General features: G+C 58.5%; 105 protein-coding genes and 1 tRNA gene (1 of these 106 running past the window's edge). 54 read left to right on the top strand and 52 right to left on the bottom strand.

The features are described 5' to 3' along the window. Positions 1–292 carry the 3' portion of a DUF1194 domain-containing protein gene (locus ACR0CR_RS15795; RefSeq protein ID WP_480600815.1) on the top strand. Its footprint begins 446 nt before the window's first position, so 292 of the gene's 738 nt are visible here — the last part of the coding sequence; its start codon lies beyond the left edge, outside the window; the stop codon is at positions 290–292. Between the two features lie 356 nt (positions 293–648). Here ACR0CR_RS15795 and ACR0CR_RS15790 read toward each other — a convergent pair whose 3' ends face one another. Next, positions 649–933, bottom strand: a complete 285-nt coding sequence (locus ACR0CR_RS15790) for a hypothetical protein (protein ID WP_480600812.1) — start codon at positions 931–933, stop codon at positions 649–651. 127 nt (positions 934–1,060) lie between these two features. On the opposite strand from ACR0CR_RS15790, the gene ACR0CR_RS15785 reads away from it, so the two are divergent. After that, entirely contained in the window at positions 1,061–1,357 is a 297-nt protein-coding gene (locus tag ACR0CR_RS15785; protein ID WP_480600809.1) for a hypothetical protein, read from the top strand. Positions 1,358–2,250: 893 nt separating this feature from the next. Here the strand turns inward: ACR0CR_RS15785 and ACR0CR_RS15780 are convergent. Then, a complete protein-coding gene (locus ACR0CR_RS15780; protein WP_480600806.1) occupies positions 2,251–2,730 on the bottom strand; it encodes a GNAT family N-acetyltransferase in 480 nt (159 codons plus the stop codon). 492 nt (positions 2,731–3,222) lie between these two features. Between ACR0CR_RS15780 and ACR0CR_RS15775 the strand changes: the two genes are divergently transcribed. Beyond that, a complete protein-coding gene (locus ACR0CR_RS15775; RefSeq protein ID WP_480600803.1) occupies positions 3,223–4,647 on the top strand; it encodes a phospholipase effector Tle1 domain-containing protein in 1,425 nt (474 codons plus the stop codon). 140 nt (positions 4,648–4,787) lie between these two features. Here ACR0CR_RS15775 and ACR0CR_RS15770 read toward each other — a convergent pair whose 3' ends face one another. The 4 genes from ACR0CR_RS15770 to ACR0CR_RS15755 all read right to left on the bottom strand — a co-directional run bounded on the left by ACR0CR_RS15770 (position 4,788) and on the right by ACR0CR_RS15755 (position 8,011). Beyond that, a complete protein-coding gene (locus ACR0CR_RS15770; protein ID WP_480600800.1) occupies positions 4,788–5,705 on the bottom strand; it encodes a hypothetical protein in 918 nt (305 codons plus the stop codon). A gap of 497 nt (positions 5,706–6,202) precedes the next feature. Continuing rightward, positions 6,203–6,703 (bottom strand): hypothetical protein, encoded by a 501-nt coding sequence (locus ACR0CR_RS15765; protein WP_480600797.1) that lies wholly within the window; start codon positions 6,701–6,703, stop codon positions 6,203–6,205. Positions 6,704–6,711: 8 nt separating this feature from the next. Then, positions 6,712–6,999: a hypothetical protein gene (locus tag ACR0CR_RS15760; RefSeq protein WP_480600794.1), complete on the bottom strand. Its 288-nt coding sequence runs from the start codon at positions 6,997–6,999 to the stop codon at positions 6,712–6,714. 589 nt (positions 7,000–7,588) lie between these two features. Next, positions 7,589–8,011: a hypothetical protein gene (locus ACR0CR_RS15755; RefSeq protein ID WP_480600792.1), complete on the bottom strand. Its 423-nt coding sequence runs from the start codon at positions 8,009–8,011 to the stop codon at positions 7,589–7,591. Positions 8,012–8,206: 195 nt separating this feature from the next. On the opposite strand from ACR0CR_RS15755, the gene ACR0CR_RS15750 reads away from it, so the two are divergent. Next, positions 8,207–8,464, top strand: coding sequence for a helix-turn-helix domain-containing protein (locus ACR0CR_RS15750; RefSeq protein WP_480600789.1), 258 nt, complete (start codon positions 8,207–8,209; stop codon positions 8,462–8,464). A gap of 250 nt (positions 8,465–8,714) precedes the next feature. On the opposite strand, the gene ACR0CR_RS15745 is transcribed toward ACR0CR_RS15750, so the two are convergent. Then, complete coding sequence (locus tag ACR0CR_RS15745; protein WP_480600787.1) at positions 8,715–10,997, bottom strand: adenosylcobalamin-dependent ribonucleoside-diphosphate reductase; 2,283 nt, start codon at positions 10,995–10,997, stop codon at positions 8,715–8,717. Between the two features lie 129 nt (positions 10,998–11,126). Here ACR0CR_RS15745 and ACR0CR_RS15740 point away from each other — a divergent pair, with 129 nt between their 5' ends. Further along, a complete protein-coding gene (locus tag ACR0CR_RS15740) occupies positions 11,127–11,558 on the top strand; it encodes a DUF1489 family protein (RefSeq protein ID WP_480600784.1) in 432 nt (143 codons plus the stop codon). Here ACR0CR_RS15740 and hisG read toward each other — a convergent pair. The 3 genes from hisG to hisS are packed head-to-tail and all read right to left on the bottom strand — an operon-like array spanning position 11,555 to position 14,820. Then, entirely contained in the window at positions 11,555–12,244 is a 690-nt protein-coding gene (gene hisG / locus ACR0CR_RS15735; RefSeq protein ID WP_480600783.1) for an ATP phosphoribosyltransferase, read from the bottom strand. The genes ACR0CR_RS15740 and hisG overlap by 4 nt on opposite strands. Further along, positions 12,241–13,329, bottom strand: coding sequence for an ATP phosphoribosyltransferase regulatory subunit (locus ACR0CR_RS15730; RefSeq protein ID WP_480600781.1), 1,089 nt, complete (start codon positions 13,327–13,329; stop codon positions 12,241–12,243). The genes hisG and ACR0CR_RS15730 overlap by 4 nt, the downstream gene beginning before the upstream one ends. A 3-nt stretch (positions 13,330–13,332) precedes the next feature. Then, positions 13,333–14,820, bottom strand: a complete 1,488-nt coding sequence (hisS, locus tag ACR0CR_RS15725; protein WP_480600780.1) for a histidine--tRNA ligase — start codon at positions 14,818–14,820, stop codon at positions 13,333–13,335. A gap of 124 nt (positions 14,821–14,944) precedes the next feature. Between hisS and ACR0CR_RS15720 the strand changes: the two genes are divergently transcribed. Next, entirely contained in the window at positions 14,945–15,139 is a 195-nt protein-coding gene (locus ACR0CR_RS15720; protein ID WP_480600778.1) for a SlyX family protein, read from the top strand. Positions 15,140–15,143: 4 nt separating this feature from the next. Here ACR0CR_RS15720 and ACR0CR_RS15715 read toward each other — a convergent pair whose 3' ends face one another. From ACR0CR_RS15715 to dnaE, 3 genes are all read right to left on the bottom strand, one after another. Further along, on the bottom strand, positions 15,144–15,506 hold the full coding sequence (locus ACR0CR_RS15715) for a hypothetical protein (RefSeq protein ID WP_480600776.1): 363 nt from the start codon (positions 15,504–15,506) through the stop codon (positions 15,144–15,146). Between the two features lie 11 nt (positions 15,507–15,517). After that, positions 15,518–15,727, bottom strand: coding sequence for a YMGG-like glycine zipper-containing protein (locus tag ACR0CR_RS15710; protein ID WP_480600774.1), 210 nt, complete (start codon positions 15,725–15,727; stop codon positions 15,518–15,520). 75 nt (positions 15,728–15,802) lie between these two features. After that, positions 15,803–19,330 (bottom strand): DNA polymerase III subunit alpha, encoded by a 3,528-nt coding sequence (gene dnaE / locus ACR0CR_RS15705; RefSeq protein ID WP_480600772.1) that lies wholly within the window; start codon positions 19,328–19,330, stop codon positions 15,803–15,805. Positions 19,331–19,673: 343 nt separating this feature from the next. On the opposite strand from dnaE, the gene xdhA reads away from it, so the two are divergent. From xdhA to ACR0CR_RS15670, 7 genes are read left to right on the top strand one after another with little or no spacing between them, the layout of a single operon-like run. Next, complete coding sequence (gene xdhA / locus ACR0CR_RS15700) at positions 19,674–21,032, top strand: xanthine dehydrogenase small subunit (protein ID WP_480600770.1); 1,359 nt, start codon at positions 19,674–19,676, stop codon at positions 21,030–21,032. Beyond that, positions 21,029–23,431, top strand: coding sequence for a xanthine dehydrogenase molybdopterin binding subunit (gene xdhB / locus ACR0CR_RS15695; RefSeq protein ID WP_480600769.1), 2,403 nt, complete (start codon positions 21,029–21,031; stop codon positions 23,429–23,431). Before xdhA ends, xdhB begins: the two co-directional genes overlap by 4 nt. Next, positions 23,431–24,366 carry a xanthine dehydrogenase accessory protein XdhC gene (gene xdhC / locus ACR0CR_RS15690; protein ID WP_480600766.1) on the top strand — a complete coding sequence of 312 codons (936 nt, stop codon included), beginning with the start codon at positions 23,431–23,433 and terminating at the stop codon, positions 24,364–24,366. Before xdhB ends, xdhC begins: the two co-directional genes overlap by 1 nt. Then, positions 24,363–25,880 (top strand): ABC transporter ATP-binding protein, encoded by a 1,518-nt coding sequence (locus ACR0CR_RS15685; protein ID WP_480600763.1) that lies wholly within the window; start codon positions 24,363–24,365, stop codon positions 25,878–25,880. The genes xdhC and ACR0CR_RS15685 overlap by 4 nt, the downstream gene beginning before the upstream one ends. Before the next feature lie 36 nt (positions 25,881–25,916). Beyond that, positions 25,917–26,999 carry an ABC transporter permease gene (locus ACR0CR_RS15680; protein WP_480600761.1) on the top strand — a complete coding sequence of 361 codons (1,083 nt, stop codon included), beginning with the start codon at positions 25,917–25,919 and terminating at the stop codon, positions 26,997–26,999. Continuing rightward, positions 26,999–27,919, top strand: coding sequence for an ABC transporter permease (locus ACR0CR_RS15675; RefSeq protein ID WP_480600758.1), 921 nt, complete (start codon positions 26,999–27,001; stop codon positions 27,917–27,919). The genes ACR0CR_RS15680 and ACR0CR_RS15675 overlap by 1 nt, the downstream gene beginning before the upstream one ends. Before the next feature lie 34 nt (positions 27,920–27,953). Next, positions 27,954–29,027: a BMP family ABC transporter substrate-binding protein gene (locus ACR0CR_RS15670; RefSeq protein WP_480600755.1), complete on the top strand. Its 1,074-nt coding sequence runs from the start codon at positions 27,954–27,956 to the stop codon at positions 29,025–29,027. Positions 29,028–29,098: 71 nt separating this feature from the next. On the opposite strand, the gene ACR0CR_RS15665 is transcribed toward ACR0CR_RS15670, so the two are convergent. After that, complete coding sequence (locus ACR0CR_RS15665; protein ID WP_480600752.1) at positions 29,099–29,869, bottom strand: nuclear transport factor 2 family protein; 771 nt, start codon at positions 29,867–29,869, stop codon at positions 29,099–29,101. 182 nt (positions 29,870–30,051) lie between these two features. On the opposite strand from ACR0CR_RS15665, the gene ACR0CR_RS15660 reads away from it, so the two are divergent. Then, on the top strand, positions 30,052–30,429 hold the full coding sequence (locus ACR0CR_RS15660) for a winged helix-turn-helix transcriptional regulator (RefSeq protein ID WP_480600749.1): 378 nt from the start codon (positions 30,052–30,054) through the stop codon (positions 30,427–30,429). Between the two features lie 29 nt (positions 30,430–30,458). Here the strand turns inward: ACR0CR_RS15660 and ACR0CR_RS15655 are convergent, their stop codons facing one another. Continuing rightward, positions 30,459–31,691: an HlyD family secretion protein gene (locus tag ACR0CR_RS15655; RefSeq protein WP_480600747.1), complete on the bottom strand. Its 1,233-nt coding sequence runs from the start codon at positions 31,689–31,691 to the stop codon at positions 30,459–30,461. 3 nt (positions 31,692–31,694) lie between these two features. Next, entirely contained in the window at positions 31,695–32,114 is a 420-nt protein-coding gene (locus tag ACR0CR_RS15650) for a hypothetical protein (RefSeq protein WP_480600744.1), read from the bottom strand. Between the two features lie 152 nt (positions 32,115–32,266). On the opposite strand from ACR0CR_RS15650, the gene ACR0CR_RS15645 reads away from it, so the two are divergent. Further along, the gene (locus ACR0CR_RS15645; protein WP_480600741.1) at positions 32,267–33,334 is read left to right on the top strand and encodes an NAD(P)/FAD-dependent oxidoreductase; all 1,068 of its coding nucleotides are present in this window, start codon (positions 32,267–32,269) and stop codon (positions 33,332–33,334) included. Continuing rightward, positions 33,331–33,984 (top strand): DUF938 domain-containing protein, encoded by a 654-nt coding sequence (locus tag ACR0CR_RS15640; RefSeq protein WP_480600739.1) that lies wholly within the window; start codon positions 33,331–33,333, stop codon positions 33,982–33,984. The genes ACR0CR_RS15645 and ACR0CR_RS15640 overlap by 4 nt, the downstream gene beginning before the upstream one ends. A gap of 117 nt (positions 33,985–34,101) precedes the next feature. Here the strand turns inward: ACR0CR_RS15640 and ACR0CR_RS15635 are convergent, their stop codons facing one another. From ACR0CR_RS15635 to ACR0CR_RS15620, 4 genes are all read right to left on the bottom strand, one after another. After that, on the bottom strand, positions 34,102–36,609 hold the full coding sequence (locus ACR0CR_RS15635) for a GcvT family protein (RefSeq protein WP_480600737.1): 2,508 nt from the start codon (positions 36,607–36,609) through the stop codon (positions 34,102–34,104). 127 nt (positions 36,610–36,736) lie between these two features. After that, on the bottom strand, positions 36,737–38,083 hold the full coding sequence (locus ACR0CR_RS15630; RefSeq protein ID WP_480600735.1) for a hypothetical protein: 1,347 nt from the start codon (positions 38,081–38,083) through the stop codon (positions 36,737–36,739). Positions 38,084–38,181: 98 nt separating this feature from the next. Further along, positions 38,182–39,588, bottom strand: coding sequence for an FAD-binding oxidoreductase (locus ACR0CR_RS15625; protein WP_480600733.1), 1,407 nt, complete (start codon positions 39,586–39,588; stop codon positions 38,182–38,184). Positions 39,589–39,621: 33 nt separating this feature from the next. After that, on the bottom strand, positions 39,622–40,608 hold the full coding sequence (locus tag ACR0CR_RS15620; protein ID WP_480600730.1) for a 2-hydroxyacid dehydrogenase: 987 nt from the start codon (positions 40,606–40,608) through the stop codon (positions 39,622–39,624). A gap of 198 nt (positions 40,609–40,806) precedes the next feature. Between ACR0CR_RS15620 and ACR0CR_RS15615 the strand changes: the two genes are divergently transcribed. Next, entirely contained in the window at positions 40,807–41,268 is a 462-nt protein-coding gene (locus tag ACR0CR_RS15615; RefSeq protein WP_480600957.1) for an SH3 domain-containing protein, read from the top strand. Between the two features lie 178 nt (positions 41,269–41,446). Next, positions 41,447–41,521: transfer RNA gene (locus ACR0CR_RS15610), tRNA-Gln, on the top strand. A gap of 102 nt (positions 41,522–41,623) precedes the next feature. Here ACR0CR_RS15610 and ACR0CR_RS15605 read toward each other — a convergent pair. Beyond that, the gene (locus tag ACR0CR_RS15605) at positions 41,624–42,325 is read right to left on the bottom strand and encodes a Crp/Fnr family transcriptional regulator (protein ID WP_480600728.1); all 702 of its coding nucleotides are present in this window, start codon (positions 42,323–42,325) and stop codon (positions 41,624–41,626) included. A gap of 183 nt (positions 42,326–42,508) precedes the next feature. Here ACR0CR_RS15605 and hemA point away from each other — a divergent pair, with 183 nt between their 5' ends. Further along, positions 42,509–43,732, top strand: a complete 1,224-nt coding sequence (hemA, locus tag ACR0CR_RS15600) for a 5-aminolevulinate synthase (RefSeq protein ID WP_480600727.1) — start codon at positions 42,509–42,511, stop codon at positions 43,730–43,732. A gap of 55 nt (positions 43,733–43,787) precedes the next feature. Here the strand turns inward: hemA and ACR0CR_RS15595 are convergent, their stop codons facing one another. Genes ACR0CR_RS15595 through ACR0CR_RS15570 form a run of 6 tightly spaced genes read right to left on the bottom strand, consistent with a single transcriptional unit; the run spans position 43,788 to position 49,167 of the window. Then, positions 43,788–44,018 (bottom strand): cytochrome C oxidase subunit IV family protein, encoded by a 231-nt coding sequence (locus ACR0CR_RS15595; RefSeq protein WP_480600724.1) that lies wholly within the window; start codon positions 44,016–44,018, stop codon positions 43,788–43,790. Positions 44,019–44,041: 23 nt separating this feature from the next. Then, a complete protein-coding gene (locus tag ACR0CR_RS15590; RefSeq protein WP_480600722.1) occupies positions 44,042–44,590 on the bottom strand; it encodes a cytochrome c oxidase subunit 3 in 549 nt (182 codons plus the stop codon). Beyond that, on the bottom strand, positions 44,587–46,509 hold the full coding sequence (locus ACR0CR_RS15585) for a nitric oxide reductase activation protein NorD (protein ID WP_480600719.1): 1,923 nt from the start codon (positions 46,507–46,509) through the stop codon (positions 44,587–44,589). The genes ACR0CR_RS15590 and ACR0CR_RS15585 overlap by 4 nt, the downstream gene beginning before the upstream one ends. A 9-nt stretch (positions 46,510–46,518) precedes the next feature. Further along, positions 46,519–47,328, bottom strand: coding sequence for an AAA family ATPase (locus tag ACR0CR_RS15580; RefSeq protein ID WP_480600717.1), 810 nt, complete (start codon positions 47,326–47,328; stop codon positions 46,519–46,521). A 5-nt stretch (positions 47,329–47,333) separates the two neighbouring features. Beyond that, positions 47,334–48,701 (bottom strand): cbb3-type cytochrome c oxidase subunit I, encoded by a 1,368-nt coding sequence (locus ACR0CR_RS15575; protein ID WP_480600714.1) that lies wholly within the window; start codon positions 48,699–48,701, stop codon positions 47,334–47,336. Positions 48,702–48,717: 16 nt separating this feature from the next. After that, on the bottom strand, positions 48,718–49,167 hold the full coding sequence (locus ACR0CR_RS15570) for a c-type cytochrome (RefSeq protein ID WP_480600711.1): 450 nt from the start codon (positions 49,165–49,167) through the stop codon (positions 48,718–48,720). A gap of 248 nt (positions 49,168–49,415) precedes the next feature. Here ACR0CR_RS15570 and ACR0CR_RS15565 point away from each other — a divergent pair, with 248 nt between their 5' ends. Next, positions 49,416–50,465, top strand: coding sequence for a Hint domain-containing protein (locus tag ACR0CR_RS15565; protein WP_480600709.1), 1,050 nt, complete (start codon positions 49,416–49,418; stop codon positions 50,463–50,465). Between the two features lie 11 nt (positions 50,466–50,476). On the opposite strand, the gene ACR0CR_RS15560 is transcribed toward ACR0CR_RS15565, so the two are convergent. After that, complete coding sequence (locus ACR0CR_RS15560) at positions 50,477–51,658, bottom strand: NnrS family protein (RefSeq protein WP_480600708.1); 1,182 nt, start codon at positions 51,656–51,658, stop codon at positions 50,477–50,479. A gap of 232 nt (positions 51,659–51,890) precedes the next feature. Between ACR0CR_RS15560 and ACR0CR_RS15555 the strand changes: the two genes are divergently transcribed. The 23 genes from ACR0CR_RS15555 (at position 51,891) to ACR0CR_RS15445 (ending at position 76,018) form a co-directional block, all read left to right on the top strand. After that, positions 51,891–53,567, top strand: coding sequence for a cytochrome D1 domain-containing protein (locus ACR0CR_RS15555; RefSeq protein ID WP_480600706.1), 1,677 nt, complete (start codon positions 51,891–51,893; stop codon positions 53,565–53,567). Between the two features lie 114 nt (positions 53,568–53,681). Then, positions 53,682–55,469: a NapC/NirT family cytochrome c gene (locus tag ACR0CR_RS15550; protein WP_480600704.1), complete on the top strand. Its 1,788-nt coding sequence runs from the start codon at positions 53,682–53,684 to the stop codon at positions 55,467–55,469. Between the two features lie 54 nt (positions 55,470–55,523). After that, complete coding sequence (locus ACR0CR_RS15545) at positions 55,524–55,925, top strand: cupredoxin domain-containing protein (protein ID WP_480600701.1); 402 nt, start codon at positions 55,524–55,526, stop codon at positions 55,923–55,925. A gap of 189 nt (positions 55,926–56,114) precedes the next feature. After that, positions 56,115–56,876: a uroporphyrinogen-III C-methyltransferase gene (gene cobA, locus ACR0CR_RS15540; protein WP_480600699.1), complete on the top strand. Its 762-nt coding sequence runs from the start codon at positions 56,115–56,117 to the stop codon at positions 56,874–56,876. A 106-nt stretch (positions 56,877–56,982) separates the two neighbouring features. After that, positions 56,983–57,279: a c-type cytochrome gene (locus ACR0CR_RS15535; RefSeq protein ID WP_480600954.1), complete on the top strand. Its 297-nt coding sequence runs from the start codon at positions 56,983–56,985 to the stop codon at positions 57,277–57,279. Further along, complete coding sequence (locus ACR0CR_RS15530) at positions 57,276–58,421, top strand: cytochrome D1 domain-containing protein (RefSeq protein WP_480600696.1); 1,146 nt, start codon at positions 57,276–57,278, stop codon at positions 58,419–58,421. The genes ACR0CR_RS15535 and ACR0CR_RS15530 overlap by 4 nt, the downstream gene beginning before the upstream one ends. A 3-nt stretch (positions 58,422–58,424) precedes the next feature. Then, positions 58,425–59,414: a siroheme decarboxylase subunit beta gene (gene ahbB, locus ACR0CR_RS15525; protein ID WP_480600694.1), complete on the top strand. Its 990-nt coding sequence runs from the start codon at positions 58,425–58,427 to the stop codon at positions 59,412–59,414. Beyond that, on the top strand, positions 59,411–59,860 hold the full coding sequence (locus ACR0CR_RS15520; RefSeq protein ID WP_480600692.1) for an Lrp/AsnC family transcriptional regulator: 450 nt from the start codon (positions 59,411–59,413) through the stop codon (positions 59,858–59,860). The genes ahbB (ACR0CR_RS15525) and ACR0CR_RS15520 overlap by 4 nt, the downstream gene beginning before the upstream one ends. Beyond that, complete coding sequence (gene ahbB / locus ACR0CR_RS15515) at positions 59,857–60,339, top strand: siroheme decarboxylase subunit beta (protein WP_480600690.1); 483 nt, start codon at positions 59,857–59,859, stop codon at positions 60,337–60,339. Before ACR0CR_RS15520 ends, ahbB (ACR0CR_RS15515) begins: the two co-directional genes overlap by 4 nt. Positions 60,340–60,342: 3 nt before the next feature. Further along, positions 60,343–61,557 carry a heme d1 biosynthesis radical SAM protein NirJ gene (gene nirJ, locus ACR0CR_RS15510; protein ID WP_480600688.1) on the top strand — a complete coding sequence of 405 codons (1,215 nt, stop codon included), beginning with the start codon at positions 60,343–60,345 and terminating at the stop codon, positions 61,555–61,557. Further along, positions 61,532–63,085, top strand: a complete 1,554-nt coding sequence (locus tag ACR0CR_RS15505; RefSeq protein ID WP_480600685.1) for a cytochrome D1 domain-containing protein — start codon at positions 61,532–61,534, stop codon at positions 63,083–63,085. The genes nirJ and ACR0CR_RS15505 overlap by 26 nt, the downstream gene beginning before the upstream one ends. Next, complete coding sequence (locus tag ACR0CR_RS15500) at positions 63,042–63,305, top strand: hypothetical protein (protein ID WP_480600684.1); 264 nt, start codon at positions 63,042–63,044, stop codon at positions 63,303–63,305. Before ACR0CR_RS15505 ends, ACR0CR_RS15500 begins: the two co-directional genes overlap by 44 nt. A 144-nt stretch (positions 63,306–63,449) precedes the next feature. After that, complete coding sequence (locus ACR0CR_RS15495; RefSeq protein ID WP_480600682.1) at positions 63,450–63,914, top strand: DUF2946 family protein; 465 nt, start codon at positions 63,450–63,452, stop codon at positions 63,912–63,914. After that, complete coding sequence (locus ACR0CR_RS15490) at positions 63,905–66,082, top strand: 4Fe-4S binding protein (protein ID WP_480600680.1); 2,178 nt, start codon at positions 63,905–63,907, stop codon at positions 66,080–66,082. Before ACR0CR_RS15495 ends, ACR0CR_RS15490 begins: the two co-directional genes overlap by 10 nt. A 14-nt stretch (positions 66,083–66,096) precedes the next feature. Next, on the top strand, positions 66,097–68,004 hold the full coding sequence (gene nosZ / locus ACR0CR_RS15485; RefSeq protein WP_480600677.1) for a TAT-dependent nitrous-oxide reductase: 1,908 nt from the start codon (positions 66,097–66,099) through the stop codon (positions 68,002–68,004). Between the two features lies 1 nt (position 68,005). Next, positions 68,006–69,262: a nitrous oxide reductase family maturation protein NosD gene (locus tag ACR0CR_RS15480; RefSeq protein ID WP_480600675.1), complete on the top strand. Its 1,257-nt coding sequence runs from the start codon at positions 68,006–68,008 to the stop codon at positions 69,260–69,262. Next, positions 69,252–70,145 (top strand): ABC transporter ATP-binding protein, encoded by an 894-nt coding sequence (locus ACR0CR_RS15475; protein WP_480600673.1) that lies wholly within the window; start codon positions 69,252–69,254, stop codon positions 70,143–70,145. The genes ACR0CR_RS15480 and ACR0CR_RS15475 overlap by 11 nt, the downstream gene beginning before the upstream one ends. After that, positions 70,142–70,963, top strand: coding sequence for an ABC transporter permease (locus ACR0CR_RS15470; RefSeq protein WP_480600672.1), 822 nt, complete (start codon positions 70,142–70,144; stop codon positions 70,961–70,963). Before ACR0CR_RS15475 ends, ACR0CR_RS15470 begins: the two co-directional genes overlap by 4 nt. Next, entirely contained in the window at positions 70,960–71,475 is a 516-nt protein-coding gene (locus ACR0CR_RS15465; RefSeq protein WP_480600671.1) for a nitrous oxide reductase accessory protein NosL, read from the top strand. The genes ACR0CR_RS15470 and ACR0CR_RS15465 overlap by 4 nt, the downstream gene beginning before the upstream one ends. Continuing rightward, a complete protein-coding gene (locus ACR0CR_RS15460) occupies positions 71,472–72,389 on the top strand; it encodes an FAD:protein FMN transferase (protein WP_480600668.1) in 918 nt (305 codons plus the stop codon). The genes ACR0CR_RS15465 and ACR0CR_RS15460 overlap by 4 nt, the downstream gene beginning before the upstream one ends. A 166-nt stretch (positions 72,390–72,555) precedes the next feature. Further along, positions 72,556–73,725, top strand: a complete 1,170-nt coding sequence (locus ACR0CR_RS15455) for a helix-turn-helix transcriptional regulator (RefSeq protein WP_480600666.1) — start codon at positions 72,556–72,558, stop codon at positions 73,723–73,725. 138 nt (positions 73,726–73,863) lie between these two features. Next, entirely contained in the window at positions 73,864–75,174 is a 1,311-nt protein-coding gene (locus ACR0CR_RS15450) for a catalase family protein (RefSeq protein WP_480600664.1), read from the top strand. Positions 75,175–75,292: 118 nt separating this feature from the next. Then, entirely contained in the window at positions 75,293–76,018 is a 726-nt protein-coding gene (locus tag ACR0CR_RS15445) for an NlpC/P60 family protein (protein ID WP_480600661.1), read from the top strand. Positions 76,019–76,756: 738 nt separating this feature from the next. Here the strand turns inward: ACR0CR_RS15445 and ACR0CR_RS15440 are convergent. Then, on the bottom strand, positions 76,757–76,984 hold the full coding sequence (locus tag ACR0CR_RS15440; protein ID WP_480600658.1) for a hypothetical protein: 228 nt from the start codon (positions 76,982–76,984) through the stop codon (positions 76,757–76,759). On the opposite strand from ACR0CR_RS15440, the gene ACR0CR_RS15435 reads away from it, so the two are divergent. After that, the gene (locus ACR0CR_RS15435) at positions 76,983–78,335 is read left to right on the top strand and encodes a hypothetical protein (RefSeq protein WP_480600656.1); all 1,353 of its coding nucleotides are present in this window, start codon (positions 76,983–76,985) and stop codon (positions 78,333–78,335) included. The genes ACR0CR_RS15440 and ACR0CR_RS15435 overlap by 2 nt on opposite strands. A 63-nt stretch (positions 78,336–78,398) precedes the next feature. Here ACR0CR_RS15435 and ACR0CR_RS15430 read toward each other — a convergent pair whose 3' ends face one another. From ACR0CR_RS15430 to ACR0CR_RS15410, 5 genes are read right to left on the bottom strand one after another with little or no spacing between them, the layout of a single operon-like run. Continuing rightward, positions 78,399–78,689, bottom strand: coding sequence for a hypothetical protein (locus tag ACR0CR_RS15430; RefSeq protein WP_480600654.1), 291 nt, complete (start codon positions 78,687–78,689; stop codon positions 78,399–78,401). Continuing rightward, positions 78,679–79,731, bottom strand: a complete 1,053-nt coding sequence (locus ACR0CR_RS15425; RefSeq protein WP_480600652.1) for a hypothetical protein — start codon at positions 79,729–79,731, stop codon at positions 78,679–78,681. The genes ACR0CR_RS15430 and ACR0CR_RS15425 overlap by 11 nt, the downstream gene beginning before the upstream one ends. After that, positions 79,728–80,138: a hypothetical protein gene (locus tag ACR0CR_RS15420; RefSeq protein WP_480600650.1), complete on the bottom strand. Its 411-nt coding sequence runs from the start codon at positions 80,136–80,138 to the stop codon at positions 79,728–79,730. Before ACR0CR_RS15420 ends, ACR0CR_RS15425 begins: the two co-directional genes overlap by 4 nt. Then, the gene (locus ACR0CR_RS15415) at positions 80,135–81,622 is read right to left on the bottom strand and encodes an FAD-binding oxidoreductase (RefSeq protein WP_480600647.1); all 1,488 of its coding nucleotides are present in this window, start codon (positions 81,620–81,622) and stop codon (positions 80,135–80,137) included. Before ACR0CR_RS15415 ends, ACR0CR_RS15420 begins: the two co-directional genes overlap by 4 nt. Further along, positions 81,619–82,617, bottom strand: a complete 999-nt coding sequence (locus tag ACR0CR_RS15410) for an alpha/beta fold hydrolase (protein WP_480600645.1) — start codon at positions 82,615–82,617, stop codon at positions 81,619–81,621. The genes ACR0CR_RS15415 and ACR0CR_RS15410 overlap by 4 nt, the downstream gene beginning before the upstream one ends. Before the next feature lie 408 nt (positions 82,618–83,025). Here ACR0CR_RS15410 and ACR0CR_RS15405 point away from each other — a divergent pair, with 408 nt between their 5' ends. Then, positions 83,026–84,645, top strand: a complete 1,620-nt coding sequence (locus ACR0CR_RS15405) for a long-chain-fatty-acid--CoA ligase (RefSeq protein WP_480600643.1) — start codon at positions 83,026–83,028, stop codon at positions 84,643–84,645. A 119-nt stretch (positions 84,646–84,764) separates the two neighbouring features. Here the strand turns inward: ACR0CR_RS15405 and ACR0CR_RS15400 are convergent, their stop codons facing one another. The 4 genes from ACR0CR_RS15400 to ACR0CR_RS15385 are packed head-to-tail and all read right to left on the bottom strand — an operon-like array spanning position 84,765 to position 90,320. After that, entirely contained in the window at positions 84,765–85,505 is a 741-nt protein-coding gene (locus tag ACR0CR_RS15400; RefSeq protein ID WP_480600641.1) for a maleate cis-trans isomerase family protein, read from the bottom strand. Next, positions 85,502–86,578, bottom strand: coding sequence for a pyridoxal phosphate-dependent aminotransferase (locus ACR0CR_RS15395; RefSeq protein WP_480600638.1), 1,077 nt, complete (start codon positions 86,576–86,578; stop codon positions 85,502–85,504). Before ACR0CR_RS15395 ends, ACR0CR_RS15400 begins: the two co-directional genes overlap by 4 nt. Continuing rightward, positions 86,575–88,224 (bottom strand): hydantoinase B/oxoprolinase family protein, encoded by a 1,650-nt coding sequence (locus ACR0CR_RS15390; protein WP_480600636.1) that lies wholly within the window; start codon positions 88,222–88,224, stop codon positions 86,575–86,577. Before ACR0CR_RS15390 ends, ACR0CR_RS15395 begins: the two co-directional genes overlap by 4 nt. Then, entirely contained in the window at positions 88,221–90,320 is a 2,100-nt protein-coding gene (locus ACR0CR_RS15385; RefSeq protein WP_480600633.1) for a hydantoinase/oxoprolinase family protein, read from the bottom strand. Before ACR0CR_RS15385 ends, ACR0CR_RS15390 begins: the two co-directional genes overlap by 4 nt. A gap of 346 nt (positions 90,321–90,666) precedes the next feature. On the opposite strand from ACR0CR_RS15385, the gene ACR0CR_RS15380 reads away from it, so the two are divergent. Genes ACR0CR_RS15380 through ACR0CR_RS15360 form a run of 5 tightly spaced genes read left to right on the top strand, consistent with a single transcriptional unit; the run spans position 90,667 to position 93,627 of the window. Next, positions 90,667–91,092 (top strand): hypothetical protein, encoded by a 426-nt coding sequence (locus tag ACR0CR_RS15380; protein WP_480600630.1) that lies wholly within the window; start codon positions 90,667–90,669, stop codon positions 91,090–91,092. After that, positions 91,089–91,754, top strand: a complete 666-nt coding sequence (locus ACR0CR_RS15375; RefSeq protein WP_480600628.1) for a MotA/TolQ/ExbB proton channel family protein — start codon at positions 91,089–91,091, stop codon at positions 91,752–91,754. Before ACR0CR_RS15380 ends, ACR0CR_RS15375 begins: the two co-directional genes overlap by 4 nt. Before the next feature lie 31 nt (positions 91,755–91,785). Beyond that, positions 91,786–92,112 (top strand): ExbD/TolR family protein, encoded by a 327-nt coding sequence (locus ACR0CR_RS15370; RefSeq protein ID WP_480600626.1) that lies wholly within the window; start codon positions 91,786–91,788, stop codon positions 92,110–92,112. A gap of 4 nt (positions 92,113–92,116) precedes the next feature. Beyond that, complete coding sequence (locus tag ACR0CR_RS15365) at positions 92,117–92,494, top strand: ExbD/TolR family protein (protein WP_480600624.1); 378 nt, start codon at positions 92,117–92,119, stop codon at positions 92,492–92,494. Next, positions 92,491–93,627, top strand: a complete 1,137-nt coding sequence (locus ACR0CR_RS15360) for an energy transducer TonB family protein (RefSeq protein ID WP_480600621.1) — start codon at positions 92,491–92,493, stop codon at positions 93,625–93,627. Before ACR0CR_RS15365 ends, ACR0CR_RS15360 begins: the two co-directional genes overlap by 4 nt. 11 nt (positions 93,628–93,638) lie before the next feature. Here ACR0CR_RS15360 and ACR0CR_RS15355 read toward each other — a convergent pair whose 3' ends face one another. From ACR0CR_RS15355 to ACR0CR_RS15340, 4 genes are read right to left on the bottom strand one after another with little or no spacing between them, the layout of a single operon-like run. After that, complete coding sequence (locus tag ACR0CR_RS15355) at positions 93,639–94,649, bottom strand: Ldh family oxidoreductase (RefSeq protein WP_480600619.1); 1,011 nt, start codon at positions 94,647–94,649, stop codon at positions 93,639–93,641. A gap of 12 nt (positions 94,650–94,661) precedes the next feature. After that, the gene (locus ACR0CR_RS15350; RefSeq protein WP_480600617.1) at positions 94,662–95,291 is read right to left on the bottom strand and encodes a DUF3726 domain-containing protein; all 630 of its coding nucleotides are present in this window, start codon (positions 95,289–95,291) and stop codon (positions 94,662–94,664) included. Further along, positions 95,288–96,970 carry a hypothetical protein gene (locus ACR0CR_RS15345; protein WP_480600614.1) on the bottom strand — a complete coding sequence of 561 codons (1,683 nt, stop codon included), beginning with the start codon at positions 96,968–96,970 and terminating at the stop codon, positions 95,288–95,290. The genes ACR0CR_RS15350 and ACR0CR_RS15345 overlap by 4 nt, the downstream gene beginning before the upstream one ends. Next, positions 96,967–97,944 (bottom strand): membrane dipeptidase, encoded by a 978-nt coding sequence (locus tag ACR0CR_RS15340; protein WP_480600951.1) that lies wholly within the window; start codon positions 97,942–97,944, stop codon positions 96,967–96,969. Before ACR0CR_RS15340 ends, ACR0CR_RS15345 begins: the two co-directional genes overlap by 4 nt. Positions 97,945–98,104: 160 nt before the next feature. Between ACR0CR_RS15340 and ACR0CR_RS15335 the strand changes: the two genes are divergently transcribed. Next, positions 98,105–98,974, top strand: coding sequence for a LysR family transcriptional regulator (locus tag ACR0CR_RS15335; RefSeq protein ID WP_480600612.1), 870 nt, complete (start codon positions 98,105–98,107; stop codon positions 98,972–98,974). Between the two features lie 20 nt (positions 98,975–98,994). Here the strand turns inward: ACR0CR_RS15335 and ACR0CR_RS15330 are convergent, their stop codons facing one another. The 5 genes from ACR0CR_RS15330 to ACR0CR_RS15310 all read right to left on the bottom strand — a co-directional run bounded on the left by ACR0CR_RS15330 (position 98,995) and on the right by ACR0CR_RS15310 (position 106,172). After that, a complete protein-coding gene (locus ACR0CR_RS15330) occupies positions 98,995–99,240 on the bottom strand; it encodes a MoaD/ThiS family protein (protein WP_480600610.1) in 246 nt (81 codons plus the stop codon). Continuing rightward, complete coding sequence (locus ACR0CR_RS15325; RefSeq protein WP_480600608.1) at positions 99,233–101,491, bottom strand: xanthine dehydrogenase family protein molybdopterin-binding subunit; 2,259 nt, start codon at positions 101,489–101,491, stop codon at positions 99,233–99,235. The genes ACR0CR_RS15330 and ACR0CR_RS15325 overlap by 8 nt, the downstream gene beginning before the upstream one ends. Continuing rightward, on the bottom strand, positions 101,491–101,970 hold the full coding sequence (locus ACR0CR_RS15320; protein ID WP_480600606.1) for a (2Fe-2S)-binding protein: 480 nt from the start codon (positions 101,968–101,970) through the stop codon (positions 101,491–101,493). Before ACR0CR_RS15320 ends, ACR0CR_RS15325 begins: the two co-directional genes overlap by 1 nt. Next, positions 101,967–102,833, bottom strand: a complete 867-nt coding sequence (locus tag ACR0CR_RS15315; protein WP_480600604.1) for an FAD binding domain-containing protein — start codon at positions 102,831–102,833, stop codon at positions 101,967–101,969. Before ACR0CR_RS15315 ends, ACR0CR_RS15320 begins: the two co-directional genes overlap by 4 nt. Positions 102,834–102,959: 126 nt before the next feature. Then, positions 102,960–106,172, bottom strand: a complete 3,213-nt coding sequence (locus tag ACR0CR_RS15310) for a reductive dehalogenase (RefSeq protein ID WP_480600602.1) — start codon at positions 106,170–106,172, stop codon at positions 102,960–102,962. Between the two features lie 76 nt (positions 106,173–106,248). Here ACR0CR_RS15310 and ACR0CR_RS15305 point away from each other — a divergent pair, with 76 nt between their 5' ends. Further along, entirely contained in the window at positions 106,249–107,151 is a 903-nt protein-coding gene (locus ACR0CR_RS15305) for a LysR family transcriptional regulator (RefSeq protein WP_480600600.1), read from the top strand. On the opposite strand, the gene ACR0CR_RS15300 is transcribed toward ACR0CR_RS15305, so the two are convergent. Beyond that, positions 107,142–107,993, bottom strand: coding sequence for a LysR substrate-binding domain-containing protein (locus tag ACR0CR_RS15300; RefSeq protein WP_480600598.1), 852 nt, complete (start codon positions 107,991–107,993; stop codon positions 107,142–107,144). The genes ACR0CR_RS15305 and ACR0CR_RS15300 overlap by 10 nt on opposite strands. A gap of 104 nt (positions 107,994–108,097) precedes the next feature. Here ACR0CR_RS15300 and ACR0CR_RS15295 point away from each other — a divergent pair, with 104 nt between their 5' ends. Then, positions 108,098–108,799 carry an SDR family oxidoreductase gene (locus ACR0CR_RS15295; RefSeq protein ID WP_480600595.1) on the top strand — a complete coding sequence of 234 codons (702 nt, stop codon included), beginning with the start codon at positions 108,098–108,100 and terminating at the stop codon, positions 108,797–108,799. 2 nt (positions 108,800–108,801) lie between these two features. On the opposite strand, the gene ACR0CR_RS15290 is transcribed toward ACR0CR_RS15295, so the two are convergent. From ACR0CR_RS15290 to ACR0CR_RS15280, 3 genes are read right to left on the bottom strand one after another with little or no spacing between them, the layout of a single operon-like run. Next, entirely contained in the window at positions 108,802–110,073 is a 1,272-nt protein-coding gene (locus ACR0CR_RS15290) for an NAD(P)/FAD-dependent oxidoreductase (RefSeq protein WP_480600593.1), read from the bottom strand. A gap of 25 nt (positions 110,074–110,098) precedes the next feature. Continuing rightward, positions 110,099–111,133 (bottom strand): ACP S-malonyltransferase, encoded by a 1,035-nt coding sequence (locus tag ACR0CR_RS15285; protein ID WP_480600590.1) that lies wholly within the window; start codon positions 111,131–111,133, stop codon positions 110,099–110,101. Beyond that, positions 111,130–113,322 (bottom strand): thiamine pyrophosphate-dependent enzyme, encoded by a 2,193-nt coding sequence (locus tag ACR0CR_RS15280; RefSeq protein WP_480600587.1) that lies wholly within the window; start codon positions 113,320–113,322, stop codon positions 111,130–111,132. Before ACR0CR_RS15280 ends, ACR0CR_RS15285 begins: the two co-directional genes overlap by 4 nt. A gap of 183 nt (positions 113,323–113,505) precedes the next feature. On the opposite strand from ACR0CR_RS15280, the gene ACR0CR_RS15275 reads away from it, so the two are divergent. Then, positions 113,506–114,393, top strand: coding sequence for a LysR substrate-binding domain-containing protein (locus ACR0CR_RS15275; protein WP_480600585.1), 888 nt, complete (start codon positions 113,506–113,508; stop codon positions 114,391–114,393). 2 nt (positions 114,394–114,395) lie between these two features. Here the strand turns inward: ACR0CR_RS15275 and ACR0CR_RS15270 are convergent, their stop codons facing one another. Then, positions 114,396–115,157, bottom strand: coding sequence for a nuclear transport factor 2 family protein (locus ACR0CR_RS15270; protein ID WP_480600583.1), 762 nt, complete (start codon positions 115,155–115,157; stop codon positions 114,396–114,398). Between the last annotated feature and the right edge of the window lie 186 nt (positions 115,158–115,343).

Raw genomic sequence — 115,343 nt, 5'->3', positions numbered from 1 at the left:
AAACAACATCGGCCCTGTTCCCAAGGCGGTCTACGCATTGGACACGTTTGCCAATGTGACAGTCAATGCTCTCGTTGTTGGAGACCCAAAACCGTCCAGCAACGACAGGGGTGCCCAGAAGTTCTCACGTGGCGATCTTCAAGTATACTTCGAGCATGAGGTTATTCACGGCCCGGCCGCATTCGCGATGATCGCCTATGGCTACGAGGACTTCGCGCGCGCGATGCAAAGGAAACTATTGCGCGAGATAGCAGCTCCGGTCTTGGCCTCCAACGAGAACATGGCGCAATAAAACGCGGTGTCGAAAAGCTGTTACCGCATTGGCCAATTTGAACTAACAGCGTCAGGCCCAGAGACCCAATCGGGCCATTCGAACCAACAAATCACCACATTTCACCGCGCTAGCATGTCCAGCGGATGCGACAGGTTTTGTGTAAATGACCCATAGTTTACCCATTCGATAAATACTTTTTTCACGCAAATCATAGCCTTAACCAAGACCCATCTTTGAATGTTACTCTTTGGCGTCCATAAAATACACATAGCATGTACATTAAGTCCAAGTACTATTTCTCATGAAATTTGAGCCCTCAGTTTGCGTTGATGGTTGTTTTGATGCCTTACGGCCCACGAAGGCGCCCTCTCGCATCACTGAAAATCAAAGACCAACTGCTGTGAGTCATTCAGCAGCATGATTTTTCGCCCCATTGATGCTTCTGCTTTCAAAGTAACTTCAGCAGCAGCACGAGCATCTTCTCCGGCATCATGGTGTTTGAAGTGAAGCCCTAGCACCTTTTTGAGATTGGCCACCCCAAAGAGCGCCCCAGAGCGTTTCTGTTGCTGAACCGTGACGATACATGACGTTGCCGCCAGTATGATAAACGTTGTTTTTCGCGGCGTCATGTTGGCGTTTACAGCTGCAACACTGCTCATAGCCTTGGGCGAGCCGTTATTTGCTCAGATTGTATCGTATCCAATCCTTGTATTTACCTTGCTACTAAATTTTTATTTTCAATCACGGCAGCTAATCGCGAAGTCCGCAATCGAAGATATTCAGAACATGAAAAAGGAAATTTTGATCACAAAGACCTATGATGAAAATCTCCTAGGTGGGAATCTGGCGACGTTTCACTCAATTCGTGAGAAAAGCAACCTAACTCGACTCCTTAAGCCCGATTTTCCGTCTGTCGTGATTCTAGTTTGCTTCATATTTTTGGCTGGTGTTTTTTTACTCGCATCTATGTTTGTAGATCCGGTCCTAAAACTTCGACCGGAAAGGGCCACTACTACAGAACAACCTGCCCCGAACTCAGGAAATATTTCCACCGATGAGCACGGCGAAGAAGTCGAACAATGACCTACGTCGGTCGAAGTTGTCACCGGTCCTAAAAGCAGTGCTCGACGCTGTAGATTCAAATGACGGCCTGGTCGCGTAGTGTAACTGTTCAGGTGACGATGTGGTATGTCCGCTTTCTGAGAATCCGCTTAACGCATGCATCGCCTACTCCTCTCACGACAAGGACGGCTTCGGGCTCTTCCCGCCTGACCTGCGGAGGGTCGCCGTCGCGATCCGCCAGCAGCCATCGTTCGAGCAACCGCTGCGGATTCGGACTGTGTCCGCGTCTTGATCCTCGCGCACCCCATTTGTGCTGCTACAGACGTGAATGGCTGTTTCATCCGCCGCACAGTAGTGCCCTTATACGAAGCCGCGATTGCGAGACAAATCCCATGGGTGAATGAACTCTCGAAAGGTCTGTCACCAGATGATATTGCGTCAGCGCAAAATGTTGTTGACCATCTCAAAACACGCCTTGAAGAAACCTTAACGCGACGAGATCAGAGTTCGACCCAAAGCTGACACTCGTACAGAGTATAGCATCGGACGTTCTGGGCTCGTTACGGACCTCGGTGACGTTGCAGCACCAGCCCCTGCCCCGCTGCTAGCTGATCCCATAGACGGCCCTTACCGGTCACTCGACACGGTACCGATTTTCTGCATTTGCAGCCCGCATTCCGGTCATTCGCCGCGCCCGCAAAATCTGCGGTTGGACGAATTCACAGATCGCGGGACAAAACAGCCGTCGGCATCGCGGAAACAAATGTCTGCTCTATGCTGATGATTCAAATGAGGGGTCGCGATACATCGGGCAAACTTTGTGCCAACTTTTCGTACTGCAAAGTCTTTCTCAGGTGCTTATTTAGCTGTTTGACTACCGCGCTTCTTGCCTTCATTTTGTTTCCAGCAAGTTGCTATAAGAGCGGCTTTCTCATCAAAACGAATGGTCCCTCCGGGTACGTTTGGAATTCCACAAATTCATAGCCTAGGGCCAAATAGAATTCTCGCGCGGTCAGTGAGGAATGAAGCATCATTTCGGGGATTGCCCTTTGTCGCGCCTCCTCTTCTATTCTTGCGACCAGCATTTTGCCCAACCCTCGCCCCTGATACTCAGGGTCCACAAACATTGAACGCAGATTGTCATCTCTCAGACCCACCGTTCCAACGAGTTCGGTGCCAATGAAGCAAAGAAGAATTAACTCGTTTTCAATTCTTTTGGTGACCGGCTCCGGCTCAAAAATCGTGCACAGCCTGTCGATTGACTTTTGATCGTAGTGTTTGGAATTCGAAACGCGAATTGTGCGTCGGATCAACCCACTGAGCGGAATTACATCGGCAACTGTTGCCTGTCGGATCTTGAGCGACTTCATCGCGGCAAACTTATCCCGGGACATGAGACATCGAGAAGCTGGCAGATACGACAAAGGCAGGCTGGAAGCACTTGGACTTCTCTATGTCTTTCATAAGAGTAAGCGGTTTCACAAAATTCATGGCGTTTCCTACCGGAATTATCGGATCAGATGATCCCATCACTATTGCAGACATTCTTTCGACGCGCAGCATCGGCAACATTGCGCTCACAGCAGACCTCGGCGCCGTTGCAGCGCAGGCCACTGCCCCGCCGTCACCTGATCGCGCAGACGGCCCAGAGCTGCCGCTGACGTTGAAGCCAAATGCTGCAATGCAGCTTCCCCAAAGCGGACGTCCACCACTTATGCCGCGTCGCGTCAGTTCTGGGTAACGATAATGGGTCCGATCACTATTTCCGGCTACACACACCAATAGATCGATTTGCTTCCCTTTACGTGGCTCCTCGCCGGAGAATCGTTGACGCCTGCTTCAGCTCAATGATATTGGAACAAATAACGAACAAGTTGCGATCAAGCATGCCCAAGAATATATTGGTTTTCTCCGACGGAACCGGCCAAATCGGTGGGCTTCGTCCTGACCAGCGACTTTCGAACGTCTACAAGATGTACCGAGCAATGAGACCGGGACCCTCCTCCCCAATTAATCCCAGCGATCAGGTCTGCTACTACGATGCAGGGCTGGGTGCTGGAGAGGTCGGCGGGCTCACTCTAAAGCGTATCCGAAACGTTCTCTCGGCAGCGGTCGGCACCGGAATAGATGAAAACGTCATCGATTGTTACGAAAACATCATCGCCAACTACGAGGTCGGTGATCGCATCATTCTTATCGGGTTTTCCCGCGGTGCCTATACGGTTCGCGCCGTGGCCAATGTAATGAACTTGTGCGGAGTCCCAACACGAATGCCGGACGGCACCGACGTGCCTAGATTTGGGCCTCGTCTTCGCAAAATCGCAAGCGATGCTGTTAACTTCGTGTACAATCACGGCAATGGTTATCCACGGGGAATGCAACCTTACTATGATCGGCGCGAAGAACTAGGGCGTCGTTTCCGTCAGAAATACGGTAGCCACCTTGCCAACGTAGAAGAGGACGTGCAGGGCAACGTACAACCGACTTTCATTGGTGTCTTTGACACAGTAGCTGCGCTCGGGAATGCCCAAGTCACCGCGGCAGCTTGGTCAAGCCTTGCGTTTCTTATGGGGCTTATCGGCTTGTTGGTCTGGAACTCTGTAAGTTGGATTATCTGGGGACCCCTAGTGCTACTTTTGGGTCTTATCATGTACTGGTACGGAAAGCTGCTCTGGTCGCAATGGAAATACTTCTCTCCCGACGAGAACAAACCTCTGAATATCACCGATTTTCGAGATTGGCCGGACATTTGGAAATTCGGCCACCGCGCGGTTTGGAACCTACAAAATTACGACAAATGGCTCGACTCCGACGTCGGCCATGCCCGCCACGCGCTGGCCATCGACGAGAACCGGGAGAATTTTCCTCGAGTTAAGTGGGCGATGGCTACGGAAGCCAAGAAGACGGAGGGCCGCAGCCCGCCATGGCTGAAGCAAGTCTGGTTTGCGGGCTGCCACAGCGATGTTGGTGGGAGTTACCCGGAACCGGAGTCGCGTTTGAGCGATATTGCGCTGCGGTGGATGCTTGAAGAGCTGAAGGAGTGCATCCCCGAGATCCGGATAAATGATGAAAAGTTGTTCGTATATCCAGACCCACAAGGAATGCAGCACGATGAGGTCTACATGTTCAAGTACGGGCCTATCAAACGTCGGTGGCCCTCAAAGCCTCGAGAGATTCATCCAGACTTTCCGTTACATCCTTCTGTGCTTGAAAGATTGGATGCCAAAAAAGTGTCTCACGTAGGTGAAATGAAGCCTTATCGACCAGTGCAACTCAAGGATCATCCCGGCGCGAAAGACTTCTTTGAGTAGGTGCCATTCAACGGCGTCGACAGGCATCGGCTTACAGCTTTGCTGCAGGGTTTCTGTTCAAAATTGCGGGAAGCCCTCGCAACTACTGGCAACGGCCCAAACCGGACTCTCATCTTGTCAAGTGGTGCCGCAATGCAGCTTCACCAAAGCTGCCATTCGGTGCGCGTGCGAAACTGAAAGGCGGACGGAGGTTCGCCCCCACTCAGATCAATCTCCAAAAGGAACGAGATGGCAAAGTTGGCGAATGCGTCGAAAGGCTTAGCGCTCGGATCGGCGGGATCGGCTTCTGCCCGCTCACGGTCGTTCAGGTTTTCGGACCTATTGTGTAAACCGAGGCACTCCTTCATTCCTGCAGCATAGGCGGACTTGATAAGTGCATCTGCCCCTGGGTCTGGTACCTCCCCCAGCTCACTGGTTTCGACCGCTTCCTTAGAGGTGACCCAGATCGGATCATTGCTGAACTCCGGCGGATCTGGAATGAAAGCTGTACCTACAGCCGGACCAGATCTAGCCGTCATCATCGCCGCATGTGTAGAGGCCGTCGTCGCCTCAGTGATGATCTCTTTGAGCTTCTCGTCAATCCGACGTTTCGCTTCAGCTCTTAGGTTGCCTTCAGGACGTATGGTGTAACTGTCCGGGTCGGAACGAACGGCCGCAGATATTTCTACGGAAATGTCTCTGGCGGTAACCGCTTCGAGTCCAAACTTGTCCATATGGTCTTCGAGGAAGCGCAACGGTTTGAGCGCGAAAAAAACATCAACACCCTCTGTCGGGCGCCCAACGAACGCACCCATCCTATCGAAACCTCTGGTTCCAATATCAACCTCGTCGAGTTCCTCGAGATAGAACGCTCTTAGAGCGCGTTGCGGGCACGTGTGCTTTGGAGTACTCGTTCGAAGGAATTGATCGAACCTGTCATAGGCATCGTCGAGTTCGTTGGCCTCGTACGCATCGGCTAAGTTGCCGTTCAGAAACTTATCGTCATTGAATTCTAGCAAATGCAAATGCGACTCTCGTGCGACGGCCTTGCGCCAGTCACTGACGGAACCGATACTCATTATAAATCTTAACCCTTAGCCCAAAATTATTTCAAAAGACTTTAGCGAAGTGTTGTCCTGATTCCAGCTTTTTTGAAACATTTCTGCGTCCTTGTTCAATTTGGTCAGCAACACCAAGTGAACTTTGCACAGCGAACTGCAATGAAAACCCTTGGAGAGGGTACTGAAATTGGGTCACGACATCGATATGGTGTCCGCTATCAGTGGTCCGAAGCTTCTTTTTGCCGTACGCAAAAGGGGACGGCCCAAACCTGCCGTTCGCCAATCCCTTTCAATGCTGCGATGCGGCCCGCCAAAGCAGCCGTTCGCTGCCGCCGCGAAAACTGAAGGTGCTCATAGGTCTGGAGTGCGGGACAAAGCGGTCGCACGCCAGTCAAAATCAAATGGCGGCTTGGCCCTGAAGTCGACCAGTTAAACGCAGAGTCGACATTTACCGCAAAACGCGCTTAGCAGAGGCTTGACCGTTCCGCAGAAAAGAGAACGTAAAGGCGAGCAATTCACCAGGTGAGCAGCTTTGTGTTGCAATGGTCGCTGCTAAATCGACCTTGTTCTTTTAGTTGGTTAAAAATCCAAAGAGTATTGACGTTCATATCTTTGGAGGCACCAAAGTAGGTTTCCCCTAGGTCTTGTGACAGCCTGTGATACAGGTCTGGATTTTCAGCTTCCTTGACCACGCCAGTTTCTGGTGTCCAGATGAATGTAAAATCTGATCTAGAACTATTTTCATCTGGCCAAGCTGTCCCCAAGGTTGCAGCGTCCGTTGCATGAATCGGCCAAATCTCTTTTGCTATCACAGTACCATTTTGTTCTCTTAAGACAGCTTCAGGAATTAGATATGGGCGACTAAGATCAACATAAGCTTCGTATCCGATTTCACTGCCATTAGGTAGCCGAATACAATCACCGTATTTCAATGAATATAAACCGGTAATTGCTAATACGGGTAGCCCAACGAAGACGCAGAGTGTCAAGCCAATAGCTGAAGTGATCTCGAACATCCGCTTTATCATGTGTATCGGCTTCGAGACGCAATGGCATATACGCGCCCTTCCAAGCTGCCCGACCAGTGCCCAGTGATCGAGTAGGGCATACCTTCGCGAACGCCTAAACGTTGCGTACCGTTAGACGGTATCCCGCCCCGTCCGCGCAAGTAGTCATCCAATGGCTTGTGAATGTTGTCGTACAGAATGCTTCCGGGGCGATAGTCATCGACCTGAACATTTTCCGCATCTTCATTGCCGAGACGGCGTTGAAATTCGCCAATGTCCAAGGGATCAGAAAATTCATCATCCAAGTAAATTTCCAAACGTCCTTCGATACTAAGGATGCCATTTTGCTCTGTGCTTTGCCCAGAAAACGTACCACCTATTGTCGTATTGCCAATGCTGAATACTACGCTTTGCATTTGATAGGAATTGTTAAAATCATAGGAAACTGACCCTGTCCCCACCCTCCGGGTTGCTTTCGCAATTTGAGTTTTTAAGGGTTCGCCGCGACGATCAAGGAACGCTTCGATAATCTTACGGCTATGTCCAATCTCTGAAAGAGAGACACCACGCCCTCGTCCATTGAAATAGTGGTCTACGAAATCGCTGTTACTCCAGCCTGACTTCGTGCCAACCCCGTCTATTCAGAGCGTATGAGGCATCTGCTGGATAGTCTAGATGGCAGTTATCTTAAGTGCGACAAGCGACTAGCAGACGCTGGGCCAAACGATTTAATTTCATTCCGAAATGATCAGAAAGATACTGTGTCGGCTTACTTGAAGTCCGGCGAAGGGAAGGAGTATTTGCCCGCTCTAGAATGGGCTTCGAAAGTGATTGATGGCTTTGAGTCCCCCCTTGGCATGGAACTGCTAGCGACCGTGGATTCTCTCGGTTCAGTTAACCCGCCAGAGCGCGAAATTCCTCCGGCGTGTAATCCAGCGCCAATAATTTCAGAAGAAGCAGATCCAGAGGCAATTGCGTTTCCATCCACTGCACTTTTTCAGCACTGATACTTAGATCGAAGCCGCCAGATATGTTGAGGGAAATGCAAACTTCACGCCCGTTTAGAAAATCCCAAAGCATCTCGGAAAACGGACCTCCTCCACTCTTTGGATGTGTTGAAAGGCTAGAGCACCGAGCAAGGAATGTTGGCAATACTTCCGTAAAGACAGCCCATGCCCGCTGTTGCTCCTGTAGTTTCAATGTTCGAGAATTGTAGGTGGGCTGCGGCGCTGCCGACTTTAGCGCCAATACTGGTGCAAACTTCGACAGGATAGCTTCCTTGGTGCTTGAGGCATCACCTGCTTTCACGCCTGTCATCTCAACACCCACCCTGTATGTCGTCGATGGCGGCTGAATCCAGAGCGCTTTGCGAAACACCCAAATCGCAAAACGGTTCCGCAGGGGTTATATGTATACTTGGAATCACTACCCACCTTATATGTGCAATCTGATTTTTAGATAATCTGAAAATGAGATTACTGGAAGTGTCCGAAGCATCTTACGGACACCCACTTGACCAAAACACTCCACACTAGCGGACATTTGGCGCTCATTGAAGCGCTCATTTCTGCCCGTAAATCCCAAAATCTCTCACAAGCAGCTTTGGCGGAGCGGTTAAGGTGTCATCAATCGTTCGTCGCGCGGATCGAGTCGGGTCAGCGGCGTATTGATGTGCCAGAATTGGTGATCATTGCGCGGGCGCTCGATGTTCCTGCGGAACACTTTTTCGAAGCCGTCATTAAGGCAGTACCACCGGGTGAACGGATTTAACGACCTGATTTCGTTTAATAATCACGCAATCCACAAAGGGCTTGAACAGCTTTAAGAGTGACCGAAACATGATTTTCGCGTCCAAAATTAACCTAAACCCCATACTCAAAATAGAGACGACTTCACCCCGAAAGCACCGTTGTGAAGCCGCTCAATGTACAACCTATGTGTAGATAATGGACCCAAGTTAGAACGAAATGGGCAAACTATGGGTCATTTCACATTTTGCTACGTGCCCCCTCCGTTGCAGCTACCCACATTTGGAATGGCCGCAGCTTCGGCACGTCATGCAGCCTTCGATCATCACCATGTCGAACTGTCCGCAGGACGGACAGGCTTTGCCGCGCGGGGCGTCCATGTTGACGACCTGGGCCTGAGGATCGGATTTGAGGCCCATCCCCTCGCCTTCCAAAAAGCCGATATTGACCATGTGCTGCTCGATCACGCCGCCAATCGCGGCCAAAATTGACGGGATGTACTTGCCCTTCACCCAGGCACCTCCGCGCGGGTCAAACACCGCCTTCAGTTCCTCAACCACAAAGGACACATCTCCGCCACGCCGAAACACCGCCGAAATCATACGGGTCAGCGCCAGTGTCCAGGCATAGTGCTCCATGTTCTTCGAGTTGATAAACACTTCGAACGGACGTCGGCGCCCCCCATGGACGATATCGTTGATCGTCAGATAGATCGCGTGTTCACTGTCAGGCCACTTCAGCTTGTAGGTTGAACCCTCCAACGACTGCGGGCGGTCGAGAGGTTCGGACATGTAAATGACGTCGCCGCCATCGACCTCATGTGGGGCGTCCGCGCTCTCTCCCGGGGCTTTGTCATCGCTCTCGGACACGGTCAGAACTGAACCCGTTACATCGTTCGGGCGATATGTCGTGCACCCCTTGCAGCCCTGATCCCAAGCCTGCATGTAAACATCTTTGAAGGCATCAAAGCTGATATCCTCGGGGCAGTTGATCGTTTTGGAAATCGAACTGTCGATCCACTTCTGCGCCGCCGCCTGCATCTTGACGTGATCTGACGGCGACAGCGTTTGCGCGTTCACGAAATAGTCGGGTAAGGCCACATCGCCGAACTTGTCGCGCCACATCTGGACGGCGTAGTCCACGACTTCTTCCTCGGTCCGAGACCCATCCTTCTGCAGCACTTTTCGCGTATAGGCATAGGCAAAGACTGGCTCGATCCCTGACGACACATTTCCAGCATACAAAGAAATCGTCCCCGTCGGCGCAATCGAGGTCAGCAGGGCATTACGAATGCCATGTTCGCGGATTGCGTCGCGCACATCCTCGTCCATTTGCTGCATGGTGCCGCTGGCCAGGTATTTTTCGGCATCGAACAAGGGAAACGCGCCCTTCTCTTTTGCCAAATCGACCGACGCCAGATACGCGGCGCGGGCGATCGCGAGCAACCAGCGCTCGGTCTGGCGCGCCGCCTCGTCGGACCCATAGCGCAGACCCAGCATCAGCAGAGCATCCGCCAGACCTGTCACACCCAGCCCGATGCGGCGCTTGTCCTGCGCTTCAGCCTCTTGCTCAGCCAGAGGGAATTTCGACGCGTCCACCACGTTGTCCATCATGCGAACAGCGGTGGCGACCAGCTCCTGCAACGCCGCCTCGTCCAAATGTGCCGCTGCTTCGAACGGGTCCGCGACCAGTCGCGCCAGATTGATCGAACCCAACAAGCACGCACCGTAGGGCGGCAGAGGCTGCTCACCGCAGGGATTTGTGGCCGCGATGGTCTCGACGTAGCTCAGGTTGTTGGCCTTGTTGATCCGGTCGATGAAGATCACGCCGGGCTCGGCATAGTCATAGGTGGCCCGCATGATCTTGTTCCACAGATCACGGGCCTGAACGGTGTGATAGATCTTACCGTCGAACACCAACTCCCATGGGCCGCCGGCCTTGACGGCCTCCATGAAGGGATCGGTCACCAGCACTGACATGTTGAACATACGCAGTCGCGCGGGGTCAGATTTCGCGGTGATAAATTGTTCGATATCGGGGTGATCGCAGCGCATGGTGGCCATCATCGCCCCACGGCGCGAGCCTGCGGACATGATCGTCCGACACATCGCATCCCACACATCCATGAAGCTCAACGGGCCAGAGGCATCCGCTGCAACGCCCTTCACGTCTGCCCCGCGCGGACGGATGGTCGAGAAATCGTAACCGATCCCCCCGCCCTGCTGCATGGTCAGAGCGGCCTCTTTCAACATATCAAAGATACCGCCCATGCTGTCGGGCACGGTGCCCATGACAAAGCAATTGAACAGAGTCACCTGACGCGCGGTCCCCGCCCCCGCAGTGATACGTCCGGCGGGCAGGTATTTGAAATCTTCCAGCGCTTCGTAGAATTTCTCTTCCCAATGCGCAGGGTCATTCTCAACTCGTGCCAGATCCCGCGCGATGCGCCGCCAACTGTCTTCGACCGTCTGGTCAATGGGTGTGCCATCCGCTTCTTTAAAGCGGTATTTCATGTCCCAGATCTGCTCGGCGATGGGGGCGGCAAAGCGGCTCATTGGTGATTCCCTGTGCTGAAAGAGATATGAATACTAGACCGGATCACATCTAGACCACAACACCTTGATGACAAGCCGCAGAAGGCTACAATATAGAGATCGCTCTTGGGACGACTCTGTGGGAAAGCTGTGGATAAGTACGTAAACCTCATCAAACTGTCCGTAGGATCGGAAAGCGTTGATACGTTGATGGCTTGGCAGGACAGCCGCAAGCCGCTGTACGAGGACGGCTGCCCACGACATGTCACCCGCATGTGGCCCAAACGCGAGGCCGAGATTCTGAATGGTGGATCAATCTATTGGGTGATCAAAGGCGTCGTCCAATGCCGCCAACGTATCCTGCGACTGGATGAGGTGCGCGGCGAAGACGGCATACGCCGCTGCGCCATCGTGCTGGACCCCGAGGTGCATCGCACGCAAAACGCGTTGAAACGTCCGTTCCAGGGCTGGCGCTATCTCAAACCTGAGGACACCCCCGCCGATCTGCCCAAAGGACGCGCGCAGGACGACGCCCTACCCGAAGATCTGAACCGCGCGCTGGCGGATATCGGGGTGCTTTAGGTCAGCCGATCCAAAAGGTCTGACAGAACCGCTTTGTCATCAGTCTCATACTTGGCCACTCGGCTACGCCACAGCGTTGCCTGCGATTGCAGGATCAGCCCGTCCGACAGAATTTTCAGGTGATTGGCTCGCAACGTCTCACCCGTCGAGGTGATATCGGCAATTGCCTCAGCGGTTTCGTTCACCACTGTCCCCTCGGTTGCGCCCTGACTGTCGACTAGAGTGTAATCGGCCACGCCTGCATCGGTCAGGAACTCTCGGACCAGACGGTGGTACTTGGTCGCGATCCGCAGCCGGTGGCCGTGGGTCTTGCGAAAAGCTGCTGCTGCTGCGTCCAGATCGTCCAGCGTATCAACGTCGACCCAACAGGCTGGTGTGGCGATAATCAGGTCTGCCTTGCCGAAGCCAAGCCGTGAGATTTCTTCCACCTGCTGCTCCCAACGCGGCAGTTTCTCATGCACCAGATCGATGCCTGTCACACCCAGATGAATGCGCCCGGCCGCCAACTCGCGCGGGATTTCGCCCGCCGACAGCAGGATCAGGGAAACACCATCGATGCCTTCGACCTTGCCCGCGTATTCCCGATCCGACCCGCTGCGCGACAGGGTGATACCGCGCTTTTGAAACCAGCCGAAGGTCTTGTCCATCAATCGACCCTTGGAAGGAACGCCCAGTTTCAGGCTCATCGCGTGTCCTCCTCGATCTGAAGCATCAGGTCTGGGCGCAAAACACCGCCGACAGCGGGAATTTCCGCACCACCGCCCAATTGCCGGGTCAGCGCGTCATAGCGCCCCCCCGTTGCGATTGGCGGCAGGTCAGGACGGCCCTCGGCGTAAAACCCAAATACGAAACCGTCGTAATATTCCATCGACGTCCGGCCATACGAGGCTTCGAAGTCCAGCGTGTCCACATCCACGCCGCGCGCCTGCAAGGCGGCGATCCGCGCCTCAAGCCGGTCTAGCGCCGGGGTGATCTGCGGCAGATCCACGGCCACGTCGCGCAACTGTTCAAGCGCAAAAGGCATCGTTTCACGGACGTTCAGCAGCGATTCCAGCCCTGCCAGTTCGTTATCCGAGATCGGTGGTGTGTCGCGATCCTCTCGCAACGCATCGATACGAGCTTCAATCTCAGCGGTACGGCGCTTGCCAATCATCGGAGCACCGCCGGCCAGTGGGTCCCTGGAATCCAACAAGGCGTCGCGCCCCTCAGGCGCGAATTTGCGACCGGCAAAGCGGTCCAGAAGCATCCGAAACCGACGCGGACGCCAGAGGTGGCGCATCAGCGCGTTCTTGCGCCTGTCGGTTGTTTTCAACCCCGCAACCGCTGCGGTCAGGATACCAATATCACCCGTCGCCGCCCGCAGGGGCAAGCCGCGCAATTGCAGGGCGAACAGAGAAAACACCTCGGCATCCGCCCCGGCGGGTTCCTTGCGGTCAAACACCTCGTATCCGACCTGAATGTACTCATTTGGTCTGTCCAGGTCATGCTCCTGACGCCGGAAAACCTCGCCCGAGTAGGTATAGCGCGCGGGCTCGGCCCCGTCGGACATGTGCATTTGAACCACGGGCAAAGTGAAATCCGGGCGCAACATCTGCTCGCCCCGCAATGCGTCTGACGTCACATAGGCACGAGCACGGATGTCCTCACCATAGAGGTCCAGCAATATCTCGGCCGGTTGCAGCAGGGGCGTGTCCACCACTTGTGCGCCCGCAGCTTCGAACCGGACGCGCATCATCTCGGCGCGGGCCTGAATCTGGGAACGGTTCGGCATGACCTAGTCCTGACTGTCCAGAATTTCGCGCACTTTCGCGACCAGATCGCCACGCGATACTTCAAACTGGCTGGGGCGTTCCTTCCACTCTTCCAGAGTGGCGCTTTCGGCGATCTTCGCACCCAAAATCAGGTCCTTGATCTGCACGATCCCGCCCGCTTTTTCGTCGCCCCCTTCGATCACCGCAATCGGAGAGTTCCGCTTGTCCGCGTATTTCAACTGGTTGCCAAAGTTCTTGGGATTGCCCAGATAAACCTCGGCGCGGATACCTGCATTGCGCAGCTCAGCCACCATTGCCTGATAATCGGCCATACGGTCTCGGTCCATCACAGTGACAACCACGGGGCCTTTGGCTTGGGCATCGATCCGCCCCTTTTCACGGAGCGCCGCCAGCAGGCGGTCTACGCCGATGGAGATACCAGTCGCAGGCACTTCCTGCCCGGTGAAGCGCTTGACCAGATCGTCATAGCGCCCGCCGCCCGAGACCGACCCGAACTGCCGCTTGCGGCCTTTCTCGTCGAAAATCTCAAACGTCAGCTCGGCCTCATAGACCGGCCCGGTGTAGTAGCCCAGGCCGCGCACGACGGAAGGGTCGATCTCGATCCGGTCCGACCCATAGCCGCCGGCATCCAGCAGGGCACCGATCTGTTCCAACTCGGCAATCCCATCCGCGCCGATCTTGCTGTCGCCCACGGCGGCACGCAGATTAGCCAGCGTTCCCGCAGTATCCGCAGCCTTCGAGGTCAGGAAGGCAATCACCGGCTCGGCCTGATCTTCGCTCAGGCCTACGCCGTCGATAAACGCGCCCGAGGCGTCCAATCGGCCCTTGGTCAGCAATTCGCGCACACCAGCCTCGCCCACCTTGTCGAACTTATCGATCGTGCGCAGAACGTTATCACGGGCTGCGACGTCTTCGCCGAGCCCCATCGCCTCAAGCACGCCGTTCAGAACCTTGCGGTTGTTGACCCGCACCAGATAATCCCCGCGTGGAATTCCCACGGTCTCGAGCGTATCCGACAGCATCGCGCAAATCTCGGCATCTGCGGCCATCGAGGCCGTGCCTACCGTATCCGCATCACATTGATAAAACTGACGATATCGCCCCGGCCCCGGCTTTTCATTCCGCCAGACCGGACCCATCGCATAGCGGCGATAAGGCGTCGGCAGGTCGTTGCGGTGCTGCGCATAGACGCGGGCCAGAGGCGCGGTCAGGTCATAGCGCAGGGCCATCCAGTCGCCATTGCCGCTATCGTCAAATTCCTGCCACGCAAACACGCCCTCGTTCGGGCGGTCCACGTCTGGCAGGAACTTGCCCAGCGCCTCGACGGTCTCGACCGCGCTGCTCTCCAAGGCGTCAAACCCATAGCGATGATAGACGCCCGCAATCGTCCGCAGCATCTCGGTGCGCTGCGAGACTTCCTGGCCGAAATAGTCGCGAAACCCTTTCGGCGTGACGGCCTTGGGGCGGGGCTGTTTCTTGGGCTTGGCCATGTGGGGCGTCCTTGCGGTTCATGTTCCGCGCGCGGTCTATCCCATGGCCCGCATCGGGGCAAGGCGCGCTTTCGCTGGCATTGACTGAAACGGGCCGCTATGACCTGCGTTGAAGGAGAGCCCAATGCTGCATCTGGAAGAACAGATCGCCCATCTGACCCGCACGGTCGAAGAGCTGAACACGGTGGTGACAAACCAACAGGCCGAGATTGACCGCCTCACCCGCCGGGTCGAGATGCTGTTCCAACGCGAGGCGGAACGCGCGCAGGAAGGCTCGGGCGGGATCGTCTACGGAGATGAGCGCCCGCCCCACTACTGACGGGTCAAAATCCCAGCGTCGATTTCACGGCGTTGTCGACAACGCCGCCCAACAGGGCATGCTTATCAGCGGCGCATCCTTCCGACAGCGCGGCTATGAAAGTTTCGCGCAGCTGGGCTTTTTCTTCATCCGTGGTCGCGTGGTCTTCAATATTGATCTGGCGATTATAGAGCGACAGGGCCGTCATCTTTTCGACAACGGTCACAACAAAGGCTTCGTCGCCGTCCGCCTCTTCGGTGATCGAGGCGCATGTGTAATGCATCACGGGCAATGCATCCTGAACCATCTGCTGCGCGGCCTCATCGGCCACGACGAGTGTCGGCGCACCAAGCAGCATGGCGCAAATCGCAATTTTGAAAGTGCTCATTTTCATCGCGTTCACTTCCAGTTATGTCCAATAATGGCACCGGCCACACCGCCGACTGCCGCGCCCTTGCCATCTCCGACCAAGGCTCCTACACCGGCACCGACCAAAGCGCCCGTTATTGTATTTTTTTTCTTGTCATCGGCCAGGCCGGCGGATGCAAACGTCAAAGAAGAAATCAAAGCCAAAGCAAGAGTTCTGAACGCTAAACCTGATGATGCCATATCGAAGCCCTCCTGTGACATGCAAGCTGGGCTCAGCCTAGCCCTGCATTGCCCCTTAGGCAACAAAGCGTTGGCTCAGATTTCTTCGACCGAGATCACGCCCTCCAGAGATTTGATCGCACCCTTGACTTCGGGGTTGACGACAAAATCCTGCCCCAGATCAATCTCGACATCCCCCGGAAGGGATGGATCAAGCAGGCAGACGTGGACCGGCCCTTTCGACGGTCTTTTGACCGCGCCCTGAGCGTCTTCGAGCACCTTGGCCATCGTCGGAATGACGTGCGCATCGTCCAGGAATACGCGCAGGCCGACTGCGCCTGCATCGGCCACAACCGACTCTACTGGACCCACCGAGCGGCCCAGCAGCTTTAGTTGATCCGCCTCCATCGTCGCTTCAGCGGTCAGAACCACCTGAGCGCCGGTTTCCAGAAATTCACGCGACTTTTCCAATGTTTCCGAAAATAGCGTGACCTCATAGGCACCGGTTGGATCAGACAGCTGCGCAAAGGCAAAGCGGTTGCCCCGCGCCGATTTCCGTTCCTGCCGCCCGGCTACCACACCGGCCATTTTCGCGATCAATGGGCCAGAGCGTGCCTTTTCGGTCACCTCATCCAAGGTCATGACCTTTTTCCGTTTCAAGGCGGGCATATAGTCGTCCAACGGATGGCCGGACAAATAGAAACCGATGGCTTTGAATTCTTCGCTCAGCCGCTCAGCAGGCAACCAATCCGGTGACAGCGAAAGACGTGGCTCGGGCAAGTCATCCCCCGCCTCACCAAACAGAGACACCTGGTTCGAGTTCTTCTGTTCGTGGACCGCCGCCGAATACTGCACCAGCGGATCGAGGCTTTCGAACACGCGGCGGCGGTTTTTGTCGAGTTGATCGAACGCTCCGGCGCGGGCCAGCATTTCCAGAGGGCGTTTGCCGACTTTCTTTAGATCGACCCGGCGGGCGAAGTCGAACAGGTTGACGAACGGCTTGTCACTCATTTCATCCTGCGCGTCTCCGACGCGTCGCCCCTCAACCACCAGGTTCATCGCCTCGACGCCCACATTCTTGAGCGCGCCCAGCGCATAAACCAGTTCGCCGTTCACCACGTCAAAGGTCGATTGAGATCGATTCACGCAAGGCGGCACATAGGGCAATTCCAACCCTTTGCGGACCTCTTCGAAATAGACGGCCAGCTTGTCGGTTAGATGGATATCGCAGTTCATGACGCCTGCCATGAACTCAACCGGATGGTTCGCCTTCAGCCAACCGGTCTGATAGCTGACCACCGCATATGCCGCCGCGTGGGATTTGTTGAAGCCGTAGTTGGCGAATTTATCCAACAGGTTCCAGACCTCGGTCGCCTTGGCCTCGTCGACATCGTTCTCGGCGGCACCCTTGAGGAATTTGGGCCGCTCGGCGTCCATCGCCTCTTGAATCTTTTTACCCATCGCGCGGCGCAGCAGATCCGCGCCGCCAAGGCTGTAACCCGCCATTTCCTGCGCGATTTGCATCACCTGTTCCTGATAGACGATGATGCCTTGGGTTTCGTCCAGAATGTGATCAATGGACGGGTGTAGTGTGTCGCGTTCACTGAGCTTGTTCTTGACCTCACAGAACTTGGGGATGTTCTCCATCGGGCCGGGACGGTAGAGCGCGACGAGGGCGATGATATCCTCGATACAGTCCGGCTTCATCCGCTTGAGGGCATCCATCATACCCGAGGATTCCACCTGGAACACCGCAACCGTTTTGGCCGCCGAATAGAGCTTGTACGTCGCCTCATCATCCAGTGGGATGGCGTTGATCTCATTCACCGCGCCTTCGGCGGGTTCATAAAGCTCGGTGCCATCGGGTGCGATGTGAAGATCGCGCCCGGATTTGAAGATCAAATCCATCGCGTTCTGGATCACGGTCAAAGTCTTAAGACCCAGAAAGTCGAACTTGACCAGCCCCGCCTGTTCCACCCATTTCATGTTGAACTGCGTCGCGGGCATATCCGAGCGCGGGTCCTGATAGATCGGCACCAGCGCATCGAGCGGGCGATCTCCGATCACCACCCCTGCCGCGTGGGTCGAAGCATTGCGCAGCAGCCCTTCGACCTGTTGGCCATAGGTGAGCAGGCGTTCGACAACCTCTTCGTTGCGTGCCTCTTCGCGCAAGCGGGGTTCGTCTTTCAGCGCCTTTTCGATGGAGACAGGTTTAACGCCCTCCACCGGGATCATCTTGGACAGGCGATCCACCTGCCCATAAGGCATCTGCAAGACCCGCCCGATATCGCGCACGGCAGCTTTCGACAGCAGCGCACCAAAGGTGATGATCTGCCCCACCTTGTCACGCCCATATTTCTGCTGCACGTAACGGATCACCTCTTCGCGGCGATCCATGCAGAAGTCGATGTCGAAGTCGGGCATCGAGACCCGCTCGGGGTTCAGGAACCGTTCAAAAAGCAGCGAGTAGCGCAGCGGGTCAAGGTCCGTGATCGTCAACGCATAGGCCACCAGCGAGCCCGCGCCCGAGCCCCGCCCCGGACCCACAGGGATATCATGATCCTTGGACCATTGGATAAAATCCGCAACGATCAGGAAGTACCCGGGAAACCCCATGCCCTCGATGATACCCAGCTCGAAATCCAACCGTTCCTGATATTCCTCAGGTGTCACCGCGTGCGGGATCACCGCCAGACGTTTCTGCAAGCCATCATTGGCAATGCGGCGCAGTTCAGCCACCTCGTCGTCAGCGAATTTCGGCAGGATCGGATCGCGGCGATAGGCCATAAAGGCACAACGACGCGCGATCTCAACCGTGTTTTCAATCGCCTCGGGCAGATCGGCAAAGAGCGTTACCATCTCCTGTTGGGACTTGAAATAATGCTGCGCGGTCAGGCGGCGGCGGCCTTCTTGCTGATCGACATATGCGCCTTCAGCGATGCAAATCAGCGCATCATGCGCCTCATACATATCTGAGGTCGGGAAGTAGACATCGTTGGTGGCAACCAGCGGTAGGTTCTTGGCATACGCCATCTCAACATGGCCGCGCTCGGTCAGGCGTTCGGCCTCGGGCTGTCCGTCCTCGCCCGGATGGCGCTGCAACTCGACGTATAGACGATCGGGGAATATTCGAGCCAAACGATCGACCAAAGCCTCGGCTGCCGGGCGCTGGCCCTGCTGCAATAGCAGTCCCACCGGACCGTCCGGTCCCCCGGTCAGACAGATCAGGCCGTCGGACCGATCCGCCAACTCTTCCAACGTGACCTGCGGCAACTGCCCGCCCTTGTCCACATAGAGGCACGAACTGAGCTTCATCAGGTTCTCATAGCCCACCTCGGACTGCGCCAGCAGCACCAGTGGCGCGGGAGCTTTGGGCTTTTCCCCCGGCTGCGCCTGCACATAGGTCAGATCGACCTGGCATCCCATGATCGGCTGTATACCTGCGCCGCTGGCAGAGACGGAAAACTCCAACGCCGAGAACATTGAATTGGTGTCCGTCACCGCAACGGCAGGCATTTCCATTTTCTCACACAGCCCCGGCAGCTTTTTCAGCCGCACGGCCCCCTCCAACAGGGAATATTCAGTGTGAACGCGAAGGTGAATGAATCGGGTGGAACTGCTCATGTCGCCGAAGCTATCCTAGCAAGCGGCGCAGAAAAAGACGGAACCGCACCTTCGAATTGCCTAAAAAATCGCCAAAGATTATTCGGCTTTTTCAGAAGGTGCTTCGGGACGGGCTACGAGTGATAATGGGAAAATACTTTGAATTCAGCCACCTGAACGCTAAACACGCCAAGTGATTTGGCCCCGCTCCCGCGCAATGGTGCATTAAATAGGCAGTTTTTCTTGCCAGATAACCTGCCCTGTTTCTAACATCCAATGGCAAGCAATTCGCCCGCCGCTCTTTCTACGTCGCATCGAAGGAGGGCCCAACGGGCGCAACAGGGTAACGCGACGGGTTTCTCGAATGAATATCACGTTTCTTCTGAACGGAGAGACAGTGGAACTGGCGGATGTTGATCCGACAGACACCCTGCTGGATTGGCTGCGGGAAGATCGCGATCTGACCGGTACAAAGGAAGGCTGCAATGAGGGCGATTGCGGCGCCTGCACTGTCATGGTGACCGACGAAGACGGGGCCAAGGCGCTGAATGCCTGCATTCTGTTCCTGCCGCAATTGCATGGCAAAGCCATCCGCACCGTGGAAGGGGCCAGCGGACCGAACGGCGAGGCCCACCCGGTTCAGCTAGCGATGGTCGACTTGCATGGCTCTCAATGTGGGTTCTGCACGCCCGGTTTTGTGATGTCGATGGTGGCGGGCCACACGAACGGTGCGACCGACCACGACACGCAGCTTGCCGGGAACCTGTGCCGCTGCACCGGATACGCTCCGATTGTCCGCGCGGCCCAAGCGGTTGAAGACAAGCCCGTCCCGGTCTGGGTTAAAGACAAGCCAATCGCCGCACCCTCACAACCGATGTTGCCCAGTTCGTCCTACGAATTGGCTGAGATTTACGCTCAGCACCCCGACGCGACGTTGATTGCCGGTGCGACCGATGTGGGTCTTTGGGTTACCAAGCAACTGCGCGATCTGGACCCGGTGATATTCCTCAACCGCTGCGAAGACTTGAAGCAAATCTCGATCACTGACCAAGAGATCCGTTTCGGTGCCATGGTTGACATGAACCGCATGGGTGCGGCGCTGGAAGACATCCATCCGTCCTATGCCGAGATGATCCGTCGTTACGCCAGCGTTCAGGTGCGTCATGCGGCCACCGTCGGCGGCAATATCGCAAATGGGTCGCCCATCGGTGACAACCCGCCTGCCCTGATCGCCTTGGGCGCAACGCTGCATCTGCGCAAGGGCGAAACCCGCCGGTCGATCCTGCTGGAAGACTTCTTCCTAGAATACGGCAAGCAAGACCGCGCGCCCGGAGAGTTTGTCGAAGCGGTCAGTTTCCCGCGTCAGCCCGACCGGTTGAAGACATACAAGCTGAGTAAGCGGTTCGATCAGGATATCTCGGCCGTATGCGGGTGTTTCAACATCACAGTGTCGGACGGCGAGGTCACGCAGGCGCGCATTGCGTTCGGCGGTATGGCGGGCATTCCGAAACGGGCCACTCAAGTAGAGGCCGCGTTGATCGGCAATCCCTGGACGCCTGAGACCATCACGGCCGCTCTGCCCGCGTTTGCTGACGACTACCAACCCCTATCGGACATGCGCGCGTCGGCCGCCTATCGGTTGGAAACCGCCAAGGCGATGCTCGAACGCTATTTCCTAGAAGATCAGGGCGAAGTGACCAACGTGTTGGAGGTTTCGGCATGAGCGTGACCAAACCCCTCCCCCACGACGCAGCCCCACTGCATGTTGCAGGCGCAGCGCGTTATGTAGACGACATCCCGACGCCCAAGGGCACGCTGCATCTCGCCTTCGGCCTGAGCCCCATCGCAAAGGGCAAGATCACCGCGATGGACCTATCCGCTGTAAAAGCCGCTGACGGCGTGGTTATGGTCATGACCGCCGACGACCTGCCTTATGCCAACGACGTCTCACCCTCGATTCACGATGAGCCGCTGCTGTCGGACGGCACGGTGCACTATATCGGCCAGCCGGTATTTCTGGTGGTCGCCACCAGCCATCTCGCGGCCCGAAAGGCAGCGCGGCTGGGCAAGATCGACTATGCCGAAGAGACACCGATCCTGACGGTCGAAGACGCATTGGCCGCCAACAGCCGGTTCGAGGACGGCCCGCGCATCTACGCCAAGGGCGACGCCGACGCAGCGATTGCAAGTGCGGCCCACGTGATCGACGGCACATTCGAACTCGGCGGGCAGGAGCATTTCTACCTCGAAGGTCAGGCGGCATTGGCGGTGCCCAATGAGGGCGCGGATATGCTGGTTCACAGCTCGACCCAACACCCCACCGAGATTCAGCATAAGGTGGCCGACGCTTTGGGCGTTCCGATGCACGCGGTGCGCGTCGAAACCCGCCGGATGGGCGGAGGTTTTGGCGGCAAGGAAAGTCAAGGCAACGCTTTGGCCGTCGCCTGTGCCATCGCCGCGCGGGCGACAGGCAAAGCCTGCAAGATGCGCTATGACCGCGATGACGACATGATCATCACCGGCAAACGCCATGCATTCCGGATCGCCTACAAGGCCGGGTTCGATGAGAACGGTCACATTCAGGGCGTCTCCTTCCACCACTATGCCATTTGTGGCTGGGCGCAGGACCTGTCCCTGCCCGTGGCCGACCGCGCCATGCTGCATTCTGACAATGCCTATCTGCTGCCAAATGCACGGATCGAGAGTCACCGGCTGAAAACCAATACCCAATCCGCCACCGCCTATCGCGGGTTCGGAGGCCCTCAGGGTATGGTCGGGATCGAACGTGTGATGGACCACGCCGCGCATGAGCTGGGTCTGGACCCGGTCGAGCTGCGCCGACGCAACTTTTATGAACCTGCGCACAAGGTGGCCGAGGTTGAACAGGTTGAAAAACCCTTGGGTCATCCCGATCCGCATGAGGATCTCACCAGCCGTGGCGCGGTTGAGATGGGAGATGCCCCCGTACGCCCCCTGCCCGCAGGCGGCAACACAACGCCCTACGGCATGGAGGTTAGCGACTTTGAGCTGCACGGCATGACTGAGGCGCTGTTGAAATCCAGCGACTATGCCGTCCGCAAAACTGCGATCGAGAAATGGAACGCCGAAAACAAGGTGATCAAGAAGGGAATCGCCTTCTCTCCGGTAAAGTTCGGCATTTCTTTCACATTGACTCACCTGAATCAGGCGGGCGCGCTGGTGCATGTGTACCAGGACGGCTCGGTCCACCTGAACCATGGCGGCACCGAGATGGGTCAGGGCCTGTTCCAAAAAGTCGCGCAAGTGGCTGCATCCCGGTTTGGCATTCCGCTTGAGACGGTCAAGATCACCGCCACCGATACTGCCAAGGTGCCGAATACGTCAGCCACAGCGGCATCCTCGGGCAGTGATCTGAACGGAATGGCGGTCAAAGCGGCTTGCGACACGATCCGTGACCGAATGGCCGACTATCTGGCCGAGCGGCATCAGGCCGATCCATCGGCAGTCACGTTCAGCGACGGCCACGTTTCAATTGGTGAGGAGCGCTATCCCTTCGCCGAAGCCGCCGCGCTGGCCTATCAGGGCCGGGTCAGCCTATCGGCGACCGGGTTTTACAAGACCCCCAAAATCGAATGGGACCGGATCGCAGGCCGAGGCCGTCCGTTTTTCTACTTCGCCTATGGGGCGTCCGTCACCGAAGTGGCGATCGACACCCTAACCGGCGAGAACCGCATTCTGCGCACCGACATCCTGCATGACGCGGGCGCATCGCTGAACCCCGCACTGGATATCGGGCAGGTCGAAGGTGGCTTTGTGCAAGGTGCGGGCTGGCTGACAACTGAGGAACTGGTTTGGGACGGCAAGGGCAATCTGCGCACGCACGCGCCTTCGACCTACAAAATCCCCGCCTGCTCGGACCGGCCCGACATCTTCAACGTAGCACTTTGGGACGGCGAAAACCGCGAAGACACGATCTACCGCTCGAAGGCGGTGGGCGAGCCACCTTTCATGCTCGGCATCTCGGCCTGGTTGGCCTTGTCCAACGCGGTCGCGGCCTGCGGCGATGCATACCCTGCGCTGGATGCACCTGCCACGGCAGAAGAGGTCTGGCGCGGCGTCCAAAGGATGAAGGGAGGCATCTGATGGGATTTGATCTGGAGGCTTTGAGGGAGGCGGTTAAAACCCACGGAACGGTTGTCCGGGTGGTTGTCGCCGGGATCAAAGGATCGTCTCCGCGCGAGATTGGGGCTGCTATGCTGGTCTGGAAGGATGGGCAAAGCGGAACAATCGGCGGCGGGACACTGGAATATCAAGCCGCCGAGGCCGCGCGCAGCCAAAAATCGCCTTGTCGCCTGACGCATCACGCGCTTGGCCCCGACATGGGGCAGTGCTGCGGTGGCGCGGTATCCTTGCTGAGCGAGGTCTACGACCGTGATGCCGTTGACGCGCTGGACGGCACTGTAGTCGCCCGGTCGCCATCGGGTGGAGACGCGCCACTGTCCGTCAAGCGCCTGCTGGCATCGGCGCGTGCTCAAGGTATTGCCCCCGAACCGCAAATGCTCGACGGCTGGATGGTAGAACCCGTTCACAAGCCCACGCGAGACCTGTGGATCTGGGGCGCGGGCCATGTAGGTCGCGCGCTGGTGGATGTTCTGGCACCGCTGCCAGATCTCGCAATCACATGGGTCGACACAGGTCCCGAGCGTTTCCCAGAAAGCGTTCCAGCCAGAGTGACCACAGTTCCAGCGGCAAAGCCGGCCGAGTTGGTTCGCCATGCACCGACCGATGCCGAGCATCTTGTGCTTACTTATTCGCACAATCTGGATTTGGAGCTGTGTAACCGCCTGTTGACGCACGGTTTCGGGTTTGCGGGGCTGATCGGCTCGGCTACGAAATGGGCGCGATTCCGGTCGCGGTTGGCAGCGCTCGGGCATTCGCCCGAACGGATCAGCCGGATCACCTGCCCGATCGGCGAGCCCGGCTTGGGCAAGCACCCGCATATGATCGCCGTCGGCGTCGCAGCGCAACTATTGCGTCCGGCCCGGCAGACTGAGTTAAAGAAGGACCTGAGCGCGTGACCACTCCACTGCTAAGCTTGCAAGGGCTGACCAAGGCCTATCCCGGCGTCGTGGCCAATGATCAGGTGTCTTTCGACATCGGTGAAGGCGAAGTTCACGCCTTGTTGGGCGAAAACGGCGCGGGCAAATCCACGCTGGTGAAAATGATTTATGGGCTGGTGAAACCCGACAGCGGCACGATGCTGCTGCGCGGTCAGACTTTCACCCCGCCCGAACCCCGCGCCGCTCGGGCGGACGGGATCGCGATGGTGTTCCAACATTTCTCATTGTTCGACGCGTTGAACGTGGCCGAAAACATCGCGCTCGGGATGGAAAACCCACCCCCCATGGGCGATCTCGCCTCGCGTATCCGCGAAGTGTCTGAGACCTATGGCCTGCCGCTTGATCCATATCGCACCGTTGGTGATCTGTCTGCTGGTGAGCGTCAGCGCGTCGAGATCATTCGTTGTCTTTTGCAAGATCCAAAGCTTCTGATCATGGATGAGCCGACCTCGGTTCTGACCCCTCAGGAAGTCGATATCCTGTTTGAAACGCTGAATAAATTGCGTACGGAAGGGACATCCATCCTGTACATCTCGCACAAGCTGGAAGAGATCCGGACGCTGTGCGATCACGCGACGATCCTTCGCCTCGGCAAGAATGTCGGCGAATGTGTTCCGGCTGAGACTTCGGCGCGGGACATGGCCGAGATGATGGTCGGCTCAACCCTGCAAACCCCGGAACGGTCAGGGCGTGAGTTCGGCGAAGTGGCACTGGACGTCAGCGGGTTGTCAGTGCCCTCGCCGTCGGAGTTCGGTACGGCGCTGAAGAACGTCCACATGACGGTACGCAAAGGTGAGGTGCTGGGCATCGGCGGCGTCGCCGGGAACGGTCAGGACGAGCTATTGGGCGTGTTGTCGGGCGAAATCACGACCACGGCGGACGCGATCAAGTTCAATGGGCAGCCGATCGGCAAACTCGGCCCCACCGCACGCCGCAAATTGGGCGTGCTGACCGCGCCCGAGGAACGGCTGGGCCATGCCGCCGCTCCGGATATGAGCCTGACTGAAAACGCCCTGCTGACCGGATCGGTGCGTGAAGGGTTGGAGAATAATGGGTTCCTGAAGTGGGCGGACACCAAGAGTTTCGCGGAAAAGATCATTAGCGCCTTTGACGTGCGCACACCGGGGCCTGAAAACGCGGCTCGGTCACTGTCTGGCGGGAATCTGCAGAAATTCGTGATCGGTCGCGAAGTGTTGCAAAACCCGGACGTGCTGGTGGTGAACCAGCCAACCTGGGGCGTGGATGCTGCCGCCGCAGCCTCGATCCGACAAGCTATTCTGGATTTGGCAGCCAAAGGAACAGCCGTCATCTGCATCAGCCAGGATTTGGACGAGTTGATGGAAATCTCGGACAGTTTTGCCGCGTTGAACGAAGGGCGGCTGAGCGCACCACGCGAAACCACCGGCCTGACCGTTGACGAGATCGGCCTAATGATGGGCGGTGCGCACGGCATGGAGGTGGCCCATGTCTGATTCAAAACAAAGAACGATGACGGGGGTCATGAGCCGATGATTGTGTTGGAGAAACGGCCTCAGCCGTCTAAGGCGTGGTCTTATGCGACCCCTCTGGTTGCCGTGATCGCGACAATGGTGTTTGGAGGAATTCTATTCGCCCTGCTGGGCAAAAACCCGGTCGAGGCCATTGGCACCATTTTCTGGGAACCGCTCTTTGGCGAGTTCGCGTTCTATTATCGCCCGCAATTGCTGGTGAAAGGTGCGCCTTTGGTGTTGATCGCCATAGGTTTGTCGCTCGGTTTTCGCGCGGGGATCTGGAACATTGGGGCGGAAGGGCAATACATCATGGGTGCCATTTTCGGCGCAGGTGCCGGTCTGGCTTTCTACCCTCTGGACGCTTGGTACGTCTTTCCGATCATGGTCATCGCGGGTGCATTCGGCGGCTGGCTTTGGGCGATGATCCCCGCTTTTCTCAAGGTGCGGTTCGGGACCAACGAAATCCTCGTCTCACTGATGCTGGTCTATGTGGCCGAGCAGATGCTGGCCTCGGTCTCACTGGGTCTGCTGAAAAACCCCGAAGGGTTCGGTTTTCCCGGCTCGCGCAACCTGCAATCCTATGAAAGCGCCCATAATGCTGAACTAATTGCCGGATCAGGGATGCACTGGGGCGTTGTCACAGCGCTGATCGCTGTGATCTTTGCCTATATCCTGCTGAACCGCCACATGCTGGGCTTTCACATTCGCTTAACAGGTGAAGCGCCCCGCGCGGCCAAGTTCGCCGGTGTGAACCCGGCGCGGCTGATCCTGTTCTGTCTGGGTCTGTCTGGCGCGCTGGCCGGTCTGGCGGGGATGTTCGAGGTCTCGGGACCTTCGGGCGTGGTCAGCATCGACTTTAACGTAGGCTATGGCTTTACCGCGATCATCGTGGCCTTTCTGGGCCGCTTGCATCCGGTGGGCATCCTGCTGGCCGGAGGTCTGATGGCCCTGACCTATATTGGCGGCGAAATCGCCCAGTCTCAGCTGGGTCTGCCTGCCGCAGCCATTCAGGTATTTCAGGGCATGCTCCTGTTCTTCCTGCTGGCCTTCGATCTTCTGACAAACTACCGCATCCGTGCGGCCCGTAGCGAGGTAGCGTAATGGACCTTGGTGAAATCAATCCCGTTCTTCTGGTCGCCTCGCTGATGGTCGCCGCAACCCCCTTGCTGCTGGCCGCGATTGGAGAGCTGGTCGTCGAGAAAGCAGGCGTCCTGAACCTCGGCGTTGAGGGGATGATGATCGTCGGCGCCATCAGTGGTTTTGCGATCTCGGTCGAAACCGGATCACCCTGGCTGGGCTTTGTCGCTGCGGCTATCGGCGGCGCGGTGCTGTCGCTGCTGTTTGTGCTGTTGACACAGGTCGCACTGGCCAATCAGGTGGCCAGCGGTCTGGCGCTTACCCTGTTCGGTCTCGGTTTCAGCGCGCTGATGGGCCAGGGCTATGTCGGGGTCAAACCGCCCAGCATGGAGGATATTCACATCCCGCTGATCAGCGATATCCCCGTGATTGGACCGATCCTGTTCCAGCATGATCCGATCCTTTATGTCGGTATCGCGCTGACGGCCGCGGTTTGGGCCACCCTGAAATACACCCGCGTCGGTCTGATCCTGCGCGCGGTTGGCGAAAATCACGACGCGGCACACGCGCTGGGATACAAAGTCATCAAAATCCGCATCATGGCGATCCTGTTTGGCGGGGCCTGCGCAGGCCTAGGTGGGGCCTATATCAGCCTGATCCGAGTGCCCCAATGGACCGAGGGGATGACCGCCGGTGTCGGTTGGATCGCGCTTGCGCTGGTGGTCTTTGCCAGCTGGAAACCCTGGCGCGCCTTGTTGGGTGCCTATTTGTTTGGCGGCATCACCGTGTTGCAGCTGAATTTGCAAGCAGCGGGCGTTGCCATTCCTGTCGAGTATCTGGCAATGTCACCCTACATCATCACTATCCTTGTGCTTGTGATCCTTTCGGCCGACAAGAGCAGCGCACCTGCCGCATTGGGCCGGATTTTCCATGCCTCGCACTAGACGGGGTCAACTGAACCAACTTGGGGAGTAACACATGAAATTCACTTCACTTCTGGCAAGCGCCGCCATGGCGTTGGGTCTGGCCTCGGGCGCCATGGCCGACGACAAAACCAAGGTCGGCTTTGTCTATGTCGGCCCCGTCGGCGACGGCGGCTGGACCTATGAGCACAACAAGGGCCGCCTGGCCGTTGAGGAAGAGTTCGGTGACAAGGTTGAAACCGTCTTTGTCGAATCCGTTCCCGAAGGCCCGGACGCCGAGCGCGTCATGACCCAGATGGCGTTGGAGGGCGCTGATCTGATCTTCACCACATCGTTCGGTTATATGGACCCAACGATCAACGTTGCCAAGAAGTTCCCGGATGTGAAGTTCGAGCACGCGACGGGCTACAAGACCGCCGACAACGTCTCGGTCTATTCCGCGCGCTTCTACGAAGGTCGCGCTGTTCAGGGCCACATCGCCGGCAACATGACCAAGTCGAATATCATCGGCTATATCGGATCCTATCCGATCCCCGAAGTGATCCGCGGCATCAACTCGGCCTATCTGCATGCCAAGGCCGTGAACCCCGACGTCGAATTCAAGATCGTCTGGGCCTACACTTGGTTTGATCCGGCGAAAGAAGCTGACGCCGCCACTGTTCTGATTGAACAGGGTGCAGACGTGATCCTGCAGCACACCGACTCGACCGCGCCGCAGGCCGCCGCGCAAGAAGCAGGAAATGTGGTCACCTTCGGTCAGGCCTCGGACATGAGCGAATACGCCCCGTTCCCGCGCGTTTCGTCGATCATTGACGATTGGGCACCCTACTACATCGCACGGACCAAGGCTGTCATGGATGGCACATGGGAAAGCGCCAACACTTGGGATGGCATCCGCGAGGGCATGGTAGCAATCGGCGAGATTTCGGACGCAGTCCCTGCTGACGTCAAGGAAGAAGCGCTGGCGCTGAAAGCTGCGATGGCTGCGGGTGAATACCACCCCTTCACCGGTCCGATCAAGAAGCAGGACGGAAGCGACTGGCTGGCCGAAGGTGAAACCGCAGATGACGGTACGCTGGCAGGCATGAACTTCTACGTCGAAGGGCTGGAAGGCGAAATTCCGCAATAAGCTGCGATCAATTGTAAAGAAAAGGCCCGCATTCCAGCGGGCCTTTTTTTGTGGATATGAGCGGGCAGATTTTAGAACTTGCCGTTGTCATGTACCGCCTCTGCCGGGATGGGCGACACCACATCCCAATGTTCGACAATCAAGCCATCTTCGACCCGCCACAGGTCAAAGAATGCATAGGGCGCGCCGCCCATGATCGCCTCCGTTGCGACGAAGACGAAATTGCCCTCGGCCACGGCGAATTGCGGTTCGAACTTGGTGATGACCTGACCTTTTGCGGCAAATGCCTCGATCGCGGCCATCAGCCCGTCTAGCCCGTCATCAATCGAAGGATTGTGCTGCATATAGACTTCGGGGTTCATGTAATTCGTGACATTCTCGGGCGCTTGTCCGGCCAGCACATCGCGCACGAAACCCAGAACAAGCTCTTTATTCTGTTCTGTCTGGTCATGGTCCACGATCTCGACCGCCCCATCGGTCATTCCGCGCCCCGAGGCCGTTGTTGCGGGTACGGGTTGCAAATTGTCCCAATGTTCCGCGACCTTACCATCCTCAACCCGAAAGATATCGAAAGCGGCCAGCTGCGAAGCGCCGAATGCGTCGGCATTGTCATAGGTGTTGTGCAGCACGACCATGTCGCCCTCGGTGATGACCCGGTGGGTGGTGACTGTCATGCCCGATTGCTCGACCAGAGGGATCAGACCCATCAGCCCCTCGGCTCCGGTTGGGATTTGCGGATTATGCTGGACATAGCCAGGCGTCACCATCTGACCGGCGGCCTGCGGGTCGTGTTCAACAAAAGCGGCAGAAAACAGGGCCAGCACGATTTCCTTGGGTGTCATAGGGGATTTCCTTTTTTGATTCGTGTTACTGCAATAGTTAGTATTAATTTCGCACCACATATCAATTACGCACTTTAAACGTATCAGGTTCCCTTGACGATACCGCCTTGTATTTATGACTTTCAAACGCCGCGCATTAGTACTATTGATGAAACTGGTATTTTTTTCGCACTGAGGTCAGCATGCTGCCAATCGGGGTTAACTCAAAAGCCGAAGCATCGGATTGCTCGATCCGATCCATTCTGTCCAACGTGACCGGCAAGTGGCGCATGATCATCATTCTTGCGCTTGAAGATGAACCCAAACGTTTTGGCGAGTTGAAGCGCTGCATCGGGGACGTCACGCAACGCGTGCTGACCGAGAACTTGCGCGGCCTGCAACGCGACGGTTACCTTACGCGCACCGTCGATCCGGGACCTCCGGTCGCCGTATCATATGAACTGACGCCGCTGGGGCGCAGCCTGTTGGACAGGCTCAAGCCGCTGGTGTTCTGGTCACATGAACAGATGGATGAGGTCAGGGCCGCCCGTATGGAATACGAGCGGTCCCAAGGCGGCTGACCCGCTTTACAGACTGACGACTGATCGGCTCAGTGACCGCTCAGAACCAGCGTGTTGACCGGCATCAGGATCAGGCGCAAGCGCAGCCCCGCCGCATGCACGACGCCAATGGTGTCGACCACATGCAAAAAGGACTTTTCCCAAAATCCCAGATCCTCGTGCTCCAGCCGCTCGTGATTGTCGGTGTAGACATTGGCCAGGCAATTACTGCCCGGAGGCACGGCATCCGCCATCCCTTCATAAAGCGGCTCTAGGTAAACAAGAATCGAGCCCGGGACCCTATTGGTCTGCACATCCCGCAATTCGTCCGACGGCCGGATTTGACCGGACGGGATGACGTCCTGCACCTGCACGACAACCACTGGAATGACGGTGAATGGTTTGGTCATGCAACCTAGCTCTCCGATCATGCCGGGTTTGATGACTTGCGCTGACAGTTGATTGAATGCAGCCTGAAATCGGTCACGCCCGGCGGTGGCAGGCACCAGAATACCGGCGGGGCGCAGTAACGGGCTGACATAGTCGCCTACCTGCAGACCAAATTGCTCGACCCGCCCGGTGACGCCTGCGCTGATCACGGTCTTGTCCAACTCGGTCAGGGCCGCGTCCAGCTGGGCGTTCGCGCTGGCAAGCTGTGCCGGGATCAGTTCTTCGATCTGCTGCACGACCGCCGCGCGTTGCGATTGTGCCGCGACCAGCTTGGCTTCTCGCTCGGCAACCAGATTCTCCAGCCGGTCTATCTCGGCCAGCCGCACGGCGCTGGAGCCTTCGTCACGCAGGGTGGTATTGCGTTCAAGGTCTTCAATCGCCTGATCCAACGCAGCCTTGGCGCCAGCGATGCCTGCTTCGGCCTCGGCCAGATCGGTTTGTGCAACTTTCAGCGACGCCTGAACCTGCGCGATCTGCGCATGAGCGGCCTCAACCTGCGCCGTTTGCGTGAAATCCTCGATCCTGAAAATTGGCTGACCCGCGACGACCTGCTGATTGTTGGTTACGTAAACCTCGGACACGCGCCCGCCCAATTGCGGCAAGATCGTTACGGTGCGAAAATAGGAAGCGGCCGTGCTGCTGGACGGGTGGAAGTAAAACAGCGTGGTGATGACCGTCAGCGCCAGAATGGCGCAGGTCGTCAGACCCCAGCGCAGTTCGTACCACATGGTGAACAGGGTGATTTCGTGGCCAATTCGCTTGCCTTGCACGAAACGGCGGAAAAGATAGTCGGGAAGCACCGTGACCAGCGCGCACATCATTGTTTCAAGCATGTCTTAGTGCCCCTGTGGAGTGGGTTCGGAGTCCTGCGCAGTCGCTACTTCGGCGTTCTCGTCTCTGTCGGGCCGTTGTCCCGGTGCAAGTGACCGAACGGCATCTGCGATCGACCGCAACGGGGCGGCAAAGTCCGGGAACTGGAACCCGGCCACCAGAACGGCGGCGACCCAGAATATCCCGTTATGCGTAAACAACGCCAGCAACGCCAAAATCCCAACCAACTGAAACTGAGGGTGGTTTGTCTCGTGCGCCATTTTTTCGGGGATCGAATGCAACGTGAAATAGGCAACCCCGATCAGCACGATCACTCCAACGGTAAAGATTATCATAAAAGTAAGAAGAAAATCACTGCCATCCGCCAAAGTGACGTATGACGGTATATGGCCTGTGGCCATCGGGTGAATATCTGCGGCGTCCACTTCAGTCTCCGAATCCAATAATGATGCACTAAAAGCAGGGTGGCCGCGTTCGATCAAGTTTCCATTCCACAAAGGTCGTGTCTTTTCGTCTCATGAACGGCGTGCAATGCTTGGACCATGAAACGAATTGACCGACCAAAAGGCGCAGCCCGATGATCGACTTTCTGATAATCGGCGGCGGTGTTGCAGGGCTAAGCGCGGGTGCTCATTTGTCCCGGCACGGCCACGTGACGGTGTTGGAGGGTGAGGACGCTCTGGGCTACCACAGCTCTGGCAGATCAGCCGCCCTGTTCGAACAGGATTATGGCCCGCCATCCGTGAAGGCGTTGAGCACCGCCAGCGCTGACCATTTTCACACCGGGCAATACCTTACGCCACGAGGGCTGATGCTGCTTGGTGCCAGTGACCAGCGTGATGTGTTCGATCGGGATTGCGAGGATCTGGGCCTGCGTCACATCACTTTTGACGAAGCCGCGTCACACATTCCGATCTTGAACCCCGAAACCACCCGTTTCGCAGCCTTTGGTGGTGACGCCCGCGATATTGACACTGATCGCGTTCTGCAGGATTTCGCGCGCGCGATCCGTTCGAACGGCGGTTCGGTCCTTGCCCGACAAAAAGTTATCGGAATTCGCAAATCCAAGACATGGATCGTTGAGGCTGCAGATCGCTTTGAGGCGCGCCATATTGTGAATGCCGCCGGCGCATGGGCAGACGAAATCTCACTGATGGCCGGAATTGCTGCGATTGGAATAACACCGCATCGCCGATCAATGGCGCGCATTCCAGCACCTTTGGGCCACGACCTTGCGGAATGGCCAATGATGCTGGGCGCTGGCGAAAGCTGGTACGCAAAACCGGACGCTGGGAAGCTGCTTGTCTCCCCGGCCGAAGCGGACCCGACAACACCGCATGACGCTTACGCAGATGATATGGTCCTTGCCGAAGGGCTTGCCCGATACGAAGAAATGGTCACGGTCCCCGTCACGCGGGTCGAAGCAAATTGGGCCGGACTGCGTAGCTTTGCACCAGATGGCACGTTGGTTTTGGGTCCAGACCCTGTCGACCCGTCCTTCATCTGGTCCGCCGGTCAAGGAGGCTATGGGTTTCAGAGCGCCCCTGCCGCTGGCCGATTGGTTGCTGATCTGGCAACCGGCGCAGTTCCGGTACTGGATCGGGACAGTGTGGCCGCACTCAAACCAGACAGGCTTAGAAAATGACATCCCGCAATCTCCCCCCATCCGCAAGCGTCACAACCGAAGGAGACGGCAACAAGTTGATCGCCCCGGCGGCGACCCGAAACGCGGCTGCTTTGTGCGATCTTCTCAGCCGGGTCGCCCCAGCATCGGGCCGGGCGCTGGAACTGGCCAGCGGCACCGGCCAGCATGTGGCCGAGTTTGCGCGCGTTTTGCCTGACTTACACTGGCAACCCAGCGAGATCGCGCCGGATCGGCGCGCCAGTATCGATGCCTATACCAGCGCAATTCCAAATGTCGCACCCGCCGTTTCGTTGAACGCAACGGCTGGCGGCTGGCACAGCTCTCACGATGCACAGGATTTGATCGTTCTGATCAACCTGCTGCACCTGATCAGTTGGACTGAAGCCCAAACACTTGTGACCGAGGCCTCTCAAGCCCTGAACCCAGATGGGCGTTTGGTTCTTTATGGCCCCTTCATGCGCTCGGGGCACCTGACCAGTGACGGAGACCGTCGATTTCACTACGCCTTGTCCCAGCAAGACCCGGAAATTGGCTACAAAGACGACCAGGATATCCGCGCGTTGTTGGAAACCTGCGACATGGACCTGATTGAGATTTCGGAAATGCCCGCTAACAACTTGGCCTTTGTCGCTCAAAAGCGCCGGGGCTGATCAGCGTCATAGCAGGGCAGCCTAGACACGCTGCCGATGGAAACCAGGCAGGCGGTTCGTAGCAAATGTCGTGGATCGATATGAAAAAGGCCCCGGATGAACCGGGGCCTTTTCTGATCATCCGTCTTTTCGGATAGTTTCGTTCTTCGGATCGTAGGGGCTGTCGCAGGTGACGACGGCATCCCACAGCTTGTCCTGAATCTTGACCTTCAGCTTGGTGCCTTCGACCGCAAGTTCAGGCGTCACATAACCCATGCCTATGGATTTCTCGAACGCCACCGAATAGCCGCCCGAGGTCAGACGACCCACGCGCGCACCTTCCGGCGTGTACAGCGCCTCGCGGCCCCATGGATCGGCATCGTCGGGTCCGTCGATCAGCAGAGTGCAGCACTTCACGCGCACGCCGGTCTCTTCCAGCTTGGCCTTGCCGTGGAAGTCCTTGGACAGATCGACAAAGCGCGGCAGGTCGGCCTCAAGCGGGGTCGCATCGCGACCTAGTTCAGTGCCGAAGGCGCGATAGGATTTCTCCTGACGCAGCCAGTTCTGGGCGCGGGCACCGACCAGCTTCATACCGTGCTTTTCACCAGCTTTTTCCAGCAGGTCGAACAGGTAGTTCTGCATCTCTACGGGGTGGTGCAGTTCCCAGCCCAACTCACCGGTATAGGCCACGCGGATCGCATTCACGGGGCACATGCCCAGTTCGATCTGACGGGCCGATAGCCATGGGAAGCGCTTGTTAGACAATGCGGTTTCCGGATCGGCGTCCTTGATGACCTCTTTCAGAACGTCACGCGACTTGGGTCCGGCGATGGCGAAGACGCCCCACTGAGTGGTCACGTCCTGGATCTCGATGTAACCGAACTCCTCCATCTTGTCCTCGGCCGCCTTGCGCAAGTAGTCGGCGTCGTACTCGGTCCAGGCACCGGCGGAGACGATGTAGTAGTTGTTCTCGCCATTGCGGACGATGGTGTATTCGGTACGGGTGGTGCCATGCGAGGTCAGCGCGTAGGTCAGGTTGATACGGCCGACCTTGGGCAGCTTGTTGCAGGTGAACCAATCCAGGAACTGGGTCGCACCGGGGCCTTTGACGACGTGCTTGGTGAAGGCCGACGCGTCGATCAGGCCAACGCCTTCGCGGATCGCCTTGGCTTCTTCGACGGCGTGTTTCCACCAGCCACCACGGCGGAAGCTGCGGCTTTCCTTGTCGAAGTTATCTGGCGCATCTAGCGGACCGAAATAGTTCGGGCGTTCCCAGCCGTTCACCCAACCGAACTGAGCACCGCGTGCTTTCTGACGGTCATAGGCCGGAACAGTACGCAGCGGACGGCAGGCTTCGCGCTCTTCGTCCGGGTGGTGCAGGATGTAGACGTGCTCATAGCATTCTTCGTTCTTGCGGGCCGCAAACTCGGTGGTCATCCAGTTCGAGGAATAGCGTTTGGGGTCCAGCGAGGCCATGTCGATCTCGGCCTCGCCATCGACCATCATCTGCGCCAGATAATAGCCGGTGCCGCCCGCAGCGGTGATCCCGAACGAAAAGCCCTCGGCCAGCCACATATTGCGCAGGCCCGGAGCTGGGCCAACCAGCGGGTTGCCGTCGGGAGTATAGCAGATCGGGCCATTGAAATCGTCCTTCAGGCCGGATTCGGCGCAGGACGGCACGCGTTCGGCCATCGCCATATACTGATCGGCGATCCGGTCCAGATCCAGGGGGAACAGATCGGCGCGGAAGCTGTCCGGCACGCCATGTTCGAACTGCGCAGGCGCGCCATGTTCGTAGATACCCAGAATCCAGCCGCCGCGTTCCTCACGAGCATAGGATTCATTGTCGGCGTCCCGCACAACGGGGTGCTCGGGGTTGCCTGCTTCGCGCCATTTGACCAGCTCGGGGTCTTTGTCCATGACAATGAACGTATGCTCGACCGGGATCGCAGGCATCTTGATGCCCAGCATCTTGGCGGTGCGTTGCGCATGGTTGCCGCTGGCAGTCACAACGTGTTCGGCAGTGATCACCACCTGCTCATCTGAAGGAACGAGGTTGCCGCCCTTTTCCACCATCTTGGTGCAGGTGACTTCCCAATGGGTGCCGTTCCAGTGGAAGGCGTCGGCCTGCATCTTGCGCACGATATCCACGCCACGCTGGCGGGCGCCCTTGGCCATCGCCTGCGTCACGTCCGCGGGATTAATATAGCCGTCTTCGGTATGGTATATCGCGCCTTTCAGGTCCGACGTCTCGATCAGCGGCCAGCGTTCCTTGATTTGCTCGGGCGTCAGCCATTCATACGCAACTTCGCAGGTCTCGGCGGTCGAGGCATAGAGCATGTATTCGTCCATACGCTCTTGCGTCTGCGCCATGCGAAGGTTGCCGACCACGGCGAAACCCGCATTCAGACCGGTTTCCTCCTCAAGCTGCTTGTAGAAATCGACCGAGTATTTGTGGATGTGGGTCGTCGCATAGGACATGTTGAACAACGGCAGCAGGCCCGCCGCGTGCCATGTGGAACCGGACGTCAGCTCGTCCCGCTCGATCAGCATCACATCGTCCCAGCCTGCCTTGGCCAGATGATAAGCAATCGAGGTGCCGACAGCGCCGCCGCCAACGACCAATGCTTTGACTTGGGTTTTCATAACCGGGCGTCTCCCCTTGGAATCTGTTGACACCATATGGCGCAATTGCCGCGCCCGGCGCGACATTCATCCGACCAGTGATATGAAAAAAACGACCCGCAGCTTGGTGCGGGTCGGAGATTTGCCCTCAGTTACCGTCAACCGAGCAGCGTTTGCCGCTGCCAAATTGTGCGCAGGCTTTGCTTAAGCCGCCCTTGTGTACACGAACTTCGCGCTTTTCCGTGCTCGCCGGGGCCGCCGATGCAGTGTCGGTTTTCTGGAAGAAGGATTTGAAGGTTCCCATCACACCACCCTTGTCGGATTTAGGCGTTGCGGGCGCGTCGCCCTTGAGCTTCGCCATGACCCCCGAGAAAAACCCGCCACCATCCGACTTAACACCGGCATTGGCCTGTTTCACTTCCGCCTCGAACAGATCGGTCAGACCTTTGCGGTATCCGACATTGATCAGATCGGTCGGCGTCGCGATCTTGTTGGCTGTCAGATCAAGCGCATCGTTCGGAAGGCCGTAACGGGCCGCCATCGTGTTGGCCATCAGCGACAGCCCGTCGAGGTTTTGTATACGCATCTGCGCCAACTCTCCGCGCAGCTTCAGGAATTCAGAGCGCAGGTCGGCCATCTTGACCGCCAATTCTTCCTGCGTTGCGGCTTCCACAGTCGTTCCGTTGCCCGCAACCGGAACCGGCAGGTGCAACAGGGCATTCAGACCGTCATAATCCAGTTGTTGCAAAAAGGCGTGGACCTCGTCGACGGGCGCGTCTGACCGTACCAGAATGCGGATTTCCTGGCCGAAACCCAGCGTTCCGGAATAGGTCTCGAAACTGACAGTCTGGCCAGTTTCCGCCAGCGCAGGCTTGATCATCGCCCAATCGTCCCGCGCCCGTTCCGAAACATCGTAGTAGCTGGATTGCATCGCCTTGAAGTATGCAACACCGCCAATCACACCAAAGGCCTGGTACTTCTTGCCCGAAAAGTTAACGGCAGCTATCGACTGGGCAATGTTGCCCGCCAGAGTGTTGGTGTTGGCCGCATTCGTCAGGGTCACATGTAGCCAAATTGTCTGGCCGTCTCTTTCGTAAACCCATGATCTTCTGTCCAGCTTTCTGGCACGCACCGTTGCGTCCTGAACGGCGACCTGAATAGCCAAGGGGCGCGCGGCGTCGCTGGCTTCGGCCTGTTTCTGTCCCGTACGCGCCTCGATCGTGAAATCACCATCTACGATCGCGCGCCGCGTCCACCCTTCGGGTGCTGCGGGAAAATAGGGTTTGGCCCCGGCGCGCCAGCGCTTTTGACGTTCGGCTTCGTCATCCTCGGCCCGGCGTTCGGCATTGACTTGATCAATGCGGTTGCTGATGGTGTCCACGTAGCCGCTGAGCGACAACCGGCCGTCGTGCTTTTTGTCCTGTTGGTAATAGTCCAGACCGATCACAACTATGATTGCGATCAGCGCAAATCCGATAAAGCGCAATGCGTCCATCTATGCCTCGAATATCAATTCTGCTCTTTCAGCGACGCCTAACCTGAAAATGGGGCGCTGTTATGACCGCACCATGGTATCCGCACAACTTTCGGCCTTCACAGCAAGGGAAGAATCTTGCCGGGATTCATGATGTTATCGGGATCCAGAGCGGCCTTGATCGCCGACATATACTGTGTCGCCGCACCAAGTTCTTTCACCAGATAGGGACGTTTGCCCTGCCCGATTCCATGCTCGCCGGTGCAGGTTCCTTCCATTGAGATTGCGAGGTCATTCAGCCAGCCGACAAAACCGTCGGCCTTGGCCACTTCGCCCGCATCCTCCATGTCAATCAGCAGCAGAGTATGAAAGTTGCCGTCGCCGACGTGACCGACCATCGGGGCCAACAGACCAAGCTCTTTGGCCTTTTCCTGTGCAGCGTTTACGCATTCTGCCAGCCGGGATATCGGCACGCAGACATCCGTGGATATCCCGCGCGCGCCGGGGCGCAATTGCAGACTGGCCCAGTACATATCATGCCGCGCCTGCCACAGCTTGTTACGTTCCTCGGTGGTCGAGGTTGCGGCAAAGTCACTGCCTCCGAATTCCTCGGCGATTTGCCCAAACGTTTCGGCCTGCTCTGCTGCTCCGCTTTCCGAGCCGTGGAATTCCAACAACAACAAGGGCGTTTCCGGCAATGTCAGCCCGGAATAGGCGTTGGCGGCCCTGACGGACATCTCATCAAGCAACTCGATCCGGGCGACGGGAATGCCATATTGGATCGTCAACATCACTGCGCGGCACGCCGCATCCACAGTCGGGAACGAACACCGGGCCGAGCTGATTGCCTCGGGGATACCCTGCAGGCGCAGAGTGATCTCGGTGATGATGCCTAACGTTCCTTCGGACCCGATTAACAAACGCGTAAGGTCATATCCGGCTGACGATTTCTTGGCCCGGTGGCCGGTGCGGATAACCTGTCCGTCCGGCATCACGGCCTCAAGGCTGAGGATGTTGTCCTTCATGGTGCCGTATCGGACGGCATTCGTGCCCGAGGCCCGCGTCGCGGCCATCCCGCCCAATGAGGCGTTGGCCCCCGGATCAATGGGAAAGAACAGGCCCTGATCGCGCAGATGCGTGTTCAACTGCTCTCGCGTCACACCCGGTTGGACAACGCAATCGAGATCGTTCGCATTGACGGCCAGAACCTTGTCCATCTGAGTGAGATCGACCGAAATGCCCCCGGCCGGAGCGTTGACGTGCCCTTCAAGCGACGTGCCTGTGCCAAACGGAATGACGGGCACTTTGTGCGCGGCACAGGTCTTGACGATATCAGCAACCTCGTCGGTGGATTGCGGAAAGACCACCGCATCCGGGTGCTGGTTTTCTATCCATGTGGTCGTATGACCATGCTGTTCGCGAATGGCCGCACCGGTTTGCAGGCGATCACCAAAGCGTTGTTTCAGGATGCCGATTGCCGTCTCAATCCCGGCCTCATTGCGCGGCAGGGCGGTTGCCTTCACCATGATCTCTCCTCTTCCCTAACGGCTGACCGCAGCTCACAGCATCGCGGGAACGACCTGATCAGGCGGGCGGTGGCCGTCTTCGAAGGTCTTGATATTAATGATGACTTTCTCACCCATTTCGATCCGACCCTCCAGGGTGGCGGACCCCATATGCGGCAGCAAAACGACATTTGGCAGTTGCCTCAGGCGCGGGTTCACATCTGTCCCATGCTCGTAGACGTCCAGTCCCGCCCCGGCGATTTCATTGGACCGGATCATGCGAGTCAGCGCATTCTCGTCCACAACCTCTCCACGCGAGGTGTTCACGATCACCGCCGACGGCTTCATCAGTTTCAACCGACGCGCGTTCATCAGATGGAATGTCGAAGGCGTCGACGGGCAATGAACCGAGATCACGTCCATCCGCGCAACCATCTGGTCCAGGCTTTCCCAATAAGTCGCCTCAAGCTCTTTTTCGATCTCCGGGCGGAGCCTACGGCGATTGTGGTAATGCACCTGCATGCCAAAGGCACTGGCGCGCTTTGCGACGGCCTGCCCGATCCGCCCCATCCCCAGAATACCCAACCTGCGCCCCCCAACACGACCGCCCAACAAGGCCGTCGGGGCCCATCCACCCCAGTCGCCTTTTTGCATCAGGCTGAGGCCCTCGGGGATGCGGCGCGTGACGGCCAATATCAATGCCATCGTCATGTCGGCGGTATCGTCGGTCAGCACACCTGGCGTATTGGAAACCAGAATTCCCCGCTGTCGCGCAGTCGAGACATCGATATTGTCCACCCCAGCCCCGTAATTGGCGATCAAGCGCAGGTTCTCGCCTGCCTGACCAAGAATGCCACCGTCAATTGTGTCGGTAATGGTGGGAACAAGCACATCCGCGTCCTTTACGGCTGCGGTCAACTCCTCACGCGTCATCGGTGCTTCGGTGTCGCGCAGACGGACATCGAACAACTCGCTCAACCGGGTCTCCACCGCTTCGGGCAACCGTCGCGTAACGACAACACTCAGACGATCTCTTGGCACCTCGGCTCTCCTACTGCTTTGCAATCAGTCGCGCGCCATGGCATCGTGGCGCAGGATTACAGCGGGCACAAGAACCCCCAGAGCTCAGACTCAACCTTTTTTTGAAATACGATCGACAAGCATAAGAGCAGGCAGGCAGTGAGTGCGATTTTTTCGGTGAAACGCCCCTTTGCGGCGCTGATTGCAGCGTTCCTCGTCATGACCAGCGTTTTATCCGCGAACGCCGAAGTCATCCGGGGCCAAGTCACCAATCTGCCCCTGCCCCGCTATGTTTCGATGAAAGCCGCCGAAGGAAATGTGCGCCGTGGTCCTTCGTTGACGCATCGAATCGACTGGGTGTTCAAACGGCGCGGCATGCCCCTGCAAATCACCGCCGAATACGGCAACTGGCGCAAGGTACAAGACCGCGACGGAGCCGGTGGCTGGGTGCACTACGCGTTGCTGTCCGGGGTCCGCACCGTTCTGATCGAATCCGATATGCTGCCCATCTATGCCTCGCCAGACACCAACGCGCAGATCAACGCACATTTCGAAGCCGGAGTGGTGGCCCGGCTGGGCACTTGCACGCCGGATTGGTGCCGTGTTTCCGCAGGCGGCTACAAAGGCTGGACGCTGAAATCCAACCTTTGGGGGGTAGATGCCTCAGAAATCCGAGAGTGACTTGGGCTTAGCCGACCCAAACACTGTCGGCAGTGTCCCAGCAGCCCACGAATTCGCGCGCCAAAATCTGATCGGGCAAAGCGTTCTGACGATTTAAGTCAAATTTCAGAATGGCAGATTTTTTGTAGAAAAAGCCCTTGAACCCGGAAACCAACAGTCGTAGACAGCCGCTCACCGTTGGGGTGTAGCCAAGTGGTAAGGCAGCGGTTTTTGGTACCGTGTATCGTAGGTTCGAATCCTACCACCCCAGCCATTTTTCCAAGTGAACACGTGAATGCTACGGTTTGCAATCGATCAGGCATTCCTGTGCCGATTTTGGCACAGCAGCCCTGATCTTCACTTAGCGCTGGCCCGCTCACACAAGTTTTGTTTCTGATGGGTCGCTCTCGACATAGTCGCGCAGGGTTTCAATGTCAGCGATTTCGGCGTGATTGCGATTGATTTTGACACCAACGGATTTCAGTCGCGAAAACGCACGGCTCAGGCTTTCGGGCTTCATCCCCAGACGCCCCGCGATCAGCATCTTGTCATAAGGCAATTCCACATCACACTGTCCCGCCTGCGGGTTACACAAACCCAGCAGAAACTCGGCCACCCGTTGCGCCCCGGTCTGCGCCTTGAGCTGTTCCAATTGTGCGACCAGCGAATGCAGATGAGTGAACGTCGCCGCAAGGATCGAGATTCCGATCTGCGCGTCTTCCTTCATGAGCGAGATCAGAACCGGACTGGGGATGTGCATCACGTCGCAGGCCGAAACCGCCTCGGCCGAGACCGGATATGGCACTTTGCGAAGCGCCACAGCTTCGCCAAAACTGTCGCCGCGGGTAAAGACGCTGACGACCGCCTCGGCCCCGCTTGGCGTCACGCGGAACAGTTTGACCCAACCTTCCAGAACAACGTGGATCGCCTGAGCAACTTCCTCTTGCAGGAAGATGGTCTCACCTCGATCATATTGACGCCAAATTGCGTGACTTAAAAGTGTATCGACATGTTGATCCGGCAAGCTGCGCAACAGCAATGACTGCCGGGCGACAGCCTTTTGCGCTTCATGGGGCATGAAGGTGCATCTCCTTTGTTCAACCGGTGTTTCATCCGGTGGGCGCAGCCCTGTCCGCAACCTACGACAAAGCGATCAAAAACGCACCCGCCTTTTCCATTCCAGGCTTGACAATTGTCATGTGGCGCACGCGCCAATCACAGTATCTTTCAATCAAAGCCAGTACCCTGGGGAGCAAGCGACATGGATTACGAGCGTTACTTTGATCAGAGTCTAGCGGCGTTGAAGGATGAGGGAAACTACCGTGTTTTCATTGACTTGCAGAGAAAGTGCGGCTCCTTCCCAAATGCACGTCAAACGGATGGAGAAACCAGACGGGACGTGCGTATCTGGTGTTCGAACGACTATTTGGGCATGGGGCAACACCCGAGCGTGATCAGTGCCATGCACGATGCGCTGGATCGCTGCGGGGCTGGTGCGGGTGGAACGCGGAACATTTCGGGCACCACCCACGACCATGTCCTTCTTGAGGCGGAACTGGCTGATCTGCATGGAAAGGAATCGGCGCTGCTGTTCACCTCGGGCTATGTATCGAATTGGGCGGCGTTGGGGACGCTGGCTGCGAAAATTCCCGGTCTGATTGTTTTCTCTGATGCGTTGAACCATGCCTCGATGATCGAAGGCATTCGCCATTCACGGGCGCAGAAGGTGATCTGGAAACATAACGACCTGGATGATCTTGAGGCCAAGCTGGCCGCAGCCGATCCCGACGCTCCCAAGCTGATCGCATTTGAATCGGTCTATTCGATGGATGGCGATATCGCTCCGATCAAAGAGATTTGCGATCTGGCTGACAGGTATGACGCGATGACCTATCTGGATGAGGTCCACGCTGTTGGCCTTTATGGCCCACGCGGTGGCGGCATTGCCGAGCGCGAAGGGCTGATGGATCGCTTGACTGTGATCGAAGGCACGCTGGGCAAGGCGTTCGGCGTTGTTGGTGGATATATCGCAGCCTCGGCGGCGCTGTGCGATTTCGTGCGCAGCTTTGCCAGCGGCTTCATCTTTACCACCGCCCTACCCCCGTCAATTGCCGCGGGTGCTGCAGCCTCGATCCGGCATCTGAAACAGTCGAATGCGGAACGCGACCTGCAAAAATCCCGCGTCGCGCAGGTCCGGGCGCGACTGGATGCCGAAGGTATCCCCCATCTGCCCAATCCAAGCCATATCATCCCTGTCATGGTGGGTGATCCGGTGAAATGCAAATTCATCTCGGACACGCTGCTTGAGGAGTTCGGCATCTATATCCAGCCAATCAACTATCCCACTGTTCCCAAAGGCACCGAGCGTCTGCGGATCACGCCCTCGCCCGTGCATACGGATGCGGATGTCGACCATCTGGTCGGCGCATTGTCGGCTCTGTGGCAGCGTTGCCAGATCGCGCGGATGCCGATGGCCGCACAGTAAATCAAAGCGCCCCTTGCTTGGGATTGGCTGTCCTTCGGGGCGGCTTTTTCCTGTGTCAGATCAGGTAAAGCGCAAAGATCATGGCCGAAAACAAGGTAAACACGCTGGTGAAGCCGCGCAACCACGCGGGGCTTTGGCTCAGGCCCAGATAGCCTGCCAGGATCACGCGGGTTTTGATCAGCGCCAGCAGCAGGATACCCGCGCCCAAAACCGCCGCAGGCAAATGCAACACCGTCAGGACCGCAGACCCGAGGCTGAGCGCCAGCAATGCGATCCAGGCGCGCATCAGTTGATATGCGTGCGCCCCCTTCATCCCAGCAGGTAGATCACCGGAAACAGCATGATCCAAACCAAGTCGACCATATGCCAGAATTGCGCACCCGCTTCGATGTTGCGGGGCGCGTCCCGCCACGCCACCAGCAGCAGGATCACTACACCGGCCAGCACATGCGCCGCGTGAAAGCCGGTCAGAAGGTAGTAGAACAGAAAGAACGGATGGGTTTCGAAATTGATCCCCTGCGCAGCCTTATCGGCATATTCGACCCCTTTGATGATAAGGAACACGACGCCCAGCATCGCCGCCCCGATCAGCGCCAGCCGAGCTGCGCCCCGGCGCGCCTCCTGTCGCCAGAGGAACGCCATCGCTGCCAGATAGCCCGAGGTTACCAGAACGCCCGTGTTCAGCGCCGCGCCCGTGCGGTGCAGATGTGACTGTGCCTCGGCAAAGCCTCCGGGATCGGTCAGGCGCACGCCCATGAAAGCGATCAGGCCCGCGCCGAAGACCAGCAATTCCGAGATGATCAGGACCCACATCAGCAACTCGCCCGGAAGCTCGTCGATCAGAGTGCTGTCGCTCATGCGCCGACCAGTTGGCGGTAAATCTGCGGCAGCGCCATCGTCAGGCGATGTGGGTCGGGGATGACAGCAAAGCCGCCCTGCCCGAACATGCGCGGGAACCAGCTTTTACCGGTTTTGTCGATGGTGACGCCAAAAACCGATTGCCCGGCGCGGCGTGCCTCTTGCACGGCTTGGCGAGTGTCCTCGATGCCGTGGCGGCCCTCGTAGTGGTCCAGATCGTTGGGTTTGCCATCGGTGATGACCAATAGCAGGCGGCGTTTTCGGGATTGTTCTGCCAGATCGGCGGAGCAATGGCGGATCGCAGCACCTAGGCGTGTGTAGTGGCCGGGGCGCAACGAGGCGATGCGCTGTTCGACGATTGCCCCCATCGACTCATCGAACCGTTTGCAGCGCTGCACATAGACACGCTGGCGTTTCAGCGAGCTAAAGGCGTGGATGGCGAAATCGTCACCGCAGGCATTCAGGCCCCAGGCAAAAGCGGCCAACGCCTCGCGTTCGATGTCGATCACGGCGCGGCCCGTGACGGCACTTTCGGTCGACCGGCTGACATCCAGCAGGATCGAGACCGCCAGATCGCGCGCCTCGGGGCGGGATTGCATCCAGATGCGTTCATTACCCTCGCCACTGGCGTGGCGGTCGGTTTCAGCGCGCACGGCGGCCTCAATATCCAGCTGATCACCGTCCAGATGGCCTCGGGTCATCACGCGGCCGGGGCGCAGGGCCTCGAACTGGCGTTTGACGGCGCGGATGCGGCGGGCGGTGGCCGGGTCTTCGCCGAACGCGGCGGCGTCTTCGCGGATGTCAGCGTCGGACAGCAGGACGTTGACGTGATCGGGCAGGTATTGCCCCGTGCGCACGTCCCATTCCGGGTAGAGGATGCGGCCCGACAGACGCTCGCGATTCACATCCTCGGGGGCCAAATCCAGATGCAGTTTCAGCTTGGTGGGCGGCGCTTTGGAGATCTGCCCCAATCCGATCTCTTCCTGATCATCGGCGGCCTTTTTGGCGTTGTCGGGATCGTCATCATCAATACGCCGGTTGATATTCAGAAACTCGGCCCAGCTGAGGATCGCTTCGAACTTGTGCAGGATGAAACTGTCGCTGCGGTTGGCCTGATCCGATTTGCGGCGGCGGGCGCGGTGGGTTTTCTCGCCCGACTCTTCGGGTTCGCCTTCGGTGTCGGGATTTTCGACCTCGTTATGTTCCGAAAAGCCAACGGCGCGCAGCTCGGGCCACAGGGGCAACGGGCGCATCGGCTGATAGCCGCGCGGGGCAGTCAGATCGTCGTCCAGGGCCAGTAGTTGCTCGGCCCGATCCGACAGCGGCGCGGGATCGCCCAGCATGTAGCGAACCAGTTCCTCAACCGCAGCCTCGACCGGTGGCAGGCCGGGAATGTCACGGTGGTGCAGGACACCTTTGCACAGCTCGGTATAAAGCGGGCGCAAGCCGGGGGCGTCGTCCAGCGTCGCCGCGACCATGTCCTGCGCTGCCATCAACGCGCGCAGATCGGCGCGCAGTGGATCGTTTTCGTCAATACGGGTTCCGGCATGGGCGGCGGCAGCGGCCAGCCAGACATAAAGCGCGCCATTGGCCTCGCGCGCAGGGAATACCGCAAGCCGGTCGGGCAGACGCAGAACTTCACCGTCAAAGGACGCGCGCGGCATCAACTCGGCCTCGGTTGCCAGTTTGCGGCGCCAGCTTAGACGGTGGCGTGAAATCTCGGGTGAGACCGGGCGCAATTCAACGCCCGGGCTACCCCCAAGTCCTCGGAAGAGGACGGCCAGCCGCCCCGCGACCTCTGAGAGGTCGACCGCGGCTCCATCATGCACCTCAGGTGCATCGAGGCGGCTGGCAAGGGTGTGCCACAGTTTCCCGATCGTTTCTTCGGGTTCCCATGGCTCAAAATCGATCCTGACCATCGGCCGGCCTCACCCAAAGACAGCCGTGACAAGATCGAGGAGCCCGCGTTTGATGTCCTCATCATCCGTCAGAGGTTCAACCATAGCGGCGAGGATGGCGCGGTCGGTGGACATGCCCTGTGCGATCAGTGTCGCGGCATAGACAACCAGACGGGTGGAAACGCCTTCCTCAAGGTCCTGACCCTTGAGCCCACGCAGCTTGTTCGCCAGTCGGATCAACGGCTTGCAGCGCTCCAACGCCAGTCCGCTTTCCTGGGCGACGACTTCGGCCTCCATCTCGGGCGATGGGAAATCGAACTCCAGCGAGATGAAGCGCTGACGGGTCGAGGGTTTCAGGGTTTTCAGGATATTCTGGTATCCGGGGTTATACGAGGCGACCAGCATGAAGCCAGGGGCGGCCTCAAGTTCCTCGCCGGTGCGGTCGATCGGCAGGATGCGCCGGTCGTCGGTCAGCGGGTGCAGTACGACAGTCACGTCCTTGCGGGCCTCGACCACCTCATCGAGGTAGCAGATCGCGCCTTCGCGCACCGCGCGGGTCAGAGGGCCATCGACCCAGACAGTTTCGCCGCCCTTCAGCAGGTAGCGCCCGATCAGGTCGGCAGCGGCCAAGTCATCGTGACAGGCGACGGTGTAAAGCGGGCGGCCAAGTTTGGCGGCCATATGGGCCACAAACCGAGTCTTACCACAGCCTGTCGGGCCCTTAAGCAGAACCGGCAGGTCGTTGGTGTAAGCGGCGCAGAAGACGTCGCATTCATCGCCTTGGGGCAGGTAGAAGGGGGCGTCAGCCGCCCCCTCGTTCAGTTTCATGGAGCCGTCCATATCCATCACTCCGCAGGGGTTTCGGCTGCGCCGGGTTCAATGATCTCTTTCCGGGGAACCCAGACAGAGTAGATGAACAGCAGTGCGCCAAGGACAACCACCACACCAGAGCCCAGACGCATCCAGTAGAAGATTGCAATCTGGTCCTGCACGTCCATGAAGTAGTCTCCGATCACCCGCTGCATGTGTGTTTGCACGGTGCCACCGAAGGTCAGGACGAAGGTCATGAAGACCATGCCCGAAGACATCAGCCAGAAAGAGGCCATGTTCATCACCTGATTATACGGATCACGGTTTTTCAGGATCGGCATGGCATAGCTGAAGATCGCCAGGTTGAGGCAAACATAGGCACCATAGAAGGCGAGGTGACCGTGCGCTGCAGTGATCTGCGTGCCGTGGGTATAGTAGTTCACCCCGTGCAGCGTGTGCAGGAAGCCCCAGACACCGGCACCAAAGAAGGCCAGCGTTGCACAGCCCAGCGACCACAGCAAAGCGGCCTTGTTGGGATGGTCCCTGCGGCCCTTCCAGACCATGACAAAGGCAAAGGCCATCATCGCAAAGAACGGGATCACTTCGAGGCTTGAGAAGATCGACCCGATCCACTGCCAGTAGGCCGGCGTACCGATCCAGTAATAGTGGTGGCCGGTGCCAAGGATGCCCGAGAACAGCGCGGCGGCGACGATGACATAGAGCCATTTCTCGACGATCTCACGGTCCACACCGGTCAGCTTGAGCATCAGGTAGGCCAGGATCGAGGCCATGATCAGCTCCCACACGCCTTCAACCCACAGGTGGACAACGTACCACCAGTATTGCTTGTCCAGGGACAGGTTGCCGGGGTTGTAGAAGGCAAACAAGAACAGCAGCGCCAGACCCCACAGACCCAACAACAGGATGTTGGTGATCGCGGTCTTCTTGCCCTTCAGAACGGTCATCGACACGTTGTAAAGGAAGATCAGCGCGGCCACGACGATACCGGCCTTGACCCATTTGGGCTGTTCCAGAAACTCGCGCCCCTCTTTGCCCAGCAGCCAGTTGCCTTCGAACAAGTTGAAGACGTAGGTGACCACCACGCCCAGCGTGCCAAGGATCAGGATCGCCAACTGGATATAAGCCAGCGTGGGCGAATGAATCTCGCGCTCGGACTCTTCGGGTATCAGGAAATAGGCCGCACCAAAGAATCCGGTGATCAGCCAGACGATCAGGGCATTGGTATGCAACATCCGCACAATGTTGAACGGCAGCAGCTCGGACAGGAAGTTCGGATAGACATAGATCAGACCTGCCAGCAGGCCGCCGATCACCTGGATCGCGAACAGGCCCATTGCGAATGCGAAATACGCGTAGGCCACTTTTTGGGTTTCATATTTCATTGTTCCGGTTCCCTTCTCAGCCCGCCTCGTTGGGCGGCCAGTCCTGAGCGTCGATATTGTCCGTCCAGATCAGGAAGTTCGCCAGATCGCGGATCTCTTCGTCGCTGAGGTTGAAATTGGGCATCTGCCGACGACCGGGAATGCCGGTCGGCTGCGCCTCCATCCAGCCCTTGAGGGTTTCAAAGGCCGATTCCGGGTCGTCCAGCACACCCCAACGCGTCATCACATTGGCAACTTCGGGGGCAAAGTAAGCGCCCTCGCCCAGGATTGTGTGACAGTTGATGCAGGCATGCTTTTCCCAGACATGCTTGCCGCGAACCACACTTTCATCGAGCTTTGCCGAGTTCTCGGAATTCACGATATACCAGTGCGAATGGGCCGACAGGGCCAGAAAGATGAGAATGAAGAACAGTGACCCGCCATAGAATATGTTGCGAGCCATGCTCTTTGTCATGACTTCTCGCATTGCGCTCTCCTTTGCGCAGATTAGCTAGTCTGGTCACAATGACGGTTGGGGCGGCCCGGCTCCTTAACGAAAGTCAAGCCTTGTGCAAGATGACAAAAGAAGCGGCCGATCACTATCTGGCGCAAAAAGGGGGGGATTTCGTCCGTAGGCAATTGTCTGTTGAGAAACAGGTCTTTATTAGACAAATTGCCGAATAGACTGCCCCGCCGCTACAAATTAAGCAATTTCATGAGCCCAAAGGTCGTCCCATGCCGATAAACATTTATGGCGCTTTCCGCAGCGATACCAACTTGTCGGACAACGCGGTCACCTTCGGAACCGCGGGCAGCACCTTCCAGATCTCGGCCTACAGCCAAATTACCATCACTGACGGTGCGGATCCCACGATCATCGACGGGGATAACGTCAATAACGAAGAGCCGAATGATCCGACTCAGACCTATTTGGGCAACGTGATCGATTGGGATTATACGATCACGGTGACCGACGGGGTCAACAATTACTCGATCGGTGTGATGGACTGGGACGTCAACGGAGACGGCGACTTTGATTTCCCAAGCTCTGAACAGGGTTATTTCCTTGCCTTCATTGGAACCATCCCGCCTCTGAACACAACGCTGACATTTGGTGCTGTCACCGACAATGGCGCAAACATCCCCGTGGACACGGTCGTCCCTTGCTTTACCAAAGGAACGCGCATCCAGACGCCTGGCGGCGCAGTCGAAGTTGAGCTGCTCAAGGTTGGCGATTTGGTCACCACATTGGACAACGGGGATCAGCGCATTCGCTGGATTGGTGCGCGGGAACTGGATGAAAGTGATCTTGCCGCCAAACCCCGGCTCAGACCGATCAGAATTGCGCCCGGCGCGTTGGGTTGCGGTCTGCCAAAGCGCGAATTGCTGGTTTCGCCACAGCACCGAATGCTGATCCGATCCGCGATTGCGATCCGGATGTTTGACAGCGAAGACGTGCTTGTCCCGGCCCATAAGTTGGTTGGCATACCCGGCATTTCAGTGCTCGAGGCTGTTTCGCCGGTGACATATTACCACTTCCTGTTTGATCGGCACGAAGTCGTCTTTGCCGAGAATGCACCCGCAGAAAGCCTGTTCACAGGAAAGCAGGCACTGCGCAGCGTAAACCGGCACGCCAGAGCAGAGATTCTTGAGCTGTTTCCGCAACTCGCCACACCCGGTTACATGCCCGAGGCCGCGCGGATCATCCCCAGTAAAGGGAAGCGGGTAAAGAACCTGATCAATCGCCACATCAAAAACGAACAGCCTTTGATCCGCGGCCTTTGAACGGTCGCGTGTTATACCTGACGCGGCGCGCGCGGCCCGGTCAGCGCGGGCCACATGGCGACCAGATACAACGCAAACGCGCCGACCCACAGCCCATCGGATAGCAGCATTGCCTCCAGATAGCCCGCGTTCAGATCGGCTCCGATCCAACGGGTCAGCGCGGCCATAGCCATCAACCCATATCCGACCGTCATTGGCACCGGTGCCACCAGCGCCCGGCCGCTGTGGCCCAGCGCGGCGCGGCTCATGACTGCAAGGGTCATGCCACCGACACAGCCGATGCCCAGCACATGCAGCGCGGCCACTTCATCGCCCAGACCAAGTCCCGCCAACCCCCATAGAATCAAACCAATCGCCAACATGCCAAGTCCCAGATGCAGGGCCAGAAGTATCGGCTGCCGCAAAGCCCAGCGCGTGCGCCATTGCGCCATGCGCAAAAGCTGGACCACGCCCAAAAGGACCGCAACCACAGCCGGGACCGGGCCGAGGCCGAAGACCAAAGCGCTAAGCGGCAGAATGAGCGCCAAGACCATTCCGGCCTTATCCAACTTGGCAACGGAAATCGGCCAGTCTGTCTCGGGGATATCTTCGCGTTTCATTGCATTGCGGGTGAAGGCCGGAGTGATCCGTCCGCCAAGAATACCAATCATCGCACATAAGGTCAGCAGCCCCGCGCGCAGTCCGACCTGCAACGTGTCATCTGTCAGACCCATCCACTCAAGATGCGTCATCAGGTCGGCAACCCAGATCAGAACCAACAGCAAAAGGAAAATCATGTTTTGCGGCTTGGGTCGTCGAAACAGCTGCGTCGCAATCTTGGCCGCCAGAATCGGTAGGAAGGCCAGATCAATCACCGCCACCAGAACCGGCGAGAACAGTCCCGAAAACCACATCGCCATCCGTCCGGTCAACCACAGGCCGGCGGCCAGCGTGATGAATCTGGCGCGCGCCTCGGGCGTTCCTGTCCAGTTCGGCACGGCTGTCAGGAAAAACCCGCCAAGAGCCGCGGTGGCATAGCCGAAAATCATCTCATGCGCGTGCCACATTGGCGGCGCAATACCATAGTCCGGGGACATGTAGGGCGCGGTCAGCCACAAACCCCAGACCAAGCCGACAAACAGGCCGTAAATCCCGGCCGACAGAAAGAAAACACGAAACCCCTCCCCTAAAACGCGAGTGATAATCGCGGGCATGACTGCTCTCCTTAACGGTTTTGACAACCCTAACAGGGCATGGGTCAGGGCGGCTTAACCAAAGTCAAAACGGTGGAAATATGTGTGTAAGAGTCAGATTTTACAGCGGTCTTTGATCCCGCTTTTTTCTTGCGACCAGCAAATTGACACCACCCTGTTGACTTTCGTCAAGGATCACAGGTCGCCGATGTTTCAGGCTTGGAGGTGCCTCACCAGCAAACGGAGAGTGATCATGTCACTTGGAATCAGCTACAACAGAACTGGCCGCGCCTTTGGGGTCGGTTTGGCGATGCTGCTGGGCAGCGTCGCTGCGCCAGCTTTCGCCGAAGAGCCAACCCTGAGCAAAGAAGCATTTGAGTCATCGAAACAGCTTTACTTTGAAAGATGCGCCGGCTGTCACGGCGTGTTGCGCAAAGGGGCGACAGGCAAAAGCCTTGAGCCGTTGGTCGAAACCAAGAATGCCGATGGCACCGTCACCGAATCCGGCACCCTGAAGCTGGGGCAGGAACGACTGGAAAAAATCATCGCATGGGGCACCGAAGGCGGAATGAACAACTTCTCGGACGTGATGACCGAGGACGAGATCCGCGATATGGCGACCTATATCCAGATGGAGCCACCCAAACCGCCCGAGATGTCGCTGGATCAGATGATGGCGACCCGCAAAGTCTATGTCGAACCCGAAGACTACCCGTCCGAGCCGTTGCATGGCCGCAATTGGGAAAACTTCTTCGTGGTGATCGAACGTGACGTGGGCAAGGTGGCCGTCATCGATGGCGACACCAAAGAGGTGCTGACCCACATCCCCACGGGCTATGCTGTGCACGTTCTGAAGGCGTCCGAGCATCACAAGCTGGAAGAGCCGGAAAATCCGGGCCGCTTCTGGTACACGATGGGCCGCGACGGCAAGATGACCAAGATCGACCTGTGGCAAAAGCCTGAAAACATGTTGGTTGCCGAAGTGACCATTGGCTATGACGCCCGCGACGTGGCCGTGTCGGGTGACGGTAAATACGTCATCGGTGGGGCCTATTGGCCGCCGCATTTCGCGATCGTCGATGCCGAAACCATGGAGCCGAAAAAGGTCGTCTCGACCCGCGGTGTAAACGTGGACGGGGACTATGTGGAAGAAAGCCGCGTGGCCGCCATCTACACCACCCCGAACGAGCCGACATGGATCGTCGCCGTCAAGGAATTAGGACAGTTATGGCAGGTGGACTATACCGACCTGGACAATCTGCGGATCGACAAGATCGACAGTGCCAAGTTCCTGCATGACGGGTTCTTTGATCCAACCGGTCGTTACTTCCAGATCGCCGCAAACGCGTCGAACAAGATGGTTGTGGTCGACACCGAGACCCACAAGCTGGAAGCCCTGATCGATACCGCTCCGCTTCCGCACCCCGGCCCCGGCGCAAACTGGGAAGACCCGAATTGCGGCCCGGTTGCAGGTACAACCCACCTGGGCGAAGGGACTGTGACGGTCTGGGGCAACGACCCCGAAGGGCACCCGGATCAGGCATGGCAAACTTGCTATGAAGTCGAAACCGATGGCCCCGGCCTGTTCATTCGGACCCACCCGGAATCAGACTATATCTGGGCCGACCAGACCAAGCACCCCGAGCCTGAAATTCAGCAATCGGTGCAGGTCATCGACAAGGCCACCGGTGAGATCGTGAAAACGATCCAGATCACCGAAGAGGAAGGCAACGTCGCCGTCCACTTCGAGTTCAACCAGGACGGTTCCGAGGTTTGGGTTTCCAAGTGGAACCGCTCGACCTCGAAAGAGCCCAACGGTGAGATCGTGATCTTCGACGCCAAAACGCTGGAAGAGATCGGCCGTGTGGAAGGTCTGTTCGCACCGACCGGCAAGTTCAACGTCTACAACCGGTCGAACCACGTCACCTGACGCGGTTGTCACCAACCCAGGAAAGGGCGGGCCCCTCGCCCGCCCTTTTCCCGTTTCCCCTCAGCCAACGCTCGGGCGTGACACGCCGGGCCAGTCAAGCAAACGGAGCCCAATATGACCTCCGAACCGGATAAGAAACCACCGATCTGGCGCCGGTATTTCCTGTGGGGAATGCCCGTGGCCGGTATCGCCGTGGCCTTTGCCGCCGGCATCATCTTTTGGGGCGGGTTCAACACCGCCATGGAAGCCACCAACACCAAGGAATTCTGCGTCTCGTGCCACGAGATGCGCGATTTCGTTTATGAAGAATACACTGGCACGATCCACGACGTGAACCGCTCGGGCGTTGGTGCGGTCTGTTCCGACTGTCACGTGCCCAAAGACTGGACGCACAAGATGATCCGCAAGATCAAAGCGTCCAAAGAGCTGTATGGCAAAATGGTCGGATCGATCAACACGCGCGAGAAATTCGAAGCCAAACGCGTTCATCTGGCTATGAACGAGTGGGAGCGGATGAAATCAACGGACTCGCGCGAGTGCCGTAACTGCCACGATTTCGAATCGATGATGCCCGAGTTTCAGAAGCCCCGCGCACGCCAGCAGCACCTGAACGCGATGACTGTCGGTCAGACTTGCATCGACTGCCACAAGGGGATTGCGCATTCGGACGCCCGTGACCGGGCGGATGAAGAGTATCTGGAAGAACTGGAAGCCCCGAACCCCGCTTTCATTCGCGAAATCCCGGCCGAATATCTGGCCAGCCTAAAACGCGTCGAAGCCAAAGAAGCCGCTGACACCGAGGCTGAAAAAGCCGCACGCGTGGCGCAGCAAGAAGCTGTGCAGGCACAGATCGCAGCCGCTGTAGATGCGGCCGTGGCCGAAGAACGCGCCAAGGCCGCAGGGGAAGAAGCCGCAGCCGCGCCCGCCGGTGGTGGCAGCGATGTGGGTACCAATATCGACTGGAACGCGGTGGCCAGCGCCGACATGAAACTGTTCTACCCCGGTCAGGCCTCGTTCGAGTGGGTTCAGAACGGCAGGTCCCATGGCGGTGCTCGTCCTCTAACGAAGGGCGGTGACAAATGTACCACATGTCACGCCGCCGAACTGGATGCGATCGGCAACAAGATCGTGGCGGGCGGTGAATTGGAGCCGACGCCGATCCCCGGCAAGCGTGGCGTAATCGACGCAACCGTGCAGGCAGCGCATGATGACGAGAACCTGTATATTCGTCTGCAATGGCCGGACGCAGGGCACAACCCCGCTCCGTTCGCAGATGGCGGCAAGATGGATCCGGACAACCAGATCAAGGTGGCTATGATGATCACTGGCACCGGAATCGAACTGGGCGATCAGGTGGGCTGCTGGGCCTCTTGCCACGCGGATAACAGCTATATGCCCTTTGATCCGGGTGCCGAAGCAATTGCCGCAAATGGCGATGTTTCCGGTCGCCTGACCACGCAGGACACGGTGACCAAATACATCACCGAAAGCCGGACCGAGGTCGAGATCAAGGGCCGTCGCGGCAAAGCCCTGGGTGGCTGGGACAAGCTGCAAGCGGCAGACCAGATTGAACAATATCTGGCCGACGGCACCTATCTGGACCTGATGCGTGTCTATGCCGACGGCAGCGCCACCAACGGCTATCTGCTGGAACAGCGCGTGGTCAATGACGGTGAAATCGCCGCCTCTGCCAACCTCGATGCGGGTATTTGGACTGTGGTCTTCACACGCCCGCTGAACTCGGGTGCTCAAGGCGATGTGCCGCTTGAGGCTGGTCAAACCTACACCGTCGGCTTTGCCATCCACGATGACTTTGCCGCCGCACGGTTCCACCACGTGACGCTGGATACCAGCCTGGCGCTGGACGATGACAGCGCGTTCATCAACGTGGTCAAAGAATAAAGGACAGGGGCCGGACGATCCGGCCCCGACCGTTTTGAAGAGGAGATTTGGACGATGAAACCCCAACACCTTCTTCCGGCGCTGATGGTTCTGGCTGCCCCAGCTTGGGCCGATGACACCGCCGCGCTCTGCGCCGAGGCCGAGGATCGCTATGTCGAACTGTTCGGTCAGCCCTCATCCGCAGTTGAGGATGCCGAAGTGGTGTTGATGTACAAATACACGTTCTGCCCGGTCGACCTGACGGTCAAAGCGGGCACGACAGTGCGCTGGGTGAACGTTGACAAGCGCACCAGCCATTCGGTCCTGCTGAAAGATGGCAGCGAACCCGAAAGCGACCGGCTATTCCCCGAGGAATCGGTGGATCTGACCTTCCTCACCGCCGGACCTCAGGATTACCTCTGCGGTCCGCATTGGGAGACCCAGAACATGATCGGAATGATCACAGTAGAACCCTGAGCCGAGGCAACCATACAGGCAAGATCAAGGAGCGCGGGCGCAAATCCCGCGCTCCTTAACTTTAGTCAAGGAGGTTCCATTTCGTTTGCGCCAGTCTGAGCGCATGACACGCCCGGCCCGCCCAGCAACGTCGCAGACACGCAAGGCATATCCGGGTTCCGATGACATTCAGACCAAGCGAGTGTGCACATGAGCGGCAAGGTTTTTCTGATTGGCGCAGGCCCTGGCGACCCTGAACTGATGACCCTGCGCGCGCTGCGGATGCTGCAAGAGGCGGATGTGGTGGTCTACGACCGTCTGGTCTCGGCCGAGATTCTGAATCTGCACGCGGATGGCGCACGCCTGATCCCGGTGGGAAAAGCGCCCACATGCCATACTGTGCCGCAGGACCGGATCAACGAAATCCTTGCTGAAGAGGCCAGCGCCGGCCACACGGTTGCGCGATTGAAGGGCGGCGATCCGATGATCTTTGGCCGTGGCTCGGAAGAGGCCGCGTATCTGATGTCAAACGGCATCCCGGTCGAATACGCGCCGGGGATTACGGCGGCTCAGGGCGCGTCCTGCTCGACCGGCGTGCCGCTGACCCATCGCGGGCTGGCGACCTCGGTGCAGTACGTCACAGGTCATCGGCAGGCCGACAAGGTGCTGGATCTTGACTGGAAACGTCTGGCCGATCCGGACTCGACGCTGGTCGTCTATATGGGCGTCGCCAATATCGGCCAGATCGCGATGGGGCTGATGACCGAGAACCTGTCCGGTGCGACTCCGGTTCTGGCTGTCGGCAAAGCCACCACACCGGACGAGCGCCGCATGGTGTCCAGACTGGATCGGCTGGCTGCCGATGTGCGCGAGGCTGATCTGAAAGCGCCCACATTGTTCATCATCGGCAAGGTCGTATCGCTTTATGCGGAACAGCCCGTGGCCGAGTTGCTGGAGCGGGCCCATGGCTAGGCTTGGAAGTAGATATGTTGTGCCCGGCGGCACCGCCGGGCAGCGCCCGACCGCCCCCCAGGGCGGGCGCTTCTCGCCCCCTCGCGGTCGGTCGCTGCCCTCAATTCTGCTTGCTACCGCCGTACTTGTGGCAACAACTGCCTTTGCCGCCGACACGCTCGACCCCAACGCCCTGAAACGCCTTGTCCATCAGGATTGCGGCTCGTGCCATGGGCTGTCGCTGAAGGGCGGTCTTGGTCCTGATCTGCGATCCGAAACCCTTGAACACTATGACGCCGAAGTACTGACCGGTGTGATCCTCGACGGCATCCCCGACACCGCGATGCCCCCATGGCGGCCCCTGATCAGCGAAGAAGAGGCCGAATGGATCGCCCGTTACCTGCTGGAACAGGACGCACAATGAAACAGTTTATCCTCACACTCGCCGCCACCCTGCTGATGACCACCGCACAGGCGGAACCGACAGCGACCGGCGATCTGGGCCTTGTGATCGAACGGGCCAAGGGCTCGGTCCTGCTGGTCGATCAATCCGACCGCGCCGCGCTGGCACGGATCGAAGGGCTGGGCGACCTGTCCCATGCCTCGCTGGTCTATTCGCCCGACGAGCGTTTCGCCTATGTCTTCGGCCGTGACGGCGGGCTGACCAAGGTCGATATCGTCACCCGCCAGATCGTGAACCGAGTGGTGCAGGCGGGCAATGCCATCGGTGGTGCGATTTCGGATGACGGTAAGTTGGTCGCCGTGTCGAACTATGAACCCGGCGGCGTGCGGGTCTTTGATGCGGACACGCTGGACATGGTCGCCGACATTCCCACCGACAGCAAAACCATCGGTCTGGTCGACGCGCCGGGCCGCCGGTTCGTGTTCACCATGTGGGACACGGGCGAGACCTGGATTGCTGATTTCGCCAAAGGCGACCCGGCGATCACCAAGATCCCCGACATGGGCAAGAACCCCTATGACGCGCTGATCACCGCCAATGGCCGGACCTATATCACTGGTCTCTTTGGTGAGGATGGCTTGACCGCGCTGGACCTATGGGCCGAGACGCCCGAACCCATCCGCGTGTTGCCCAACTACGGGCGCGGACAAGAGGAAATGCCGGTTTACAAGATGCCCCATCTGGAAGGCTGGGCGCTGACGGGTCGCGAGTTCGTGCTGCCCGCCGTTGGCCATCATGAGGTCCTGTGGATCGACGCCGACACACTGTCTGAGACCGGGCGTACCCAGACCCATGGCCAACCGGTCTTTGCGATGGCCCGGCCTGACGGGCGGCAGGTCTGGGTGAACTTTGCCCACCCGCTGAACGACACGATCCAAGTAATCGATTCCGTCAGCAAGGAGATCATCCACGAATTCAAACCCGGCCCCGCCGTCCTTCATATGGAGTTCACGCCCCGCGGGCATGAGGTTTGGATCAGCGTGCGCGATGCCAACAAGGTCATGGTCTACGACACACAAAGCTTCGAGAAACTGCGCGAGATCGAGGCCGACAGCCCCTCGGGCATCTTCTTCACCGCCCGCGCGCACAAAACGGGGCTGTAAACGATGCAACATATCACCGACCCCATCGATTGCCGCCTGCTGGATGAGTTCCAGCGCGATTTTCCCGTCACAGAACGCCCGTTTCAGGTGCTGGGCTTCCTGTTGGGACTGGACGAGGCCGAAGTGCTCGACCGTCTGGCGCGGATGCGTAAAACCGGGCGCATCACCCGGGTGGGCGCAACCATCGCACCCGGCGCGGTATCTGCCAGTACCCTGGCTGCCGTTGCCGCTCCTGAGTCGCGTCTGGAAGAGGTAGCCGCCCTGATCGACGCGGAACCCGGCGTGAACCACAATTACCAGCGCGAGGACGACTGGAACCTCTGGTTCGTGGCCACCGGCCCGGACCGGGCGCATGTGAACGAAACCCTCGAGCGGATCAGCCGCCGCACCGGATTGCGCGTGCTGGACCTGCGGCTGGTACGCCCCTTCAACGTTGATCTGGGCTTCCGGATGTCCGGGGAGGTGCGCAGTGTCCCCGGCCCCCGCAAAGTGGATTGTTCAGCCATGCAGGACGGCGACCGGGCGTTGTTGCAGGCGCTCAGTTCCGGACTTTCACTGGTGGCAGAACCCTATGCTGCGCTGGCCCAGTCTCTGAGCCGCGGCACAGTCGATGTGATGGAGCGGATCGAGGCATTGCACCAGGCCGGGATCATCTCGCGCCTGGGTGTCATCGTGCGCCACCGCGCTTTGGGCTGGTCCGCCAATGCGATGGTGGTCTGGGACATGCCCGCCGATCAGGTCGGCACCGCCGGCCCGGCGCTGGCTGCCCATCCCGGCGTGACACTGTGTTATGAGCGCAACCCGGTCGAAGGTGTCTGGCCCTATCGCCTCTATTCCATGATCCACGCCCGCTCGCGCCCCGAGGCGCTTGAGGTTCTGGCCAATGCCACCGCCCTGCCCGAACTGGCGGGGGCACGGCACAAGGTTCTGTTCTCGACCCGCTGCTTCAAACAGACCGGCGCGCTGATCCAACCCAAAGAGGTGGCCGCATGACTCTGGACGACACCGACCGCGCGATCCTGAACCGGATGCAGGATGACCTGCCCCTGACCTCGCACCCCTACGCCGCGATCGCCGAGGAATTGGGGATCGAAGAAACCGACCTTCTGAGCCGTCTGACCCGCATGAAAAAGGACCGCGTGATCACCCGCTTCGGCCCTTTCTTCGACGCCGCCGCAATGGGCGGGGCCTTCTGCCTGTGCGCCATGGCTGTACCCTCTGAGGATTTCGAAACCGTCCTGACCAAAGTCAATGCGCATCCAGAGGTCGCGCACAATTATGAGCGCACGCACCGGCTGAATATGTGGTTCGTTCTGGCAACCGAAACGCCCGAGGGGATTGCCGCAACAGCCGAGGCCATAGAACGGGAAACTGGGATCGCGGTCCTGCAATTTCCCAAACTTCAGGAATTTTTCATCGGCTTCCGGGTGGCGGCATGATCGACGCAAAAGACAGAGAGATCATCGAGGCGCTGCAAGGCGGCCTGCCGCTGGTGCCTGCGCCTTACGCGCAGGTGGCCGAGGGGTTGGGTCTGGATGAAGACACCCTGATGTTCCGCCTTGCCGACATGAAATCGCGCGGTGTCATCCGGCGTATCGCGGCAGCCCCTAATCACTACAAGCTGGGGATGACATCGAACGGCATGACCGTCTGGGACGTCGAGGACAGCCGTGTCGCTGAACTGGGTGCCCAGATCGGGGCCTTGCCCTTTGTCACCCATTGCTACGAACGCCCGCGCGCCCGGCCCGATTGGCCCTATAACCTGTTTGCCATGGTCCATGGCAGCGACCGCGACGAGGTCGAGCAGAAACGGGCCGAGATCACGGCCATTTTGGGTGAGGCCTGCAGGGCCAAAGATATCCTTTATTCCACGCGCATCCTGAAGAAGACCGGGCTGCGCCTGAAAACGAAAGGCTGAGATATGTTCCGCCTGACCGAATACATGCACCAACTGGTCAAACCGACCCCGGTGCGCAAACGCCGATCTGGCCCGGTAAAGCCGGTGGTGATCTGGAACCTGACGCGGCGCTGCAATCTGAAATGCCGCCATTGCTACACCGTCTCGGCGGATGTGGCCTTCCCCGGCGAGCTCAGCCACGAGCAAGCCATGGTAACCCTTGAGGATCTGGGCCAATTTCGCGTCCCGGCCCTGATCCTCTCGGGCGGGGAGCCGCTGGACCGGTTCGATTTCTTCGACATCGCCAAACGCGCGCGTGACCTGGTGCCGATGCTGGCGCTGTCCACCAACGGCACGCGGATTTATGATGAGACCGCCGACATGATCGCCGATGTGGGGTTCAACTATGTCGGTATTTCTCTGGACGGGATCGGGGCCACAAATGACTGGTTCCGGGGCGTCGAGGGCGCATTTGCCGACGCCCTGCGCGGTGTCCGCGAATGCAAGAAACGCGGCATCAAGGTTGGCCTGCGGTTTTGCCTGACCGAAGGCACCCAGCATCACCTGCCCGATCTGTTGCAGCTGTGCGATGACGAAGGCGTCGACAAGTTCTACCTGTCTCATCTGGTCTATGCCGGGCGCGGTGACAAGAATCGCGGCGAAGATGCCGAGCATCTGCGCACCCGTAAAGGTCTGGACCTGCTGTTGGAACGTGCTTGGGAGGCCGCTTCCGGTGGCCGCCCGCTGGATATCGTCACCGGCAATAATGATGCCGATGCGGGCTATTTCCTGAACTGGGTCCGGGCGCATTTCGACGACGACAAGGCCGCGCATGTGCGCGCGCATCTGGCGGCGTGGGGTGGAAACTCCAGCGGGCTGGGCGTGGCCAATATCGACAATCTGGGCCGTGTGCATCCTGATACCTATTGGTCCGATTACACGGTCGGCAATGTGAAGACCAAACCGTTCTCCGAGCTGTGGACCAGCGATGACCCGATGCTGGCAATGCTGCGCACCCGTCCTCGCCCGTTGAAAGGACGTTGCGGATCCTGCCAGCTTAAGGACGTCTGCGGCGGCAACACCCGTATCCGAGCGCTGCAACTGACCGGAGACCCGTGGGCCGAGGACCCGGCCTGTTACCTGTCAAATCAAGAGATCGGCGTTGAGGATGCGGGCGAGCGCCTGCAGGTCACGCCGTTCCGGGGGAAAAGCCATGATCCGGCGCATCAATTCTTCTGACACTCTGAAAACCGCCTCTTTGTGCGCGCTGCTGCTGGCAGGTACCGCTTGGGCCGATGCCCCTTCGGACTATGCCGAGTTCTGCGCCTCATGCCATGGTGAAAACCGTCTGGGCGGCGTTGGCCCGGCGCTAATCCCCGAGACGCTGAAACGGATGCGGGGGCCGCGCGTGGCTGCCGTGATTGCCGAGGGGCGCACCGCCACGCAGATGCCCGCCTTCGCGCATGAGCTGGACACCCTGCAGATAGAAGAACTGGCTGGCTGGCTGAAATCGCCACTGGAAACCGACCCTGAATGGGGCGAGGCCGATATTGCGGCAAGCCGCACGCTGGACGAGGAGTATGTGCCCGTCGATGCCCCGATCTGGGACAGCGATCCGATGAATATCACGCTGGCGGTTGAGACCGGGGATCATCATGTCAGCGTGCTGGACGGCGACACGTTCGAGGTTCTGGACCGGTTCGAAACCCCCTTTGCCGTGCATGGCGGGCCGAAATTCAGCCCCGATGGCCGCTATGTCTTCATCATGTCCCGCGATGGCTGGGTACAGAAATACGACATTTGGGCGTTGCAACAGGTGGGCCGCGTGCGCGCGGGCCTGAACAGCCGCAACATCGCCATGTCAGGCGATGGCAAATGGGTGGCCGTGGCGAATTACCTGCCGAATTCCCTGACCCTGCTGTCGACCGAAGACCTGTCTGTCGCCAAAGTCATCGAGGTCAAAAGCAAGAAAGGTGTGCCCAGCCGGGTTTCCGCCGTCTATCAAGCTCCTCCGCGTGAAAGTTTCGTGCTGGCGCTGAAAGACGTGCCCGAGATTTGGGAGGTCTTTTACGGAGACAACCCGCCGCAATTCGGTCTCGGTCATGACTTCCGCATCGAAGGGCAATTCAAGAACCCCGATCCCTTCCCGGTGCGCAAGATCACCACGCCCGACTATCTGGACGATTTCTTTATCGACCAGAGTTACGAATACGTCATGGGTGCCTCGCGCGATGGTAAGGGCGGTCAGGTGATTGATCTGGTCATCGGCCACAAGGTCGCCGATCTTGACCTGCCGGGCATGCCGCATCTGGGATCGGGCATCACATGGCAGCACGGCGACACCACCGTGATGGCCACGCCGCATCTGACCGATGGCACGGTTTCAGTGATCGACATGGGCACGTGGGAAACCGTCAAACGGATCAAGACCGAAGGGCCAGGTTTCTTCATGCGCAGCCATGAGAATTCGCCTTACGTCTGGGCCGATGTTTTCTTTGGCCCCAACAAGGACGCAATGCATGTGATCGACAAGCAGAGCCTTGAGATCGTCAAAACCCTGCGTCCCGCGCCGGGCAGGACCGTGGCTCATGTGGAATTCACCAAGGATGGCCGTCACGCGCTGGTGTCGATCTGGGAAGATGACGGCGCGGTGATTGTCTACGACGCGCAGACGCTGGAAGAAATCCGCCGTCTACCAATGCGCAAACCATCTGGGAAGTACAATGTCTGGAACAAAATCACCTTCTCGGAAGGCACCAGCCACTGATGGGCGCTGGCCTGTTTGGAAACTGGCCACCCTGCTCTATCCGGCGACGGCCCTGGCCGTCGCGATCAACCTGTTTCTAGCCGGTTTGATCGCACATGGTGTTGGCTTTTCGGCCATTCCTCCGGTGACCGCGCTGATCTGGTCCGTGCCTCTGGGCGCCCCCGCATCTTGGCTTGTGGGTCGTTGGGTGCGCGGGTTGATGGATGAGGCCGACGGGTAAGGCTCAGTCGAATCCTTTGATTTCAAATATAAATTTTTGCATATGATTAACTTTTACGCGTTCCGTGAACGCATGACTTAAATCAAGTATCAGGCCGAGAGAATCCCATAAGACTCTGGAAAAGAATGCCGAGTTGGATTCTCCATGCCCGCCGCTAACCCTCTGCACAACCTCCCTGTCCGCGCATCCCGCGCGGCTTGTGCATTGGCGGGCATTGTCCTCTTGCTGTTGCAAATGCTTGGTCCGGTTCTGGCGAGTCCCGGCGAAAGCATGTGGGTGGAGATCTGCTCGGAGGCGGGGGCGGTTTGGGTTCAGGTAGACCTTGAAGAAGGAGCCGACGACCCCACCGCGCCCTGCCCGAAATGTGCCGACTGCGCCCTGTGCGCGGTCACGGCAGCGGCCCCCGCGCCTGACCTGCCCCCCGACACGAGACCCGCCGCAGCCTATCTAGAGTCCGTATATTGCGCCGATCAGGTTCAGCGCCGCGATGCAACGCGCCTGTGGCCCGAAACCCGCGGTCCTCCAGCATCGGCAAAAGATACAACCGAACGCGCCCTGCGCGCGTCCATGGCATCCAACCTGAATACCGGAGGTGCGCCATGGTCGTAAGCCGCGCAATCCAAGCCCTGCTGGCCCTTGCCCTGTCCTGTCTGATGGCGATCAGCGCCCATGCCGACAGCCTTGCCAGCTTCCTGCCCGAAATTGACCCCGCTGAACTGGCCCCTGGTGCCGACGCCTTTGGCCCGGTACGCGAGGACGTGCCCGTGGCCCCCGTCCTGAAGGGCGGTGAGACCGTGGCCTGGGCTTTCCTGACCTCTGATTTTGTTGGCACAACCGGCTATTCCGGCAAGCCGATCCATGTGGTCGCCGCCATCGATGATGAGGCGGTGCTGACCGGGGTGAAACTGGCCAAACACTCGGAACCTATCGTGCTGATCGGCATCCCCAATTCCCGCATGGTAGAGCTGACCGAAGGTTACGCCGGTCTGGACCTGAAGGTTGAGGCCGAAACCGGCGGCGAAGGGCATGACCTAGACATCATCTCTGGCGCGACCGTCACGATCATGGTGATCGACGACAGCCTTGTGCGTGGCGGTATCAAGGTGGCGCGTGCACTGGGGCTGGGTGGCTTGGCGCCTGCGCAGGCCGACGGGCCCAAGCGCGAGGTCGATATGGCGCAGGACGCCATCTATGACTGGACGACGCTGTCGGGCGACGGCTCGGTCCGGCGGCTGACGCTGGATATCGGGCAGGTCAACGCGGCGTTCGAGGCCACGGGCGATCAGCGCGCCATCAAGCGCCCTGAACCCGGCGAGCCTGATGACACCTATATCGACATGCATATGGCGCTGGTCTCGGTGCCGTCGATCGGCAAGTCGCTGCTGGGCGAGGCCGAATATCAGAACATGGTCGATTGGCTGGACGAGGGCGAACAGGCCATTCTGGTGCTGGGGCGCGGGGCCTACAGCTTCAAGGGCTCGGGCTATGTCCGGGGTGGGATTTTCGACCGGATTCAGTTGATCCAGGGCGATAACTCGGTGCGCTTCTTTGACAAACAACAACGCCGTCTGGGCGAGGTTGCTGCACCGGATGCCCCAAGCTTCACCGAGTTGGACATCTTCAAAATCCCCGCCGATGCCGAGTTCGACCCCGCCGAGCCCTTCCGCCTGCAACTGCTGGCGCAGCGGGCCGTGGGCGCGGTTGAGAAAACGTTCCTGACCTTCGATCTGGGCTACAAACTGCCCGAGCAGTATCTGCTGCCCGTCACGGCCCCTGTCGTTGTCGATGATGCCACCAGCGAGGCGGCAGCGAAAGCCGAGTTGTGGAAACGCATCTGGAAGGACCGCACGGTCGAGATCGGGGTGCTGGGCGTGATGCTGCTGGTGCTGACGGCCACCTTCTTCTTCCAGTTCCACGCGACGATGAACGCGCGGGTCTTTTACTGGTTCCGCATCGGGTATCTGACCATGACGCTGTTCTTCATCGGCTGGTATGCCAACGCGCAGCTGAGCGTGGTGAACCTGATGGCGCTGGCGGGCAGCTTGCGCACGGGCTTCTCTTGGGATGCCTTCCTGCTGGACCCGCTGGTCTTTATCCAATGGTTCGCCGTGGCCGCCGCGCTGCTGTTCTGGGGGCGTGGGGCCTATTGCGGCTGGCTGTGCCCGTTCGGCGCGTTGCAGGAGCTGACCAACAAGATCGCACGGGCCTTCAAGGTGCCGCAATGGACCTTGCCATGGGGTTTGAACGAACGCCTCTGGCCTGCGAAATACATGATCTTTCTGGTGCTGTTCGGGATCAGCTTTGTCTCGATCCCGCTGGCCGAAACCTATGCCGAGGTCGAGCCGTTCAAGACCGCGATCATCCTGAAATTCATGCGCGACTGGCCGTTTGTGGTCTTTGCGCTGACCTTGCTGGGGATCGGGCTGTTCGTGGAACGGTTCTATTGCCGCTATCTCTGCCCCTTGGGCGGAGCGCTGGCGATCCCCGCCCGTATTCGCATGTTCGACTGGCTGCGCCGCTACAAGGATTGCGGCACGCCTTGCCAGACCTGCGCCAATGAATGCCCCGTTCAGGCAATCCACCCCACCGGTGAGATTAACCCCAACGAGTGCGTCACCTGCCTGCATTGTCAGGTGCTCTATCAGTCCGAGGACAAATGTCCCGTCGTTATCCGCCAGCTGAAACGGCGGGCCAAGACAGGGTCGGTCCAGATGAAGACCCCACTCGGACAACCACCGGCGAACCATCCGAACGCCAAACCGCAAACCGTTTCTTGATTGGAGGGACGATCATGTCAGACCAAGAAAACAAACTGAACATCACACGCCGCGGAATGCTGGGGGCCACCGCCACCGGTGCCGTTCTGGCCGGGACCGGCCTCGGCTCGACCCTGATGACCGCGCGCGAGGCAAGTGCCGCCGCCAAGCAGCATCTGGAGCCCGGCGAGTTGGACGAATATTACGGCTTCTGGTCCTCGGGCCAGACCGGTGAGCTGCGAATCTTAGGTGTGCCCTCGATGCGCGAGCTGATGCGTGTACCGGTGTTCAACCGCTGCTCGGCCACCGGCTGGGGCCAGACCAATGAATCGCTGAAGGTTCTGACCGAAGGTCTGCTGCCGGAAACCAAGGATTTCCTGGCCGCAAACGGCAAGGTCACCTATGACAACGGCGACCTTCACCACCCGCATATGTCGTTCACCGATGGCACCTATGATGGCCGCTATCTGTTCATGAACGACAAGGCCAACACCCGCGTGGCCCGTGTGCGTTGTGACGTGATGAAATGCGACAAGATCATCGAGATCCCGAACGCGCATGACATCCACGGCCTGCGTCCGCAGAAATACCCGCGCACCGGCTACATCTTTGCCAATGGTGAGCATGAAGCACCGCTGGTGAATGACGGTCAGATTCTCGACGATCCGTCCAAATACGTGAACATCTTCACCGCCATCGACGGCGATACGATGGAGATCGCATGGCAGGTGATGGTGTCGGGCAACCTCGACAACACCGATTGCGACTATCAGGGCAAGTATGCGTTCTCGACCTCGTACAACTCGGAAATGGGTATGAACCTTGCCGAGATGACCGAGAACGAGTTGGACCACGTGGTCGTGTTCAATCTGGCCGAGATCGAGGCCGGTATCGAGGCGGGCAACTATCAGGAGATGAACGGCGTCAAAGTTGTGGACGGCCGCAAGGACGCGGGCAACAAGTTCACCCGCTACATCCCGATCCCGAACTCGCCCCACGGTGTGAACGCCGCACCCGACAAGAAGCACATCATGATCAACGGGAAACTGTCGCCGACCGTGTCCGTGATCGATGTGGAAAAGGTCGACGCGCTGTTTTCCGAAGATGCCGATCCGCGCTCCGCGATCGTTGCCGAACCGCAGCTGGGTCTTGGCCCGCTTCACACCGCGTTCGACAACAAGGGCAACGCCTACACCACGCTGTTCCTGGACAGCCAGATCGTCAAATGGGACATCGCCAAGGCGATTGAGGCCTATGCGGGTTCGGACGTCGATCCGATCCTCGACAAGGTGGACGTGCAGTATCAGCCGGGCCACAATTCGACCTCGATGGGTGAAACCGCCGAGGCTGACGGCAAGTGGCTGATTTCGATGAACAAGTTCTCGAAAGACCGCTTCTTGAACGTGGGTCCTCTGAAGCCTGAAAACGAGCAGTTGATCGACATCTCGGGCGACAAGATGAAGGTGGTCCATGACGGCCCGACCTTTGCCGAGCCGCATGACTCGATCCTTGTGCACCGGTCCAAGGTGAACCCGGTCAATGTCTGGGACCGTAACGACCCGATGTGGGAAGATGCGCGCAAACAGGCCGAGGCCGATGGTGTCGATCTGGATTATGGCGCGGATGAGCCGATCCGGGATGGCAACAAGGTACGGGTCTACATGACCTCGGTCGCGCCTGTGTTCAGCATGGAGAAGTTCACTGTCAAACAGGGCGACGAAGTCACTGTCTATGTCACCAACCTGGACGATGTGGATGATGTGACCCACGGCTTCTGCCTGTCGAACTTCGGCATTGCGATGGAAGTTGCACCGCAGGCCACCGCCTCGGTCACGTTCATTGCCGACCGTCCGGGCGTGCACTGGTTCTACTGCCAGTGGTTCTGCCACGCGCTGCACATGGAAATGCGCGGCCGGATGTTCGTTGAGCCGCGGAGCGCGTAACATGCGTTGGTCCCTGCTCATACCGCTCCTGCTCGGCTCGCCCCTTTGGGCGGCGGACTGGGATGTGCCCAACCGGGCGGGGGCCATCAACGAGATACTGGCGCAGGCGGCGGATGGGGACACCCTCCGCCTGAGCCCCGGTGTTTACACTGAAACACTTGTTCTGGACCGGCCCGTCACGATTGACGGGCTGGGACAGGCCACCATTGACGGACAAGGCGAGGGCAGCGTCATCACCGTGACCGGGCCAGGCGTGATCGTGCGCGGGCTGACGGTGATCGGCTCCGGTTCGGACCACGACGGGATCGACAGCGGCATCCAACTGACCAAGACGGCCATCGCGCCTGTGGTCGAGGATAACGTGCTGCTGGGCAACCTCTATGGCATCGACATACACGGTGCCAAGGATAGCATCGTGCGCCGCAACCGGATCGAGGGGCGGCAGGACCGTCACATGAATGCGCGCGGCAATGGTGTCTATGTCTGGAACGCTCCCGGAGCCGTTGTCGCCGACAATGACATTCAGTTTGGCCGCGATGGAATTTTCGTGAATTCTTCGAAGAAGAATTTGTTCACCGGTAACCTGTTTCGCGACCTACGCTTTGCGGTGCATTACATGTATGCCGACAATTCCGTGGTCAGCAACAATGTCTCGATCGGCAACGATCTGGGCTATGCGGTGATGTTCACCTCGAATGTCAAAGTCACCGACAATGTCTCGATTGACGACCGCGAGCATGGCGTGATGCTGAACTATGCCAACAAGAGCGTCATCACCGGCAATGTGGTGAAAGGTGCCAAGGAAAAATGCACCTTCCTGTATAACTCGAACAAGAACGAATTCACCGATAACTGGTTTGAAGGCTGCGGCATCGGGATCCACTTTACCGCCGGGTCCGAACGCAACCGGATCGTTGGCAATGCTTTTGTCGGCAACCGGACGCAGGTGAAATATGTCTCGACCAAATGGGTCGAGTGGTCGGAAGACGGGCGCGGCAACTATTGGTCCGATTTCGCCGCCTATGATGTGGATGGCAACGGCGTGGCCGATGCCCCGTATCGCCCCAACGACTCAATGGACCATGTGCTGTGGACTCAACCCGCAGCCAAATTGTTGCTCGGCTCGCCTGCCGTGCAGCTGGTGCGCTGGTCGCAATCGGCCTTTCCGGCACTGTTGCCGGGCGGTGTGATGGACAGCAACCCATTGATGCAAGCCCCTGAACCCCCAGCTATGAAAAAGGTGCCTCATGACGGATAAGGCCCTGACGATAAACCAAGTCTGCAAGCACCGTGGCAAGACCCGCGTTCTTGACGATATCACCCTGTCCCTTGCCCCCGGTCAGCGCGTGGCGCTGCTGGGCCATAACGGCGCGGGCAAGTCGACGCTGATCAAATCCATCCTCGGCCTGATCCCGATTGAGGGTGGCTCCATTCGTATCGGAGACGCCACCCCCGGCAGCGCGCAGGCGCGGCGCGAGACCGCCTACCTGCCCGAGGCGGTATCCTTCCACCCGGCGTTGACGGGCCGCGAGCAACTGACCCTGTTTGCCCAGCTTTCGGGCGCGAAAGCGGATGTGCCCGGCCTGTTGGAACGTGTCGGCCTCAGCGATGCGCTGGACCGCCGGATTGGGGCCTATTCCAAAGGGATGCGGCAACGTCTGGGTCTGGCGCAGGTTCTGCTGGGTCAGCCGAAGGTCGCGTTGCTGGATGAGCCCACATCGGGCTTGGACCCAATCTCGCGGCAGGATTTGTATGCCATCATTGATGAGTTGGCCGGGCAAGGCACCGCCGTTCTGATTGCATCTCACGCGCTGACCGAGGTCGAAGCCCGCACCGACCGCATCGCCATCATGCGCAAAGGTCGGATGGTGGCCGATGACACGCTGACCAACCTGTCGGCGCTGGCCGGTCTGCCGATCCGCCTGAAAGTGCGCGCCAGTGCCAACCCTGACGCTCTGGCCGCCGAACTGGGTGGCAACCGCATCAACGGAGCGTCTGTGGAACTGCTGTGTTCGCCCGATGACAAGATGGAGGCCCTGCGCCGCATCGCCGGATTGGGCGACGCGGTGGCGGATGTGGAAATGACTCCGCCCAAACTGGAAGACCTCTATCGCCATTACGCACAGGAGGAGAGGCTATGACCCGTTTCCTCGCCATCACCCGCACCGAAATGCTGATCCTGCGCCGCAACCGCTGGCTGCTGGTCGCCACACTGATCATGGTGCTGTTCGCGCTGGCGCTGACCTTTGCGGGTAGCGCCCCGACCGGCACGCTGGGGGTCGATATGCTGACCGTCTCGGTCGCGTCGATGACCACGCTGTCGGTCTATTTGGCTCCGCTCCTAGCGCTGATGATTTCTTTCGATGCCATCGCAGGCGACGTGGACCGGGGCAGCCTGTCGCTGCTGCTGTCCTACCCTGCGGGGCGTGGCGAAATCCTGTTGGGCAAGTTCACCGCTCATCTGGCGGCGCTGGCTTTCGCCATGACCGTTGGTTTCGGCACCGCCGGAGCGGTAGCCGCTTTCTTTGGTGGCGCGGGGCCCGAAAGCCTGATGGCTCTGGCGCGTCTGATCCTCACCTCGATCCTGCTGGGCGCTGTCTTTCTGACGCTGGGATACCTGCTGTCCGCCTTGGCAAAGGGGGCCACGGCGGCGGCAGGTCTGTCGGCCGGGCTATGGCTGGTTTTTGTCGTCCTCTATGATCTGGGCCTGTTGGGGGCCGTCGTCATGGACAAGGGCGGCGTCTTCACCCAATCCGTCTTTCCATGGGTGATGGTGGCCAACCCGGCCGACGCATTCCGTCTGTGGAACATCGCCGCGACCGAAGGTGTCGCCATGGCCTCCGGCATGTCCGGGGCCGCGCAAGCCCTGCCGGTCTGGGCCGCACCCGTATCGCTTTTGATCTGGCCGGTGATTGGCTTTGCCCTCGCGCGGCTGGCGTTCCGGAGGGTCGAGCCATGAAACGCCTGTGCCTGATTGCCCTGATTGCGCTGGCTGCCTGTAAGGAAGAGGTGGCCGAGGCCCCCGACCCGGTGGACCTGACCCCGGACGCGCTGAGCTTTTTCTGCCAGATGAACATCGCCGAACATGGCGGACCCAAGGGGCAGATTCATCTTGAGGGCTACCCCGCGCCCCTGTTCTTTGCGCAGGTGCGCGACATGGTGGCTTACCTGAAAAGCCCCGAACGCGACGCCAAGATCACCGCCGTTTATGTCAGCGACATGAGCGTCGCGCCAAGCTGGCGACAGCCGGGCACTTCCAATTGGATCGCCGCCGATGGCGCGACCTTCGTGGTTGGAGCCAATGTTGCAGGTGGCATGGGCGCGCGCGAAGTTGTGCCTTTCGGCGACCCAACCGCCGCCGAGGCATTCCTCAGTGAATACGGTGGCACCATGCTGTCCCTGCCTGACATTCCGGACACCGAAGTGCTTGGCCCGGTGGATCTGGACCTGCAATTGGAGACCCCCGCATGAGCCTCTTGCCTCGCCGCCGCTTTCTGGCGATTTCTGCCGCCTGCGCAGTTCTACCTACCGCCGGGTTCACAGCGCCCGTCGCCCATTGGCACGGTTTTGCCATGGGTGCAAAGGCCAATTTGCGCATCGAAGGATTGAACACCCAGGACGCAGCACCCGTTTTCAATGCGATCGAAAGCGAATTGAACCGGCTTGAGAACATCTTCAGCCTTTACCGGCCCGAGTCGGAATTGTGCCGTTTGAATAAATCAGGTCACCTGTTGAACCCGTCTCCGGATTTGCTTGAGGTTCTCAGCCTCTGCGCGGCATTGCACGCGGCATCGGACGGCGTGTTCGACCCGACCGTTCAACCACTTTGGATGGCTTTGGCCAGCGCCGCCCCTCGGTCGGAAACCGAGGCCGCGCGGCAGGCGATCGGATGGGGCAAAGTTTCCGTTGACGCCGCTGAGATACGATTGCCAACCGCTGGGGTTTCGGCGCTGACGCTGAACGGCGTAGCGCAAGGTGCGGTAACGGATCGCGTGGCCGCCTTGCTAAAATCCTTCGGACTGCGGGATGTTCTGGTCAATATGGGTGAAATCTCGGCCCGGGGCAGGCGCAGCGATGGTAGCATATGGCAAGTCGGATTAGCGGGGCCTGATGGCGCAATTCTTGGTCGCGTCGGGCTGAGCGATCGCGCGCTTGCCACTTCTGCACCGGGGATGATGCAACTTGACGCTGGGCATGGGCATATCCTGAACCCGGTTGATCACACGGTTCATCACAAATTGATCTCGGTTTCTGCGAACAGCGCGGCCGTCGCCGACGGGCTGTCCACGGCGTTGTGTGGCATACCCTTGGCCAATATCCCGCGCGTACTGTCCTTCTTCCAGGATACCAGACTTGAGTTGCAGGTCCCTGCAGACAGTCTCTGAAAAAATGCTCGGACAAGCCGTCGACCTGTTCCGCAACCAGAGCCATCTGCCGGAAACCTGTACTTCCGTCTAAGCGCAGGCGTCAAATCAAGCATCGCTTGATGATGAACCGGTTGTGGCGTTAACTTTGTCTTGTACCAAAGATGTCGCGGGTATGGGAGAAAACGTGTCAACGGAACGTCATAGTCAGTTGGTGCTTGCGATTTATCAGACGGTTTCGGAACCCGAAACCTGGGTAGAGGTGCTTGACCGGATCAAAGGCGAAGTTTCGGCGCACGGGCTGATTATCTGGGAATATCGCCTTGGTCGGAATGGCCGGGAACTTCACGCGCCTTACATGACCAGCAACTACGACCCGAAAGTTCTGGCAACCTATGTCAACACGCATATGCGCCGAGAAGTCATTGACCACGACCTTTTTGAAACCCGGTCGCTTGAAACCGATGACGTCGAATTGGTAAGCGAGACCGACTTGTTCCCCGACCAGGTCGCCTATCTGAAGCTGCCGCATGTGCAAGAGATGATGCGATACGGAATCCGGCATAGATATGGCGGTATTCTCGACAAGGATAACACTCTGCGTGGGCGGTTTTCGATTCAACGCGGGAAAAGCCGAGGTGTTTTCACACCAGAGGAACAGCACAATCTGAGCTTGATATTGCCGCACTTGGCCAAAGCTATTGATCTTGGCGGGCAAATTGACACCGGGCTTCAGGGCCGAGGTGCGCTGCTGACATTGATCAACAAGCTGACGATCGGAGCCTGCCTTGTCGATGCCAACGGTTTCAAGGTCGAGACAAATGAGCTGTTTGATCAGCACTTCGACAGGTTCCGCGCGTTCCGGACCGAGAGGTCTGGATGCATGTCGATGACAGACCCTGGGAACCAGCGGCGGTTCAGGAGTTTGCTGGCTGATGCGCGCAATCACGGACGTTTTGGTGCGCGTCCCCGAAAAGAGGCAATCATTGCCGAAACGCCGGACCGGACACGGGCCTTATGCGTGGAAGTGGTTCCGTGCAACAGCCTAGGGCAGATGGGGTCGAACCGCTTTAGCGGAGCATGGATTCTGACTCGTGACACCATGGAACCCATTTCGATTGACACTCAACTGGTGCAGGAATTGTTTACCTTGACGGACGCCGAAAGCGGCCTTGTCGATTTGGTTTGTCAGGGCCTTTCGAACGTTCAGATTGCGGAACGGCAGAACAGGTCACCCGAGACGATCAACACGCAAGTCAAGTCGATACTGAATAAGTCGCGCGCGGCGAACAGAACGCAATTTGTTCGTCTTCTTTGCAATTTCGCCGTCCCCCGCTCTGCCGCTTCACCTGTATGATATCTGTGTCACCCAAATGGGGCATGCTGGCCTAAACGGATCATGCGAAATTCGATACCGCATTTCAGCGACGGAATTGGTTAGACGTTAGCCTGGCAAAACCAGAGTTTACGGCGGGCGCAGCAGCGGAGGTTTGATATGGTCAAAGCGAAGGTTGAAGATTTTTTATTGAAAACCGCGATTGCCGCCGGACAGGCTGCAAACCTGGTGTTTCCAAGGTCAAGCGACTATGCGCGTGACTTTTCAGATGCCGAAGCAGAAGCGGCCAAGATTCAACAGCCCAAAGATTATCTCCGGCCCGTCGAGGCCGTGGACAAGGACGAGGCTAAAGTTTTCCACAAGCTCAGCTGTTATTTCGACTCCGACGCTCCAGAGCGCCATGGGTCCGAGGCCGGGAATGCCGTCTATCATGACCCACATTGGGGTCACACAACCGGGTTTTTTGCCGGGACACTCGATATCAAGGCCGCAGCTTTGAAAAAGCCCTACAAAGATTTTCGGATTGGGCTGTTTGAAAAGGACAGAACCTATAAGGTCGTTGTTCGTCCGAATTTCCTGTTCGACGATCAACCGGAAATCGCGATCAGCCGGTTGGCGATCAAGATCGAATTTCCCGAACCGGTGCCAAATGAATATCAGAACGAAGCCCATGAACTGGATCTTTTACTGTCTGAGGGCCTGCCCCTGGACCACGCGGAATCCGACGGCCAAGGTTTTTTCTTCCGGGACGCCAAGCAAATGCTGATGCTGCGCGATCTTGCAGAGCGCAACCGTTTTGGCAAGCTGGCGATGGCGGCGCATGGTGGAAACGGCGCTATCCTGAAAACCTGGAAATCCGATATTTTCGAGCCGAACACGGATCGGCTCTACAAGGAAGAGCAACGCCAACGTGGCTGGGCGGGTAAACACTATTTCTCGGCTGGACCCTACGCGCTGGATGATGGCGCGATGAAGTTCTGTCTGGAACCACAACAAGAACATACGCTGACGGATACCGTCGAACTGGGCGACAGCGCCCATGGCGACATTCTGAGGGAAAGGAACTGGCCAGAAGGCGGAGATGAACAGGTAAGTTTCACGCTGAAGGTGCAGATTGCAACTGCGGATGCGATCAGGGCACCGAACGGCAGCGGACACCCTTCGGCGCCGATCATGGCTGCTGAATATACCGATATAGCCTGGGACCAGTCCAAATCCCGCTTCGAAGAGGTTGGGACGTTGACGATTTCCCGAACACCACCTGATCACTGGAGCGATCTGCTCCATTTCGCTGATCTACCCATGAACGCCTGGAACACGTTCCACTGCACACGCCCCCTGGGACAGTTGTTCCGTGCGCGCCGCGTGGTTCATCGCAACTACCGCAAAGCGCGTCTTGAGGACAGCTTTCAGCACGAAACGGGTGGCGAGACATGGACGTGCCCGTTTTCGGGCCTCAAACGGCCCTGAAAAGGCACGTTTAACAGCGCGCCATACCCCGAATGGGCGATGAAACGCAGGATCCGCCCGCATTAGTCTTTTCATGATTGTTGCCCACGTTCGGCGAAAAACATGAGGAGACATCGCAATGACACATCATCAGCCCAAGCTTTCCATCAATGCTCTGCAGCAAGCGTTGGCTGCGGCAGGGTTTGACCCCGGCCATATCGACGGAATAATGGGCCCACAAACCGAACGGGCGATTATCGCCTTCAAGCGTTCGGTCGGATTGCGGCCACGGGCCTATGTCGGCCCGTTGACCTGGGAGGCGCTTCATAAGTCGGCGCAGGAAAACAGTTCAGATGCCGATTTTGACGCGCAGGGCCTACCTTGGATCGCACATGCGCGCCGCGTTTTGGGTCAACACGAGGTCAACCACAACAAAGCCTTGAAACAGTGGCTGAAATCAGACGGTAAAACCTTGGGCGATCCCGCCGTCCTTCCCTGGTGCGGTGATTTCGTCGAGACAGCCATTCGCCTGGGTTTGCCAGACGAAAAATTCACAGGTGATCTGGCTGTGAACCCCTATTGGGCCCTGAATTGGCAACAGTTCGGCCGCCCCTCAAAACCCACCTTTGGCGCAGTTGCGGCAATCCGCAGAAAGGGCGGTGGGCATGTCGGGTTCGTTGTTGGCGAGGATGAGCATCGTTACTTCCTGCTCGGTGGAAATCAGTCGAACACTGTGAACATCGCCCCAAAAAGCAAAAGCCGCTTTACCGAGGAGTCGTTCCGCTGGCCCGCAACCTTTGAACGCCGCCCGATCGACCTTCCAAAACTTGCTTCGGCCGGTGGGGACACCTTCGCCGAGGCGTGATCTGAACGAAATCCCGATATTACGGCTTGAATGAACCAAAGGACAATTTCTGTTTAACGCCCTGCGGACCGGTACCCCCGAAGAGTTTTTCTGACTTGCACCATAAGCAGCGGCAATTCTTTGCGAACCATAGGTCAGTAACATGTTTAAAGAGTGTATTGCCAAAAAGGGAAGATTAATTTGCCGAAAGCCCACGGTTGCGGAAAGCGGCGGCCTGCTGTGCGCCGAGCACCTGAAGCTTTGGAAAAATGGTGATGGTTTGAAATTCAAGGCCCGGTTGCCGGGCCGCGCAGTCGCTGCCTTGGCGCGCCTGAGGTCACATCCATCTTCGGCGCGGACAGGCCCCCAAGGGTCATCTTCGGGGCCAAAACCGCAGCCAGATCGCCAGGCCCGGCCAGACGCCCCCGCCGCGGCAAGGCCTATCCAAGGGGTTATCACAAATCCCCTTGGTGTCACCGCCGCGACGTCGGCGCTGTTGGCGGGGGTTTATGATGCGATCTGGCGCGCAACTCTGGGTCTGCCTATCGGACTTGGGACAGGTGTCAGCTCGTCAATTGGCGCGTTTTCCGGTTGGGCTTCCGGAACATTTTTGTCTCTTCTGGTGCTATATGTTCTGTTTTTCTTGTTTTTGTACGGGACCGCATATCTGATTGGCACTCTACTATCCGTGTTTTCAAAGCCCAGTTTATTGATCCTAGCCTTGTTGATCCGGCGCGCTGGGCGAAAGCTATGGCAAATTCACCCGACCATCAGTTTTTTTGTCTCAGGAAAAATCGCCGGGTTCTTCGGCGCGCCGAATGTGGAAGCCCGCATTTCAGACTTGCGCAGTGCCTTTGAAAAAAGGGCAGCCAAATCCAAACGAACGTCAGAGATTTTGTTGAAACGCAATCTCAGAAAAGCACGACGGGTTTTCCGCAAGTCCCTCAAATTTGCAAACAAGTCCAACGAAACCACGACAAGGATCATGTTCGACAAGGAAATCACCTGGCCATTGCTTGTTGCGCGCACCGTGATGTTGTTGGGCGTAACCCTCCTGGCCGGAGGGCTGGTGTTCAAGGCGTCCAGCGCCCTTAAAGCTGACCTGAGTGCGAAGAAGGCCTGCGAACCCGCTGGTTTTCCAGCGCCCGTGTTCTGGCCGGAAGAGAAAATTGCTTTGGTAAAATGCGGTTATCTGGTTCTCAAAGGTTCTTTTCCTGTCGAGTATTCCGGGCTGACCGACGCAAGCTGGCGTCCGCAGGGTCCGCGTATCCTAAAACCGGTGTTTTACCTGGGCGCGGCCGGAGATTGGGCCGTCATCGCGCCGCTTGAAGATCCGGGGCAACGGGTCTTGCTGCGGTCTAGTTTGATAGAAGAGTTTTCCGGGATTCCACCGGCTCAATCTGGTGGTGATCCTGCAGTCATGGCGGCGTTCTGGTCGGCCTTGGACAATGCGCACAGACCCGCGCGGCGAACACTGGTACAGTGGGCAAAACTGGCCCAACTATCCGGTGTCGCGACTGCGTGGCCGTACCGGCGACAATCGGTGCCAATCCAAGATGCGACAGTCCCCGCCTTCGTGAACGCGCAGCTTGCATCGCAGCAGGCGCTGATTTTGGAGCTATCCGAGAAGCTGGCCAAGTCGTCGTCACCACAAGCTCTATCCATTTGGTTTTCCAGCACGTTTGAACATTCGTTGGGCGACGTCACGGCCAGGCTCGAGCAGGTGACACAGGATCTTCGTGATTTACCGTCGGATCATCCGCGCAGCACATTTAGCCACAGCCCTGAAATCGCACGCCTTCTGGTCCAATCCGATCTGTTCAGAAATGCCGCTGACCAATTTGGGCCGAATTTGCTCGAAGCGTGTTTCTCTGCCGAAAACATCCGCGGATATGTCGAGTTTTCAGAAGGAAGCACAGTGTTTGAAAACCCGCTGCAAGCCAAAAAGCTGCTCGAAGACATTCGGCGCACTATCGCACAGGCTTCCGAAACCGCCGATATTCATCATTTGGTTGTGCTGGTAGGCAGCGCAAGTGGCACCGGGTCACAGGCTGCAAACCGCAACTTGGCTGAACGGCGGGCCGAGGTGGTTCGCAGGGAACTGGTCAAGGGGATTGGACCGCAGCAAGCGCTCTATTCAGAAGACAAAGCACATTTGCATATGGATCAACATGGTCTGTTTGTGCTGCCCGTTTCACGAGGAGAGACGCTAAGAAAGGTGAAGAACGGAAAGGCTGTTTCGCCAAGGCATGTGGAAGTTCGCGTTTGCAAGGAACCCAAATTTCGCAATTCACCCGAGTTGCGTGCCTCCGGTGACGTTGCCGGGCAATTCCGCTGAGTCATGCGCGTCGCGCGGATTATGCGACGGCAATGCGTAAAGCTCGGATCGGAAATTGCCGTTTCATCCTTTGACACGCGACACGCAGCCCGGAAGACCCGCAGGCAATACAAGCCAAGCCCCGTTCCGATACAGTTTCCGTGCAAGATTGGCATCCTCGGATGCCAAGGTCACACTGATTGGAGTGGCAGCCAGAACGGACATATCGTCTGGCATCTGCGCCAGGAAATCCTGCCCCGGAAACAGCACCAATGCCGCCGGGGCATCGTCGCTCAGCAGGTTAACCCCCGCAAGGATGCCGAGCCATCCAACTAGTGGCAACGTGACGCCGAGAATTGTGCCTTTAATAGTCATGGATATGTTCCAGATGCCCTGCCACATCCGCCAGCGCGACTATGTCCGAAGCAAGCGCGGCAACGTCAGTCAAGATGAGGTGCCGATAATTGTCAAATCCCTGTCGGACATCAGTATGGATTGCCTTGGGATGGTCGGGGGCGTCTGACACAACGGTATACATGATGTCGTCATTTCCAGCGATTTCAACGAAGTGTATGCCAGCTGCCGCCATGTCCTTCATCAGATGTGTCAAGGCCCGATAGCGGATCGTTTCAATCTCGATCCCGGACCTTGTTTCGCCGATGACGACAACCCCGTCGAGACGCTCCAGCGCATCGACCGATGCGCCATCGACTATCATCCTGAGCGTCAGGTCATCCGGGCCGACTTCCGCGACCGCCGAAGCGATGATTTCAGCATAGGCCGCTTTCGTTCGGTATTCGACGCCCAGCGCCATCCGGCGCTCGCGGTCTCTGAGAGCTTGTGTGCCGTGATCCGCAAGGGCCTGCGCATCAGCAGGGAAATCCCATTTGTACCACGGGACCTGCTGCAGGAACGCGGCATAGCTTTTCGCCTGTTCGGCTGAAATGTCGTCAAGCGGTGATCGATCTTGCCCGCGCAGCAAGACAAAAAGTCGGCCCAGGGTCTCTTCATACGCGGCCTTTGCCAACAGTTCTGCCGTGAAGCTGACGCCGATTACGTAGACCATCTGCTTTGTCGCGCCATCCACCGGACCCAACTGGCCCGAGGCTTTGGACAGGGTACATAGCGATCCCCAAAAGCCCCCTATCCCGCTGATAAAACTGTATTCATGCGGGTCACCCTCTTCGAGAACGCGCGCATAATCCTCATAGGCGTGAACGATGTGCCATTCCGGATAAGTCATAAGTGTCCGTGATTCAGGCCGGTGATGAACCAGGTCCAGGCGGGCCTGATACGCGTCTGCCTCGCCGGTTGGGCGGCACATCACCTCGGTATAGGCAACTGGCGACAAAAGCCCGGCAATGACTGCAACAAGGGCCAATCCAAGCCCTGTCAGCCACCGCCAAAGACGCCTCATGCCCGGTGTCCGATATCTTTGGCACCGGCCCAGACCGCCAACCCGCCCAGCGCCAAATGGGGCAGGTTTGCAAGCACTCTGCCGACCGAAAAGTCCAGCCCTGCCGAGGCGTTCGTGAATATACCCAGGTCGAGATAACCGTACCCTGTGAAGAACCCGAATACGCCGTCACCAAGGTAAGCGATGCCGAACAGGATCATGAACATTCGCGCGGCCCGGTGAGATAGCAGCCCGGCAGTCAGGGCCCACAGCGCCGAGGCGACATGCAGCGCATCGTCATAGACATCCAGTTGGAAAATACCAAATGCAAGCCCGTCCGCGTCCGTCAGTCCGGGGATATAGTTCAGTGACGCGGCGACCATCAACACCACGAAATAGACGAGGCAGAGTTTCTGCATGGAAGTCATAGCTGCTCCAGATACGTGTCCCAAAGATTGTTGCGCAGGACCAATTGTGGGTCCAGATCGCGCTTTTTGGCTGCAAATCCGACCGCACGCGGATACGTGCGGGTCAGTTGGTCAAGCCGCGCATGAGGTCGGTAGGGCAAATAATACGCCCCCCCATCTTGGCCCAAGCGATCAATCAATTCTTCGGTCATCCGCCGCATGTCAGCCTCGGCGCGTCCGGTCATCTCTTGACTGAAAGACATCACCGCAGCGATGCGGGGGGATGTAGCGTAAGACAGGTCACTTTGGTCATCCTGCGCCACATAGCGAAGTGTGACGTTCAGAAATTCCTGGTACGAGGCCGGAATGACTTCGCGGCAGGCCGTCAAAAAAGCTTCGAACTTGTCGAAACTGACAAAATACTCGTGCAGGATGTCCGTCCGGTCGGGGTTGCGGTCATCCAGCGTGACAACCGGTTCGTTGATCAAGGCGTTGCGCGTGACGTCCCCGCCGCCCAATGCAGGCCCGACCGTTGTTTCGTTCCACCAGCGGAAGGACTTCATCGTCTCATTGCCCAGCTGCGCGCGGTAAAGGCGGCTGGCCACGTGCGACATCCAACCGGATCCGGATGCAGGCGGCAGAACGGTCTGATCATCAGTCTCGCGGTACGTAACCAGCAGCGCATGCTCAAAAAAAGAGGCCCTTTCGACGTTCAGGCGACCATAGGCCATTGTGACCGAACTGTCCGCAAGCGCGGCCTGGAAAGCCGTCGGGAACGCGCTGGCGGGCATTGTCTGGAATGTCGGGACCAGACGGGTATTGGGCACCATGTCGACTTCTAGGTCGAGGATCACTCCGACAAGCCCATAACCGCCCATGGCCATGTTGAAAAGTTCGACATTTTCAGTGGGCGAGCAGGTCACCAGATCACCCGTTGGCAGGATCATCCGCAGCGCTCGCACCGTTGCGCCCATTGGCCCATACGGCACAGGCCAGCCATGGGCATTGACGGAAAACGTCGCGGCCACGCCAAAATCATTGTTGGACTGCATGACCGTCGGAGACCAGCCAACGGGATCAAGCGCCGCGATAACTTGAGACCAACGCGCGCCCGCATGGACCTTGTAGGTTTGGTTGGCGCTGTCGGTTTCCACGGTGCCATTGTCGAATGTCACGGCCGTACCGTGTCTGGGAATAGCTTGCCCGCCCATCGAGTGGCGCGCTGCACCCACGTTGAACGCCCTGTTGGCCGAAACAGCCTCGGCCAGTTCTTTGCGGATGGCAGCGATCAGGGTGTCGTCGGCATTGTCCGACAGGACAAGGTGCTTGTGGACCGGCGTGGATGACAGCCCGCTTGCGTCGTTCATGGTCTTTGCGGTCGGCGTTTGGTCCAATCGTTGGGTGCCATCCAGATCGGGCAGGTTACCCTGAAACGCGCGGGCAGCGGTCCATCCCGCCGCAGCGCCCACCACGACAAGGGCAGACCGTCGAGTAAAAGATCTCATTTCTGATAGCGCTCCTTAATGGGGGGATGCGTCATTGGCTGTAGTGCGGCCATGAGTGCCGATGCAAACTCGGCAGGTGCTTCGAGATGGGGAATGTGACCGACACCGTCGAGGATTGTCAGCCTGGCGTTGGGGACCAGCGATGCAAGCTCAATGCCTTGCGAAACAGGTGTCACACTGTCTTGCGCGCCCCAAATCAAAGAAACCGGCAGACCCGGAGCCGCCCAATTGGCCGGGTCCAGGCTCAACGCGTCGGTGGGCGTTGTGAACAGTTCGGGGATCCAGTCCGATACGGCTTGCGTATAACCGTCCCTGACCATTGGGTCCTGCAGAGCGTCAACAATCTCACGCGATGCCGAATCCGCCTTATACATGAAGTTTTGCAGGAACCGTCGGGTCAGCAGCGGATTTGTCGCTGTTGCGGCGGTCACATATTCCCGAACGGTTGGATTGCGCAAGATAAGCGGCAGTTGCTTGGGGTTCATCCGATCACCCAATCCGATCGCCCCCGCAACAATCACATATCCCGAAACCAGTTCCGGGCGTCTCAGCACGGCCTCGGAGGTTGGCCCGGCCCCCACCGAATGCGCCACCACAATGGGCCGGTCTCCCAGAGTTTCCAGCAACGCAATGACTCTGTCCGCTTGCGCTGATCTGCCAAAATCAGCCCCGTCAGGATGCTCGGACCAGCCAAAGGGCGGCATGTCAAAAGCCGTTGCAAGGTATCCCGCCTGTGACACCTCGGTCATCGTCGCGCGCCAGATCGTCGACCAGGCCGCCGTTCCATGGGCGAACAGAACGCGGGGCGCGCGTGAATTTCCGGTTTCAAGCACAAAAATTGCACCTTCGGGCGTTTCAACCAGCCGCCCATCTTCTGGCAAACCGACCGCAAATGGCAGGGTTTCCCGGTGATGTGCAGCCCATCGAAACGCCAAGCTCGCCATGACGCACAGCGTCAATAGACACGCAACAAGCCCCAAAGGCCATCTGATCATCGGTTTTGGTTTCCTATCTGCTTTGCAATTCACAATTGCATCAATCGAATCAAAGACAAGTGGGGATTTCCGTAAACCGATCCAGCCCCTGGCCAGCGGACAGGCTGCAAACCTTGCGACATTGATTTGCTTTCACAGCGCCCATAGGCGCCCGTTACGGTCGCTCGTGAAATTCCGACACCGGCACTCCGGTCGGGCCAATTGTGTCCGCCACTCCAGAGTTTCAAAGGCAGACCAGGCCCACCGAGCGGTATGGTGATTGATGGCCACTCGTGTCGCGTTGGCAGCCGGGCGCGACAAAAACATGACGACATCGCCTTCAAGGCGGTATGGTAAGGAAGTTGTCCGAGTGACGTGCCGCGCTCTGGCCAGAAATTGGAAAGTTCACCAGTACCGGAGCACCGCCTCATGCTTGGAAAAATGATGGACCAGCCTTTGCTGATCTCTTCCCTGATCACCCATGCCGCACGGTTTCACGGCAAAACCGAAATCGTGTCCGTCGAGACCGACGCCGGTGTGCAGGTTTCGAATTGGGAAACCGTGGATGCCAACGCCAGGAAACTGGCCTCTGCTCTCAAGACACTGAAACTTGAACCGGGTGCGCGATGTGCGACGATTGCTTGGAACAACAAACGGCATCTTGAGGTTTACTTTGGCGTCCCAGGTGGCGGTTATGTCTGCCACACGTTGAACCCGCGCCTGCATCCAGACCAAGTGATTTACATCGCTGCGCATGCGGACGACAAGGTGCTGTTCTTTGACCACACGTTCTTAGCCTCTGTCGCGCAACTCAAGCCCTCGCTGCATTCAATCGAGCATTATGTGCTGATGGGACCTCGGGATGATCAGGCAGCGGATATGATCGATGGCCTGATGTTTTATGACGAGTTTATCGAGGGTGGCGACGCAGATTTTGACTGGCCCGAGTTCGATGAACGCGCATCATCGTCACTGTGTTACACATCCGGGACCACAGGCAATCCCAAAGGTGTGCTCTATACCCATCGTTCGACCATGCTGCACACGCTGGGCGCTAACCAACCGGATGGGCTGGCGCTTTCTGCCACGGACACCGTGCTGCCTGTCGTGCCAATGTTTCACGCCAACGCCTGGGGCGTGCCTTATGCGGCTGCCGGTGTAGGTGCAAAGCTTGTTCTGCCGGGCCCCAATCTTGATGGCGAAAGCATCGTCGGTTTGATTGATGATCATTGTGTGACCATGGCTTTGGGTGTCCCGACGATCTGGATGGGCTTGCTTCAGGCGCTCGAAACCACCGGATCAAAGGTGAACAGTTTGAAACGCACATTGGTCGGAGGCTCAGCCCTGCCACCGTCCATGATTCCGATTTTCCGCGACAAATACGGCGTCGAGTTGATTCACGGCTGGGGTATGACCGAGACAAGCCCTTTGGGGACGGTCAACCAACTTTTGCAGAAACATCAGGACTTGCCGGATGACATGCAAGCCGCGCTGAGATTGGGGCAAGGGCGTCCTCCTTTTGGAGTCGATCTGCGCATTGTGGACAAAGACGGCTCGACACTGCCCAATGATGGTGAAACTCAGGGCGATCTGCAGATACGGGGCTTTTGGGTCGTCGACACTTACATGGGCAAAGACCAAAGTGCGCTGACCGAAGATGGTTGGTTTGATACCGGCGACGTCGCAACAATTGACCCGGATGGCTATCTGATCATTCATGATCGATCCAAGGACGTCATCAAGTCAGGCGGCGAATGGATCTCTTCAGTCGAGCTTGAAAACATCGCTATCGGCCACCCCGCCATTGCAAACGCGGCCGCGATTGCCGCGAAACACAAAAAATGGGACGAACGTCCCGTTCTGATCGCTGTTAAGTCCGGTGAAATCGATGAGGCGGAATTGCTGGCCTTCTACGACGGAAAGATCGCCAGTTGGCAAGTTCCGGACAAGGTGATTTTTGTCGATGAATTACCGCTTGGGGCCACTGGAAAGGTCGTCAAAGTAGAGCTGCGAAACACCTACGAGGACAGTCTTCTGGAGGCCGGGTAACATAAGGCAAAGCCGCAGTCCTTTGGGACATGCACCCAAGTTGCGATAAGAACAGGAATCGCCGCGCCAGCTTTCTGCCTGCAGAAGCACGCAGCACCAGTTTGCAGACGCTGAACGTCTTACCTTGGGATTTTGAGAAGTTTTCCGAAACCGGCGACGGGCTCCGTGATCCCTAGCAACTTAAAAGCCGCGAACATCATGGCCTGGTTGGAACAGACCACCGGTTTGCGCAGCTCGGTTTCAATCCGGGCAAGAGCTTCGACACTCCGCATGTCGGTGCACGACAGGACCACGACCTGAGCCTCGGCGTGATCGGCCCGGCGCGCCAATTCGAATACTTCGTCTGGCGTCATGGCCCCCTGACCATCGTTGTCCAACGTCTCTCTTACCGCGCCCTGGCTGACGATCTCAAAGTCCGCATCTGTCAAAAAGTCTGCGGCCATATCATTGATCGTTTGGACATATGGTGAAGCAAATCCGATCTTTTGAACCCCGAGTGCCTCAAGGGCTGTGACCAAGGCACCCGCGGCGGTGACCGTTTCTATTCCGCTTTCATCCCTTATTTTCTGTGCCAGAGATCGATCGAATTCCTGCCCATGCGTCAGCGTTGCCGAGGTACATCCATAAAGCACGACATCCGGCCTCACCCCCATCAGCAAAGGCAGCGTTTCATCCAAACTAGCGCTGCCCAACCCCCGCATCTGCGCTTCATCCGGGATTTCGTCGCGGTCGTACCCGCCCATGCGCGCGAAATGCAACGACACCCCATCCGGGCGCATCAACCCAAGGTCGGGTTCAAGGTTGGAATTGGTGAATGGAACCAAAACTCCGATCCGCGCGCGGCCTCGTGACGGTGTCATCGGTAAAACTCCGTTCTCCAGTTTGACAGGTGGGATAAGGCGGTCGCATTCTGATCCGACGTGCCGACCGTCATGCGTAGCGCGTGCGGCAACCCGGCCCCGCCTTGGGCTCGTAGAATTACACCCCCACGTCGCAAAGCTTGATCCGCAGATTTGGCAGCATTCGTACTGTCGAATTCAATCAGTACAAAATTGGTAAAGCTCTGCGCGACCTCAAAACCGCAATCCCTGAGGTCCAAAATCAACTGATCCCGCGCGCTAACCGTCAGGTCGCGGGTTTTGCGCAAATAATTCTGATCGCGCACCGCCCACAGTGCGGCCGATTGAGCGGCGGCGCTGATGTTGTTCGGATTCATGACCTTGCGCACTTCGGCGGCGATGGGCGCAGGAAAAACGCCCCAGCCGACGCGAAAGCCTGCAAGCCCATATGCCTTTGAAAAGGTGCGCAAAACGACCGTATTCTCGAGGCTGACCATGTCGAAACATGGAGCCTCCGACGTGTCTGTGAACTCACCATAAGCCTCGTCAATCACAAGAAGTATATCTGGCCGCAACCCTGCGCGAAGACGGTCCAGTTCCTGCCTGGAAATTCGCGTGCCTGTCGGGTTTCCGGGGTTGGCAACAAACACAATTCGTGTGTCGCCGGTTGCCGATGCGATCAGAGTGTCGACGGACACGGTCGTCCCGTCCTCCGGGGCTAGGATGTAGGGAGCATCAGCCATTTGCGCTGCCGTTCTGAAAAACGGATAGGCATGCGCCGGGGCCAGAATAGCGCGCCCGGGGCCCGCAAAGGTCCGTGCAATACAACCGATCAGATCCAGCGAACCGTTTCCGCACAGGATTTCTCCGGCATCGATTTGGTACTGGCGGGTGATCTCTGCGCGCAGATCGGTCCAATCGGGATCGGGATACAGATTCGACGCGGTCAACGCTGCCGTCGCCGCCTTCACTGCCTTGGGGCTGGGCGGCCGGCGGCTTTCGTTTTGCGAGAGAGACGTAATGTTGGCACCATCATCGACCCTGACCAGAGCATATGGATCCATCTTTGCAACATGCGGCACCGGGTCAATCATTTCGCGCCCCCATACCACTGATCTGCGGCCGCGGTGCTGACCAGCCCGGCCTCAAGATCATTGGCCAGTGCATCCGGGCTTCGCGCATCGGGCGGGCCAAACCCGCCACCCCCCGGTGTTTCAAAGACTAGTACTTCGCCCGCATTCACGCGTATTTCTCCCTTACCCGGAAGGTCCGCTCCATTTTCACCGATCCGAATGCGACCTGCGGCACCGTCACGTCCGCCGTGGCGGCCCTTGGCCGGGTTCAGCACCCGCTCAACCGAGAGGAACAACAAGAAATCCTGATCCACTGAGGAACTGATTTCGATATGCTGCCCCAGCCCACCGCGGAAACGACCTGCGCCACCGGAATCCGGGCGCAGTTCGCGGCGATGAAACAGCACCGGTGCTACAGCCTCGGTGGTTTCCACCTGACTGCCCCAAACCCCGCTTGGAAAGGCGGTCGCGGATAAGCCGTCCAATCCCGGCCGCGCTCCTGTGCCACCGTTGAATACAAGTTCCAGCGCGAACTGTGTCTCACCGCGCCCCACGGCTTCCGGAGCGTGCCGCAGCGGTAAGTCGTACATACAGGACGCGCCCTCGGCGGGCACTGCATCTGGCAATGCCTGGGACAAGCAGCCGTAAACCAGATCGGGCGTCATCTGACCCAGAGTGTGGCGCATCGCGACGGGCGCGGGTCGTTGCGCGTTCAGAATGCAACCTTTCGGGCCGGTCACGCGAAAGGGCTCCAGCGAGCCAGCATTATTGGGAATGTCCGCGCCGATGATGCAGCGCAGCGCAAAAACAGAATACGCAGCGGCGTAGTTCAATGGCACGTTGATGCCTTTGCTTGAACATCCCGCCGTTCCGGCGAAATCCAGCAAAAGATGATCTTCTGCGATGGTCAAAGCCGCGTGCAATTCGATCTGTTCCTCATACCCGTCGACCTTCAAAACATGCTTCCATGTCCCCTGAGGCAGTTCGGATATCGCCGCGACCGTTCCGCGACGCGATGTATCGATGATATAGTCGGACAGCGCTGTCAGGTCGTCGAGGCCGAATTCCTCCATCATCTGACACAGCCGTGTCGCTCCGGCCTCGCAGCACGCGATCAGAGCATAGATATCCCCCTCATTCGCGACCGGCTCGCGCGAGTTGGCCTTGACGATCTCCAGCAGCAGGCCATTGACCTCACCGCCGCTCACCAGCTTGCAGGGCGGTATCAGAAGGCCTTCATCGTAGATGTCCGACCCTTCTGGGCCCATGCCGAGGCCCCCAAGATCGACCAGATGAGAGGTGCAGGATGTATACCCGACGACCCTGCCTTGATGAAAAACAGGCATCATCAAAAGGAAGTCGTTGAGGTGGCCCGATGCGATCCAAGGGTCGTTTGTCATGTAGATATCGCCGAGGCGCATATCCTGTTCGTTGAACCGTGCGCGCAGAGACTTCACCGCTTCGGCCATCGTGTTTATGTGCCCGGGCGTCCCGGTCACAGCTTGTGCAATCATCCGTCCCTGAACGTCGAATATCCCGGCCGAGATGTCGCCGCATTCCCGAACGATGGGGCTGAAAGCCGCGCGGATTAGCGCTTGGCCCTGTTCTTCGACCACAGCAAGCAGACGGTTCCACATCACCTGAAGTCTCGTATCCGAATGTGTCATGTGGATGCCTCCTGCATACGGGTCAGCCAAATGTTTCCAGAGCCGTCAATCTCGGCCCTGAAATCGGCGCTGACCAGCGTTGTGGTCTGCGGTTCGATGATCAGGGCGGGACCAGTGATCTGATCGCCCGGTTTCAAGATCAGCCGGTCGTAAACATCCGCCGACCGCCACGCGCCGGTCACGTCGCAAACTATGTCGCGTGATCCAATCGGAACCGCCACTTGGCTTGTCGTTGGATTGGGCTGATTTGACGGCGTTTCGGTCTGAGATGACACTGTCAGCCCCCAATTCATGATCTCGATGGTCATGCCGGGCACGGTGCGGTTGAACTGGCGTGTGTATTCGTCTTCGAACGCAGCGCGCAACATGGTCAGGTCGGATTGCGTCAGCACCCGATCCGGCAACTCAATCTCAATTTCATGACCTTGTCCGTGATACCGCATAAAGGCAACGCGGCGCGATGTCAGCGGACCCTCTGGCGCACCGGCCCTTACGGCAGACTCGGCCTCTTGCGCCATCTTCGCTAAGAACGCGTTCAGACTCTCAATGTCCAGCGTTTCAAGTGTGGCATAGCGAGAGCGGACGACCTCGAACGATACGGGTGCGAACAAGAACCCCACGGCAGAGCCAACGCCCGGATCACGTGGGATCAAAACACGCCGCACTTGGGCGCGGCGGGCAACTCGGGTCGCATGCAGTGGCCCATTGCCTCCGAATGCGATCATGATCCGTGCCTCAAGCTCTTTACCGGATTCCACTGCGTGCATCCGCCCGGCGCTGGCCATGCTTTCATCGACAATCTCACTGACCGCAAATGCGGATTCCGATGCGTCGAGGTTCAGGAAAGTACCTATCTGCTGCCTCAACGCTTGTTCGGAGGCCCCGCGATCAATCCGCAGGCGCCCTTCGGCAAAGCGGTCCGGGTCGATCAGCCCTTGTGAGATATCGGCATCCGTGACGGTCGGGCGGTCCCCGCCTTTGCCAAACCCTGCCGGACCTGGATCGGACCCGGCACTGTGCGGCCCGACGTTCAGACGCCCCAAGCGGTCAACGCTGGCGATAGAGCCGCCTCCTGCCCCGATTTCAATCATTTCGATCACCGGAATGCGAACCGGCATGCCTGAGCCCTTGATAAAGCGTTCCGCCCGCGCGATTTCGAATTTTCGGGCAGTCTGCGGGCGGAACTGGTCGATCAGGCACAGCTTGGCGGTCGTGCCGCCCATGTCGAACGACAAAACCTGCGCCTCGCCCGTTTCCCGGGCTATGCGCGCGGCCAAAATCGCCCCTCCGGCTGGGCCCGACTCGACCAGCCTTATGGGCAAACGCGCAGCGGTTTCCACAGTCGTCATCCCGCCACCAGCCGTCATCATCAGGATCGGGCAGCCCAGGCCTTCCGCTGAAAAACGCGTTTGAAAGTCAGCCAGATAACCCGCCATTAGAGGCTGGATATAGGCGTTTGCAATTGTGGTGCACAGGCGGTCAAATTCACGCGCCTCTGGGCTGACTTCATGGCTAAGCGAAATGACCAGTTCCGGAAGGCGCACGCGCAGCAACGCGCTTAGCCTCAATTCATGCGAGGGGTTTGCATAGCTGTGCAACAGACAGATTGCGACCGCCTGACAGTCGAGCCGGGTTAGTTCTGCCACCAGGTCATCGACGCCGTGCTCATCCAGCGGCGCGCGTTCATTGCCCTGCGCATCTATGCGGCCACCAATGGTCAAAGCCCGGGTGCGTGGCACGATCAGATCGGGCTTGACCAGGTTGATCGCGTATTGCGCGTACCGCCGCTCGTAAGCGATTTCGAGGATGTCACGAAACCCTTCGGTTGTGATCGTCGCAACCCGAGCCCCGCGCCGCTCGATCAGGGCATTTGTGGCCAGCGTGGTTCCATGGATCAGGCCCGACACCTGATCCCATTCCTTCCCGGCGTCGGCAAGCACCCGCCGGGCACCATTTAGCGCGCCTTGCGTGGGTTGATGTGGGGTCGTAGGGGTCTTTGTGGTGGCCAATATATTTGCGTCACCGTCCATCAAGACGGTGTCCGTAAATGTTCCACCGATATCGATTGCCATACGCAATCCGGGTTCGCTGTTCATCGAGGAAATCTGTTTGGAGTTCAAAGGAACTGCACACGTGCAGGCGTCGCGGCAATAACCGCGTGGTTAAACCACCAGATCACACCCGGTTGCCCGGCGTGTCACAGAATGCGAGGAGGTAATGCCCATCGTAATGGTTCCCCTGAGACCTGAACGAAACTGTGCAACCAAACCCCTCTGGCCGTCAACAAAAACCGCAATCACGAAAAGTGACCGCAGAACGCCAACTTATCACATTCCCGTCCGCGGCCCTTTCACCGGTTGGGGGACTGAGATATTCAAGGACACGAAGGTTGCCAATCTCGGCCACCGACCCTATTTGCGCAGTGCCAACCGGAGCCTTCACATGCAGTTTCGCCGCCTCGCTCTTTTTGCACTCCTGGCAAGTGCCCTTCCCGTTCTGGCTTTGGCGCAGGACAATCCCTCGGGATTGCGACTGGAGCTGAACACGGTGCAAGACGTCAACGGGGCGTGTCGCCTGACCTTTCTGGCCAACAACGAAACGGGCACATCCATCGACAAGGCCGTGTTCGAAACCGTGATTTTCGACGCTTCGGGCAGTGTCGTCAGCCTGTCGCTGTTCGATTTCCGCGACTTGCCCGCAGACCGGCCACGCGTGCGGCAATTCGATCTTCCCGGTATGACGTGCGAGGCCGTGGGACAGGCCCTGATCAACGGGGCCAGCACCTGCATTGTTGATGGATCGGATAGCGCAATTTGCCATCAGGCGCTCTCGCTTGGCAGCAGGGTCAAAGTAGGATTGATCGGATGAGTTTCTTGGACGCGTTGCGCGAAATTCTGGCCCTCGGGGGACCCGTCGTCGCGATCCTGATTGTGATGTCGGTCCTTACGCTGGCTGTCACGCTTTATAAGCTGTGGCAATTCGCAGTATCCGGTGTCGGGCGGCATCGGGTTTTGTCCGAAGCGCTGTCCGCCTGGGACAAAGGTGAATGGCAGGCCGCGCGTACGCGACTGGCAGATAGCCGCAGTTACCTTGCCCCGATTGTCGCCGCAGCGATGGAGGCACCCGACACCACGGGGCTGGATGAAAGACTGGACGCCGAAGCCGGTCTGGCTCTGGCCGGATTGGAACGGGGGTTTCGCCTGCTGGACACGGTCGCTCAGCTGGCGCCGTTGCTTGGGCTGTTCGGTACGGTTCTGGGCATGATCGACGCGTTTCAAAGTCTGCAAACGGCGGGATCATCCGTTGATCCTTCTTTGCTGGCCGGTGGTATATGGGTTGCTCTGGTGACCACAGCGGTGGGGCTTGCGGTTGCAATGCCAACCTCGATGGTCCTGTCCTGGTTCGAAAGCCGCACCGCGCGTGAGCGTGTTTTTGCGGACAAAGCGCTGCGCACTATTTTGGTACCGGGCCACGAGATCGCAAAGGCGGCCAGCGAACCCGCCCCGTCAACCGAACCGAGCCATGCGTAACAGGGCGCCCTTTGTTCGACGCCCCTTGTCGATGACGCCCCTCATTGACGTGATCTTTCTGTTGCTGTTGTTTTTCATGCTGTCCTCGACATTCTCTCGGTTCGGCGGGATCGAGCTAAGCAATGCGACCGCCGGAAACGCCACGTCGGAAACACCGTCCGAGCGCACTTTTGTGCAACTGGGCGCCGATCGTCTGGTGATGAACGGCGCTCCGGTTACGTTACAGCAATTGTCTGATCAAGTAACCGAGGGGCAAGTGCTGGTCAGTCTCGACGACGACACCTCGGCCCAACGGGTCGTGGATCTGTTGGTGGAACTGCGCGGCCGCGACGGGCTGAGCGTGCTGGTGTTGGAGTGATCCAATGATCCGCCAAACCCAGACACGCCGCAAACGCGATTCCACAATCCCGCTGATCAATGTCGTCTTTCTGATGCTGATCTTCTTTTTGATCACCGGCACAATCGCAGCCCCTTTGGATCCCGACCTGCAGCTTGTCAGCACATCCGAGCTTGAAGGTCGCGAACCTCCAGATGCGCTGGTTCTTCACCGGGACGGATCGCTGACTTTTCGTGGTGTTCAAACCAACCCTGGTGCGTACATGGCCGGGCATACCAAAGGACCCGTTCGCATCGTACCCGACCGCGATGTTTCCGGCCCGCGCCTGATCGAAGTGACCAGTGCGCTGCGCCGTAGCGGGGCAAAGTCAGTATTTCTTGTGACCAAGAAGGCGTTGGAATGATACGCGGCTCGATCACCGTCGCCGTTCTGGCAGTTATTCTGTCTGTGCTGGCGCATTTGTTCGGCCTGACCATGACGGCAAGCCCAAGACTGGATGGCGCGGCGGCCAGTCCCTCGCCGGATACCATCGAGCTGGGCAATACGTTTGAAGAGGTGGCTGACATCACCCCTGACCCGGTGGAACCCGAAGCTGCAGAAGTGCCCGAACCGCCGGTCGAAACAGCGCCCGAGCCTGAGGCCGCCGAAATTCCGGTCAGCGAGGCCCTGGTTGCGTCAGACAACCCGCAAAACGTGCCAGCTCCTGATCTTGGCGACAATGAAGTGGTGCAGCCAATCACCTCTGAGGCTGAGACCGTGCAGGCCGTGGACCCCTCGGAAGGCGAAGCGGAGGCCAGCGATGACGCGTCAGTCACCCCGGCCGTCGAGCCGCAAGACGTCACTGAAATCCCCCAAGGCACCGAGGTTGAAACGACGCAGTCTGTTGAGGCGACCGAAGAAACACAAGTCACCGAGCCCTCGCAACAAATCGCCGCGCTGCCGGTTGAGACACCGTCGCCCGATGCAGTGATCCCAATTGTTCCCTTGGAACAAGAAGCGGTTGAGCCCGAAGCGACTGAGACACCACCCGTCCCGGATCAGGTCGAACCCGCCGAGTCTGGCCCGGCTGTGACCGCATCGCTGCGCCCCAGATTGCCGGATCAGCGGCCCAATCCCGATCAATCAGGCGCGGAAAACGGGTCTGACGAGTTCGCCAATCTGCGCTTCCCCCGCCAAGTGATTGAGTCGCCACTGACGCAATACCGGCGCGAGGGAGTGGATTCTTTTACCTCCGGCAACAGCGGCAACAGGTCAGGCGGGCGGGGTCCGGGAAATTCTGACACCACCAATTACGCGGGCCGCGTTCTGGTGCATCTGAACCGCGCGCCTGTCGTCTATGTCTCGTCGCGTGGGTTTGCCCGTGTGTTCTTTCAGATCGATCCGGACGGCTCACTGGCATGGGTCGATGTCATCGACAGTTCAGGCTCGCCCGAAGTGGACCGCGCGGCCAAGGCTCAGGTACGTGCTGCGGCCCCCTTCCCGCGCCCGCCCGGTGGCGTCAGTCGCAAACTGTCATTTTACTATCAGAACAGTTAACGGCTGTTCGCCTATTCCAACAAAGCTTCGATCCTAGCCAAAGTCGCGACGTTCACCGCTACGCCATCGGTCTGCGCGGCCAACCGACAGGCGCGGCGACCATCGCCAGGTAGATGCGCGCCGTCCTGGGACCGGATCGCTTGGACCAGATTGGTAATCCCGTCCGAGAACAGGTCGCCGGATGTTGCCGAGGGATCAATCGCAATAAAGAACTGGCCGGTTTTAGGCGGTCCACCCGCCGTTCCGGAAAAGGGCGAGGCGTGAATACCAAGACTGGCCCCGGTCAATGCGGCGGCCATGATTTCGGTCAGCAAAGCGACCCCAACACCCTTGTATCCGCCAGATGGAGCCATAGAGCCTTTCAGCCCGACCTCAGGGTCTGTTGTCGGATTCCCATCCGCATCCAGTGCCCAACCGACGGGAATGGGCTTGCCTTCCCGCGCGTGTTTCATGACTTCGCTTTTGGCAATCGTGCTGGCACTCTGGTCGATCAACAGGGCAGGTTGGCCATCTTCGCCGGGTACCGCAATGGAAAACGGGTTTGTCCCGACCACCGGTTTTGCCCCGCCCGACGGCGCAATCGACGCTGGGGCGTTGGTAAAGCCAATCCCCACCAACCCGGCCTGCGCCAACTGATAGGTGTGATAACCCAAGACCCCGCAGTTATAGCTGTTTGTGACCCCCAGGGCAGCGATACCCTGTTCGCGGGCCGCCGGGATCAGTGCCTGAAACCCCAGTTCAATCGCGGAATGAGCGAACCCCGTCGCGGCATCCACTTTGACGACACCGGGTCGCGGAGTTTCAAGAATGGGCACCGCTTGCCCATCGACTTTGCCGCACTGAACATGCTCACAATAGATCGGGATATAGGCCAGACCATGGCTTGCCACGCCGTCGGCTTCGGTTGCCGCAGTGGCGCGGGCCAGCGGGCGGGCGTTGTCTTCGCTGGTCCCTGCGGCCAAAAGGGCGCGCAGGGACAGGTCTTCGATCTCAGTAAGGGTAAGTGTGCGGGTTTCAGTCATCAATTGACCCCTTCAGTCATTGTCGGAAAGCGTCGTCCCTGCGCCCAAGCGGCGCGACTCGTCGGTTGCGGGTGCATAGGTGCGGTTGGCGTAGCGATTGAGTGTGCCAAGGCTGACACTATCTGCTCTCACGCGGGATCGCCGCTGCCGCGCATTTGTCAAACTGCGAACGACTTCGATTTTTAGGTCTTGCGCATGGTCAGCAACGCCGTTGGGGCATTCAAGTTGCATCCCGTCCGTGACAGCATAAGCGTCACCGAAAGTGATACCCAACACCTGCCCCCGTCGGCGGGCCACATTGGCGGTAAACGGCACCATCAAAAGAGGTGCTGCCACATCTGTAAAGCGAACCGCACCGTGGTCACCCAGCCCCCCACGGTCAGATATATGCGCGCCCGTCAGAAGGGGGCACAGTGTCTTCTGACCCCGCCATTCGGCACCAGATACGACCGGTTGATGATCCGCCAGATACCCGGCATATCCATGGTCCAGCAATCGCGCCAATTGCCCAGCCCCGTCCAGCCCTTGCAGGCAAAGAAAACGCACTGCCATGCCCGCCTCTTCGGCTAGGCCCCAAGGGTATCCGCCCCCGCGCGCCGCGCGTTTGGCCAAGGCTTCGATTTCATTTAGCGAAAAGCTCATGTCGCAAGCTCAGGATACACCCAATGATCGGCATTCGACACCGACAGGTCCTCGGGGTATGGCGCGCCTGCGTACATGCAAATTCGCACCCAACGATCCGAACGCGGGTCGAAATGGGTGGCTCCAAAGAACGAGAGCTTGGCCCGCAACATGTCAATCGGCATAACGTCCGCATCAATGGTATTGTCGCGAATTTCGCTGTAAGGGGCGATCTGACTTTGCTGCGCGCGACGGACCGTGTGGCGATGTTCGGGGTGACTTAGCAGGAATTCTGCAATCGACTTATCGCCCGGCCAAGCCTCCAGAGCCCTGATGGCCAGCGCGGCATCTCGGGCCGGAGTCAGTGGTTGTTCAAATGCGGCAATCGGCTCTTCGAACCGCTCACCCAGACGAGGCTCCAACTTCTCTTCCGAGACATACCACGCGCGCGCGCAGTTCTGCCTTTCGGTCCAGTCCAATTCCATAGCCCAATCAAAGCTGCCAAGGATCAATCTGCGGACGGTGCTGATCGACTGTGTTCCATCAATCACCCGTGCATCCAAGCTTTGATCGGCCATGCAACTGGTCAAGCCATCGACCAATTCACCATAAGGTTCCAGTATCAGAGAGGCCAAAAGTTCCTGCCCCTCTTCGCTCAGTGCATTCTGTGACCAATGAATCAATCTGTCCCATGGGCGGTTTTGCCTCAGATCGGTCTGGTCCAGATGTTCCGCGATGGCCGAAAGGTCATTGTTCAGATCCGCAAGTTTTCTGACTTGAACCGGATGTTTGGATTGCCACCAGGATATGGAAAGCCTGCTGCGATCGAAGACATTGAGAAACTGTTCGACCTCTGACTCTGAGGCAGAAGGAAGCGACCGCACCCGGCTGATCGCCTCTTCCCGGACCATGATCCAGTTGTTGAAGAGGACGGGATGATTGACGATGAAAGGGGCCATACCCAGGCCGGTGGAATTTCCGATCCCCAGCCAACATGCAATTTCAGGCTCTAAACTTGCTGCCTGCGTTCCACCCTTTGCACGCGCCATATGCTGCACCAGATCCCGTACAAACGTGCGGGTGAGGTAGACCGATAGCATCTCGGTCTGAAATGGCGCGTTGAGTTCCACGCGGTGCGCTGTCTGCTCACGATCTGCCGCACCGAATTTTCCTGACCCGTAAACGGCCGTCGTCCGCATCAGGTATCCCACTTCATAAACCTGTTCCGGATCGGGCTGTCGGCCCATGGCTAAGCGCTCGACAACGTGTTCCCACAACCGGACCGACCGGTTCGCGCGTGACAATGACAATTCGCGCTCGCTGACGCGCCCCGCCTCTTGCAGCGGTACGTTCTGCGACAGCCTTTCGATGTCGCCCGCGGTTGGAACACCATCGAACAATGTAAATGTGGCATCCCAAGCCTCGGCAATCACCCGATCAGACCGTTGATCGGGCGGCAGGTCATGCGCAAACGCGACCAGCGAATAGGTGTTTTCAGGACCCCGCGCGGAATAGACGGCATGCCCAACCCCGTTTTGGTCGATCTCGAATACCGGGCGCTCAAAGCGCCAATTCTCGGCGGCCATGCGACGTGTCAGCTGGCGCATAAAGCTGAGGCGGCACTGGTGAAACGACCCCAATCGCGACAAGCGCATCACCTGCGCCGGATCGCGTCTGGGGATATGGACCGTGTGTTTCATGTTGGACGTGGTTCAAAATTCTCGGCAAAGAAACGATACCAGTTGCCGCCCATGATAGCGCGAATTTCGCCCTCATCCATGCCGACCTTGCGAAGCCCGTCTTCGATCTGACCAAAGTCACGATTGTCCTGAAACCAGGACGGCATCGGTGGAAAGCCCGGTGCGGCGGCAGAACCCTCACCATAATCGATTTCTTTGGTCCAACGTCCCACGCGCATCCATTCGACAACACTGTCGGGCTGATCCTGACACAGGTCCGTGCCCAGCCCCAGATGCTGAACCCCATACGTCTCGGCCGTGCGCGCGATCATCTCGCAGAAGCTCTCCAGCGTGCAGTCCGATTTGTCCCGCAAGTGATGCGGATAGACCGAAAAGCCGAGCATCCCACCATTGGCCGTAACCGCTCGGATCACTGCGTCGCGCTTGTTGCGCAAAGCAGGGGCCCAATCATGCGGGTTCGCGTGAGTGATGGCGATGGGACGCTCGGACAGTTCAGCGGCCTCTATGGTGGACCGATCCGCCGAATGGCTCATGTCCACCACAAGGCCTACACGGTTCATCTCTTTGATGACCTGTTTGCCCATGCGGGTGATGCCGGTGTCGTGCGCCTCGTAGCAGCCCGTCGCCAGCAGGGATTGGTTGTTATAGGTCAACTGCATGAACCGCGCGCCCAGGTCATGCAGAATTTCGATTAAACCGATGTCAACTTCGATAGGTGAAGGGTTTTGAAACCCAAAGAACACTGCGGTTCGTCCGGTTTCGCGCGCAATATCAATATCTTTGGCCCAACGGCCTTTCATGATCAGGTCCGGGAACTGTTCGAACCAGCGATTCCACTTTTCAAAGTTCAGCACCGTCTCGCGGAACGTCTCGTGATAGGCGATGGTGACATGAATCGCGTCGACCCCGCCTTCGCGCAATTGACGGAAAATCTTCTCGGACCAGTTGGCGTATTGAAGCCCGTCGATCCGCATCACAAAACCGCCCCTGTTCCGCGTCCTGTCGTTTCGGAACTGGCGTTTGTTTTGATCACTTTGCGCCTCGGATCGGGATAATCGTTGGGGACAGGATGGATTTTGGAGGCCACATAAGTCAAACTCAATTAACTCAACTCAATTACAGAAAAATTGAAATATGGCTCTCAAGATCGAAATGCTGCGCTGTTTCTGCATTGTCGCCCAAACCGGCAACCTGACCGAGGCCGCAACCCGTCTGGGCCGAACCCAGTCGGCGATTTCCATGACCCTCAAACAATTTGAGGATCACCTGGGCAAAAAGCTTTTTGAAGGGGAAAGAAAAAACCAGCTTTCTCCGGTCGGAGAGCGTGTGTTCGAGCTGGCCCACAGGCAGGTTCGCCAATTCGACCAGACCGTTCAGAGCATCGAAGCCGCCGCAATGGCGGAACATGGGCTCATCAGGATCGTAGCCGTGCCTTCTGTCGGCGCGTTGATCTTCCCTCCTCTGCTCGACCACCTGACAGACCGCTTCCCGGGTCTGAAAATTGAGCTGCGGGATACAGATACACAGCAAGTTTTGGACGCAATCGCTGAGGACAGAGCAGATGTGGGCATCGCATCGGGACGCCATATGCTCAACGAGATTGAGACGATGCCGCTTTTTGAAGACGCATTTGGTCTTGTCGCTGCAGCCGACCATCCGTTGATTGCAGGCCCAGAGCCGCCCACGCCCGACGACATTCTCTCGGCACCGTTTGTTCGCAACAGCTTATGCGACCTGATCGACAACCCGCATTTTCGCCCTGCGATCGACGGGGCCGAGGTAACGATTCACAACACGCATTCACTGATTACCATGGTTGGAACAGGAAAGTGGATTACGCTATTGCCAGAAACTGTCGCGCAATTTGTGCCCGAGACAGTGTCCTTTCGGCCCATTCCCGACCTTTCGACCACCCGAAACGTATACTTATATGTTCGCAAGCGGCCTCAGTTTCCGGAACCCGTACAGGTTTGCCGCGAGTTCATATTGGAAGGCCGTTACTGATGGCAAATCGGAAGGCTGATTCACCCCCCCCTGAGGCGCTGCATCAGGTAAACCTCGCTGCCCTCGGGGATCGGCTCGACCAGACCGCTGGCGATGACGCGGCCATCAATTGCGATAGAAACGCCTGCGTCAATCGGACCTTGCAACTGTGGATGTACCCGCACCAATTCCCGCAACATCTCGCCGGTGGTCCTGGCCTGAACCTCGACTACCTGCTGGCCCCCGGTCAGTGACCGGAGGCCGGACCAAAGGTGGACCTCAACCATTGTCCTTAAGCGCCGCCAGAATGCGCGGCGGTGACATCGGCAATTGCCGCATCCGCACGCCAGCCGCATGCGAAACCGCGTTGGCGATGGCAGCCAGAGGCGGCACGATGCCCGTCTCACCCACGCCACGTACGCCAAACGGGTGGCCAGGGTTGGGCACTTCGACGATCACAGTATCGATCATCGGCAGGTCGCTGGCGACGGGAATGCGATAGTCGAGGAAGATCGAGTTCTGCAGACGACCATCATCGCCATAGATATATTCCTCATTCAGGGCCCAGCCGATACCCTGCGCGGCACCGCCCTGATACTGGCCTTCCACATAGGTCGGGTGGATTGCCTTACCCGCGTCCTGAATGACCGTGTAACGGATCACGCTGGTTTTGCCGGTTTCCGGATCAACCTCGGCATCGACGATGTGTGTGCCAAACGATACGCCTGCACCTTCCGGAGTGGCCTCGAAATGGCCCGAGATCGGACCGCCGGTCGATCCCATATTCGCTGTGATGTCTGCCAGCGGCAACGGATCAAAATCGCCTGCGTTCGGACCAGACGGCACCGCGCAGCCGTTTTCCCATTTCACGGCTTCAACAGGGATGTCCCATTTGTTCGCCGCGCGTTCACACAGCTTTTCGACCGCATGACGTGCTGCTTTGATCGTCGCCAGGCCCGACGCGTAAGTCACGCGCGAGCCATGGCTGACGTCGTTGTAGCCCAGCGAGGCGGTGTCAGCGATTGTCACCCTTATGTTCTCATAGGGAATACCAAGCACCTCAGCGGCCATCAGCGCCATGGACGCCCGCGAGCCGCCGATATCTGGCGTCCCGACCATCAACTGTGCCGAACCGTCCTGAGACAGCGCCAGTGTGACCGAGGTTTCTCCGCCGTGGTTGAACCAGAAGCCGCAGGAAATCCCGCGCCCCTGACCCGGCTTCAAGGGCGCCGAATAATGCGCATGCGCCTTTGCGGCCTCCAGCGTTTCAACCAGACCGATCTGTTCGAAACGCGGGCCATAGCTGGCCTTGGTGCCTTCGTGCGAGGCATTTTTCAGGCGCACTTCAATCGGGTCCAGACCCAGCTTTTTGCACAGCTCATCAATCACGGACTCGACCGCAAAGGCCCCCATCGGCGCGCCCGGCGCGCGATAGGCCGCCTGCTTCGGGCGGTTCGCCATCACGTCATAACCGATCTGTTTGACGTTGGTCAGGCTGTAGGGCGCAAAGGCGCACATGGCCGTGAAATCGCCCGGAGCACCCGGAAACGCTCCGCCTTGCAAGCGGAACACGCCTTGGGCCGCCGAAATTGTGCCGTCCTTTTTCATCCCGATCTTGATATCCATCGAGGCTGACGCGGTCGGGCCTGTGGCCCGGAACACCTCGGATCGGCTCATAACGATCTTGACCGGGCGATTGGCTTTACGGCTCAGCGCCAGCGCGACGGGTTCGATGAACACGGTGGTCTTGCCGCCGAAGCCGCCCCCGATCTCGGAAGCTGTCACCCGCAGTTGCGAAGTCTCGATACCCAGTAGCGCCGCACAGGTTTTCTGCGCGATCCAGTGGCCTTGGGTGGTGCACCAAAGTTCACCCTTGCCGTCATTGCCCAGCATCCCAAGACAGGCGTGGGGTTCAATGTAACCCTGATGAGTCGCCTCGGTGGTAAAGCTGTCTTCGATGACCAGGTCGGCCTCAGCAAAACCTGCCTCAACATCGCCGTGACCGCTTTCGTGATAGCGGACGACGTTGGGGTGCAGACCCTCGGGTACAGAATAATCCGCTGCCCCTTCGCGGATCACGGGCGCATCCGAAGCCATCGCTTTGTCCACATCGGTAACGTGGGGCAGAACCTCGTATTCGACCTCGATCAGCTTGAGCGCATCCCGCGCCGCCAAGGCGGATGTGGCAGCCACAGCGGCAACCGCGTGCCCGTCATACAGAGCCTTTTCCCCGGCCATGACGTTTTCCAGAACGTTCCAGAACTCGCCCTCCAGACCGGGCTTGAACTCAACCTTGTCCGAAAAATCCGCGCGCGTCACAACGGCTTTGACGTCCTTGTGCGCCTCGGCCTTGGACGCGTCGATCTTGACGATCCTAGCGTGGGCATGCGGCGAGCGCAGAATAGCGCCGTGCAACATGCCGGGCGCCGACATATCCGCGCCAAACTTGGCGCGGCCTGTGACCTTATCCAACCCGTCAGGACGGTTCGGACGGGTGCCGACAAAGGTGAATTCCGTTTTACGATCGTCGAGTGCCATTACGAAGCCTCCCGCAGCTCTTCCGCCGTTTCCATGACGGCGCGAATGATCTTGTCATAACCGGTACAGCGGCAGAGATTGCCTGCCAGCCAATACCGGGTTTCTTCCTCGGTCGGGTTGGGGTTCTTCTCCAACAGCGACTTGGCCGCCACCAGAATGCCCGGCGTACAGATGCCGCACTGAAGCGCCGCGTGTTCGATGAACTTCTGTTGCAGCGGGTGAAGGACGTCGCCTTCCGCGATGCCTTCGACGGTCTCGATGGTCTTGCCATCGGCCTCAACGCCCAGCATCAGGCAAGAACAGACCAGACGGCCATCTACAGTGACCGAACAGGCACCGCAATCGCCGGTGCCGCAGCCCTCTTTTGCGCCGGTCAGGTTCAGTTTGTCGCGCAAACAATCCAGCAGCGTTTCGCGTGGGTCGCACAGATATTCAACCGTGTCCCCGTTCACGGTGGTGGATACGTGGAGCTTGCTCATTGGTCTTCTCCCTTAGCGCGGGCATAGGCAATTTTTGCAGCGCGCTTGGCCAGTACGCCCGCTACTTCGGTGCGGAAAGAAATCGTACCGCGTTTGTCGTCGATCGGGTTGCAGGCGGCCGAGGCCGCAGCGGCCAGCGCATCCAGTGCCGCCTCGTCCAGCGTGCTGCCGATGATGGCCTTGGCACAATCGTCAACAAGCAGGACAGTCGGCGCGACCGCGCCCAGCGAAACGCGAGCTTCGGCAATGGTGTCACCGTCCAGGCGCAGGCTGACGCCCACACCGACCACGGCGATGTCCATCTCGGTTCGCGGAATGAACCGCAGGTAGGCGTCACCGGCGTTTTCGCCGCGCGCGGGTATGTGAATGGCTGAAACCACCTCTCCCTTCGTTAGCGACGTCTTACCAGGGCCGGTGGGAATATCCTCAACCGCAACTTCGCGGTCACCAACCGGGCCGGTGACCGTGACCGTTACACCAGCGGCAACCATCGCGGGCACCGAGTCCGCTGCCGGAGAGCCATTGCACAGGTTCCCCGTCAGTGTCGCGCGTCCCTGAACCTGTGTCGACCCGATCAGGTCCATCGCCTCAACCACGCCCGGCCAGTCGCGGCCCAACTCGGGATGCTCGCTCATCTCGGCACCGGTGGCGGCAACGCCCAGAGTCCATCCGCCATCGGCGTTACGGGTGATGTCGCTGACGCCATCAATCTTCTTAATGTCGATCAGCGTGTCGGGCGTGACGAGTTCCGAGCGCAGCTGCACCAGAACATCTGTTCCGCCCGCCAGAAAGCGGGTCGTGCCCGTTGCGTTCGCAGCCAGTGCCGACGCCTCGGCAAAACTGGCAGGGCTGTGATAATCCATAGTTATACCTCGCACCTGTATTCAGGATCTACTGGGTTTTGGCGAAACGTTAGTGCAGCGACTGACCCGCGTCCATGGTGGGATCAAGCAATATTTGTGATGCGAACCATATGTCCGGGAATATGATTAGAGGTCAACCTCGATCACACCATCTGGGCGCAATGCCCGACTTTGGCACAGGATCATAGAGCTTTCACGTTGCTTGTTCGACAGAACAAAGTCTCGGTGCTCGATCTCGCCCGAGATCACACCGCATTTGCAGACCCCGCAAATGCCGTCCGAGCATTTCACATCCACGTGAATGCCCGCCTCGTTGAGAACTTGCGCCGCGTCCTTGTCGGCAGGGACAATCAGTTCACGTTCGGATTTCGTCAGCTTCAACGTGAACGGATGGTTTTCATAGTCGGGTTGTTCCGGGACCGAGAAATATTCCAGATGGCGGGCCTCCTCGGGAAAGCCCTGCCGCTCTGCAACTTGCATGACACCGTCCATGTATCGATCGGGGCCACATGTGTAGACATGCCAGCCCGTCCGATAGTTCCTGAGGATCGCATCCAGATCAGCACGGGTGTCCTCGTCCGAGAAATGGTAATGCACGTGATCAGCCCAGGGCATCGCCGCAAGGTCGTCCAGGTACCCAGCCCCGCTGCGGGTGCTGGCGGAATAGTGCAATTCAAACGGCTTGCCCAATGCGTGCAGACGGTGGGCAAAAGCGATCATCGGAGTGATACCAATTCCGCCGCCCATCAAGAAAGTCTTGGTCGCGCCCTCATCCAGTTCGAAATGGTTGATGGGCTTCGAGATAAAAACCTTGCGCCCTTCGTTGAATATCCGGTGCAGCAGGGCTGAGCCGCCGCGCCCTTCGTCTTCGCGCAGCACGCCGATCTGGTAGGTAGCGCGGTCAGTCGGGTCGCCGGACATGGAGTATTGCCGCAGGAATTCGGGCGCGACCAGCACGTCCAGATGCGCGCCAGCGGTCCATTCCGGCAGCGGCGCGCCGTCGAGCGTCGAGAACTCGTATTTGGTGACATCCGACGTCATCTTGTCGACCTTGGTCAGCTCCACCCGCATCACCGGGGCGTCGCCCGCAATGGTGTAGCGATGGATCACAGACATGTCCCCGGCAGATTTGCGCGCCTTGTATTCATCTGCGGTCACCATCGCCTGATAAGCGGCAATCCCGGCTTCGCGATCCATAGCAAAGGGATAAGGCCAAGGATGCGGAGCCAAAGGCGCAGGATAGACGGCCAGGGTCTGGTCCTCGTATTTCAGGTCCAGATCGGTTTGCAGGTCACGCCGGTTCAGCGGGTGCTCGGTCGGGCGATAAGCTCCGTCCGGCTGAAGCTCGATGTCCCACCACCATTTTTTTACGTCGTTCAATCCGCCATTGCCCACCGCGTCATCCAACCTCGCCAATGCAGGAGCGGCCTGAGGGACGTTCATCGCAGCCCACCGAAATGGGCGTTCCTTAAAGATGCCTTCCAGGTTCCACGGGCAGGTCTTCATGCACCGCCCGCACATCGCTCCGCCCGGAGTGGTCACGCGGTAGGTGGCGCATTTCTGGCTGTCGGATTTCCAGATTTCATAGCCGTTGAACATCAGTTTCGGCCCGGCGGTGATCGCACCCGAGGGGCATTCACGGGCGCATTTGTTGCAGCTTTCGCAAAAGGTCTGCAGGCCGAAATCGATCGGTTTGTCATGCGCCATCGGCATGTCGGTCGTGACCGCGCCGGATTTCAGGCGCGGGCCCAGATAGGGGTTGAGGATCACCTCGCCAATCCGGCTGACCTCGCCCAGACCTGCCAACAACAGCAAGGGCGGTTGCAAAACCTCGCCATCCATCACCGTATGCGCGCGGGCTTTATAGCCAAGATTGCGGATCTGCTGCGCGATCACACCGCCCAGCAGCGAGAACCGCAGATATGCGCGCATTGACTGGGCGACACTGATCCAGTCATCACCGCTGGCGCCCTCCATCGTCTCATATCCCTGATCGATGATCATACTGATGGCTTGATCGTGGGGCGGAACGATCTCTTCGCCCGTCGCGTCGTGCGAATACCACGCCCATTCGGGGCACCGGCTGAGGCCAACGGCATCGACCCCCAGGAAATACGTCGCCGCCTTGATGTTCGCGGCGTTCCGCGCGGCATCGGTCGGCGGTGGGGTATCCGCACTGTCCCCATCCTGCAGTAAAACAAACGCGCCCAGCGCGCGGCGTTGGGCAAAACTCGGGGCGGCTTTGCGCACGTAATACCCGCCTTTCGCCGCATCCTGCAGGTGCTTACCCATATCCCCGAACTGCGCCCGCGCGAACATATCGGCGCGTTTTGGGACACGCGCGACGTTCTCTTCGTCAATGTATGTCGTCGGCGTCTCGACCCGTTTGAGCTTTTCGAACGGGTGCGCCCCATCCACATAGCGCCGCTTGACATAGGGATCGCGGTTCAGAGCGTTCTTGGCAAAACCTGCGCCCACCCACCATGCGGGACCTTGCGTTTTAAACCAGGGCTGTTGTGCCATCGGCAGCAACGGCTGATCATGCGCGATCTCCATTTCCGTCGTCACTGCTGCCAACCCGAACCGCTTGCCAAGCCACGGCGCGACAACTTCGCCCTCTTCGACCGAGGCCAACCCAGCAGCAACCGCCAGTTTTCCCAAATCGACCTCGGAAGACATCACCGTATGCGCCCGCGCGTCAAATCCCAGAATGCGCAGGTAATTGGCGATGACCACGGCGTTTTCGGTTGCCAGCAGGCAGGCCCGATGATCCTGCGCGTCGATGATCCAATCCGCGCCTGCCTCATTGGGTTCGGGGTCGCGGTTGTGTTCGTAAAGGAAAACGATCGCATGGCGATGCGAGTCCATCGGGCGCGGCGCGGCCTCCATACTCTCTTTCAGGTCAGCCATGATCATGTCGATGCCCGAGGCCAGCGTCTTGGTTTGTCGCGTCTTCAGAGCATGCGCCAGACGGTCGATATCGGAGTTACGGCGCGGCTCAGTCAGCAGCGCCTCTGCGGGCAATGGGCCGCAGCCGATCATCGAGGCATCGTTGAAGTAACCGAACGCTTTCAAGTGGTTGGAGCGGTCCAGCGGATCAGGTGGGATATCGGACTTGACCGGATTGACGAACCCGTCCCGGATGGCGTCCATCATCGCCTGAAACTCACCCATCGCGTTGACAATGCTTTCCGGTTGATCCGGACGATGGAAGCTGAGAACCGGCATCGGCTTCACTGCAGCAAGATCAGGCATTGCCGATTGCCGCGACAACCGCTCCAACGGATAGCCGCCCATGTGAACGGGCCTGTTCTTGTCCGAGAAAAACCGGATTCCCATCGCGCGCCTCCTGCTTGCTGAGTGTCATCTAATTCGCGATAGACTGCAAATCCATTCATGAATAATCATACACGGTATGAGCAATTTCGATTTCACCGACTTGGATGGTAGAGTCCTGCGCGTCTTTCTGACGATCCTCGAGGAAAGCTCAGTCTCGAAGGCCGCCGACCGGTTAGGCGTTACACAATCGGCGATCAGTCACACGCTGGCCAAGCTGAGGCTGGTTCTGGGCGATCCGCTCTTTGTCCGTTCCGGCCAGGGCCTGATGCCAACCGAACGCGCGTTATCCTTGAAAGACCCGGTCCAGCACGTGCTTGATGGCATGCGCGCGTTGACCGAGGATCGTCCCTTCGACCCGCTCGCCGAAGAGATGCACATCCAGATTGCGACCAATGATATGCCGCGTGAACTGATCTTTCCTGATCTGCTGCGCATCACGCGTGCCGAGGGCATTCGGCTGCGGCTGGGGTTCATCCCCTCGGGCGTGCCCGATCCGGACCTGTTGCGCAGCGACCGGTGCCAGCTGATGCTGACGCCATTGCCACCTGACGGTCCGGATATCTTTCAGAAACGCCTTCTGACCAGCCCGTTGATGATTTTCTATGACGCCTCTCAACGTGTTCCGCCCAGCGATTGGCAAAGCTACTGCGAGACGGATCATGTTGAGGTGAGGTTTACGGATGGACGCAGCTCTCGTGCGGTGATGCGCGGCGTGGACCAAAGCCAGATCAGGCCGCCCACGGTCAGTTTGCCCCATTTCAATGCGATCCCGTCTTTTATTAAGGGCAGCGATCTGATTTCTACCGACACTTTATTGATGAAGCAGGGGCCGCTGGCGGCGCTGGATTGTTCGCCGCTGCCATTCGATTGCCCGCCAGTTTCGATCTACATGGTCTGGCACCAACGCAGCACGAACGATCCCGCCCATCGTTGGTTACGTGACCGAATCGAGGCGACAGCCGCAACGCTTCAGGTCTGAGACAGCAGCCACGCTTTGACCCGCTGCACCAACTCCAACTGCCTCGGTTGCTTTGGGGCAACGACATAAAACCCCAGATCATCGATTAGCTCATCCTGCAGAGGTTGCACCAATTGCCCTGACGCGAGTTCGGCGGATATCAGCGGTGCGTTTGCGAGGGCGACCCCCTGCCCGGACACCGCCGCGTCGATGGCAAGGCTGGTCTGACTGAACTTCATCATCCGGGCTTTGCCCGCGACCCCGGTTCGTTCCAGGAACAGCGCCCAAAGCCCATGTGTGTCGTTTAGCAAAACCTGACCCAGCAAATCCGTCGGGGTATCGATCCCGTCCGCAATGCCCGGGCTGCACACCGGAACGAATGCGCCCGAAAACAAAGGCTCAGCCGTCAAGTCTGCGCCAAAGGGTGCCCGCCCCTGTCGAACCGCAATGTCCACACCATCGCTTTTGAAATCCGCCAATCGTTCGCGTGCGTCCACTTGGACCGAGATATTTGGATGCTGTGACGTGAAGTCTTTCAACCGAGGGACCAGCCATTTCGATGCAAAACTTGGCGTGACAGATATCGTGACCTGTTGATAGCCGGACAACGCATCCACAGCGTCCTCAATCAGACGAAAAGCGCGGCGCAGCGGCGCATGGAACCGTCGTCCGGCCTCGGTCAGCGCCAAACCCCGAGGCAACCGATCAAACAGAGGCTCAGCCAACCGCGCCTCAAGGCCGCGCACCTGTTGCGCGACGGCCCCTTGTGTCACGCCCAATTCGTCAGCGGCCAAACGAAAATTCAAGTGGCGCGCTGCGGCCTCAAATGCGCGGAGCGCGTTCAGTGGGGGCAAAGCGGGCATAATATGTCCTGTAGATTTTCTACAGCATAGCGGCAGCAGAACTGATTGGTCAAACCCGCCAACAAAGCTCATCTTTTGGGCAACTGAAGACACGGAGATTTCCCATGACCAAAGTGGCACTCATCACCGCAGGCGGCAGTGGAATGGGCGCGGATTCCGCTCGACGTCTGGCAGCAGACGGGTTCAAGGTTGGAATCCTGTCCTCGTCGGGCAAGGGCGAAGCGCTGGCGCACGAATTGGGCGGCGTAGGCGTAACTGGCTCGAACCAATCCAACGAGGACCTGCAACACTTGGTTGACGCGGCGATGAACCATTGGGGGCGCGTCGATGTCTTGGTCAATTCAGCCGGACACGGACCCCGCGCGCCGGTGCTGGAACTGACGGATGAGGACTGGCACACGGGACTGGACGTCTATTTCATGAACGCGGTTCGCCCGACCCGGCTGGTGACGCCGATCATGCAGGCGCAGGGCGGCGGGTCGATCATAAACATCTCGACCTTTGCGGCCTTCGAACCTGATGCGGTCTTTCCGACCTCGGGCGTGTTCCGCGCGGGGCTGGCGGCCTTTACCAAACTGTTCTCGGACAAATACGCCGCCGACAATATCCGCATGAACAACGTCCTTCCTGGCTTCATCGACAGCCTGCCCGAAAAAGAAGAGTTCCGCGCCCGTATTCCAATGGGCCGCTATGGGCGCAGCTATGATGAGATAGCGTCTGTCGTCGCGATGCTGGCATCCGAGGGCGGGGGGTACATCACCGGTCAGAACATCCGCGTTGATGGCGGCATCACGCGGTCCGTCTAGAGTCAGATTCGCGCCTTCAGGAAATGAGTCACCGCCGCGCCCGTCTCAAAATAGGCGCGGCGCAGGCCGGACCAATGCTCGGTATGTTTTTCAACTGCAGGCAAAGGCAGCAAGGATGGATCATCCGTCAGCAGGCTTTCGGCCATGAGACGGCCAAAAACAGTGCCAGGACCGATCCCACGACCGGAGAACCCATGCACAGATAATGCGCGCGGCCCGATTTGGGTGATCTTCGGGATGTGATCCGAGGTCATCGCGATCCGGCCATGCCATCCCTCGCTTAGCGGCTGATCCGCGAGCTGCGGGTACAGCGCGCGCAGCTTACGTTCTATCCAGTCCGAGTGTGCGCGGCTGCCTGCATGACCCAGATCACCCATTGCACCAATGATGAACCGTCCATCCTGATCCATTCGGAACGAGGTCATGATTAGCCCCGTGTCCCAACATCCTTCGCCACCGGGCAGAATGCTGGCGCGCAGGTTGTCCGACAAAGGCGCGGTCGCGAACTGAAAATAGTATACCGGCACATAGGCCACGTCAGAATCCGGTAGATTCAGGTGATAAGCATTTGTCGCCTGAAGGACAGATTTCGCGCGTACTGTTCCGGAACGGGTCTCTGCCTCCCAAACGCCGTCGTTGTATTGTAGTGAAACAACTGGAGTGTGCGTGACCACTCTGGCACCAGCCTGCTGCGCCGCCCTGGCTAACCCGCGGGCATAGGCAAGGGGTTGAATTGTACCAGCGCGGGGATCGAACAGGGCGCCTTGAAACGCCGCGCTTCCGGTGCGTTGCGCAGTTTGGTCTGCAGTAAGAAGCTCAACGGGCGCGCCAGTGCTGATCAATTGCGCGTAGCGCGTCCTGAGGTCATGCAGACCGGAGTTGGAATGCGCACAGTGCAAAGTGCCGCCCCGAACGGGTTCGCACTTAATCCCTTCGCTTTCGATCAGGTCAAAAACTTCGGCAGGGGCCTTCGCCAGCAGATCAATCAGCCTGTCCCCGGCCCTGTCGCCCAGATGGGATCGAATTTCATTTGGCGGCAACCACAATCCGGCATTGGCCAAACCGACATTGCGACCGGACCCACCGTGACCTATGTCAAAAGCCTCTAGCAAGCAGACCGATGCCCCCGCCCGCGCCGCCGTCAACGCGGCGGAACAACCGGTATAGCCACCACCGATGACAGCTAGATCAACGGTTAGATCACCGTTCAGAGGATCACTTTCCACCTGTTCCCGGCATGTCTTTCGCCACAGCGACTGATCGTAATCTTTCACGTCTGGCTCCTGAAACGCGCGTGGATCATCCGGTTGCAAGGACCCTTTGATCCGGGCGGCCCATCGAAATCAACAAAGGTTGCGCAGTTTGTTGCATCTGGAAGGCGGCCTTGTCACGCATCCCCCGCCAATCGGCCAGAACCAAGGATTGGGCGACCGCGCCACCCAGGGTCGCTCCAGGGCCAGTTACGATGAACACATCAGGTGCGAACTCGCGGGCAGCGGTCTGGATTGCGCGGGTGAAATCATAGGGCTCGGTTACCTGATGACCCAGAGTGTAGTCCCACAATGCCCTTGTGTCCGTCGCGCCCGGCCACCAGATTTTCCCGCGCCCGTCGATCAGCGGACATTCCGGCTGACGAAACAATTCGGCCCCCAGGCGTGCGCGTCCCTCGGCAGCGACCGGCGCCTGAAGGGCCGTGTGAAACGCCGCGTGGTTCGCCAGACGCATCGGATAGCGCTCCTGCACGGATGGTTGCGACACCTCAAACGCCTGCAGCCCCTGTTCGTTACCCGCCAGCACCAACATACCGCCAAGATCGATGGACAGTGCGAGGTTCCGCCCTTCAACCGCGTCGATGCGAGCGACGTCATCCAGCAAGGCAGCCTTGCGCGCTGGGTCTTTTTCCCAAGCTTCTCCGAGGAACGGATATACAAGCTGCCCGCCAATCAGATGCTCTTGCATCAACGTGCCCATCGTGTTCACCACCCGGAACCCATCCTCAGCAGACAATGCGCCGCCTGCCGCCAGTGCGATGTACCACCCCATCGAATTGCCCGTCACCGCGACCACTTCGATGTCGTCAGCTGAGCTTTGGGCATCCGCGAGCGAAGCGGCGTAGATCAGGGGTGAAGCGACGTCACCGCGCGAGTATTTCCCGACCGAGAACCGATCCGCACCATCCAACGCAATAATAGACTCCTGCCCGGTTTCAGACCGCACAGCGTCAAAGCTGCGGAACATGTCCATGCGGGTCGCATGATGGCGGTGCAGGTAGCCCAATTCTGGTTTGTTATAAGTCCCCCGTCCGGGACAGATAACAACGGCGGTCCGAGTCATGACCCACCTCCGGTCAGCTTGAGCGCGGCGGCTACGATACCATCCTTCGAGGGCAATGGTGCAGCGTAGGCGGGTCCGGTCGCGATGAAACTGTCCTCGGCCACGACCCGCGCGATTGGGGTCGAAGGACTTTCTTCGACGAAGAAAGTCATCAGCGCCTCAGATTGGCTTCCGGTCCTGCGGCATTCGTCGACGACCAAAACATGCGCGCATGTTTTGGTAGCCTCACGCAAGGCATCTGCTGGCAGCGGGGCGAGCCAGCGCAGATCAATGATGCGCGTTTTGATCCCCGCTGCTTCCAACTCTGGCAAGGCTTGATGCGACAGGTAGTGCCCGTTGCCATAAGTAACGATGGCCAGATCGGTACCTTCGCCCTGCACTCCGACCTCTCCCAAACCGATACGGCGATCAGGCGAAGGATAGGTCGACATCCATTGCGCATCTTGCGCCGAATGCAGATCGCGCATTGGGTAAAGCGCGATGGGTTCAAGAAAGACCACCACTCGCTGTTCTTCCCGTGCCAAACGTACGCATTCGCGCAGCATCTGTGCCGCGTCTGCACCGGTTGACGGACAGGCAATAATGACACCCGGAATATCCCGCAGAACGGCCAGAGAATTGTCGTTGTGAAAATGTCCGCCAAACCCTTTCTGATAGCCCAGCCCTGCAATCCGCAACACCATCGGATTCGTGAACTGCCCGTTCGAAAAGAACGGCAAGGTCGCGGCCTCGCCGCGGATTTGATCCTCGGCATTGTGCAGATAGGCGAGGAACTGGATTTCAGGAATCGGAATGAAACCATTGTGGCCCATACCGATGGCAAGCCCCAGAATAGACTGCTCATCCAGCAGTGTATCAATCACGCGATCCGAACCGAAGCGCTTCTGCAGCTTCTGCGTCACGCCATAGACGCCACCCTTGCGGCCAACGTCTTCACCCATGCAAACGATCTCACCATACTCCAGCATCAGATCGGTCAGCGCCCAGTTGATCAAACGGCTCATGGGCTGCGGGTCATTCATCGCGCGCAGGTCGCCGCCAAATACTCGGGCGCGCTCGTCCGCGCTGGGTCCGTTGCGGGGTTTGCACGCACGTTTGGGAGGAATTAAACTGGCCATCACCTCTTGCGCGTTGGCCAGATGCGGGCGTGCGGCGGCTTCAGTTGCGACCCGATCGGTACGGGCGCACGTATCGTTATAGACCGTGAGCGCCTGGTCTGGCGACAAAGCCCCCGCCTGATCCAGCAAGCGCGCCGAATGCAGCAGCGGATCATTGGCCTCATCGGCCTCGACCTCGGCCTTTGGCAAATACGTGGTTGGCACATCCGCCCCTGCATGGCCATAGAGGCGCACCGTTCTTAGGTGCAAAAACGCAGGTTTGCGGCGCGAGCGCACATAGTCGGCAGCTGCCTGTGCAACCGCGTAGGTCTCATAAATGTCCAATCCGTTTGCCTGAAAATACCGGATGCCCGGGCGGTGCTCCATCGACGCTTGGATCCAACCCTTGGGCGTCTTGACCGAGATACCGATCCCGTTGTCTTCGCATACGAACAACAACGGAAGCGGGGTCGATTGCACGCTGGTCCACCCAGACGTATTGATTGCCCCCTGCGCTGTTGAGTGGTTGGCCGATGCATCGCCGAAGGAGCAAATCGCAATCCCGTCGTCGGGCAGGCTGCGGTGCTCAGGATCATGACGCCGCGCAGCGCCCAGCGCATAGGCGGCACCGACCGCCTTGGGCAAGTGGCTGGCGATTGTCGAGGTCTGCGGCGGGATCATTAGAACTTTGGACCCAAGCACCTTGTGGCGACCACCTGAAATCGGGTCTTCCTTCGAACAGGCAAAACTCAACAGCATGTCCCAGGCAATTTGCTGACCCGGGACCTGTTCGGCGCGCGCGATCTGAAACGCTGCATCACGGTAGTGCAGGAATGCGATATCACTCGGGCGCACGGCATGGGCAACGGCCGCCATCCCCTCATGACCCGATGACCCAATCGTGTAAAATCCCTGCCCTGCCTTTTGCATCGCACGGCTGGTGCGGTCTAATGCGCGGCTCAGGACCTGAGAGCGAAACACCGACACCGCATCCGTTGGGGTAAGCCCGGGTCGTGGAACTGGGCCTTCCGGAAAATCGCGATTTGCGACACGGGTCAAAAAGTTCTCGTGTACGATCTGGGCGCGATCCATGACATTCCCTCATCAACTGGCTTGGCAGGGCTTTTCGCATTTGCCACGCCTGCTCTGTCACTAAGACCCAGGAAGTCAGCTTGTCCAATTTGGGTCTCTGGTTGACTTTGTATCCCACTTCTTCGCTCTGGCGGCTTCAAAAATCCAGTGCTATTGCTGCCCAAAGGTATGAGGAATTGTAATATGATTGCCCCCCGACGGTTTTTGCCATCCATTTCATCCCTGCTCGCGCTAGAGGCCGTGGATCGCCTGGGCAGCGCATCTGCAGCGGCAGAGGAGTTATCACTGACTCAAAGCGCGATCAGCAGGCAGCTCAAATCAATGGAGGACCAACTTGGGCTACCGCTGATCGAGCGCAATCAGATGCGGCTTTACCTGACACCTGCGGCCAAAGACTATGTGCAAACGGCAAGGGTGGCCTTGAAAGACTTGGCTCAGGCGGCACTAAAGCTAAAGGCCAATCCCGCCGGGGGGTCGCTGAACCTGTCAATCCTACCTGCGTTTGGCATGCACTGGCTTGCACCTCGGTTGCAGGATTTTGCCAAACGTCACCCTGAGGTCACGGTGAATCTCGGCACGCGCCTAAGACCATTCGACTTCGCGACCGAGCCCTTTGACGCGGCGATCCACTTTGGACGCCACGATTGGTCCGGTGTGCACTACCTACCCATTATGCGAGAGGAAGTTCTGCCAGTTTGCGCACCGGATTTGCGCCCGCACCCTGCAAGTTCGCTCAGCGAAATTCGCTCGGCCCCGCTTTTGCACCTGGACACGCGACCGGACGCTTGGGAGCAGTGGTTCGCCGCACAGGGTCAGACCGTTTCTGGCCTACGCGGAATGCTGTTTGACCACTTTTCGACCATGATTCAGGCGACCGTTCATGGGCTTGGGATTGCTCTGGCGCCTTCTTACCTCGTTGCCGATGAGTTGCGCGATGGGCGTTTGATCCTGGCCTGGAGCGGGCCATCGATTAGCCTTGGCGAATACTTCCTTGTCTGGCCGTCCCGCCGCGCGCAGCCTGAGCCACTGCGTTCATTCCAGTCATGGCTGGAAGGGCAGTTGGTGCGCTAAACTTAGAATTTCCCGTTGTCGTTCTTCCACGCACCACGCGGAGCGATTGCTTCAACCGTATCCCAGTGCTCGACAATCTTCCCGCTGGAGACGCGGAAAAGGTCATAAAAGGAACTGTGCTGATCTCCGATTTGACCTTCGCAAACGCTCAGCACGAAATCGCCTTCGGCCAGGATGCGGTGAAGATGCTTGTAGTCCGGCCTCGGGCGATTGGCATCGCCCGAAAGCAACCCTTTTAGCGCAGTAACATCCCCTGACAGATGAGGATTGTGGTCGGTAAAATCGTCTGCATTGACGAACGCCTGAAGCTGCTCCACATCGCCGCCAACAAGCACTGTTTCGACAAAAGACCGGACAAATGCCCGGTTTTCTTCTGTGCGGTCGGGTTCAGCGACCTGCGTCGGGCCATCCACCATACTGTTGCCATCAGAGTTCGGGCCTTCCCGTTTTTGAATGTTGTCCCAATGCTCGACGGCTTGTCCGTCTTCGAACCGAAACACCTCGAACCCGATGTTGCGACGTGAGAAATCGTATTCCGTATGCGCAAACACAAAATCCCCGTCTTCGAACGCGCGCACCACATTCACTTTGGGCTGCGTCTCGGACAGGCGCTTGAACAGAGAAGCCAATCCCTCGCTGCCCTCATGGGTCTGCGGATTGTGCTGAATATACCTGGCCTCATTCACCACAGAAATCGGGCCGGGATCTCCGGTCTCAATGCTTTTGAGCAAAGCGCAAATGCGATCTTTGTTGCTTTGAGCCACTTTGGACGCCTTTCCCCAAAACACCGTCCATCACAGAATGACAGAGCGATGCCAGTCCGGCAACGTCACCTGCGCGGCCTTCGGCCTTGCGTCCTGCGGACGGCAGGTGGCCAGGCAGGCGCGGGCGACGCGGATTCTCAGCTCATTCTTAGACAAGATCTGCGGCATTCAGAGAAACGGGAAACG

The sequence above is a fragment of the Ruegeria sp. AM2 genome (genome assembly GCF_056540685.1).
This window is presented reverse-complemented; position numbering and strand designations above follow the sequence as displayed.

Bases quoted from the DNA above. Each gene is read 5' to 3' on its own strand.
- ACR0CR_RS15790 (WP_480600812.1), bottom strand. From the start codon at position 933: ATGAGCAGTGTTGCAGCTGTAAACGCCAACATGACGCCGCGAAAAACA.
- ACR0CR_RS15785 (WP_480600809.1), top strand. From the start codon at position 1,061: ATGAAAAAGGAAATTTTGATCACAAAGACCTATGATGAAAATCTCCTA.
- ACR0CR_RS15780 (WP_480600806.1), bottom strand. From the start codon at position 2,730: ATGTCCCGGGATAAGTTTGCCGCGATGAAGTCGCTCAAGATCCGACAG.
- ACR0CR_RS15775 (WP_480600803.1), top strand. From the start codon at position 3,223: ATGCCCAAGAATATATTGGTTTTCTCCGACGGAACCGGCCAAATCGGT.
- ACR0CR_RS15770 (WP_480600800.1), bottom strand. From the start codon at position 5,705: ATGAGTATCGGTTCCGTCAGTGACTGGCGCAAGGCCGTCGCACGAGAG.
- ACR0CR_RS15765 (WP_480600797.1), bottom strand. From the start codon at position 6,703: ATGTTCGAGATCACTTCAGCTATTGGCTTGACACTCTGCGTCTTCGTT.
- ACR0CR_RS15755 (WP_480600792.1), bottom strand. From the start codon at position 8,011: ATGACAGGCGTGAAAGCAGGTGATGCCTCAAGCACCAAGGAAGCTATC.
- ACR0CR_RS15745 (WP_480600787.1), bottom strand. From the start codon at position 10,997: ATGAGCCGCTTTGCCGCCCCCATCGCCGAGCAGATCTGGGACATGAAA.
- hisG (WP_480600783.1), bottom strand. From the start codon at position 12,244: ATGAGCCTGAAACTGGGCGTTCCTTCCAAGGGTCGATTGATGGACAAG.
- ACR0CR_RS15730 (WP_480600781.1), bottom strand. From the start codon at position 13,329: ATGCCGAACCGTTCCCAGATTCAGGCCCGCGCCGAGATGATGCGCGTC.
- hisS (WP_480600780.1), bottom strand. From the start codon at position 14,820: ATGGCCAAGCCCAAGAAACAGCCCCGCCCCAAGGCCGTCACGCCGAAA.
- ACR0CR_RS15720 (WP_480600778.1), top strand. From the start codon at position 14,945: ATGCTGCATCTGGAAGAACAGATCGCCCATCTGACCCGCACGGTCGAA.
- ACR0CR_RS15715 (WP_480600776.1), bottom strand. From the start codon at position 15,506: ATGAGCACTTTCAAAATTGCGATTTGCGCCATGCTGCTTGGTGCGCCG.
- ACR0CR_RS15710 (WP_480600774.1), bottom strand. From the start codon at position 15,727: ATGGCATCATCAGGTTTAGCGTTCAGAACTCTTGCTTTGGCTTTGATT.
- dnaE (WP_480600772.1), bottom strand. From the start codon at position 19,330: ATGAGCAGTTCCACCCGATTCATTCACCTTCGCGTTCACACTGAATAT.
- xdhA (WP_480600770.1), top strand. From the start codon at position 19,674: ATGAATATCACGTTTCTTCTGAACGGAGAGACAGTGGAACTGGCGGAT.
- xdhB (WP_480600769.1), top strand. From the start codon at position 21,029: ATGAGCGTGACCAAACCCCTCCCCCACGACGCAGCCCCACTGCATGTT.
- xdhC (WP_480600766.1), top strand. From the start codon at position 23,431: ATGGGATTTGATCTGGAGGCTTTGAGGGAGGCGGTTAAAACCCACGGA.
- ACR0CR_RS15680 (WP_480600761.1), top strand. From the start codon at position 25,917: ATGATTGTGTTGGAGAAACGGCCTCAGCCGTCTAAGGCGTGGTCTTAT.
- ACR0CR_RS15675 (WP_480600758.1), top strand. From the start codon at position 26,999: ATGGACCTTGGTGAAATCAATCCCGTTCTTCTGGTCGCCTCGCTGATG.
- ACR0CR_RS15670 (WP_480600755.1), top strand. From the start codon at position 27,954: ATGAAATTCACTTCACTTCTGGCAAGCGCCGCCATGGCGTTGGGTCTG.
- ACR0CR_RS15665 (WP_480600752.1), bottom strand. From the start codon at position 29,869: ATGACACCCAAGGAAATCGTGCTGGCCCTGTTTTCTGCCGCTTTTGTT.
- ACR0CR_RS15660 (WP_480600749.1), top strand. From the start codon at position 30,052: ATGCTGCCAATCGGGGTTAACTCAAAAGCCGAAGCATCGGATTGCTCG.
- ACR0CR_RS15655 (WP_480600747.1), bottom strand. From the start codon at position 31,691: ATGCTTGAAACAATGATGTGCGCGCTGGTCACGGTGCTTCCCGACTAT.
- ACR0CR_RS15645 (WP_480600741.1), top strand. From the start codon at position 32,267: ATGATCGACTTTCTGATAATCGGCGGCGGTGTTGCAGGGCTAAGCGCG.
- ACR0CR_RS15640 (WP_480600739.1), top strand. From the start codon at position 33,331: ATGACATCCCGCAATCTCCCCCCATCCGCAAGCGTCACAACCGAAGGA.
- ACR0CR_RS15635 (WP_480600737.1), bottom strand. From the start codon at position 36,609: ATGAAAACCCAAGTCAAAGCATTGGTCGTTGGCGGCGGCGCTGTCGGC.
- ACR0CR_RS15630 (WP_480600735.1), bottom strand. From the start codon at position 38,083: ATGGACGCATTGCGCTTTATCGGATTTGCGCTGATCGCAATCATAGTT.
- ACR0CR_RS15625 (WP_480600733.1), bottom strand. From the start codon at position 39,588: ATGGTGAAGGCAACCGCCCTGCCGCGCAATGAGGCCGGGATTGAGACG.
- ACR0CR_RS15615 (WP_480600957.1), top strand. From the start codon at position 40,807: ATGACCAGCGTTTTATCCGCGAACGCCGAAGTCATCCGGGGCCAAGTC.
- ACR0CR_RS15605 (WP_480600728.1), bottom strand. From the start codon at position 42,325: ATGCCCCATGAAGCGCAAAAGGCTGTCGCCCGGCAGTCATTGCTGTTG.
- hemA (WP_480600727.1), top strand. From the start codon at position 42,509: ATGGATTACGAGCGTTACTTTGATCAGAGTCTAGCGGCGTTGAAGGAT.
- ACR0CR_RS15595 (WP_480600724.1), bottom strand. From the start codon at position 44,018: ATGCGCGCCTGGATCGCATTGCTGGCGCTCAGCCTCGGGTCTGCGGTC.
- ACR0CR_RS15590 (WP_480600722.1), bottom strand. From the start codon at position 44,590: ATGAGCGACAGCACTCTGATCGACGAGCTTCCGGGCGAGTTGCTGATG.
- ACR0CR_RS15585 (WP_480600719.1), bottom strand. From the start codon at position 46,509: ATGGTCAGGATCGATTTTGAGCCATGGGAACCCGAAGAAACGATCGGG.
- ACR0CR_RS15580 (WP_480600717.1), bottom strand. From the start codon at position 47,328: ATGGACGGCTCCATGAAACTGAACGAGGGGGCGGCTGACGCCCCCTTC.
- ACR0CR_RS15575 (WP_480600714.1), bottom strand. From the start codon at position 48,701: ATGAAATATGAAACCCAAAAAGTGGCCTACGCGTATTTCGCATTCGCA.
- ACR0CR_RS15570 (WP_480600711.1), bottom strand. From the start codon at position 49,167: ATGCGAGAAGTCATGACAAAGAGCATGGCTCGCAACATATTCTATGGC.
- ACR0CR_RS15565 (WP_480600709.1), top strand. From the start codon at position 49,416: ATGCCGATAAACATTTATGGCGCTTTCCGCAGCGATACCAACTTGTCG.
- ACR0CR_RS15560 (WP_480600708.1), bottom strand. From the start codon at position 51,658: ATGCCCGCGATTATCACTCGCGTTTTAGGGGAGGGGTTTCGTGTTTTC.
- ACR0CR_RS15555 (WP_480600706.1), top strand. From the start codon at position 51,891: ATGTCACTTGGAATCAGCTACAACAGAACTGGCCGCGCCTTTGGGGTC.
- ACR0CR_RS15550 (WP_480600704.1), top strand. From the start codon at position 53,682: ATGACCTCCGAACCGGATAAGAAACCACCGATCTGGCGCCGGTATTTC.
- ACR0CR_RS15545 (WP_480600701.1), top strand. From the start codon at position 55,524: ATGAAACCCCAACACCTTCTTCCGGCGCTGATGGTTCTGGCTGCCCCA.
- cobA (WP_480600699.1), top strand. From the start codon at position 56,115: ATGAGCGGCAAGGTTTTTCTGATTGGCGCAGGCCCTGGCGACCCTGAA.
- ACR0CR_RS15530 (WP_480600696.1), top strand. From the start codon at position 57,276: ATGAAACAGTTTATCCTCACACTCGCCGCCACCCTGCTGATGACCACC.
- ahbB (WP_480600694.1), top strand. From the start codon at position 58,425: ATGCAACATATCACCGACCCCATCGATTGCCGCCTGCTGGATGAGTTC.
- ACR0CR_RS15520 (WP_480600692.1), top strand. From the start codon at position 59,411: ATGACTCTGGACGACACCGACCGCGCGATCCTGAACCGGATGCAGGAT.
- ahbB (WP_480600690.1), top strand. From the start codon at position 59,857: ATGATCGACGCAAAAGACAGAGAGATCATCGAGGCGCTGCAAGGCGGC.
- nirJ (WP_480600688.1), top strand. From the start codon at position 60,343: ATGTTCCGCCTGACCGAATACATGCACCAACTGGTCAAACCGACCCCG.
- ACR0CR_RS15505 (WP_480600685.1), top strand. From the start codon at position 61,532: ATGATCCGGCGCATCAATTCTTCTGACACTCTGAAAACCGCCTCTTTG.
- ACR0CR_RS15500 (WP_480600684.1), top strand. From the start codon at position 63,042: ATGTCTGGAACAAAATCACCTTCTCGGAAGGCACCAGCCACTGATGGG.
- ACR0CR_RS15495 (WP_480600682.1), top strand. From the start codon at position 63,450: ATGCCCGCCGCTAACCCTCTGCACAACCTCCCTGTCCGCGCATCCCGC.
- ACR0CR_RS15490 (WP_480600680.1), top strand. From the start codon at position 63,905: ATGGTCGTAAGCCGCGCAATCCAAGCCCTGCTGGCCCTTGCCCTGTCC.
- nosZ (WP_480600677.1), top strand. From the start codon at position 66,097: ATGTCAGACCAAGAAAACAAACTGAACATCACACGCCGCGGAATGCTG.
- ACR0CR_RS15480 (WP_480600675.1), top strand. From the start codon at position 68,006: ATGCGTTGGTCCCTGCTCATACCGCTCCTGCTCGGCTCGCCCCTTTGG.
- ACR0CR_RS15475 (WP_480600673.1), top strand. From the start codon at position 69,252: ATGACGGATAAGGCCCTGACGATAAACCAAGTCTGCAAGCACCGTGGC.
- ACR0CR_RS15470 (WP_480600672.1), top strand. From the start codon at position 70,142: ATGACCCGTTTCCTCGCCATCACCCGCACCGAAATGCTGATCCTGCGC.
- ACR0CR_RS15465 (WP_480600671.1), top strand. From the start codon at position 70,960: ATGAAACGCCTGTGCCTGATTGCCCTGATTGCGCTGGCTGCCTGTAAG.
- ACR0CR_RS15460 (WP_480600668.1), top strand. From the start codon at position 71,472: ATGAGCCTCTTGCCTCGCCGCCGCTTTCTGGCGATTTCTGCCGCCTGC.
- ACR0CR_RS15450 (WP_480600664.1), top strand. From the start codon at position 73,864: ATGGTCAAAGCGAAGGTTGAAGATTTTTTATTGAAAACCGCGATTGCC.
- ACR0CR_RS15445 (WP_480600661.1), top strand. From the start codon at position 75,293: ATGACACATCATCAGCCCAAGCTTTCCATCAATGCTCTGCAGCAAGCG.
- ACR0CR_RS15435 (WP_480600656.1), top strand. From the start codon at position 76,983: ATGTTCGACAAGGAAATCACCTGGCCATTGCTTGTTGCGCGCACCGTG.
- ACR0CR_RS15440 (WP_480600658.1), bottom strand. From the start codon at position 76,984: ATGATCCTTGTCGTGGTTTCGTTGGACTTGTTTGCAAATTTGAGGGAC.
- ACR0CR_RS15430 (WP_480600654.1), bottom strand. From the start codon at position 78,689: ATGACTATTAAAGGCACAATTCTCGGCGTCACGTTGCCACTAGTTGGA.
- ACR0CR_RS15425 (WP_480600652.1), bottom strand. From the start codon at position 79,731: ATGAGGCGTCTTTGGCGGTGGCTGACAGGGCTTGGATTGGCCCTTGTT.
- ACR0CR_RS15420 (WP_480600650.1), bottom strand. From the start codon at position 80,138: ATGACTTCCATGCAGAAACTCTGCCTCGTCTATTTCGTGGTGTTGATG.
- ACR0CR_RS15415 (WP_480600647.1), bottom strand. From the start codon at position 81,622: ATGAGATCTTTTACTCGACGGTCTGCCCTTGTCGTGGTGGGCGCTGCG.
- ACR0CR_RS15410 (WP_480600645.1), bottom strand. From the start codon at position 82,617: ATGATCAGATGGCCTTTGGGGCTTGTTGCGTGTCTATTGACGCTGTGC.
- ACR0CR_RS15405 (WP_480600643.1), top strand. From the start codon at position 83,026: ATGCTTGGAAAAATGATGGACCAGCCTTTGCTGATCTCTTCCCTGATC.
- ACR0CR_RS15400 (WP_480600641.1), bottom strand. From the start codon at position 85,505: ATGACACCGTCACGAGGCCGCGCGCGGATCGGAGTTTTGGTTCCATTC.
- ACR0CR_RS15395 (WP_480600638.1), bottom strand. From the start codon at position 86,578: ATGATTGACCCGGTGCCGCATGTTGCAAAGATGGATCCATATGCTCTG.
- ACR0CR_RS15390 (WP_480600636.1), bottom strand. From the start codon at position 88,224: ATGACACATTCGGATACGAGACTTCAGGTGATGTGGAACCGTCTGCTT.
- ACR0CR_RS15385 (WP_480600633.1), bottom strand. From the start codon at position 90,320: ATGAACAGCGAACCCGGATTGCGTATGGCAATCGATATCGGTGGAACA.
- ACR0CR_RS15380 (WP_480600630.1), top strand. From the start codon at position 90,667: ATGCAGTTTCGCCGCCTCGCTCTTTTTGCACTCCTGGCAAGTGCCCTT.
- ACR0CR_RS15375 (WP_480600628.1), top strand. From the start codon at position 91,089: ATGAGTTTCTTGGACGCGTTGCGCGAAATTCTGGCCCTCGGGGGACCC.
- ACR0CR_RS15370 (WP_480600626.1), top strand. From the start codon at position 91,786: ATGACGCCCCTCATTGACGTGATCTTTCTGTTGCTGTTGTTTTTCATG.
- ACR0CR_RS15365 (WP_480600624.1), top strand. From the start codon at position 92,117: ATGATCCGCCAAACCCAGACACGCCGCAAACGCGATTCCACAATCCCG.
- ACR0CR_RS15360 (WP_480600621.1), top strand. From the start codon at position 92,491: ATGATACGCGGCTCGATCACCGTCGCCGTTCTGGCAGTTATTCTGTCT.
- ACR0CR_RS15355 (WP_480600619.1), bottom strand. From the start codon at position 94,649: ATGACTGAAACCCGCACACTTACCCTTACTGAGATCGAAGACCTGTCC.
- ACR0CR_RS15350 (WP_480600617.1), bottom strand. From the start codon at position 95,291: ATGAGCTTTTCGCTAAATGAAATCGAAGCCTTGGCCAAACGCGCGGCG.
- ACR0CR_RS15345 (WP_480600614.1), bottom strand. From the start codon at position 96,970: ATGAAACACACGGTCCATATCCCCAGACGCGATCCGGCGCAGGTGATG.
- ACR0CR_RS15340 (WP_480600951.1), bottom strand. From the start codon at position 97,944: ATGCGGATCGACGGGCTTCAATACGCCAACTGGTCCGAGAAGATTTTC.
- ACR0CR_RS15335 (WP_480600612.1), top strand. From the start codon at position 98,105: ATGGCTCTCAAGATCGAAATGCTGCGCTGTTTCTGCATTGTCGCCCAA.
- ACR0CR_RS15330 (WP_480600610.1), bottom strand. From the start codon at position 99,240: ATGGTTGAGGTCCACCTTTGGTCCGGCCTCCGGTCACTGACCGGGGGC.
- ACR0CR_RS15325 (WP_480600608.1), bottom strand. From the start codon at position 101,491: ATGGCACTCGACGATCGTAAAACGGAATTCACCTTTGTCGGCACCCGT.
- ACR0CR_RS15320 (WP_480600606.1), bottom strand. From the start codon at position 101,970: ATGAGCAAGCTCCACGTATCCACCACCGTGAACGGGGACACGGTTGAA.
- ACR0CR_RS15315 (WP_480600604.1), bottom strand. From the start codon at position 102,833: ATGGATTATCACAGCCCTGCCAGTTTTGCCGAGGCGTCGGCACTGGCT.
- ACR0CR_RS15310 (WP_480600602.1), bottom strand. From the start codon at position 106,172: ATGGGAATCCGGTTTTTCTCGGACAAGAACAGGCCCGTTCACATGGGC.
- ACR0CR_RS15305 (WP_480600600.1), top strand. From the start codon at position 106,249: ATGAGCAATTTCGATTTCACCGACTTGGATGGTAGAGTCCTGCGCGTC.
- ACR0CR_RS15300 (WP_480600598.1), bottom strand. From the start codon at position 107,993: ATGCCCGCTTTGCCCCCACTGAACGCGCTCCGCGCATTTGAGGCCGCA.
- ACR0CR_RS15295 (WP_480600595.1), top strand. From the start codon at position 108,098: ATGACCAAAGTGGCACTCATCACCGCAGGCGGCAGTGGAATGGGCGCG.
- ACR0CR_RS15285 (WP_480600590.1), bottom strand. From the start codon at position 111,133: ATGACTCGGACCGCCGTTGTTATCTGTCCCGGACGGGGGACTTATAAC.
- ACR0CR_RS15280 (WP_480600587.1), bottom strand. From the start codon at position 113,322: ATGGATCGCGCCCAGATCGTACACGAGAACTTTTTGACCCGTGTCGCA.
- ACR0CR_RS15275 (WP_480600585.1), top strand. From the start codon at position 113,506: ATGATTGCCCCCCGACGGTTTTTGCCATCCATTTCATCCCTGCTCGCG.